Origin of the sequence: Streptomyces sp. LaPpAH-108 (genome assembly GCF_000373625.1) — a bacterium.
Classification (GTDB): domain Bacteria; phylum Actinomycetota; class Actinomycetes; order Streptomycetales; family Streptomycetaceae; genus Streptomyces.
The window spans coordinates 342509-451527 of record NZ_KB891996.1; the positions used below are offsets into that span (position 1 = coordinate 342509).

The 109019-nt window shown below is 72.4% G+C and carries 115 protein-coding genes, 1 tRNA gene, 2 pseudogenes, 1 CRISPR repeat array and 1 riboswitch (2 of these 120 running past the window's edge); of the genes and pseudogenes, 53 read left to right on the forward strand and 65 right to left on the reverse strand.

The annotated features are described in order from the left end of the window. Window positions 1-631, forward strand: partial view of a DNA repair helicase XPB gene (locus tag B079_RS32635; RefSeq protein WP_018548336.1) — the 3' portion only. It extends 1085 nt beyond the left edge of the window; 631 of the gene's 1716 nt are visible here — the last part of the coding sequence; its start codon lies beyond the left edge, outside the window; its stop codon occupies window positions 629-631. 13 nt (window positions 632-644) lie between these two features. On the opposite strand, the gene B079_RS0123705 is transcribed toward B079_RS32635, so the two are convergent. Next, on the reverse strand, window positions 645-839 hold the full coding sequence (locus tag B079_RS0123705) for a hypothetical protein (RefSeq protein WP_018548337.1): 195 nt from the start codon (window positions 837-839) through the stop codon (window positions 645-647). Between the two features lie 359 nt (window positions 840-1198). Here B079_RS0123705 and B079_RS0123710 point away from each other — a divergent pair, with 359 nt between their 5' ends. Together B079_RS0123710 and B079_RS32640 are read left to right on the forward strand one after the other, a co-directional pair. Next, window positions 1199-3298 carry a UvrD-helicase domain-containing protein gene (locus B079_RS0123710; RefSeq protein WP_018548338.1) on the forward strand — a complete coding sequence of 700 codons (2100 nt, stop codon included), beginning with the start codon at window positions 1199-1201 and terminating at the stop codon, window positions 3296-3298. Window positions 3299-3729: 431 nt separating this feature from the next. Next, window positions 3730-4296, forward strand: a complete 567-nt coding sequence (locus B079_RS32640) for an LppU/SCO3897 family protein (RefSeq protein ID WP_234016855.1) — start codon at window positions 3730-3732, stop codon at window positions 4294-4296. Window positions 4297-4318: 22 nt separating this feature from the next. Here the strand turns inward: B079_RS32640 and B079_RS0123720 are convergent, their stop codons facing one another. Beyond that, the gene (locus tag B079_RS0123720) at window positions 4319-5050 is read right to left on the reverse strand and encodes a copper homeostasis protein CutC (protein WP_018548340.1); all 732 of its coding nucleotides are present in this window, start codon (window positions 5048-5050) and stop codon (window positions 4319-4321) included. A gap of 172 nt (window positions 5051-5222) precedes the next feature. Between B079_RS0123720 and B079_RS0123725 the strand changes: the two genes are divergently transcribed. Continuing rightward, window positions 5223-5915, forward strand: a complete 693-nt coding sequence (locus B079_RS0123725) for an HD domain-containing protein (RefSeq protein WP_018548341.1) — start codon at window positions 5223-5225, stop codon at window positions 5913-5915. Between the two features lie 27 nt (window positions 5916-5942). Beyond that, entirely contained in the window at window positions 5943-7052 is a 1110-nt protein-coding gene (locus B079_RS0123730) for a GNAT family N-acetyltransferase (RefSeq protein ID WP_078496072.1), read from the forward strand. Between the two features lie 95 nt (window positions 7053-7147). Here the strand turns inward: B079_RS0123730 and B079_RS0123735 are convergent, their stop codons facing one another. Next, entirely contained in the window at window positions 7148-7612 is a 465-nt protein-coding gene (locus B079_RS0123735; protein WP_018548343.1) for a peptidoglycan-binding protein, read from the reverse strand. A gap of 416 nt (window positions 7613-8028) precedes the next feature. Here B079_RS0123735 and B079_RS0123740 point away from each other — a divergent pair, with 416 nt between their 5' ends. Then, window positions 8029-8826 (forward strand): helix-turn-helix domain-containing protein, encoded by a 798-nt coding sequence (locus tag B079_RS0123740; RefSeq protein ID WP_018548344.1) that lies wholly within the window; start codon window positions 8029-8031, stop codon window positions 8824-8826. Next, window positions 8823-9539: pseudogene (locus tag B079_RS36625) on the forward strand (helix-turn-helix domain-containing protein); the annotation flags it as partial. The gene B079_RS0123740 and the pseudogene B079_RS36625, both read left to right, overlap by 4 nt. A gap of 130 nt (window positions 9540-9669) precedes the next feature. Here the strand turns inward: B079_RS36625 and B079_RS0123750 are convergent. Beyond that, entirely contained in the window at window positions 9670-9945 is a 276-nt protein-coding gene (locus tag B079_RS0123750; protein WP_026249015.1) for a DUF4031 domain-containing protein, read from the reverse strand. 73 nt (window positions 9946-10018) lie between these two features. Then, window positions 10019-10384: a hypothetical protein gene (locus B079_RS0123755; protein WP_026249016.1), complete on the reverse strand. Its 366-nt coding sequence runs from the start codon at window positions 10382-10384 to the stop codon at window positions 10019-10021. A gap of 316 nt (window positions 10385-10700) precedes the next feature. Between B079_RS0123755 and B079_RS0123760 the strand changes: the two genes are divergently transcribed. From B079_RS0123760 to B079_RS0123775, 4 genes are all read left to right on the forward strand, one after another. Further along, window positions 10701-11606 carry a MurR/RpiR family transcriptional regulator gene (locus B079_RS0123760; RefSeq protein WP_026249017.1) on the forward strand — a complete coding sequence of 302 codons (906 nt, stop codon included), beginning with the start codon at window positions 10701-10703 and terminating at the stop codon, window positions 11604-11606. Between the two features lie 63 nt (window positions 11607-11669). Beyond that, window positions 11670-12590 carry an N-acetylmuramic acid 6-phosphate etherase gene (gene murQ / locus B079_RS0123765; RefSeq protein ID WP_018548349.1) on the forward strand — a complete coding sequence of 307 codons (921 nt, stop codon included), beginning with the start codon at window positions 11670-11672 and terminating at the stop codon, window positions 12588-12590. 642 nt (window positions 12591-13232) lie between these two features. Next, complete coding sequence (locus B079_RS32645; RefSeq protein WP_018548350.1) at window positions 13233-14618, forward strand: PTS transporter subunit EIIC; 1386 nt, start codon at window positions 13233-13235, stop codon at window positions 14616-14618. Window positions 14619-14740: 122 nt separating this feature from the next. Next, a complete protein-coding gene (locus tag B079_RS0123775) occupies window positions 14741-14983 on the forward strand; it encodes a hypothetical protein (RefSeq protein WP_018548351.1) in 243 nt (80 codons plus the stop codon). A gap of 13 nt (window positions 14984-14996) precedes the next feature. Here the strand turns inward: B079_RS0123775 and B079_RS0123780 are convergent, their stop codons facing one another. Then, on the reverse strand, window positions 14997-15398 hold the full coding sequence (locus B079_RS0123780) for a VOC family protein (protein WP_018548352.1): 402 nt from the start codon (window positions 15396-15398) through the stop codon (window positions 14997-14999). Then, window positions 15395-15700, reverse strand: coding sequence for an ArsR/SmtB family transcription factor (locus B079_RS0123785; protein WP_018548353.1), 306 nt, complete (start codon window positions 15698-15700; stop codon window positions 15395-15397). The genes B079_RS0123780 and B079_RS0123785 overlap by 4 nt, the downstream gene beginning before the upstream one ends. 194 nt (window positions 15701-15894) lie before the next feature. On the opposite strand from B079_RS0123785, the gene B079_RS0123790 reads away from it, so the two are divergent. After that, window positions 15895-16464: a hypothetical protein gene (locus B079_RS0123790; RefSeq protein WP_018548354.1), complete on the forward strand. Its 570-nt coding sequence runs from the start codon at window positions 15895-15897 to the stop codon at window positions 16462-16464. Window positions 16465-16823: 359 nt separating this feature from the next. Continuing rightward, window positions 16824-17828: direct repeats of the CRISPR family, unit length 29 nt; unit sequence GTGGTCCCCGCGCATGCGGGGGTGGTCCC. A 186-nt stretch (window positions 17829-18014) separates the two neighbouring features. Here the strand turns inward: B079_RS0123790 and B079_RS0123800 are convergent. From B079_RS0123800 to B079_RS0123815, 4 genes are all read right to left on the reverse strand, one after another. Continuing rightward, a complete protein-coding gene (locus B079_RS0123800) occupies window positions 18015-18431 on the reverse strand; it encodes a hypothetical protein (protein WP_158685046.1) in 417 nt (138 codons plus the stop codon). 127 nt (window positions 18432-18558) lie between these two features. Further along, window positions 18559-19686, reverse strand: a complete 1128-nt coding sequence (locus B079_RS0123805) for an NADH:flavin oxidoreductase (RefSeq protein WP_018548356.1) — start codon at window positions 19684-19686, stop codon at window positions 18559-18561. 188 nt (window positions 19687-19874) lie between these two features. After that, the gene (locus tag B079_RS0123810; protein ID WP_018548357.1) at window positions 19875-20486 is read right to left on the reverse strand and encodes a hypothetical protein; all 612 of its coding nucleotides are present in this window, start codon (window positions 20484-20486) and stop codon (window positions 19875-19877) included. 68 nt (window positions 20487-20554) lie between these two features. Continuing rightward, window positions 20555-21133 (reverse strand): TetR/AcrR family transcriptional regulator, encoded by a 579-nt coding sequence (locus B079_RS0123815; RefSeq protein WP_018548358.1) that lies wholly within the window; start codon window positions 21131-21133, stop codon window positions 20555-20557. 111 nt (window positions 21134-21244) lie between these two features. Between B079_RS0123815 and B079_RS0123820 the strand changes: the two genes are divergently transcribed. Further along, complete coding sequence (locus tag B079_RS0123820) at window positions 21245-22264, forward strand: NADP-dependent oxidoreductase (RefSeq protein WP_026249018.1); 1020 nt, start codon at window positions 21245-21247, stop codon at window positions 22262-22264. Window positions 22265-22274: 10 nt separating this feature from the next. On the opposite strand, the gene B079_RS0123825 is transcribed toward B079_RS0123820, so the two are convergent. Both B079_RS0123825 and B079_RS0123830 read right to left on the reverse strand, forming a co-directional pair. After that, window positions 22275-22514 carry a hypothetical protein gene (locus tag B079_RS0123825; protein ID WP_018548360.1) on the reverse strand — a complete coding sequence of 80 codons (240 nt, stop codon included), beginning with the start codon at window positions 22512-22514 and terminating at the stop codon, window positions 22275-22277. Beyond that, the gene (locus tag B079_RS0123830) at window positions 22511-22717 is read right to left on the reverse strand and encodes a hypothetical protein (protein ID WP_018548361.1); all 207 of its coding nucleotides are present in this window, start codon (window positions 22715-22717) and stop codon (window positions 22511-22513) included. The genes B079_RS0123825 and B079_RS0123830 overlap by 4 nt, the downstream gene beginning before the upstream one ends. A gap of 118 nt (window positions 22718-22835) precedes the next feature. On the opposite strand from B079_RS0123830, the gene B079_RS0123835 reads away from it, so the two are divergent. Genes B079_RS0123835 through B079_RS0123845 form a run of 3 tightly spaced genes read left to right on the forward strand, consistent with a single transcriptional unit; the run spans window position 22836 to window position 24070 of the window. After that, window positions 22836-23675 (forward strand): helix-turn-helix domain-containing protein, encoded by an 840-nt coding sequence (locus B079_RS0123835; RefSeq protein ID WP_026249019.1) that lies wholly within the window; start codon window positions 22836-22838, stop codon window positions 23673-23675. Further along, window positions 23659-23865, forward strand: a complete 207-nt coding sequence (locus tag B079_RS0123840; protein WP_026249020.1) for a DUF397 domain-containing protein — start codon at window positions 23659-23661, stop codon at window positions 23863-23865. Before B079_RS0123835 ends, B079_RS0123840 begins: the two co-directional genes overlap by 17 nt. A gap of 4 nt (window positions 23866-23869) precedes the next feature. Further along, window positions 23870-24070 (forward strand): DUF397 domain-containing protein, encoded by a 201-nt coding sequence (locus B079_RS0123845; RefSeq protein ID WP_051095263.1) that lies wholly within the window; start codon window positions 23870-23872, stop codon window positions 24068-24070. A 222-nt stretch (window positions 24071-24292) separates the two neighbouring features. Here the strand turns inward: B079_RS0123845 and B079_RS0123850 are convergent, their stop codons facing one another. Then, window positions 24293-24670, reverse strand: coding sequence for a nuclear transport factor 2 family protein (locus B079_RS0123850; RefSeq protein ID WP_018548365.1), 378 nt, complete (start codon window positions 24668-24670; stop codon window positions 24293-24295). 74 nt (window positions 24671-24744) lie between these two features. On the opposite strand from B079_RS0123850, the gene B079_RS0123855 reads away from it, so the two are divergent. Further along, a complete protein-coding gene (locus tag B079_RS0123855; protein WP_018548366.1) occupies window positions 24745-25374 on the forward strand; it encodes a hypothetical protein in 630 nt (209 codons plus the stop codon). A gap of 51 nt (window positions 25375-25425) precedes the next feature. Continuing rightward, on the forward strand, window positions 25426-25683 hold the full coding sequence (locus B079_RS0123860) for a hypothetical protein (protein WP_018548367.1): 258 nt from the start codon (window positions 25426-25428) through the stop codon (window positions 25681-25683). 11 nt (window positions 25684-25694) lie between these two features. Here B079_RS0123860 and groL read toward each other — a convergent pair whose 3' ends face one another. The 4 genes from groL to thrC form a co-directional block, all read right to left on the reverse strand. Further along, complete coding sequence (gene groL / locus B079_RS0123865; RefSeq protein WP_018548368.1) at window positions 25695-27317, reverse strand: chaperonin GroEL; 1623 nt, start codon at window positions 27315-27317, stop codon at window positions 25695-25697. 343 nt (window positions 27318-27660) lie between these two features. Next, a complete protein-coding gene (locus tag B079_RS0123870; protein ID WP_004929928.1) occupies window positions 27661-27864 on the reverse strand; it encodes a cold-shock protein in 204 nt (67 codons plus the stop codon). A 431-nt stretch (window positions 27865-28295) separates the two neighbouring features. Then, on the reverse strand, window positions 28296-28571 hold the full coding sequence (locus tag B079_RS0123875; protein WP_018548369.1) for a MoaD/ThiS family protein: 276 nt from the start codon (window positions 28569-28571) through the stop codon (window positions 28296-28298). Continuing rightward, window positions 28568-29842 carry a threonine synthase gene (thrC, locus tag B079_RS0123880; RefSeq protein ID WP_018548370.1) on the reverse strand — a complete coding sequence of 425 codons (1275 nt, stop codon included), beginning with the start codon at window positions 29840-29842 and terminating at the stop codon, window positions 28568-28570. The genes B079_RS0123875 and thrC overlap by 4 nt, the downstream gene beginning before the upstream one ends. A gap of 17 nt (window positions 29843-29859) precedes the next feature. Further along, window positions 29860-30002, reverse strand: a riboswitch (SAM riboswitch). A 168-nt stretch (window positions 30003-30170) separates the two neighbouring features. On the opposite strand from thrC, the gene B079_RS0123885 reads away from it, so the two are divergent. Beyond that, on the forward strand, window positions 30171-31115 hold the full coding sequence (locus tag B079_RS0123885; protein ID WP_018548371.1) for a glucosyl-3-phosphoglycerate synthase: 945 nt from the start codon (window positions 30171-30173) through the stop codon (window positions 31113-31115). A gap of 657 nt (window positions 31116-31772) precedes the next feature. Continuing rightward, window positions 31773-33191, forward strand: a complete 1419-nt coding sequence (locus tag B079_RS0123890; RefSeq protein WP_051095265.1) for an alpha,alpha-trehalose-phosphate synthase (UDP-forming) — start codon at window positions 31773-31775, stop codon at window positions 33189-33191. A 31-nt stretch (window positions 33192-33222) separates the two neighbouring features. On the opposite strand, the gene B079_RS0123895 is transcribed toward B079_RS0123890, so the two are convergent. The 8 genes and pseudogenes from B079_RS0123895 to B079_RS0123930 form a co-directional block, all read right to left on the reverse strand. Beyond that, window positions 33223-34281 (reverse strand): peptidase C39 family protein, encoded by a 1059-nt coding sequence (locus tag B079_RS0123895; RefSeq protein WP_018548373.1) that lies wholly within the window; start codon window positions 34279-34281, stop codon window positions 33223-33225. A 36-nt stretch (window positions 34282-34317) separates the two neighbouring features. Continuing rightward, window positions 34318-36402, reverse strand: coding sequence for an iron ABC transporter permease (locus B079_RS0123900; RefSeq protein ID WP_018548374.1), 2085 nt, complete (start codon window positions 36400-36402; stop codon window positions 34318-34320). After that, a complete protein-coding gene (locus B079_RS0123905; protein WP_026249021.1) occupies window positions 36399-37463 on the reverse strand; it encodes an iron-siderophore ABC transporter substrate-binding protein in 1065 nt (354 codons plus the stop codon). The genes B079_RS0123900 and B079_RS0123905 overlap by 4 nt, the downstream gene beginning before the upstream one ends. A gap of 353 nt (window positions 37464-37816) precedes the next feature. Further along, window positions 37817-38665 (reverse strand): annotated as a pseudogene (locus B079_RS32650) (ABC transporter ATP-binding protein); the annotation flags it as partial. 109 nt (window positions 38666-38774) lie between these two features. Beyond that, window positions 38775-39647, reverse strand: coding sequence for a helix-turn-helix domain-containing protein (locus B079_RS0123915; protein ID WP_199779960.1), 873 nt, complete (start codon window positions 39645-39647; stop codon window positions 38775-38777). Window positions 39648-39699: 52 nt separating this feature from the next. Next, on the reverse strand, window positions 39700-40563 hold the full coding sequence (gene otsB / locus B079_RS0123920; RefSeq protein ID WP_018548378.1) for a trehalose-phosphatase: 864 nt from the start codon (window positions 40561-40563) through the stop codon (window positions 39700-39702). A gap of 201 nt (window positions 40564-40764) precedes the next feature. Then, complete coding sequence (locus B079_RS0123925; RefSeq protein ID WP_018548379.1) at window positions 40765-40989, reverse strand: DUF3263 domain-containing protein; 225 nt, start codon at window positions 40987-40989, stop codon at window positions 40765-40767. 27 nt (window positions 40990-41016) lie between these two features. Next, entirely contained in the window at window positions 41017-42267 is a 1251-nt protein-coding gene (locus B079_RS0123930; RefSeq protein WP_018548380.1) for an extracellular solute-binding protein, read from the reverse strand. Between the two features lie 135 nt (window positions 42268-42402). On the opposite strand from B079_RS0123930, the gene B079_RS0123935 reads away from it, so the two are divergent. From B079_RS0123935 to B079_RS0123945, 3 genes are all read left to right on the forward strand, one after another. Further along, window positions 42403-43383 carry an ROK family protein gene (locus B079_RS0123935; protein ID WP_018548381.1) on the forward strand — a complete coding sequence of 327 codons (981 nt, stop codon included), beginning with the start codon at window positions 42403-42405 and terminating at the stop codon, window positions 43381-43383. Further along, on the forward strand, window positions 43383-44549 hold the full coding sequence (gene nagA / locus B079_RS0123940; RefSeq protein ID WP_018548382.1) for an N-acetylglucosamine-6-phosphate deacetylase: 1167 nt from the start codon (window positions 43383-43385) through the stop codon (window positions 44547-44549). Before B079_RS0123935 ends, nagA begins: the two co-directional genes overlap by 1 nt. Window positions 44550-44668: 119 nt before the next feature. Then, on the forward strand, window positions 44669-45598 hold the full coding sequence (locus B079_RS0123945; protein ID WP_018548383.1) for a 1-phosphofructokinase family hexose kinase: 930 nt from the start codon (window positions 44669-44671) through the stop codon (window positions 45596-45598). A 22-nt stretch (window positions 45599-45620) separates the two neighbouring features. On the opposite strand, the gene B079_RS0123950 is transcribed toward B079_RS0123945, so the two are convergent. Both B079_RS0123950 and cdgB read right to left on the reverse strand, forming a co-directional pair. Beyond that, window positions 45621-46556: a CBM35 domain-containing protein gene (locus B079_RS0123950; RefSeq protein ID WP_018548384.1), complete on the reverse strand. Its 936-nt coding sequence runs from the start codon at window positions 46554-46556 to the stop codon at window positions 45621-45623. A gap of 152 nt (window positions 46557-46708) precedes the next feature. Beyond that, window positions 46709-48367, reverse strand: a complete 1659-nt coding sequence (cdgB, locus tag B079_RS0123955; protein WP_018548385.1) for a diguanylate cyclase CdgB — start codon at window positions 48365-48367, stop codon at window positions 46709-46711. A 352-nt stretch (window positions 48368-48719) separates the two neighbouring features. Here cdgB and B079_RS0123960 point away from each other — a divergent pair, with 352 nt between their 5' ends. Both B079_RS0123960 and B079_RS32655 read left to right on the forward strand, forming a co-directional pair. Further along, a complete protein-coding gene (locus tag B079_RS0123960; RefSeq protein WP_018548386.1) occupies window positions 48720-49316 on the forward strand; it encodes a flavin reductase family protein in 597 nt (198 codons plus the stop codon). Between the two features lie 42 nt (window positions 49317-49358). Then, a complete protein-coding gene (locus B079_RS32655; protein ID WP_018548387.1) occupies window positions 49359-49886 on the forward strand; it encodes a hypothetical protein in 528 nt (175 codons plus the stop codon). A 236-nt stretch (window positions 49887-50122) separates the two neighbouring features. Here B079_RS32655 and arfB read toward each other — a convergent pair whose 3' ends face one another. Beyond that, entirely contained in the window at window positions 50123-50551 is a 429-nt protein-coding gene (gene arfB / locus B079_RS0123970; RefSeq protein ID WP_026249023.1) for an alternative ribosome rescue aminoacyl-tRNA hydrolase ArfB, read from the reverse strand. Between the two features lie 185 nt (window positions 50552-50736). Between arfB and B079_RS0123975 the strand changes: the two genes are divergently transcribed. The 3 genes from B079_RS0123975 (at window position 50737) to B079_RS0123985 (ending at window position 52939) form a co-directional block, all read left to right on the forward strand. Beyond that, window positions 50737-51312, forward strand: a complete 576-nt coding sequence (locus B079_RS0123975) for a TerD family protein (protein ID WP_018548389.1) — start codon at window positions 50737-50739, stop codon at window positions 51310-51312. A 94-nt stretch (window positions 51313-51406) separates the two neighbouring features. Continuing rightward, window positions 51407-52345, forward strand: coding sequence for a bifunctional GNAT family N-acetyltransferase/NUDIX hydrolase (locus B079_RS0123980; protein WP_018548390.1), 939 nt, complete (start codon window positions 51407-51409; stop codon window positions 52343-52345). Between the two features lie 93 nt (window positions 52346-52438). Beyond that, a complete protein-coding gene (locus B079_RS0123985) occupies window positions 52439-52939 on the forward strand; it encodes a hypothetical protein (protein WP_018548391.1) in 501 nt (166 codons plus the stop codon). A 13-nt stretch (window positions 52940-52952) separates the two neighbouring features. Here the strand turns inward: B079_RS0123985 and B079_RS0123990 are convergent, their stop codons facing one another. After that, window positions 52953-53669, reverse strand: coding sequence for a pentapeptide repeat-containing protein (locus tag B079_RS0123990; protein WP_199779961.1), 717 nt, complete (start codon window positions 53667-53669; stop codon window positions 52953-52955). Between the two features lie 127 nt (window positions 53670-53796). Between B079_RS0123990 and B079_RS0123995 the strand changes: the two genes are divergently transcribed. Together B079_RS0123995 and B079_RS0124000 are read left to right on the forward strand one after the other, a co-directional pair. After that, the gene (locus B079_RS0123995) at window positions 53797-54771 is read left to right on the forward strand and encodes a zinc-binding dehydrogenase (protein WP_018548393.1); all 975 of its coding nucleotides are present in this window, start codon (window positions 53797-53799) and stop codon (window positions 54769-54771) included. Between the two features lie 78 nt (window positions 54772-54849). After that, window positions 54850-56364, forward strand: coding sequence for an MFS transporter (locus B079_RS0124000; RefSeq protein ID WP_018548394.1), 1515 nt, complete (start codon window positions 54850-54852; stop codon window positions 56362-56364). On the opposite strand, the gene B079_RS0124005 is transcribed toward B079_RS0124000, so the two are convergent. Both B079_RS0124005 and B079_RS0124010 read right to left on the reverse strand, forming a co-directional pair. Beyond that, window positions 56353-56835, reverse strand: coding sequence for a GNAT family N-acetyltransferase (locus B079_RS0124005; protein WP_018548395.1), 483 nt, complete (start codon window positions 56833-56835; stop codon window positions 56353-56355). The genes B079_RS0124000 and B079_RS0124005 overlap by 12 nt on opposite strands. Window positions 56836-56860: 25 nt before the next feature. Further along, window positions 56861-57517: a rhomboid-like protein gene (locus B079_RS0124010; RefSeq protein ID WP_018548396.1), complete on the reverse strand. Its 657-nt coding sequence runs from the start codon at window positions 57515-57517 to the stop codon at window positions 56861-56863. A 19-nt stretch (window positions 57518-57536) separates the two neighbouring features. Between B079_RS0124010 and B079_RS0124015 the strand changes: the two genes are divergently transcribed. The 3 genes from B079_RS0124015 to B079_RS0124025 all read left to right on the forward strand — a co-directional run bounded on the left by B079_RS0124015 (window position 57537) and on the right by B079_RS0124025 (window position 60636). Beyond that, window positions 57537-58400: an aminoglycoside phosphotransferase family protein gene (locus B079_RS0124015; RefSeq protein WP_018548397.1), complete on the forward strand. Its 864-nt coding sequence runs from the start codon at window positions 57537-57539 to the stop codon at window positions 58398-58400. 76 nt (window positions 58401-58476) lie between these two features. After that, window positions 58477-59544, forward strand: a complete 1068-nt coding sequence (locus B079_RS0124020; RefSeq protein ID WP_018548398.1) for a right-handed parallel beta-helix repeat-containing protein — start codon at window positions 58477-58479, stop codon at window positions 59542-59544. A 63-nt stretch (window positions 59545-59607) separates the two neighbouring features. Further along, on the forward strand, window positions 59608-60636 hold the full coding sequence (locus B079_RS0124025; protein ID WP_026249026.1) for a methyltransferase: 1029 nt from the start codon (window positions 59608-59610) through the stop codon (window positions 60634-60636). A gap of 117 nt (window positions 60637-60753) precedes the next feature. Here the strand turns inward: B079_RS0124025 and B079_RS0124030 are convergent, their stop codons facing one another. The 7 genes from B079_RS0124030 to B079_RS0124060 are packed head-to-tail and all read right to left on the reverse strand — an operon-like array spanning window position 60754 to window position 65975. After that, window positions 60754-61077 (reverse strand): TcmI family type II polyketide cyclase, encoded by a 324-nt coding sequence (locus B079_RS0124030; RefSeq protein ID WP_018548400.1) that lies wholly within the window; start codon window positions 61075-61077, stop codon window positions 60754-60756. 32 nt (window positions 61078-61109) lie between these two features. Next, the gene (locus tag B079_RS0124035) at window positions 61110-61589 is read right to left on the reverse strand and encodes an SRPBCC family protein (protein WP_018548401.1); all 480 of its coding nucleotides are present in this window, start codon (window positions 61587-61589) and stop codon (window positions 61110-61112) included. A gap of 1 nt (window position 61590) precedes the next feature. Beyond that, window positions 61591-61848 carry a phosphopantetheine-binding protein gene (locus B079_RS0124040; protein ID WP_018548402.1) on the reverse strand — a complete coding sequence of 86 codons (258 nt, stop codon included), beginning with the start codon at window positions 61846-61848 and terminating at the stop codon, window positions 61591-61593. A 23-nt stretch (window positions 61849-61871) separates the two neighbouring features. Next, on the reverse strand, window positions 61872-63110 hold the full coding sequence (locus tag B079_RS0124045) for a ketosynthase chain-length factor (protein ID WP_018548403.1): 1239 nt from the start codon (window positions 63108-63110) through the stop codon (window positions 61872-61874). A gap of 7 nt (window positions 63111-63117) precedes the next feature. Further along, the gene (locus B079_RS0124050; RefSeq protein ID WP_018548404.1) at window positions 63118-64377 is read right to left on the reverse strand and encodes a beta-ketoacyl-[acyl-carrier-protein] synthase family protein; all 1260 of its coding nucleotides are present in this window, start codon (window positions 64375-64377) and stop codon (window positions 63118-63120) included. Further along, window positions 64374-64832: a cupin domain-containing protein gene (locus B079_RS0124055; RefSeq protein WP_018548405.1), complete on the reverse strand. Its 459-nt coding sequence runs from the start codon at window positions 64830-64832 to the stop codon at window positions 64374-64376. Before B079_RS0124055 ends, B079_RS0124050 begins: the two co-directional genes overlap by 4 nt. 57 nt (window positions 64833-64889) lie before the next feature. Next, window positions 64890-65975 (reverse strand): SchA/CurD-like domain-containing protein, encoded by a 1086-nt coding sequence (locus B079_RS0124060; RefSeq protein ID WP_018548406.1) that lies wholly within the window; start codon window positions 65973-65975, stop codon window positions 64890-64892. 199 nt (window positions 65976-66174) lie between these two features. On the opposite strand from B079_RS0124060, the gene B079_RS0124065 reads away from it, so the two are divergent. Together B079_RS0124065 and B079_RS0124070 are read left to right on the forward strand one after the other, a co-directional pair. Further along, entirely contained in the window at window positions 66175-67824 is a 1650-nt protein-coding gene (locus B079_RS0124065) for an FAD-dependent oxidoreductase (RefSeq protein ID WP_018548407.1), read from the forward strand. 145 nt (window positions 67825-67969) lie between these two features. Next, window positions 67970-68338 (forward strand): nuclear transport factor 2 family protein, encoded by a 369-nt coding sequence (locus B079_RS0124070; protein ID WP_018548408.1) that lies wholly within the window; start codon window positions 67970-67972, stop codon window positions 68336-68338. On the opposite strand, the gene B079_RS32660 is transcribed toward B079_RS0124070, so the two are convergent. Further along, window positions 68243-69166 (reverse strand): helix-turn-helix domain-containing protein, encoded by a 924-nt coding sequence (locus B079_RS32660; RefSeq protein WP_051095267.1) that lies wholly within the window; start codon window positions 69164-69166, stop codon window positions 68243-68245. The two genes, B079_RS0124070 and B079_RS32660, sit on opposite strands and share 96 nt — an antisense overlap. A 54-nt stretch (window positions 69167-69220) precedes the next feature. After that, entirely contained in the window at window positions 69221-69994 is a 774-nt protein-coding gene (locus B079_RS0124080) for a glycosyltransferase family 2 protein (protein ID WP_018548410.1), read from the reverse strand. A 114-nt stretch (window positions 69995-70108) separates the two neighbouring features. Between B079_RS0124080 and B079_RS35040 the strand changes: the two genes are divergently transcribed. Beyond that, window positions 70109-70657, forward strand: a complete 549-nt coding sequence (locus B079_RS35040; RefSeq protein WP_158685047.1) for a hypothetical protein — start codon at window positions 70109-70111, stop codon at window positions 70655-70657. 75 nt (window positions 70658-70732) lie between these two features. Here the strand turns inward: B079_RS35040 and B079_RS0124090 are convergent, their stop codons facing one another. Beyond that, window positions 70733-71632 (reverse strand): DUF11 domain-containing protein, encoded by a 900-nt coding sequence (locus tag B079_RS0124090; RefSeq protein ID WP_026249028.1) that lies wholly within the window; start codon window positions 71630-71632, stop codon window positions 70733-70735. Window positions 71633-71793: 161 nt separating this feature from the next. Continuing rightward, window positions 71794-71943 (reverse strand): hypothetical protein, encoded by a 150-nt coding sequence (locus B079_RS35580; protein ID WP_018548412.1) that lies wholly within the window; start codon window positions 71941-71943, stop codon window positions 71794-71796. Between the two features lie 286 nt (window positions 71944-72229). Between B079_RS35580 and B079_RS35300 the strand changes: the two genes are divergently transcribed. Together B079_RS35300 and B079_RS32665 are read left to right on the forward strand one after the other, a co-directional pair. Then, window positions 72230-72550: a hypothetical protein gene (locus tag B079_RS35300; protein ID WP_158685048.1), complete on the forward strand. Its 321-nt coding sequence runs from the start codon at window positions 72230-72232 to the stop codon at window positions 72548-72550. A gap of 11 nt (window positions 72551-72561) precedes the next feature. Continuing rightward, the gene (locus B079_RS32665) at window positions 72562-74145 is read left to right on the forward strand and encodes a glycosyl hydrolase (RefSeq protein ID WP_234016857.1); all 1584 of its coding nucleotides are present in this window, start codon (window positions 72562-72564) and stop codon (window positions 74143-74145) included. Here B079_RS32665 and B079_RS0124110 read toward each other — a convergent pair. Then, on the reverse strand, window positions 74127-77066 hold the full coding sequence (locus B079_RS0124110) for an AfsR/SARP family transcriptional regulator (protein ID WP_037801830.1): 2940 nt from the start codon (window positions 77064-77066) through the stop codon (window positions 74127-74129). The genes B079_RS32665 and B079_RS0124110 overlap by 19 nt on opposite strands. A gap of 337 nt (window positions 77067-77403) precedes the next feature. Next, window positions 77404-77477, reverse strand: a tRNA-Thr gene (locus B079_RS0124115). A gap of 215 nt (window positions 77478-77692) precedes the next feature. Here B079_RS0124115 and B079_RS0124120 point away from each other — a divergent pair. From B079_RS0124120 to B079_RS0124130, 3 genes are all read left to right on the forward strand, one after another. After that, window positions 77693-78832, forward strand: a complete 1140-nt coding sequence (locus tag B079_RS0124120) for an ABC transporter ATP-binding protein (protein ID WP_018548415.1) — start codon at window positions 77693-77695, stop codon at window positions 78830-78832. A gap of 224 nt (window positions 78833-79056) precedes the next feature. Continuing rightward, on the forward strand, window positions 79057-79539 hold the full coding sequence (locus B079_RS0124125; RefSeq protein WP_018548416.1) for a hypothetical protein: 483 nt from the start codon (window positions 79057-79059) through the stop codon (window positions 79537-79539). A 71-nt stretch (window positions 79540-79610) separates the two neighbouring features. Further along, entirely contained in the window at window positions 79611-80345 is a 735-nt protein-coding gene (locus B079_RS0124130) for a nucleotidyltransferase family protein (RefSeq protein WP_018548417.1), read from the forward strand. Window positions 80346-80431: 86 nt separating this feature from the next. Here B079_RS0124130 and B079_RS0124135 read toward each other — a convergent pair whose 3' ends face one another. The 7 genes from B079_RS0124135 to B079_RS0124165 form a co-directional block, all read right to left on the reverse strand. Continuing rightward, window positions 80432-82084, reverse strand: coding sequence for a DoxX family protein (locus B079_RS0124135; protein ID WP_199779963.1), 1653 nt, complete (start codon window positions 82082-82084; stop codon window positions 80432-80434). 129 nt (window positions 82085-82213) lie between these two features. Continuing rightward, window positions 82214-83155 carry a 23S rRNA (guanosine(2251)-2'-O)-methyltransferase RlmB gene (rlmB, locus tag B079_RS0124140; protein WP_018548419.1) on the reverse strand — a complete coding sequence of 314 codons (942 nt, stop codon included), beginning with the start codon at window positions 83153-83155 and terminating at the stop codon, window positions 82214-82216. A gap of 86 nt (window positions 83156-83241) precedes the next feature. Beyond that, a complete protein-coding gene (gene cysS, locus B079_RS0124145) occupies window positions 83242-84645 on the reverse strand; it encodes a cysteine--tRNA ligase (protein ID WP_018548420.1) in 1404 nt (467 codons plus the stop codon). 69 nt (window positions 84646-84714) lie between these two features. Further along, complete coding sequence (locus B079_RS0124150; protein ID WP_018548421.1) at window positions 84715-85119, reverse strand: PPOX class F420-dependent oxidoreductase; 405 nt, start codon at window positions 85117-85119, stop codon at window positions 84715-84717. Window positions 85120-85193: 74 nt separating this feature from the next. Beyond that, window positions 85194-85688, reverse strand: a complete 495-nt coding sequence (gene ispF, locus B079_RS0124155; RefSeq protein ID WP_018548422.1) for a 2-C-methyl-D-erythritol 2,4-cyclodiphosphate synthase — start codon at window positions 85686-85688, stop codon at window positions 85194-85196. After that, a complete protein-coding gene (gene ispD / locus B079_RS0124160; RefSeq protein ID WP_018548423.1) occupies window positions 85678-86442 on the reverse strand; it encodes a 2-C-methyl-D-erythritol 4-phosphate cytidylyltransferase in 765 nt (254 codons plus the stop codon). The genes ispF and ispD overlap by 11 nt, the downstream gene beginning before the upstream one ends. Window positions 86443-86765: 323 nt before the next feature. Beyond that, window positions 86766-87248: a CarD family transcriptional regulator gene (locus tag B079_RS0124165; protein ID WP_003953493.1), complete on the reverse strand. Its 483-nt coding sequence runs from the start codon at window positions 87246-87248 to the stop codon at window positions 86766-86768. Between the two features lie 767 nt (window positions 87249-88015). Between B079_RS0124165 and B079_RS0124170 the strand changes: the two genes are divergently transcribed. Next, window positions 88016-88714, forward strand: coding sequence for a hypothetical protein (locus tag B079_RS0124170; protein ID WP_018548424.1), 699 nt, complete (start codon window positions 88016-88018; stop codon window positions 88712-88714). Window positions 88715-88797: 83 nt separating this feature from the next. On the opposite strand, the gene B079_RS0124175 is transcribed toward B079_RS0124170, so the two are convergent. Beyond that, the gene (locus B079_RS0124175) at window positions 88798-89478 is read right to left on the reverse strand and encodes a response regulator transcription factor (RefSeq protein ID WP_018548425.1); all 681 of its coding nucleotides are present in this window, start codon (window positions 89476-89478) and stop codon (window positions 88798-88800) included. Next, complete coding sequence (locus B079_RS0124180; protein WP_018548426.1) at window positions 89475-90770, reverse strand: sensor histidine kinase; 1296 nt, start codon at window positions 90768-90770, stop codon at window positions 89475-89477. The genes B079_RS0124175 and B079_RS0124180 overlap by 4 nt, the downstream gene beginning before the upstream one ends. 261 nt (window positions 90771-91031) lie before the next feature. Between B079_RS0124180 and phoU the strand changes: the two genes are divergently transcribed. After that, window positions 91032-91724: a phosphate signaling complex protein PhoU gene (gene phoU, locus B079_RS0124185; RefSeq protein WP_018548427.1), complete on the forward strand. Its 693-nt coding sequence runs from the start codon at window positions 91032-91034 to the stop codon at window positions 91722-91724. Window positions 91725-91954: 230 nt separating this feature from the next. Beyond that, window positions 91955-92107 (forward strand): hypothetical protein, encoded by a 153-nt coding sequence (locus B079_RS35585; RefSeq protein ID WP_199779964.1) that lies wholly within the window; start codon window positions 91955-91957, stop codon window positions 92105-92107. 83 nt (window positions 92108-92190) lie between these two features. Here the strand turns inward: B079_RS35585 and B079_RS32670 are convergent, their stop codons facing one another. Further along, window positions 92191-92463: an NUDIX domain-containing protein gene (locus B079_RS32670; RefSeq protein WP_018548428.1), complete on the reverse strand. Its 273-nt coding sequence runs from the start codon at window positions 92461-92463 to the stop codon at window positions 92191-92193. 87 nt (window positions 92464-92550) lie between these two features. On the opposite strand from B079_RS32670, the gene B079_RS35305 reads away from it, so the two are divergent. Both B079_RS35305 and B079_RS0124200 read left to right on the forward strand, forming a co-directional pair. Continuing rightward, the gene (locus tag B079_RS35305; RefSeq protein ID WP_026249031.1) at window positions 92551-93024 is read left to right on the forward strand and encodes a hypothetical protein; all 474 of its coding nucleotides are present in this window, start codon (window positions 92551-92553) and stop codon (window positions 93022-93024) included. Continuing rightward, on the forward strand, window positions 93024-93752 hold the full coding sequence (locus B079_RS0124200; RefSeq protein ID WP_018548430.1) for a hypothetical protein: 729 nt from the start codon (window positions 93024-93026) through the stop codon (window positions 93750-93752). Before B079_RS35305 ends, B079_RS0124200 begins: the two co-directional genes overlap by 1 nt. 100 nt (window positions 93753-93852) lie before the next feature. Here the strand turns inward: B079_RS0124200 and B079_RS0124205 are convergent, their stop codons facing one another. After that, a complete protein-coding gene (locus B079_RS0124205; RefSeq protein WP_018548431.1) occupies window positions 93853-94614 on the reverse strand; it encodes a phosphoglyceromutase in 762 nt (253 codons plus the stop codon). A 151-nt stretch (window positions 94615-94765) separates the two neighbouring features. Between B079_RS0124205 and B079_RS0124210 the strand changes: the two genes are divergently transcribed. Further along, window positions 94766-96064: an MDR family MFS transporter gene (locus tag B079_RS0124210; protein WP_018548432.1), complete on the forward strand. Its 1299-nt coding sequence runs from the start codon at window positions 94766-94768 to the stop codon at window positions 96062-96064. Between the two features lie 17 nt (window positions 96065-96081). Here the strand turns inward: B079_RS0124210 and B079_RS0124215 are convergent, their stop codons facing one another. Then, window positions 96082-96540: a DUF2000 domain-containing protein gene (locus B079_RS0124215; protein ID WP_018548433.1), complete on the reverse strand. Its 459-nt coding sequence runs from the start codon at window positions 96538-96540 to the stop codon at window positions 96082-96084. Here B079_RS0124215 and B079_RS0124220 point away from each other — a divergent pair. Next, window positions 96539-97387, forward strand: coding sequence for a helix-turn-helix transcriptional regulator (locus tag B079_RS0124220; protein ID WP_086022415.1), 849 nt, complete (start codon window positions 96539-96541; stop codon window positions 97385-97387). The two genes, B079_RS0124215 and B079_RS0124220, sit on opposite strands and share 2 nt — an antisense overlap. A 4-nt stretch (window positions 97388-97391) precedes the next feature. Here the strand turns inward: B079_RS0124220 and B079_RS0124225 are convergent, their stop codons facing one another. Both B079_RS0124225 and mshA read right to left on the reverse strand, forming a co-directional pair. Beyond that, window positions 97392-97892 carry a YbjN domain-containing protein gene (locus tag B079_RS0124225; RefSeq protein ID WP_026249032.1) on the reverse strand — a complete coding sequence of 167 codons (501 nt, stop codon included), beginning with the start codon at window positions 97890-97892 and terminating at the stop codon, window positions 97392-97394. Between the two features lie 55 nt (window positions 97893-97947). After that, the gene (gene mshA / locus B079_RS0124230; protein ID WP_018548436.1) at window positions 97948-99285 is read right to left on the reverse strand and encodes a D-inositol-3-phosphate glycosyltransferase; all 1338 of its coding nucleotides are present in this window, start codon (window positions 99283-99285) and stop codon (window positions 97948-97950) included. Window positions 99286-99511: 226 nt separating this feature from the next. Between mshA and B079_RS0124235 the strand changes: the two genes are divergently transcribed. The 3 genes from B079_RS0124235 to B079_RS0124245 all read left to right on the forward strand — a co-directional run bounded on the left by B079_RS0124235 (window position 99512) and on the right by B079_RS0124245 (window position 103348). Then, a complete protein-coding gene (locus tag B079_RS0124235) occupies window positions 99512-100327 on the forward strand; it encodes a class I SAM-dependent methyltransferase (protein WP_018548437.1) in 816 nt (271 codons plus the stop codon). Window positions 100328-100587: 260 nt separating this feature from the next. Further along, window positions 100588-101739, forward strand: coding sequence for a C40 family peptidase (locus tag B079_RS0124240; RefSeq protein ID WP_018548438.1), 1152 nt, complete (start codon window positions 100588-100590; stop codon window positions 101737-101739). 301 nt (window positions 101740-102040) lie between these two features. Continuing rightward, complete coding sequence (locus B079_RS0124245) at window positions 102041-103348, forward strand: PP2C family protein-serine/threonine phosphatase (protein WP_018548439.1); 1308 nt, start codon at window positions 102041-102043, stop codon at window positions 103346-103348. A gap of 475 nt (window positions 103349-103823) precedes the next feature. On the opposite strand, the gene B079_RS0124250 is transcribed toward B079_RS0124245, so the two are convergent. The 3 genes from B079_RS0124250 to B079_RS0124260 form a co-directional block, all read right to left on the reverse strand. After that, entirely contained in the window at window positions 103824-104117 is a 294-nt protein-coding gene (locus B079_RS0124250) for a DUF2516 family protein (protein ID WP_420705788.1), read from the reverse strand. A 109-nt stretch (window positions 104118-104226) separates the two neighbouring features. Continuing rightward, window positions 104227-104835 carry a hypothetical protein gene (locus tag B079_RS0124255; protein WP_018548441.1) on the reverse strand — a complete coding sequence of 203 codons (609 nt, stop codon included), beginning with the start codon at window positions 104833-104835 and terminating at the stop codon, window positions 104227-104229. A gap of 80 nt (window positions 104836-104915) precedes the next feature. Further along, entirely contained in the window at window positions 104916-105404 is a 489-nt protein-coding gene (locus B079_RS0124260) for a helix-turn-helix domain-containing protein (protein WP_018548442.1), read from the reverse strand. Between the two features lie 170 nt (window positions 105405-105574). On the opposite strand from B079_RS0124260, the gene B079_RS0124265 reads away from it, so the two are divergent. After that, entirely contained in the window at window positions 105575-106447 is an 873-nt protein-coding gene (locus tag B079_RS0124265) for a GNAT family N-acetyltransferase (protein ID WP_018548443.1), read from the forward strand. On the opposite strand, the gene B079_RS0124270 is transcribed toward B079_RS0124265, so the two are convergent. Beyond that, the gene (locus tag B079_RS0124270) at window positions 106444-107178 is read right to left on the reverse strand and encodes a class I SAM-dependent methyltransferase (RefSeq protein ID WP_018548444.1); all 735 of its coding nucleotides are present in this window, start codon (window positions 107176-107178) and stop codon (window positions 106444-106446) included. The two genes, B079_RS0124265 and B079_RS0124270, sit on opposite strands and share 4 nt — an antisense overlap. Before the next feature lie 57 nt (window positions 107179-107235). After that, window positions 107236-107832 (reverse strand): TetR/AcrR family transcriptional regulator, encoded by a 597-nt coding sequence (locus B079_RS0124275; protein WP_018548445.1) that lies wholly within the window; start codon window positions 107830-107832, stop codon window positions 107236-107238. A 96-nt stretch (window positions 107833-107928) separates the two neighbouring features. Between B079_RS0124275 and B079_RS0124280 the strand changes: the two genes are divergently transcribed. Then, on the forward strand, window positions 107929-108978 hold the full coding sequence (locus B079_RS0124280) for an aldo/keto reductase (RefSeq protein ID WP_018548446.1): 1050 nt from the start codon (window positions 107929-107931) through the stop codon (window positions 108976-108978). Between the two features lie 11 nt (window positions 108979-108989). On the opposite strand, the gene B079_RS0124285 is transcribed toward B079_RS0124280, so the two are convergent. Further along, on the reverse strand, window positions 108990-109019 hold the end of the coding sequence (locus B079_RS0124285) for an HAD domain-containing protein (RefSeq protein WP_018548447.1). It continues 462 nt past the right edge of the window; only the last 30 of its 492 coding nucleotides appear in the window; the start codon falls outside the window, past its right edge — the gene reads right to left on this strand; its stop codon occupies window positions 108990-108992.

The window sequence follows — 109019 nt, forward strand, 5'->3', positions numbered from 1 at the left end:
CGTCGAGGTCCGCGTCAACCTCACGGACTCCGAGCGGCTGGCCTACGCGACCGCCGAGACCGAGGAGAAGTACCGCTTCTGTGCGACCACCGCCACCAAGCGGAAGGTCACCGAGGCGATCGTGCGCAAGTTCGCCGGGCAGCAGATCCTGGTCATCGGGCAGTACATCGACCAGCTGGACGAGCTGGGCGAGCATCTGAACGCGCCCGTGATCAAGGGCGAGACCTCGAACGCCCAGCGCGAGAAGCTGTTCGACGCCTTCCGCGAGGGCGAGATCAGCGTGCTCGTGGTCTCGAAGGTCGCCAACTTCTCCATCGACCTGCCCGAGGCCACCGTCGCCATCCAGGTGTCCGGCACCTTCGGCTCGCGCCAGGAGGAGGCCCAGCGGCTCGGCCGGGTGCTGCGGCCCAAGGCGGACGGGCACCGGGCGCACTTCTACTCGGTCGTCGCCCGCGACACCATCGACCAGGACTTCGCCGCCCACCGCCAGCGGTTCCTGGCCGAGCAGGGGTACGCCTACCGGATCGCGGACGCCGACGACATCCTCGCGGAGGTGACCGCGAAGAACCCTGCGGCGGACGCGCCGGAGACCTCTCCGGAGACCTCGGCGGAAGAGGCGGCCGAGGGGTAGGAGGGGCGAGGCGTCATCTGCGGCGGACGCCCGCCTCCTCGCCGTACTCCCCGAGTATCACCACGCCGAAGGCGGCCTGCGCGTAGACCTTGATCGCGCGCAGGGCGTCGCCGAGCGGGTGGCGGTGGGACGCTCCGGCGAGGGCCGTGGCGCCGTTCGGCGGCCGGGCCTGGAGCGAGTGGACGGGATGGATGGCTGCTGCGCTCATGTCTCCATGGTGAGACTTCCGCCATCGGAGTGGTATCGGCTCACGGGTGGGTCTTCAAGGGCCGTCCTCTGGACCCACAGGTGGAGATCCACCCCTCCACCCGGAGGGCTGCGCCCCCTAGGGGCCGCAGCATCACCACGCCTCCCCCGCAACCCAGCCGCCACCGCCCTCGGGCGCCCTCGGGCGCCGCCCCGGCCCCGCCCGGCACCCCCGACCAGCCGAATACCCATTGGCCCCCGCTCCTCCACCCCCTCTACAATCTCCGCTCTTGCCCGCCTCCACCTCGGAGTGCCGCCGTCCGGACGGCAACCGGACGGCACCGCCACAGCCACGCAGCAGGCCCATCCGGAGGCACACCCTTGTCCGCGACCGCCCACGACCCGCTGGCCGCCCACGACGTACCCGCCGCGCCCCACAGCCACGACACGCCCGACAACCCCCTGGCCCGCGAGCGCGCCCACCTCGCCTCGTCCCGCGCCGCCCTGCGCGCCATGCGCGAGGACGCCCAGTCGCTGAACATCGAGGACGTCACCGCGAACTGGGTCAACGCGGCGGTGCTCGCCCGCCAGATCGACGAACGGATCAAGGCGCTGGCCGACCTCAGCGACACCCCGCTGTTCTTCGGCAGGCTGGACTATCTGCACGCACCCGGTGTGGAGCAGGCCGAGGGCGCGGAGGGCGAGCTGTTCTACATCGGGCGGCGCCATGTGCACGACGCCGACGGCGACCCCATGGTCATCGACTGGCGCGCGCCGGTCTCGCAGCCGTTCTACCGCGCGTCCAAGAAGGACCCGATGGACATCGCGCTGCGCCGCCGCTTCGGCTACACCGGTGGTGAGCTGACCGCGTACGAGGACGAGCATCTGTCGGACCCGGCGGAGGCGGCGGCCACCAGCAAGCTGCTCCAGCAGGAGATCGAGCGACCGCGTGTCGGCCCCATGCGCGACATCGTCGCGACCATCCAGCCCGAGCAGGACGAGATCGTCCGCAGCGGGCTCGGCGGCACCGTCTGTGTGCAGGGCGGACCCGGCACCGGCAAGACCGCCGTCGGTCTGCACCGCGTCGCCTACTTGCTCTACGCCCACCGGGAACGCCTCGCCCGCACCGGCACGCTGGTGATCGGACCGAACCGGTCCTTCCTCCACTACATCGAGCAAGTCCTCCCAGCCCTTGGCGAGTTGACCGTGCAGCAGGCCACCGTGGACGACCTGGTCGCGCACGTGGAGGTGCGCGGCACGGACGACGCCCGCGCGGCCGTGATCAAGGGGGACGCCCGGCTGGCCGAGGTGCTGCGCCGGGCGCTGTACTCGCACGTGACGATGCCGACCGAGCAGGTGCTCGTCGTACGCGGCTCGCGGCGCTGGCGGGTCGCGGCGTACGAACTGGAGGAGATCGTCCGGGAGTTGCTGGCGCGAGATATCCGTTACGGCGCCGCGCGCGAGGCGCTGCCGCAGCGGATCGCGCACGCGGTCCTGGTCCAGATGGAGCGGGCCGGAGAGGCCCCGGACGACCGGGTGCAGAACGCGGTCGCGCGCAACAGCGCGGTCAAGGCGGCCGTCAAGTCGCTCTGGCCGCAGGTCGATCCGGCGAAGCTGGTGCTGCGGCTGCTGACCGACGAGGCGTTCCTCGCCGAGCACGCGGCGGGCCTCCTGGACGAGGACGAGCAGCGGGCGATCCTCTGGGCGAAGCCGGTGCGCAGTGTGAAGTCCGCCAAGTGGTCTGCCGCCGATGCCGTGTTGGTGGACGAGGCGGCCGACCTGATCCAGCGCACGTCCTCGCTCGGCCATGTCGTGGTGGACGAGGCGCAGGACCTGTCCCCCATGCAGTACCGGGCCGTGGGGCGCCGCTGCACCACCGGTTCCGCGACGGTTCTCGGCGACCTCGCGCAGGGCACCACGCCCTGGGCGACGCGGAGTTGGGAGGAGGCGCTGGGGCATCTCGGCAAGGCGGACGGCGTGATCGAGGAGCTGACGGCCGGTTTCCGTGTACCGACGGACGTGATCACGTACGCCTCCCGGCTGCTGCCGCACATCGCGCCCGGGCTCACACCGGTCGCCTCGGTGCGTGAGAACCCCGGTTTCTTCGAGGTGCGTCCGGCCGAGGGTACGGACGAAGTGGTCGCCGCCTGCGCGGAGTTGCTGCGCAACGAGGGCTCGACCGGTCTCATCGCGGCCGACGCCCGGATCCCCGCGCTCGCCCAGGCGCTGACGGCGGCCGGGATCGGCTTCCTCGCGCCGGGCGAGGAGACCACCCGCGAGACCCGGCTGACCCTCGTACCGGCCTCGCTGGCCAAGGGACTTGAGTACGACTACGTGGTGCTGGACGAGCCGCAGGCGGTGGTGGACGGCGAGCCGGACGAACGCACCGGGCTGCGGCGGCTGTACGTCGCCCTGACGCGTGCGGTGTCGGGCCTGATCGTGACGCACACGGCCGCGCTGCCCGCGCACCTGGCTGGATAGGGTTGCCGCGTCTGTCCGAACGTCATCTTCCCGCAGAAGGGCCTCCGTTGAGCGCGCCGCCGCCTCCTGCCTCCCCCGCCCCGCCGTCGTATCCGCACGGAGCCGGGGGCGCACCCGGCCCCTACGGGTATCCGGGGGCGCCGGGGCCGTACGCGCAGACACCGGGGCCGTATCAGCAAGCTCCGGGGCCGTACCAGCAGCCGCCGGGGGCTCACCCGCAGCCGCCGCAGCCCTACCCGCAGGCTCCCGGGCCGTACGCGCACGTGGCCGCCCCGCCGCCGTACCCCCAGGCCCCCGCGCCGCCGTATCAGGGTGTCCCCGGACCGGCGGCGTACCCGGCGGGGTCCTCCCCCTACGGGGCGGGTCAGGGTGCCTGTCAGGTGTGCGGGGCCGCGCCCGCCGGGCCGGTGACCGTCCGGGGGCATCAGGGCATGATCGTGATCATGCGGTCGCTGCGGCGGCAGGGGGTGTTCTGCCGTCCGTGCGGGCTGGCCGTGTTCCGGGACCTGCAGGCGAACACGCTGGTGGCGGGGTGGTGGGGACCGCTGTCGGCCGTCGTCACGCCGATCGTCCTGCTGATCAACCTCGGTGCGCTGTCCCGGATCAGGAAGCTGCCGGAGCCGGTCGCGTTCGGCCCGCGTCCCCCGCTGGACCCCGGGCGCCCGGTGTTCCGTCGGCCGCAGGGCGTCGTCGCGCTGATCCCGCTCGCGCTGCTGGCCCTGCTGGTGCTCGCCGTCCCGCTGCTGGCGATCATCGGCGCCGCGACGGACGCGGGCAAACCGCAGCCGCTGACGGCCGGTTCGTGCGTGCACAACGACGGCACGGTCACCGATCAGGACCTCAGCGCGGTGCCCTGCGACTCCTCCGCCGCGCAGTACCGCGTGCTCTACCAGTCGGACGACACGTGCGGTCCCGGCGACTATCTGGCGGACCCGGGATACAGCACGGACGGCGTGACGGTGCTGTGCCTCCGGCCACTGGACGCGGCGGACCAGTAGCCGAAGTCAGCACATCGGCAGGTCAGTCACCGGCGCCGCTCACGGCCGCGCCGACCCGTTCCGTCTCCCCGTCCAGCTCGGCCCGCCAGCGGGCCACCGCCGCCGCGGAGACCGGGCCCTGCCAGCCCTCGGGGCGGGCCGCGCCGCCGATGTGGAAGGCGTCGACGCCCGCGGCGCGCAGGCACGGGACGTGATCGAGGCGGAGGCCGCCGCCGACCATGATGCGGGGCTCGTAGCCGGGGCGGCCGGTGTGGGCGGCCTCCGTCAGGAGCGTGCCGAGACCGTCGTCGACCCCTCCGGGGGCGCCCGCCGTGAGGTAGGTGTCGAGTCCGGGCAACCCTGACAGGGTCGTGCGCAGGGCGTCCCGGTCGGCGGCGCGGTCGATGGCGCGGTGGAAGGTCCACGGGCTGCCGTCGAGCGCGGCGACGACGCGTTCCACGGCGGCCAGGTCCACCTCCCCCACGGGATCGAGGAAGCCGAGCACGAACTGGTCCGCGCCCGCGTCCCGCAGCTCGCCCGCGACCCGGACCAGTCGCGCCACGTCCCCGGCCGCGAAGCCGTCCGACAGCCGCAGCATCACGCGCAGGTCGATCCCGACGGCGTCCCGGATCGCGGCGACGACGGCGGGCGCCGGGGTGAGCCCGTCGGCCGCCATCTCGGTGACCAGCTCCAGCCGGTCCGCGCCTCCGGCCTGAGCGGCCACCGCGTCCTCGACATCGAGGGCGATCACCTCCAGGACTGCACGCTCACTCATGCGACCCCTTCCGTCGATGGCCCCTGAGCCGGGCACAGGTCTAGTCCAATCTCAGGGTACGTCGGAAGGACACCGCGCTGTAACCACGCCACCCCCGAAGGTGTTCGACACCGCCACCCGGTGTGAAACCCGGCTCCCCATCGGTGACGATCCGCCGCGAGAGAATCACCCCATGCCCGACCTCGACGCCCTCCGCACCCGCTTCACCCGCGCCCTCGAAGCCGCCCGCGCCCCTGAGAGCGCCCCCGACGCCGACCCCGGCACCACCCCCGACGCCGACCCCGAGAGCACCCCCGACCCCACCCCCTACGCCGACCACCTCCTCACCCGCTGGCAAGAGCCCCAGCGCAAGTACCACACCCTCGACCACCTCACCGCCGTCCTCGACCGCGTCGACCTCCTCGCGGAGCACGCCGACGACCCGGACCTCGTGCGGCTGGCCGCCTGGTTCCACGACGCCGTGTATCTGCCGGAGCGCTCGGAGAACGAGGAGCGGTCGGCGCGGCTGGCCGAACGGGCGCTGGCCGAGGCCGGGTTGAGCGAGGAGAGGACCGCCGAGGTGGCCCGGCTGGTGCGGCTCACCACCGATCACGACCCGGCCGAGGGCGACCGCAACGGCCAGGTGCTGTGCGACGCCGACCTCGCGATCCTCGCCTCACCGCCGTCCGCGTACGCCGCGTACACCGCGGAGATCCGCGACGAGTACCACTTCGTCCCCAACGACGCCTTCCGCGAAGGCCGTTCGGCCGTACTGCGCCAACTGCTGGATCTGCCGAGGCTGTTCCACACCCCCTACGGGCAGGAGCACTGGGAGGCCACCGCGCGCTACAACCTCGGCGGCGAGCTGGAAATGCTGTCGCCCTGACCTGCCCGGCCCCCTAGGGTTCGCCTCATGCGACCGATGAACGGGGAACGGGTGACCGAGGCTGTCGCCGGATGCGTGGCGGCGCTGCGCCCGGCGGTGGACCGCGACTGGAGCACCGTGCCGGCGGCCGGCCTGGACTGGGACTGCCGGGCCACGGCCACCCACGTCGCGGACGACCTCGTGTCCTACGCCGCCAACCTGGCCGGAGGCGCGCGCGACGCCTACGTGCCCTTCGAGCTGACCCTGGACCCCGGCACGGACAACGCCGGGCTGCTGCACGTCATCGAGACGACCGGCGCCCTGCTCGCGGCCACCGTCACCACCGCGCCGCCCGGCGCCCGCGCGTACCACCCGTACCCCTTCGGCAGCGCCGACCGCGAGGGCATGGCCGCGATGGGTGTCGCGGAGGTCCTGCTGCACACGTACGACATCACCCGGGGCCTCGGTCTGCCGTACGAGCCCGCCGACGACCTCGCGGACACGGTCCTGAACTGGCTGTTCCCGCACGTCCAGCCCGGCCCGGACGCCTGGCCGACCCTGCTGTGGGCCACCGGCCGGGGCGAGCTGCCCGGCCGCCCGCCGGTCACCGCGTGGCGCTGGCGCAACAACCTCGCCCTCCCCGCCGAACGCCTCACCCTGACCGGCGTACGCCCCGCCGCCGCCCGCGATCTGCGCCTCGGCGGCGACGGCGGCTTCGACTGGCTCGGCAGCGGCCCCTACGAGGGCACGCGGGAGGCCGCCGGTTTCCTGGTCAAGGCGTACGAAGCGGGCCTGCACCGGCCCGAGTTCGGCATCTTCGCGCTCGTCCGCGCCGAGGACGGCCGCGCGGTCGGCGGCATCGGCTTCCACGGGCCGCCGGACGCGTACGGCCGTGTCGAGATCGGCTACGACCTCGTCCCCGAAGCCCGCGGCCACGGTTACGCCACGGAAGCCGCCCGCGCCCTCACCGCCTGGGCGCTGGCCCGCGACGACGTGCGCACGGTCATCGCCACCGTCGAGCCGGAGAACATCCCTTCGCAGCGCGTCCTCACCCGCGCCGGTTTCCGCCCGGCGACACCCGAGGAGGAGCGGGAGGCGCGCGAGCGGCACGGGATGGCGGAGGACCTGCGGCTGTACGTCAACGAGGAACAGTCGTAGGTCCGGGTCCACTTGGTCACACGCGCGGGCACCGGCCCGAGCGGCGCTGCTCCGCCCGGGCCGGTGCCGTCACTTCCCCCGCTTCCCCGCCGGGGTCACCAGCTCCTGGCCGCGTGCGCGAGCTTCTTGAAGCCCGCCCGGGTCTTCGGACCGGCGATCCCGTCGATGGCGCCGCTGTAGAAGTGCAGGGCCTTCAGCGCGTGCTGGATTCCCTTCACGGTGCCGGTGCCGACGATGCCGTCGACCGGGCCGGAGTAGTACTTGTTGTAGCGCAGGAACCGCTGCAGGGCCTTCCAGCTGGCAGGGCCCAACTGGCCGTCGATCGCGCCCTGGTAGCCCCAGCCGCCGCGCTTCAGCCAGCGCTGCACGTCCTTGGCCTCGGCGGCGCTCAGGCCGAGGTTGTTCACCGCCCGCGCGGCGGCCTGCTGGGAGTTCACCGTCGTCGCGGCGGGCGCGGCGGGCGCGGCCAGTGCGGAGCCGGCCTCCGCGAGTCCCCCGGCGGCGAGCCCGGCGAGGGCGGCGGCGGTGACGAGCGCCCTGGTCACGGCGTTCGGTCGCATGATCTCTCCTCGTGGTGCGTGGAAGGTCGTCCGGCGCGAGACGCGCCCGGACCGCCGGTACGGCGCACGGCGGGGCCGCTCGTCGAGTCGGCACTCGTCGAGTCGAGCCGCGGTGCCCGGCCGGCAGGACCACTGTGGGCGGGCGGCGGGTACGGCGGCCAGGGCTGCTCGCCGGATGACCCCATCCCGGGACGTCACCACCGCTGACCTGCGATTTCCCAGCCGCCGCTGACACCCTCACGGGACGGTCCGGGCGCACCGGCAACCCCGGTCGGCGGGGACACTCGTCCGGGTGGCGGATGGCGCGATGCCGACGGCGCCCGGCGAACCGGCTGCCATCATCGGCTCAAGGGGAGCCCGGCCATCGCCTCAAGGGGGTCGCGGCCCCACGGGAACTCGACGCGCACGGGGGAAACATGCCGCGTTGGAAAGAGCTGCCCGACTCGCTCGACCCGCTCTCGCGGCAGCTGATCGTCCGGTTGCGAGAGCTGAAGGACCGCAGCGGGCTCAGTCTCCACGCGCTGGAGACCAAGACCGGTTACAGCAGGTCCTCCTGGGCGCGTTACCTCAACGGCAGGGCGATACCCCCGCACGCCGCGATCGAGGGACTGGCCCGGGCGTGCGACGCCGACCCGGCGACGCTGCTGGTGCTCCATGAGATCGCCGAGCCGGAGCGGCGGCAGGACGAGACGCCAAATACGGCCGAGCCGCCGCCCACTTCGATCAGTACGGGCGAGTCGGCACCGTCCGGCCCAGAGCCACCACCACCCGCCCGCCGACGGCTGCGCCCGGCCGTACTGATCGCCGCCGCCCTCGCCGTGGCCCTCGTCGGCGCCGTACTCCTGGTCCTGGCCCCCTGGCAGGACGCCTCACGCGCCGCCACCGCCTCTGCCACCGCGAACTCCTGGACACCCGGCCGGGTTTACCCCTGCCACGTCGACCGCGTGGACGGCCGTCTGACGGCCGGGTACAGCACCGCGTCCGACGGTGAGTACCAGGTGTCGACCCATGGCTGGCCGGTGGTGGAGCTCCAATGTCTGCTGCGCGAGCGGGGGTTCAGCCCCGGTGACATCGACGGGATCTACGGACCGGCCACCGAGAGCGCCGTCAAACGCTTCCAGACCGAGCACCGGCTCGACACCGGTCGTGGCCAGCCGCCCCTGGCCGTCGACGGCATCGTCGGCGCGCACACCTGGGGAGTGCTGCGCACATGACCGGGCGACGGCGGACGGACGCGGCACGGGCGCCGGAGTGCGCACGGCTGGCGGAGGAGCTGCGTGCCCTGCGTACGCACACGGGCCTGAGTATGGCCGCGCTCGCGCAGCGCACGGCGTACAGCCGTTCCTCCTGGGAGCGTTACCTCAACGGCAAGGCACTGCCACCGCGCCATGCCGTCCAGGAACTGAGCGGGCTGGCCAGTCAACGGCCGCAGCGCATCCTGGCGTTGTGGGAGCTGGCGGAACGTGCCTGGAGCGGACGGGCGTTCAGCTCGACACCGCCGGAAACCCCGCCGGTCCGCCCGGCACCACCGCCCGCGACCGAGGAGGCCCCTCCACAGATCGACACCCCAGCTCCCCGGAGGGCCCGAACGGCCTTGACCCTCCTGGCGGTTGTCCTGGCGGCGGCAGGTGTACTGGCGGGCGTGGTGTGGGGTGTGTCCGGCGACGGACAGCGGGCCGCCGCACCGGATACGGCTCCCCGTTGTCACGGCGACGGCTGCGCGGGTCGTAGCCCCCTGCTGTGCGGCCCGTCCAGCCGGGACGTCTCCGCACACAGCACCCCCGAGGGCACGTGGGTGAAGATCCGGTACAGCCGGGCGTGCGGGGCGGTGTGGGCCGTCGTCTGGCACTCCGGGGTCGGCGACGAGCTGCGCGTCTCCGTGCCGTCGGAGGGGTCGGCGCCCCACGCGGTCGTGGTGCGGGCCTTCGACACCGAACGGATGGTGCCGACGCCGATGGTCGCCGCGCGGGACGTCGCGGCGGCCCGGGTGTGCCTGCGGTCGGCGTCGACCCATCGGCGGACGTGCTTCCACGCGTGGGTCCGGCCCCGCGCACCCCTCACGGCAGCCGCGACCCGCTCCCCTTCCGCCTGCGCAGCCCCGCCGCCAGCAGCAGCCGTACGACCTCGCGGCTGCGGACCTCCACCGCGCCCGCGGCGACCGCGTCGGCGTAGCGGTGGGAGGGGAGGTCGTAGTGGTCGCGCTCGAAGGCGCGGCGAGGGACGCCGAGGCGGGCGGCGAAACCGTGGAGTTCGTCGTACGACTCGTCGCTGACCAGGTGGGACCACATACGTCCGTGCCCGGGCCAGGTGGGCGGGTCTATGTAGACGGTCACGGGCGCCTCGCGGGGTGGGGTGCGGGGTGGGGCGTACGGCCTCTCGCGCGCCCGCGCGCCCTCGTACCGCCCCTCACGCCGAGGTGTTCCCGCCCAGGGCGTGCCCCAGGTGGCCCACCGGGGCCACGTCGATGCCCGCCTCGTGGCAGACCCAGTGGGGGTCGGGGCCCAGTTCGGGTTCGACGTCCAGGGCGTGCGGGTCGCCCGAGCCGCACGCGGGGCACAGGGGCCAGCGGCCCTGGCGTTCCAGCAGGGCGTCCTGGACGTCCTGGGCGACGAGCCCGGCGAGGAAGTCGGCGCCCTCCGGCCACTGTTCGACCCACCAGCGACGCTGGGACAGGGACTCCTCCACCAGCGAGACCACGTCGGCCTCGGCGACGTCGCTCGCCATCAGGTCGGCGAGGACGAGGGCGCGGGCGGCGTGCAGGGCCTGTTCCAGCGGGGTGACGGAGGCGGAGCCGTTCGCGGCGGCGGACGCGTCGGGCTCGGCCGCCGCACGGGCCTCGGCGGGCTCGACCAGCCCGCCCGCCTCAGGGGGCTCACCAGTCACACCGGACGCACCGGACGCACCGGGCTCATCAAGCTCAGCCGCCTCACCAGCCTCAGCCGCCCCGGCCGACTCGACCGGCTCAACCGGCTCGACCGGCTCGACCGGCTCCGACGCATCTGCGGAATCTGCGGGTTCTGCGGGATCTGCCATGTCCCCATTGTCCGCGCTCTTGACCCCAACGCCGAGCCGAAAATATCTTTCAAAGGTGACCCGGGACGTGAAGGAAACTTTCGGCAGTCCGGGCGGCTCGCTGGCCGCCAAGGTGCGTACGCTCGGCCCCTCCATGACCCGCTCCATGCACCGCGTCGCGGAGGCCGTCGCGAGCGATCCGGCCGGGTGCGCCGCGCTCACGGTCACCGGGCTCGCGGAGCTGACCGGGACCAGCGAGGCCACCGTCGTCCGCACCGCCCGCCTGCTCGGCTACCCCGGCTACCGCGACCTGCGGCTCGCCCTCGCCGGACTCGCCGCCCGGCAGGAGTCCGGGCAGGCCCCCGCCATCACGACCGACATCGCGGTGGACGACTCGCTGGCCGACGTGGTCGCCAAGCTCGCCTACGAGGAGCGGCAGACCCTCGCGGACACGGCCGCCGGACTGGACACCGTGCAGCTCGGCGCCGCCGTCACCGCGCTCGCGACCGCCCGGCGCACGGATGTGTACGGCATCGGCGCCTCGGGCCTGGTCGCCCAGGACCTCACCCAGAAGCTGCTGCGGATCGGCCTGCTCGCCCACGCGCCCGGCGACCCGCACCTCGCGGTGACGAACGCGGTCCAGCTGCGCGCGGGCGACGTGGCGATCGCCATCACCCACTCGGGCTCGACCGGCGACGTGATCGAACCCCTACGGGTCGCGTTCGAGCGCGGCGCGACCACCGTCGCGATCACCGGCCGCCCGGACTCGCCGGTGACGCAGTACGCCGACCATGTGCTGACCACCTCCACCTCGCGCGAGAGCGAGCTGCGGCCCGCCGCGATGTCCTCGCGGACGAGTCAACTCCTCGTGGTGGACTGCCTGTTCGTGGGCGTGGCGCAGCGGACGTACGACAGCGCGGCGCCCGCCCTCGCCGCGTCGTACGAGGCCCTGGCCCACCGGCACCGGAGCGCTCCGCGCTGACCGCGCCCGGATCATCGGCGTTGCAGGAAGACCTGGGAACCCACCGGAAAGAGCCGCACCTCCATGACCGATTCCCCCCGTCTCCAGACCGAGCTGGCCGCGCTCACCACCGAGGCGTACCGCCCCGAGCTGGCCGACATCGACGTCCTGCCCACCCTCGACATCGCCCGCCTGATGAACGGCGAGGACGCGGGCGTACCGGCGGCGGTGGCCGCGCGCCTGCCGGAGATCGCCGCCGCGATCGACGCCGTCGCCGACCGCATGGCGCGCGGCGGGCGGCTGATCTACGCGGGCGCGGGCACCGCCGGACGGCTCGGCGTGCTCGACGCCTCCGAGTGCCCGCCGACCTTCAACACCGCTCCCGGCCAGGTCGTCGGCCTGATCGCGGGCGGCCCCGAGGCGCTGGTCGTCTCGGTCGAGGGCGCGGAGGACTCCCCCGAGCTGGCCCGCGCCGACCTCGACGCGCTCAAACTCACCCCCGAGGACGCGGTGCTCGGCGTCTCCGCGTCGGGCCGTACGCCGTACGCCGTCGGCGCGGTGGAGTACGCGGGGGCGCTCGGCGCGCTGACGGTGGGCCTGTCCTGCAACGCGGGCAGCGCGCTCGCTGCCGCCGCCGAGCACGGGATCGAGGTGGTCGTCGGCCCGGAACTCCTGACCGGCTCCACCCGTCTGAAGGCAGGCACCGCCCAGAAACTCGTCCTCAACATGATCTCGACCATCACCATGATCCGCCTCGGCAAGACCTACGGAAACCTCATGGTCGACGTCCGCGCCTCCAACGCGAAACTCCGCGCCCGCTCCCGGCGCATCGTCTCCCAGGCGACGGGGGCGTCCGCCGCCGAGGTCGAACGGGCCCTCACGGAGGCGGACGGCGAGGTGAAGAACGCGATCCTGATCCTGCTGACGGGGGTGGGCGGGGCTGCGGCAGCGCGGTTGTTGGAGGAGGCCGGGGGGCGGTTGCGGGGGGCGTTGGGGGAGAGGTGACGGGGCGCGGCTGCGGGCGGCGGGCTGCGTGGTCCTCCTGCCCCACTGCGGCAACGAGCAGCCAGCGTGTGGTCCCCGCGCATGCGGGGGTGGTCCCTGCTCTCGAACGAAGTGGCTCCAATTGGAGCCGTGGTCCCCGCACATGCGGGGGTGGTCCCGTGGTGGAGAACTGGCTCACCGAAGAGCCGCAGTGGTCCCCGCGCATGCGGGGGTGGTCCCCGACGCGGCGCACGCGGAACGCGGGCCACATCGACGCACCCGCGTGCGAGAACGCGCGACGCGCGGATACGGCGTGAGCCGGGTGCCTCGTCGGGAGCCGACGCGCGACTCACCGGGCGCGAGGCCGCGGGGTCGCAAGGGTGGCGGGTACGGCGGGGCGGGTGCATGGTCGCGAAGGCGGCTGAGGGGCACCGGCTTCCGGACCCCGCTCGGGAGCCCCACCCGGGGAACCCCATCCGGGATCTCGCCCGCAAGCCCCGCCCACCACCGGCTGAGCCGACGCCCCGCCCCCACCGGCTGAGAAGCCGACACCCGCCCGGAACCCGCAGACGCCCCCGGCCACCCCCGCCTTCCGGAGGACTCCGGTGGTGGAGCCGCGTGCCGTGCCGCCTGCGGCGCGCCCCCGGCGCGCAGGCTCGAAGCGTGCGCAACGACTCCGCTCTCGCCTCCTCGATCCTGTCCCTGACCGGCGGTCCCTCCAACGTCACCGCTGTGACCCACTGTCTGACCCGGCTGCGGCTGACCGTGTCCGACCCTGAGGCGGTGGACGGGGATGCCCTGGGGGAGCTGCCCGGGGTGCTGGGGGTGATCGGGAAGGGGGGTACGGCGCTTCAGGTCGTGCTGGGCCCGGGGGTGGTGGAGGGAGTGACGGCGGAGGTGGAGAAGCAGGTGCGGGCGACCACCCCGGCCGCCACCCCCGGACCGGCGAGACCGACCGGCCCCGCGATCCTCCGCCGCGTGGCGAACGTCTTCGTCCCGCTGATCCCCGCCCTCATCGGCTGTGGCGTACTCGCGGGGCTCAACGGCCTTCTCGTGAACGCCGGTTGGCTGCCAGGGCTCACTCCCGCCCTCGCGGCCATCGCCTCCGGGTTCATGGCGCTGATCGCGGTGTTCGTCGGCTACCAGGCGGCGAAGGAGTTCGGCGGCACCCCGATCCTGGGCGGTGCGGTGGCGGCGGTGGTCGTCTACCCCGGGGTGGAGAAGGTGACCGCGTTCGGCGTCCACCTCTCCCCCGGCCAGGGTGGAGTCCTCGGCGCACTCGCCGCCGCGCTGCTCGCCACCCGGGTGGAGAAGTGGTGCCGGGGCAGGCTGCCGGGCGCGCTGGACGTCCTGGTCACCCCCACGGTGACCGTCCTCGTCGCGGGCCTGGCCACGCTGTACGGCCTGATGTACGCCGCCGGAGTCGTCGCCACCGCCCTCGGCACCGGCGCGAACTGGCTCCTCACCACCACCGGCGCCTTCGCGGGCCTGCTCCTCGGCGGCCTGTTCCTCCCGCTGGTGATGCTGGGCCTCCACCAGGCCCTGATCCCCATCCACACCACCCTGATCGAGCAGCAGGGCTACACCGTCCTCCTCCCCCTCCTCGCCATGGCGGGCGCGGGTCAGGTAGGCGGCGCTCTCGCGGTGTACCTCCGCCTCCGCCACGACACCGCCCTGCGCACCACGATCCGCTCCGCCCTCCCCGCCGGCCTCCTCGGCGTCGGCGAACCTCTGATCTACGGCGTCTCCCTCCCCCTCGGCCGCCCCTTCGCCACCGCCTGCGCGGGCGGCGCGGCGGGCGGCGCCTTCATCGGCTTCTTCGCCATGCTCGGCACGAAGGTCGGCGCCACGGCCATCGGCCCCTCCGGCTGGGCCCTCTTCCCCCTCCTGACTGGCAACCGGGGTCCGGGCGTGGCTGCGGCTGTCTACGGGGGCGGCCTGCTGACCGGGTACGTGGTGGGCTTCGCGACGACGTATGTCTTCGGCTTCCGGCGGGCGGCGGGGGTGGAGACGGCGCGGGTGGAGACACGGGCTCGGGAGACGGCGTGAGGGGAGGGGGCGGCCGTACCCTCCGGAGGCTGGGTACGGCGCGGTCGTACCCCCGGTGCCCAGCCCCTCCCCTCCAGGGCGAACCCCCGTAACACCTCCGCGCTCCCGCTCGTTGCCCCGGCATGATGAAAGCCCTGTTCACCACTGCCGCTCTTGCCGTCTCCGCCGCCGCGCTGGCCGCTCCCGCGCACGCGGCCGGTGCCAACGCCACCGCCGACAGCGGGGACCGCTGGACCGCGACCGACACCGCTGGGTGTGCGGCCGGGCTCGCTGTGGGGCCCGTGTTGAAGGCCGCGTCCCCGCTTCCGCTGGGTGAGGCGCCTGCGGCGTGCGGGAAGGGAAGCCTGATCCAGCACAAGGGCTGAAACAGACCCCGCGCTACATGGGGGCGCCGCCCACGTACTCGGCGATCTGGATGAGGTTCCCGCACGTGTCGTCCAGGACGGCGGTGACGACCGGCCCCATGTCGACCGGTTCCTGGGTGAAGCGGACGCCGAGTCCGCGCAGGCGGGCGTACTCGGCGCGGACGTCGTCCACGGCGAAGGAGGTGGCCGGGATGCCGTCCTCGGCGAGGGCCGCGGTGTACGCCTTGGCGGCGGGGTGGACGTCGGGTTCCAGGACCAGTTCGGTGCCGTCGGGCTGCTCGGGCGAGACCACGGTGAGCCAGCGGTGTTCGCCGAGCGGGACGTCGGACTTCTTCACGAAGCCCAGCATGTCGGTGTAGAAGCGCAGGGCCTTGGCCTGGTCGTCGACGAAGACACTGGCGAGGTTGATCCTCACGGGGAACCCTCCGGGGTGCCGGGCCTGAGCCAGCGGGTGAGCACGCGCTCAAGCGGTTCGGTGTTCAGGTCATGGAACTTGTAGCGGCCCTCGCGGCGCGTACGGACCAGGTCCGCGGCCTCCAGTACGGCCAGATGCTGGCTGATCCCCTGCCGGGAGAGCCCCAGACCGTGCCGGGTCGCCAGCCGGGCGCAGATCTCGAACAGGGACTGGCCGTCACGCTCCGACAACTCGTCGAGGATGCGCCGACGGGTGGGGTCGGCCAGCGCCTTGAGTATGTCGTCCACATGGGGGTCGCCCACATAGGAACTGTCCCCACAGGGGGCGCCCACACATGGGTCGCCCACATGGGAACCGTCTCCACAGGGGTCATCCGCACATGGGTCGTCCACACAGGAGTCCTCGTCCGCCACGCGCCCACCATAGGCAAGCCCCCACTTGCCTATCAAGCCGGTCCACTCCCCGCGCGCCCCGCCCCGGGTGAGAAGCTGGAGCCATGAATCACGCCCAGCTCACCGCGCTCGGTCGTGCCCTCCGGCTGGTCGGGGAGCACGGCGAGTCGCTGACGACCGACACCCCGGACGCCCGGCTGCACGAGGTCAAGGCCGATCTGCGGCGCGCGCTGGACCTGCTGGAGGACAGCCTGGAGGCGGGCGCCCCGCTCACCCGCTGCCCCGAGCACCCGCAGGGCCCGGTGGACACGAGCGCCCCCGACCTGTGCCTGCTGTGCGAGACGCGACGCCGGTCGGCCCAGCGCGCGGAGTACGGCGGCTCGTCCCGCCCGACGGACGCCCCCGCGAAGTCCCCCTCCCGCTACGGCGTCCGCGCCGAGCGCCCCCAGCCCCAGCAGCGCTGGCTCCCGGAGGCGTGGAACGGCCGCGAGTGGCAGCTGTGCGGCACGCCCCGCCGCGACCGCGCCGAGGCGGAGGCGTACCTCGCCGCCCAGCGCCGGGGCTCCCGCCCCGCGATGGCGTACCGCCTGGTGCACGAGTTCACCGACTACGAGGTCCTGCGGGTATGGGGGACGCCCACCTATGTGGACGTCGAGCCGATGGGCAACATGTGACCCCCTCCCCGGCCCCAAGCCCGGGGATTCCGGGCGAAGCCTTCGACTGGACTCCCGCTTCAAGCCCTGGCCGCACCCACGCTCGACAGCCCGGCGGCCTCGGCGATGTTGCCGTCCCGGCCGAGAACAGCTCGGCACGTGGGGCCGCCCTGGTCCGAAGCGGCCAACCCGGAGCATCCGCATCGGCGTCCTCGCACTCCAACATGCCCACGACACCGACCAGCCGACGCCACGAATCGGCTGCCCAGGCCAGTACGCCGATCGACAAACCCCCTATGCCCTTGATTGTCGATATGCCGCACTTCAGCAAAGTGGGCAAAATCCACGGCCCGCACGTGTAAACATGCAGCTCAACACCTGTGATCCCCGCGCATGCGGGGGTGGTCCCATCCTCACCGCCGTGGCCTGGTGCATGGCCATGTGGTCCCCGCGCATGCGGGGGTGGTCCCAAGGAGACCAGCAAGCTCCTGTCGGCGGCGAAGTGGTCCCCGCGCATGCGGGGGTGGTCCCGCCTCGGCGCGCCCGGCCAGCGCGGTCCGCAGGTGGTCCCCGCGCATGCGGGGGTGGTCCGACCCCGACGGAACGCGCACTTTCTCGGAGGCGGTGGTCCCCGCGCATGCGGGGGTGGTCCCATCGCCGTCAGGCTGACGTGCTTGAACACGGAGTGGTCCCCGCACATGCGGGGGTGGTCCCCGGTCAGGTCGCCGACGACCGCGACCATGCGGATGGTCCCCGCACATGCGGGGGTGGTCCCGCGGGCACCGTCGCGGGCACCGCGATGTACGGATGGTCCCCGCACATGCGGGGGTGGTCCCTCTGGGAATCCGTCGTCGTAGAGGTCGACGTCGTGGTCCCCGCACATGCGGGGGTGGTCCCTGGGTCCGCACGTCCGGGCTGTCCCAGCCGTCGTGGTCTCCGCACATGCGGGGGTGGTCCCCGGGCGGTGCGGTCGGCGAGGTTGGTGACCGTGCGGTCCCCGCACATGCGGGGGTGGCCCCCAAGGCCTGACCGGCAAGGGCCGCCCGGCCGCGTGGTCCCCGCGCATGCGGGGGTGGCCCCTCGCCCTGACGGCCCTGGTACTCGGGGCGGAGGTGGTCCCCGCGCATGCGGGGGTGGTCCCGCCGAGGACCTGCTCGAGACGTTCCAGGAGTAGTGGTCCCCGCGCATGCGGGGGTGATCCCTCCGGCTGCCGCCGCTACACCCAGCGCAAGCGGTGGTCCCCGCGCATGCGGGGGTGGTCCCTGGCCCGCCGCCCATGCTGCCTGTCGGGCGACGTGGTCCCCGCGCATGCGGGGGTGGTCCCAGACGGGTGCGTTCCTGAAGGACGACGCACCAGTGGTCCCCGCGCATGCGGGGGTGGTCCCGCGCGGCTGATCGCCGCCCTGACCCGGCTGATGTGGTCCCGCGTACGCGGGGATCCTCCCGGCGCCCCCGAGCGGCACACGGCCACCCGTCACCGCCGCTCCGCACGCGTGCCCGCTTGGTTACCGGCGAGCACAATGTCCGGGGCCCGGCTCTCACTTCGCCGGGTCGGCCGATCGCGTCGGCGTTCAGCCGGACCGGCCGACCAGGGGGCCGAAGCCCGTGTCGGCGCAGTAGGACAGCGCGCGCCCCTCGGCTCCAGGGTCGCCGGCGACCGCGTTGGCGGTGTCGTCCAGGAGGGGGGTGGCGCCGCCGCCGAGACCTTCCCGGTCGAGTCTTCTCGCGGCGGCGAGGAGCGAGCGGGCTGCGGAGTCGGCCTCCTCGGAGGCGAGCGGCCCGGCACCCTGCCCGCCCCCGGCGTCGGCGTGCGTCGTGGCGTTCCTGGCGTTCTGCCAGGCCGTCAGCTTGGCGCAGTAGAACCGCTCCCACACCTTGGCCTGTGCCGGTTCCTCCGACGAACAGCCGGTCGTCCAGCCGCTCATCAGGACGGCGGCCACGACAGCCGCCACCACTCGCGCACCCCTGCCGCCATACCGCATGGACATGCCCTCCCTGACCCCGTGCACACCATGCACACCGCACACAAGGTACGGCAGCAACAGCAAGGCGCCGGGCAGGAGTTGACCCACCCGGCGCCCGGCACCCGGCACCCGGCGCCAAAAACAACGAACCTCAGCTGAGCGACTGCAGCGCGGCAGCGTCGTACGGCTTCAGCTCGTCGAAGCGGCCGGACAGGACCTTCGCAGCCCACTCCGGGTCCTGGAGCAGCGCACGGCCGATCGCGACCATGTCGTACTCGCCGCTCTCCAGGCCGTCGAGGAGGTCGTCGATGCCCTTGACCGGGGCGCCCTCGCCCTGGAAGGCCTTGACGAAGTCGCCGTCCAGGCCGACCGAGCCGACGGTGATGACCGGCTTGCCGGTGATCTTCTTGGTCCAGCCCGCGAGGTTGAGGTCGGAGCCGTCGAACTCGGGCTCCCAGTAGCGGCGGGTGGAGGCGTGGAAGACGTCGACACCGGCGGCGGACAGCGGCGTCAGGATCGCCTCCAGCTCCTCCGGGGTCTCCGCGAGGCGCGCGGTGTAGTCCTGCTGCTTCCACTGCGAGTAGCGGAAGATGATCGGGAACTCGGCGGAGACGCGCTCGCGGACGGCCGCGACGATCTCGGCGGAGAACTGGGCGCGGGCGACCGGGTCGCCCCCGTAGGCGTCGGTGCGGCGGTTGGTGCCCGCCCACAGGAACTGGTCGAGAAGGTAGCCGTGGGCACCATGGATCTCGACACCGTCGAAGCCGATGCGCTCGGCGTCGGCGGCGGCCTGCGCGAACGCGGCGATGACGTCGTCCACGTCGGACTGCGTCATGGCCTTGCCCTTGGGCTCGGCGCCCTCCTTGTGGATGCCGGACGGGCCCACGGCGGGAGCGTCCGCGAACGGCGGCTCGCCCTGCTTGCGGACCATGCCGATGTGCCACAGCTGCGGGACGATCGTGCCGCCCGCCGCGTGCACCTCCCGCGCGACCTTCGCCCAGCCCGCGAGCTGGTCCTCGCCATGGAAGCGCGGCACGCTGTCGCTCTGACCGGCCGAGTCGTGGCCGACGTAGGTGCCCTCGGTGACGATGAGGCCGACACCGTTCGCGGCGCGGCGGGAGTAGTACGACACCACGTCCTCACCGGGGATGCCGCCCGGCGAGAACATGCGGGTCATCGGCGCCATCACGATCCGGTTCGGGACGGTCAGGCCGTTGAGCTGGATCGGGCGGGACAGGAGCTGGGCCGCGCGGGAGGCGGCGGGCGTCGTGACGGTCACGTGGGGGGCTCCTCGTGAGTACGGTGGGGCTACGGTGTTGACCAGGCGGTATGTGCGCACGCAATTGTGCACCCCCTGAAACAACCCGCCGCCCACGACCCCGTATTCCGCCCCTTCGCGCCCCGCCTTGTGACCCCGGCCACCTCGCCCCTCGGCCACACCGGGACACACACCCGCGCGCGAACGCGCTACTCGACGCCCTCCACCAGCTCGTCCAGCGCCCGCCGGGCCAAGGGGACGAACCGCTGCCGACAGGCCTCCACCAGGGCCTCCGTCTCGGCGGCGGCCGAACGGTAACCCTCGATCCGGGTTTCACTCGGCGCCCCCTGGCCCCTCCCCGTCAGCGCCTCGATCGGCGGCCCGATATGCCGGTCCACGGCCCGCGCGTACTCCTCGGCGACCTGCGCGACATCCTCCGGCCCCTCCAGTTGAACCGCGTCGGCCGCGCGACGAGTCGCCCGTACGGCGTCGATCGCGACGCCCCGCCGGACGTCGTAGCGATGCTGGTCGAACGGTTCGAGGACGAGCCGCCCCAACTGCCACACAGCGCCCTGCGCTTCATGGGCGGCGTCCATCAGGTCCTGATACGCGGCCTGCCGGCGGTCCCTGCGCCACTTCTGGTGCTCAGCCCGCAGCTCGCGCCGCCGGTCCCGCTCCCGCGCGGCCTCTTCCCGCATCTGCTGCCGTTCGAGTGCCTCGTTCCTGCGCCGCTCGGCCAGCGCCGCCGCCCACGCGGTCAGCCCGCTGCCGAGCAGGGTGCCGCAGATCGCGATGACCGTCGTACTCAGACTGCTCGCCATGGCAGGACAGTGTGGCGGAGCGCACCACCCCACGTCTGGCGCCCGGCCGTCGGGCGCGGCCCGGCCGCCTACGACCCCGCTCCCGCCGCTCCCTTCACCACCCCGCTCACCAGGATCGCCCCCGCCACCACCTCGAAAAGATGGTCCGCGCGGGGGGCCAGGGCGGGCTGGTCGCCGAGCCAGGCGAGGGCGGCGATGAGGGCGAAGAGGTCGGTGCCGTCGAGGTCGGGGCGGGCGGTGCCGGAGGACTGGGCGCGGGCCAGGAGGCGGGCACCGGCCGCGCGGAGGGTGACACAGGAGGCGTGGAGGGCGGAGTCGGGGTCGTCGATGGCGGCGGCCATCAGGACGGTGACGCCCCGGTACGCGGTCGTCCAGGCGACGCAGTCGCGCACCCAGGAGACGAGGGCGTCCTCGGGCGCGCGGGACTCCTCGAACTCGGCCGCCCGCGCGGTCAGTTCGTCGAAGCTCGTCCGGAGCAGGGCCTCCAGCAGGGCCTCGCGGGTCGGGAAGTGGCGCAGCAGGGTGGCGAGGCCGACCCCGGCGCGGCGGGCGATGTCGCGCAGCGACACGTCGGTGCCCTGCTCGGCGAGGGCGGCGCCCGCGGTCGCCAGCAGGTGATCGCGGTTCTTCCTGGCGTCGGCGCGCATCGGCTCCCCTTGCTGTCCGGATCAGTGACCCATATATTCGGATCAGTGATCCGGATAGGTGGACCACTGAACCGGATAAGCCTATCCCGCCATGCGAGCAGGGGAAACACGATGACGACACCCACGATGAGGGCGATCCGGCTGCACGAGTACGGCGGCCCCGAGGTCCTGCGCTACGACGACGGGGTACCGCTCCCCGAGCCCGGCCCCGGCGAGGTGCTGATCCGCGTCCACGCGGTCGGCGTCAACCCGCCCGACTGGTATCTGCGCGGCGGCATGACCACCATGCCCGGCGAGACCGGGTCGACGGTCCGCCTCCCGGTGATCCCCGGCACGGACGTCTCGGGCGTCGTCGCGGCCGTCGCCCCCGACGCGCACGGCTTCACCGTCGGCGACGAGGTCTACGGCCTCCTGCGCTTCCCCAGCTTCGACGGCCACGCCTACGCCGAGTACGTGACGGCCCCCGCCGCCGACCTCGCCCGCAAACCGCCCGGCATCGACCACCTCCACGCCGCCGGGGCGCCCATGGCCGGGCTCACGGCATGGCAGTTCCTGATCGACCCCGGCCACGACCGCCCCTCCCCTTTCCAGGAGACCCCGCACCGCCCGGCCCCCCTCGGCCCCGGCACGACCGTCCTCGTCAACGGCGCGGCGGGCGGCGTAGGACACCTCGCGGTCCAGCTCGCCAAGTGGCGGGGCGCGCGGGTCATCGCGGTGGCCTCCGGCGCGCACGAGGCGTTCCTCCGCGACCTCGGCGCCGACCGGTTCATCGACTACACCCGGGCCCGCCCCGAAGACCTCGTCCACGATCTCGACCTCGTCCTGGACACGGTCGGCGGGCCCCACAGCGGGCGGTTCCTCTCCACGCTGAAGCCGGGCGGCTCCCTCTTCCCCGTCTTCCCCGGCGAGTTCGACGCCGAGGAGGTCGCGAAGCGGGGAATCACCGTGTCCACGGCCCAGGTTCGCTCCAGCGGAGCCCAACTCGCCGAGCTGGCCGAGCTGTTGGACGCGGGTACGATCCGTGTCGCGCTCGACAGCACCTACCCGCTCGCGGAGGCCCGCGCCGCGCACGAGCGGGCCGCCCGGGGGCACATCCAGGGCAAGCTCGTCCTCACGGTTCCGCAGGACTGAACCACCGCCGTCAGGGCGACTCGATCTGGGCGCGGAGGCGGGCGTCCCGGTTCAACCGCCGTACGCGTTCCCGCAGTACGTCGGCGGGCTCGGCCTCTCCGAGTTCGCCCGGCGGTACGTCCCACTCCCGGCCCCCGCCGACCGGGCGCAGCTGCACCCGGCCGCCGACCCGGCCCATGACCTCCCCGATACGGCCGTTCCGCGCGTCCTTCGCGTACGCGCCGACAGCCGGGGGCTCGGGTACGGTCACTCCTCATCACCCTGCCCCGCGACCACGTCCGCCAGCCGGGAGGCCACGGCCACGTTGCAACGGCCCAGGTCGATCAGGGCGTTGGGGTCGCCGTAGATACCGGTGACCAGATCGACCCGCAGCGAGGGCAGCACGACGCCGGCCTCCTTGAGGGCTGTACGCAGTCGTTCCACGGCCTGCTCTGCGGTGGCTTGCGGCTTCATCGCTGATTCATCCTCCACGCTGAGTATTGATGTTCCGCACACAGCGTGGTCGCTCCGCTTTTACCCTGGCCAGAGGGGGAGTCCCAACACGTCCATCTGTGGGACGAGGAGTGAACTCATGCCAGGACCTAAGGATCTCGACCCGGCGTCGTCACCCCGAGCAATGATCGGGGCGGAGTTGCGCCATGCGCGCGAGCGGAAGGGGTTGAGTCAGGAACAGTTGGGCCAGCTTCTGTTCGTCAGCGGGTCCTACATTGGTCAACTGGAGGCGGGTACGCGCCGGATGCAGCCGGAGTACGCGCGTCTCCTGGACCAGGCGTTGGACACGGGCGACTTCTTCACGCGCAACTGTGCGGCGGCAGCCAAGTCGAAGTACCCAGAACATTTCGTCGAAGCGGCAGAAGCGGAGGCGCAGGCCACTGCGATCAGGCAGTACACGCCCCTACTGATCCCCGGGCTGCTCCAGACTCCCGCCTACGCACGTGCCGTCTTCCGCGCCTACCGGCCAACGGCATCGGAGCAGAAGCTGGATGACCTGGTGTCCATGCGGATCGCGCGCACGCTCCTCCTGGACGATCCAACAAACCTCTTGTTTTGGGTCGTGATCGACGAGGCGGCCCTGCGTCGCATGACAGGCGGCCGGACAGTGATGGCGGAGGCGGTACGGCGGGTGGCCGACGTGGCCCGGGAGCACCGGGCTATCGTGCAGGTGCTGCCATTCGACGCCGGAGCGCACGTTGCGATGGAAGGGTCCGTCAAGTTGATGGACTTCGAAGGCGCTCCGCCGGTGCTCTACTTCGAGGGGGTCGGCACCGGGCGCCTGGAGGACGAACCATCCATCGTCATGCACCACAGGCGTACCTTCGAGTTGCTGGCAGCCTCTGCTCTCTCACCAGCCAACTCCCTTGTTCTGCTTGATGCAATGGCACAGGATTACGCACATGAGGAACACCCCTGAGCTAGGCCCGAACTCAGTCACCTGGCGCAAGTCGACGTACAGCGGCGGCAGCGGCGGCGACTGTCTGGAAGTGGCCGACGCTCATCCCGCCCTCATCCCCGTGCGCGACTCGAAGAGCCCCCTCGGCCCGAAGCTCGCCTTCCAGCCGGGCGCCTGGTCGGCGTTCGTGGAAGCCCTCAAGCGAGGCTGACCAGATGCGGCGGAGTGTCGGCAGCATGGAACCCGCTTGGCGCAAGTCGACATACAGCGGCGGCAGCGGCGGCAACTGCCTGGAAGTGGCCGACGCCCACCCCACCCACATCCCGGTCCGCGACTCCAAGAATCCCCACGGCCCAAACCTCCTGCTCCCGCCGGAGGCATGGTCCGCGTTCGTGGAGGACCTCAAACGCGACTGACCAGACGCCCCTGCCCAAGGCCGGTTCAGCGGCGGGGAGTGCCTAGGAGCAGCCCCCGCTGCAGCGGATCGTGCGCCTGACCTGCCCGGACCCCCCGTGGGCGGGAGGCCGTCCCCGCCTCCTTCCAGCGCACCAGGACCTGGAAGGAGTCGCCCGACCCGTCAACCGCACCGCAAGCGCACTGCCGACACCCTGGCCGCGCTCAAGTCGAGCCGTGCCGGCTCAGGAGGCAGACGGCTCGATCTCCCCCGCGAAGACGATGACCTGGTCGATGAGGCTCCGTCGCAGATGGACGACGTCCGTCCCCGCCAGGCGGGGGCCTCCGTCCGGCGTGGTGAAGACCCACTGGTACCGGGCCCATTCGCCAGGCATGTCCACCGCTGAGCAGCGCACCATCGTGCCGGTCCCCGCCGGGTGGCGCCGGATGTCCAGCACGAACCGCTCGACCGCCTCGATTCCTTCGCTGCGACCCAACGGTCCCCAGAAGACCACGTCCGAGGTCAGGGCCTGGGAGAGCAGGGCCGTCACATAGCTGTCGTTCGAGGCGTTGAACGCGGAGATGAACGTGTCGATCGCGGAGCGTGCGGTCTCTTCCTGCATGCCCCAGTAATACCAGCCGTTTCGCGTGCGCTCGATCCCTGCCCCGAGCGGCGCCCCCCACCTAAGATCACCCCGTGCCGCCCCTCAGCAACTCCCCCTTGATCACGGCGTTTCCGGCCGAACTTGCCGCCGACGCGGAAGCCGTGGTGGCCGTCATGCCCGCCTCCCGGCTCACCTCTCCTATCGACTTCTCGGTCGTCGTGGCAGGCCAGTACGTCACCATCCCCGAGCGCGTCTACAACGACGAACCACCAGCGGACGCGCTGTCGCCGCGCCAACGGCAGCTCCTGCACTGCCTGTACTCACGGCACCACGACGGCAGGGTGCGGCAGCGGCACCTGGAGCAGATCATCGGGTCCGCCGACCCCTGGGTCCTACCGTTCGTGGTGCGGCTGGCCGGTGAGTACGTCCTGGAGATCCTGGTCGTCATCCGCGACGCGCTCCGCGACCTCGCCCTGCCCGGCACCGGAACCCGGCTCGCGTACGGGACGTTCCTCACGGACAACCCGGAGTTCTACGCACGCACCCAGCGGCGGGTCGTGAGCTACTGGAACAGCAACCACCGCGCCGCGTACACCAGTTTCCGGGGCTACCCGGGCTCCACCCTCCTCGACCTCCTGCACTCGACCACCACCGGCCTCACCGACCACCCGCTGCCCCGCCTCACCCCCGCCACGAGCCCCAGGCTCGACGGCTACTGCTAGGCATCCCCGGGCCCGCTGAAAAGACCCCCGCTACCGGACCGAGGTGGACCGATGAGACCGAGCACCGACCAACTGAAGGGACTCGCGGAGGCGTTCGCCTGCGTCACCCTCGCCGGGATGTGCGTCTGGATGGCCGTCGACGGCGAGTACATCGCCTGGGCCGTCGCGCTCGGCAGCCTCTCGTTCGCGTGGGACGTGTGGCGGAGGTTCAGGCGCAGCCGTGACGAGAAGAAGACCCCGCGAACGCCCGAGGGCGGCACCTCCCCCGGTAACCCGGAGGGAAGTGCCGCCCTCGGAAAGGACAGTTGATCCGAGAAGGATCAGAAGTCCATGTCACCGCCCGGCATACCGCCCGGAGCAGCCGCGGCGGCCTTCTCCGGCTTGTCGGCGATGACGGCCTCGGTGGTGAGGAAGAGCGCGGCGATGGAGGCCGCGTTCTGCAGCGCGGAGCGCGTGACCTTCGCCGGGTCGATGATGCCCTCGGCGATCATGTCGACGTACTCGCCGGTCGCGGCGTTCAGGCCGTTGCCGACGGGCAGGTTGCGGACCTTCTCCACGACGACGCCGCCCTCGAGACCACCGTTGACGGCGATCTGCTTCAGCGGGGCCTCAAGGGCGAGCTTGACCGCGTTGGCACCGGTCGCCTCGTCGCCCGACAGCTCCAGCTTGTCGAAGACCTGACCCGCCTGCAGCAGGGCCACGCCACCACCGGCGACGATGCCCTCCTCGACGGCCGCCTTGGCGTTGCGCACGGCGTCCTCGATGCGGTGCTTGCGCTCCTTGAGCTCCACCTCGGTGGCAGCACCGGCCTTGATGACCGCCACGCCGCCCGCGAGCTTCGCCAGGCGCTCCTGAAGCTTCTCGCGGTCGTAGTCCGAGTCGCTGTTCTCGATCTCGGCGCGGATCTGGTTCACGCGGCCCTGCACCTGCTCCGAGGAACCGGCGCCGTCCACGATCGTGGTCTCGTCCTTGGTGACGACGACCTTGCGGGCGCGGCCCAGGAGGTCCAGCGTCGCGTTCTCGAGCTTGAGGCCGACCTCCTCGGAGATGACCTCGCCGCCCGTGAGGATGGCGATGTCGCCGAGCATGGCCTTGCGGCGGTCGCCGAAGCCCGGGGCCTTGACGGCGACGGACTTGAAGGTGCCGCGGATCTTGTTGACGACCAGGGTCGACAGGGCCTCGCCCTCGACGTCCTCGGCGATGATCAGCAGCGGCTTGCCCGACTGCATGACCTTCTCCAGGAGCGGGAGCAGGTCCTTGACCGAGGAGATCTTGGAGTTGGCGATGAGGATGTACGGGTCCTCGAGCACCGCCTCCATGCGCTCCATGTCGGTCGCGAAGTAGGCGGAGATGTAGCCCTTGTCGAAGCGCATGCCCTCGGTGAGCTCAAGCTCCAGACCGAAGGTGTTGCTCTCCTCGACGGTGATGACGCCTTCCTTGCCGACCTTGTCCATGGCCTCGGCGATCAGCTCGCCGATCTGGGTGTCGGCGGCGGAGATGGAGGCGGTGGAGGCGATCTGCTCCTTGGTCTCCACGTCCTTGGCCTGCTCAAGGAGAGCGGTGGAGACGGCCTCGACGGCCTTCTCGATACCGCGCTTGAGGGCCATCGGGTTGGCACCGGCGGCTACGTTGCGCAGGCCCTCCTTGACCAGGGCCTGGGCCAGCACGGTCGCGGTGGTCGTACCGTCGCCGGCGACGTCGTCCGTCTTCTTGGCGACTTCCTTGACCAGCTCGGCGCCGATCTTCTCGTACGGGTCCTCGAGCTCGATCTCCTTGGCGATGGAGACACCATCGTTGGTGATCGTGGGGGCGCCCCACTTCTTCTCGAGGACGACGTTGCGGCCCTTGGGGCCGAGCGTCACCTTGACGGCGTCCGCGAGCTGGTTCATGCCGCGCTCGAGGCCGCGCCGCGCCTCCTCGTCGAACGCGATGATCTTGGCCATGTGAAGTGGTCCCTCCAGGACTGGGGGTGATTCCTTCGGACCGCGCCCGCGCCCGCGACGGACGGCTCGCCGGCCTCGTGGTTCCTTGCCCCACCCGGCCTGCGGGCCTCACCGACCCGGTCCTTCGTTGTCACTCTCACCTTCAGAGTGCTAACGCAATGATTAGCACTCGGCATGGTCGAGTGCAAGCGCCTTCGGGGGATCGGACGGGGGACGCGGGTGGGGCGGGGCCGGGCGACGCGTGCAGGACGAAGGGCCCGCACCCCGTGCCGGGTGCGGGCCCTTCGAACGTGAGACGTGAGACGGATGCGTGACGCGATGAGACGTTCAGCGTGAGAAACGTTCAGGCGCTGAGGCGGACCATGTCGGCCTGCGGGCCCTTCTGACCCTGCGAGATCTCGAACTCGACCCGCTGGCCCTCCTCAAGGGTGCGGTAGCCGTCCATCTGAATGGCGCTGTAATGGACGAAGACGTCCGCACCACCGTCGACCGCGATGAAGCCGTAGCCCTTCTCCGCGTTGAACCACTTGACGGTGCCCTGAGCCATGCCTAACTCCCCTATTACTGGCCCTTGCGCAGATCCACCCTTCGCGGACCCGGGTCAGACCTCACCCCCCATGGGTCGGGGGCGTGCGCCGGAACGCGTCGACCGCGGCTGAATGTATCTGTCCAACTGCCGTCTGCAACAGGTCAATCGGACGAGAAATCTGGACGAGACCGGTCCGGAATCTGACGAGAATTCGGCCGAACTCAGGGCAAGTCGGGCCCCATAAAAACAATAAATGCCGCATTTGACCCGTGCATTTTGGCTGCTTCTTGTCGGGCGTGCGGCATGAATCCAGGGTTCCCGACCTGTCGGCCGGGGAGCGCGTTCCCCAACTCTATCGCGCTCAATCACACAGAATGGCCCCCTCCGTTTCTCTCACGGAGGAGGCCATTCGATGAACGCTTTGTCACCGACGTTACCGTCGGTAATTCTCAGCCGCCCGCGACCGCCGGAATGATCGACACACCGGCGCCGTCCGGGGTCGGCGTCTGGAGGCCGCCCTCGAAGCGCACGTCGTCGTCGTTGACGTACACGTTGACGAACCGGCGGAGCTTGCCCTCGTCGTCCAGGACGCGCCCGGCGATGCCGGTGTGGTGCTTCTCCAGGTCCTCGATCACCTCGGCGAGCGTCGCCCCCTCGGCAGCGACCTCCGCCTGCCCGCCGGTGTAGGTACGCAGGATGGTGGGGATGCGAACGGTCACGCTCATACGAGGCCAGCCTCTCGGAAGGAGTCCAGGTTCGGTCGGATGGTCGCGGTCAGGCCGGTCCCGGCCACCGCGTCCAGGGTCTTGAGGCCGTCGCCCGTGTTCAGGACGACGGTGGTGAGCGCCGGGTCCAGCACGCCGTTCTCCAGCAGCTTGCGGGTGACGCCGACCGTCACACCGCCCGCCGTCTCCGCGAAGATGCCCTCCGTGCGGGCGAGCAGCTTGATGGCGTCCACGATCTGGGGGTCCGTCACGTCCTCCACGGCGCCGCCGGTGCGGCGGGCGATGTCGAGCACGTACGGTCCGTCGGCCGGGTTGCCGATGGCCAGCGACTTGGCGATGGTGTCCGGCTTCTGGGGCCGTACGACGTCGTGCCCGGCCTTGTACGCGGCCGACACCGGCGAGCAGCCCTCCGCCTGGGCGCCGAAGATCTTGTACGGCTTGTCCTCGACCAGGCCGAGCTGGATCAGCTCCTTGAGCCCCTTGTCGATCTTCGTGAGCTGCGAGCCGGAGGCGATCGGCACCACGAGCTGGTCCGGCAGCTCCCAGCCCAGCTGCTCGCAGATCTCGTACGCCAGCGTCTTGGAGCCCTCGGCGTAGTACGGCCGCAGGTTGACGTTGACGAAGCCCCAGCCCTCGCCGGCCGGGTCGCCGATCAGCTCGGAGCAGAAGCGGTTCACGTCGTCGTAGTTGCCCTCGATGCCGACGAGTTCACCGCCGTAGACCGCGGCCATGACGATCTTGCCCTGCTCCAGGTCGTGCGGGATGAACACGCAGGAGCGCAGGCCCGCGCGGGCCGCCGCCGCGCCGACCGCGCCCGCGAGGTTGCCGGTGGAGGAGCAGGAGAGCGTGCCGAAGCCGAAGGCGCGGGCGGCCTCCAGGGCCTGGGCGACCACGCGGTCCTTGAAGGAGTGGGTGGGGTTTCCGGAGTCGTCCTTGACGAACAGGCCGCCGGTGACGCCGAGTTCACGGGCGAGGTTGTCGGCCTTGACCAGGCGGGTCCAGCCGGGGTTGAGGTTCGGCTTGTCGGCGACGTCCGCCGGGACGGGCAGCAGCGGGGCGTAGCGCCAGATGCTGGCGGGGCCCGACTCGATGCGCTTGCGGAGGCTGTCGGCGTCGTAGCCGGAGAAGTCGTAGGCGATCTCCAGCGGGCCGAAACACTCCTCGCAGGCGAAGACCGGGCCGAGCGGGACGCGGTGCCCGCACTCCCGGCAGCTCAGCGCTGCGGCGGGGCCGAGATCGACAGTGGGGGTGGCAATGGTCTGCACAGCCATGGAGGCGAGGCCCTTTCTCCTCATCTTCCTCACGACGCACTTCGCCGTGAGACGGATTTGGCACCTTCCCTAGCCGGGAGCCTCGCGAGTGAACGCACGAGACCGACTGGAGTTGCCGGGGCTTCGCAGGGCCGTGTCCCTCTGCCCCTCTGGATGAGCTGTATGCGGTTGTGGACGCCGATCGTCTCGGACATGCGATGGTCATCGGCGTTGTTCAAGACTGTAACCGAAGGCCAGCACAGTTGAAGGTGTCGTCCGAACCGCGAGACGGGTTCCTGGACACCGGCACCTGTGACCGTACGTCCCCGTTGAGAAGGAGCCGCAGACCATGCTGGAAGAAACCGAGCGCTGGCTGGCCACCCGCTCCTGGTCCGTGGCCGACCGCCCGCTGCACCGCGTCCTCGCCGCCAAGCAGCGCTCCGGGCAGACCGTGTCCGTGGTGCTGCCCGCGCTGAACGAGGAGTCGACGGTCGGTGACATCGTCTCCGTGATCCGTCACGACCTGGTGACGCAGGCGCCGCTGGTGGACGAGATAGTCGTGGTGGACTCCGGGTCCACCGACCGCACCTCCGAGGTCGCCGCGGCGGCGGGCGCCCGGGTCGTGCACCGTGACGCGATCCTGCCCCGGGTGCCCGCCGTGCCCGGCAAGGGCGAGGTGCTGTGGCGGTCGCTGCTGGCCACCAGCGGCGACGTCGTGGCCTTCGTGGACGCGGATCTGAAGGAGTTCTCCTCGGACTTCGTGCTCGGCATCGTGGGGCCGTTGCTCACCGATCCGGGCGTCGACCTGGTCAAGGCGATGTACGACCGGCCGCTGGGGGGTGCCGCCGGGCAGGGCGGGCGGGTCACCGAGCTGATGGCGCGACCGCTGCTGAACATGCACTGGCCGCAGCTGGCCGGGTTCGTGCAGCCGCTGGGGGGTGAGTACGCGGCGCGGCGGTCGCTGCTGGAGCAGTTGCCGTTCCCCGTGGGGTACGGGGTGGAGCTGGGGATGCTGGTCGACGCGCTGCATCTGGTCGGGCTCGATGCGCTGGCGCAGGTCGATGTGGGGGTCCGTAAGCACCGGCATCAGGACGGGCAGGCGCTCGGGCGTATGTCGGCGGCGATCTATCGCACGGCTCAGCTGCGGCTGGCTCGTGGGCATCTGGTCCGGCCCTCTCTGACCCAGTTCGAGCGGGGGGTGTCTGGCTTCGAGCCGCGGACTTACTCGGTGGACACGGAGGAACGGCCGCCGATGGTGGAGATCGCGGAGTACGCGGCTCGCCAGGTGGCTTGACGGGGGTGACGCCTCGGCTTCGCCCTCGGCGTCGTTCTTCGTTCCCACCCGCACCACCCGTACAACTTTCGTCGTCGGGTGCGGGTGGCCCCCGTGGGGCGCCTTCGCCGTCGGCGGCCTCGGGCCGTGGTGGCCCTGGCGTGGCGGCCCCCGCCGTGGTGACCCTGGCCGTCAGAACCCGGCGCCCCGCACCGCCCGTACAACTTTCGTCGCCGGGTGCGGGTGGCCCCCGTGGGACGTCCCCGCCATCGGCGGCCTCGGAGCATGGCGGCCCCCGCCCTGGCGGCCCCCGCCCTGGCGGCCCCCGCCCTGGCGGCCCCCGCCGTGGCGGCCCCGGCCATAGTGGCCTCGGGCCGTGGTGACCCTGGCGTGGCGGCCCCCGCCGTGGTGACCGTGGCCATCAGAACCCGGCGCCCCGCACCACCCGTACAACTTTCGCCGTCAGGTGCGGGTGGCCCCCCGTGGGACGTCCCCGCCATCGGCGACCTCGGACCGTGGCGGCCCCGCCGTGGTGGCTCCCGCCATAGTGGCCTCGGGTCGTGGTGGCCCTGGTGGTCAGAACCTGCCCCCGCGCCGTATACGGAGGGACGTATACAAGGCGTCGTGCCAAGGCGCGCGTACGTTTGAGGGTTCGGGAGCCGGGCTAGGTTGAGGACCATGGCTTCCACGCAGGGTGCTGAGGTGCTGGTCGCGTCGAATCGCGGGCCGGTTTCGTACGCGGTCGGTCCGGATGGGGCGCTGACGTCGCGGCGCGGGGGTGGCGGGCTCGTCTCGGGGCTGTCGGCGATCGGGCCTGACACCGACGCGGTGTGGGTGTGCGCGGCGCTCGGAGACGGTGACCGGGAGGCGGTGCGGCGCGCGGACGGCGGGCTGCTGCCGGAGGCGGACACCGGCGGGCAGCGGGTGCGGATGCTGGACATCGACCCGGAGACGCACGCCGAGGCGTACAACGGCATCGCCAACTCCGTGCTGTGGTTCGTGCACCACATGCTGTACCAGACCCCGCTGGAGCCGGTCTTCGACGCGGAATTCCGGGAGCAGTGGGAGGCGTACCGGGAGTACAACCGGGCCTTCGCCGAGGCGCTGGCCGAGGAGGCGGCGCCGGACGCGGCGGTGCTGATCCAGGACTACCACCTGGCGCTCGCCCCCCGGATGCTGCGGCAGCTCCGCCCCGACCTGCGCATCGGCCACTTCTCCCACACCCCCTGGGCCCCGCCGGACTACTTCCGCCTTCTGCCCGACGACATCGCGGCCGAGCTGCTGAGCGGCATCCTGGGCGCGGACCGGGCGGCGTTCCTGACCCGGCGGTGGGCGGACGCGTTCACCGCGTGCTGTCACGCCGTCCTCGGCCCCGGCATCCCCTCCGGCACGGAGATCGGTGTGCACGGGCTCGGCGCGGACGCGGACTTCCTGCGGGAGCGCGCGCACCGGACCGACGTGGACGAGCGCATGGCGGCGCTGCGCGACGAGATCGGCGAGGGGCGCCGGACGATCGTCCGGGTCGACCGCACCGAGCTGTCGAAGAACATCGCGCGCGGCCTGCTGGCGTACCGCCGTCTCCTCGTGGACCACCCCGAGTGGCGCGAGCGCGTCGTGCACGTGGCGTTCGCGTACCCCTCGCGGCAGGACCTGGCGGTGTACCGCTCCTACACGGACGAGGTGCGCCGGATCGCGGACGAGATCAACGCCGAGTTCGGCACCCCGGGCTGGACGCCGGTCCTGCTGCACGTCGAGGACGACTTCGCCCGCTCCCTGGCCGCCTACCGGCTGGCCGACGTGGCGCTGGTCAACCCGATCCGCGACGGCATGAACCTGGTCGCCAAGGAGGTCCCGGTCGTCTCGGACGCGGGCGTGGCCCTGGTGCTGTCCCGCGAGGCGGGCGCGTACGAGGAACTGGCCGAGGACGCGCTCACGGTCAACCCGTACGACATCGTGGGTACGGCCCAGGCCCTGCACGAGGCGCTGTCCCTGCCGGACGACGAGCGCGCGGAGCGCTCCAAGCGTCTGGCTACGGCGGCGACGGCCCTGCCCCCGGCGAAGTGGTTCCTGGACCAGCTGAACGCGCTGCGGGACTGAACTCCCTTGCCCTGAGGGTGTGTTGCCCGGCTCACGTGTCGGCCGCTTCCGCGCGGCCGACGCGTACGGCGCCCCGGAACCGGGCGGCGTCCTCCGTGAGCAGCGACATCGCCTCCAGCGACGCGTCCGGCACCGGCAGCAGATGGGCGTCGACCCAGCTCTCCCCCGCCGCCGCGTTGAACCAGGGGTCCTCCAGCACCACCGCCCCCGGTACGGCGCCGTGGCAGAGCACCCAGTGCGGCACGTCGTACCCCTGCATCGCGGCGAGCGAGACCAGCAGCAGCACCCGCTCGCGGCGCCGGATCGCGTCCCGGACGCCGGTCAGGGACAGGCGCCGCGTCTCGACCGGGACGCCGAGCCGGTCGGCCTCCGTGCGGGACGCGCGCTGGAGCACGGCCCGCCACGCGCGCTCGGGCTCCGGCAGGTGGCCGAGCAGGACGGGCCGGTCGGTGTCGAGGAACACCTCCACCGGTGAGGCGGGCCAGGCGCGGCGCACCGCGACCCCCAGCCCGACCGGCTCGCACGCGGGGAAGTTGGTCGCGTCCCGCCACAGCGTCAGCTCGGCCGTACGGTCGAAGGACGTGCGCGGGAGCGCCCCGGCCAGTGCCTGTGCGACCAGGAGGGCGGTGACGGCGCCACAGGTGAAGTCGGTGCTCTGCCGGTAGTACGGCGGCTCGGGCACCTCCGCGCCGTCCAGCCAGCGGACGTATCCGGCGCCGGGGCCGCCCCCGCTCCCCGTGAGCGGGGGCCGCAGCGGGGTGAAGCCCGCCCCGGCGGCGTCCTCGGCGCTCACCGTCCAGCCCTCCCACTTGACCTGCGCGAGCCCTTGGGCGCGGGCGTACGCGACGACGGCCGCGACCGCCGACGGCACGTCACCGACGGCGTCGACGATCTTCACGTACGCCGTCTGCGGGCGGCCCGTCACCAGCGCGGCGGCGGTCCAGCCCCCGGCGCCGGGCACCGCCACCACGCGGGGAGCGTGCGGGGTGCGGTCGGCCGCGCACCAGCGCGTCAGCACGTCGGGAGGCGCGATCCGCCGTAGCGGGGCGGGGACTTCGGCGGGGTCGAACGGGACGACGACGCTGCGCACGAGCGGTGCTCCAGGAGTTCGGCGAGGGCGAGGGGGTCAGGCGCGGGAGCGGCGCAGCAGCCAGACGAAGTACGGCGCCCCGACCAGGGCGACCATCAGTCCGGCGGGCAGCTGGGCGGGGGCGAGGAGCGTGCGGCCGAGGGTGTCGGCCACGCAGACCAGCAGGGCGCCGAGCAGCATCGCGACCGGGATCACCCGGCTGTGCCGGGCCCCGACCAGGGCGCGGGCGAGGTGCGGGGCGACCAGTCCGACGAAGCCGACGACCCCGATCGCGACCACGCTGAGCGCCGCGAGCACCGCCGCGATCGCGAGCGCCGCGAACCGGGTGCGCGCCGGGCGGACCCCGAGCACGCGCGGGGTGTCCTCGTCCACGGCGAGCAGGTCGAGCTGCCGCCGCATCCCGAGCAGCAGCGGCAGCGCCAGCAGCAGCCCCACCGCGACCGGGACGACATCGGGCAGCGCGCGCCCGTACGTCGTACCGGAGAGCCAGGTGAAGATCCGGGGCGTGTTCCACGGGTCGGCGCGCAGCAGCAGGAAGGTGGTGACGGCGCTGAGGCCGTAGCCGCAGCCGATGCCGATCAGCACGAACCGGTCGGGCAGGAAGCCGCCGCGCCAGGCCAGCAGGGTGATCAGCGCGAAGGTGGCGAGTCCGGTGGCGACGGCGGCGACGACGAGCAGCGCCTGCCCGCCGGGCGCCTCGGAGGTCACGACGACCACCGCGCCGAGCCCGGCGCCCGCCGTGATGCCGAGCACGCCCGGCTCGGCCAGCGGATTGCGCACCGCGCTCTGCACGGCGCACCCGGCCAGGCCGAGCGCCGCACCGGCGAGGACGGCGGCGGCCACGCGGGGCATCCGGTCGTCGAGCGCGCTCCCGATCAGGTCCGGGGCGGTGTCCTGGACCCAGAGCACCAGGTCCCCGGTGCGCAGCCAGAGGCTCCCGGCGAGGAGGCCCACGAGGACGGCGGCGGCCAGCAGCACGGCCGCGACGCCCACCACGACGGCGTACGACCGGCGCGAGCCGATGCCGGAGCGCGCCTGCGGAGGCTGCCGGGCCGGTCCCGCGTCCCGCAGCCGCAGCGCGAGGACCACGATCACGACGGCGCCGAGCAGCGCGGTCGGCACGCCGGTCGGGACGGAGGCGGCCCCCTCGGCGCCGAGCACCGCGCGCAGCGAGGCGTCCGCGAGCAGGACCAGCAGCGCGCCGAGCAGCCCGGCGGCGGGCACGAGCAGAAGGTGCCGGTGCAGCGCCCGGACCCGGGTGGCGAGCAGCCGGGCCAGCACCGGGGCGCCGAGTCCGACGAAGCCGATCGGGCCCGCGAGCGTCACGGAGGTGCTGGTCAGGATCACCGCGCAGAGCACGGCGGCCGTACGGGTCGCCCGGACCGGCACGCCGAGCGCGGACGCGGTCTCCTCGCCCAGGCCCAGCACGTCCAGCTTCCTGGACAGTGCCAGGGCGACGCACAGCACGACCGCGACCAGCGGGAACGCCCGCATCGACGCGTCGATGTTGAGCTGCGCGAGCGAGCCGCTGCCCCAGGCGAACAGGCCGGTGGTGTTGTCGCGGAACAGGATGAGCAGCATCGAGGTCGCCGCGTCCAGCGCCATCGCGATGGCCGATCCGGCCAGGACGAGCCGGGTGCCCGTGGTGCCCGCCGCCCGGCCGGTGAGGGCCAGGACGAGCGCCGCCGCGAGCAGGCCGCCCGCGAAGGCGACGGCGCCGGACGCCCACAGCGGCACGGTGAGGCCGAAGGCGGCGACCGCCGACAGGGTGAAGTAGGACCCCGCGGTGACGGCGAGGGTGTCCGGCGAGGCGAGCGCGTTGCGGGTGACGGACTGGAGCAGCGCACCGGCCGCGCCGAGGGCGAAGCCGACGGCCACCCCGGCGAGCAGGCGCGGCAGCCGCGAGCCCGCGACGATGTCCGCGACCGGCACCCCGTCGACGCTGCCCCGGTCCCCGGCGAGGTACCGGAGCAGGTCGGCCGTGTCGGCGCCCGAGGTGCCCTGCGTCAGATGCCACAGGCCCACGAGGACGACGACGGCGGCGAGGAGGACGAGGACGGCGGCTGCGGCGGGGGCGTTGCCCCGGGGGGTGGTCGGAGCGGAGGCCCGGGGTGCGCTCACTTCTTCTTCTGGGTGAGGACGTCGACGTACGCGTCGATCGCCTGCTCGCACGAGCGCGGGCCGCCCGCGCCCCAGACCCGCGCCGGGAAGGGGTGCGCCCGGCCCTGCTTCACGGCCGGGAGGGACTTCCAGACCGGGTTCTTGGCCAGGGCCTTGACGTAGCCTCCGGCGCCCTCGTCGTTGGCGTAGAAGAGGTTGGCGTCGCCCACGGCGGTCAGGCCCTCGACGTCGGTCTGGGCGAGGCCGTAGGCGGGGTCGACGCCGCCGTCGCCGTACGCCTTGTTGATCTTGTCGGTCCAGGCGGGCTTCATGCCCAGTTCCTCGCCGATCGCGGTGAACAGGGCGCCCTTGCCGTACGGGCGGACGGTGAGGTTGCCGCCCTCCAGCCAGCCGTCGAAGAACAGGAAGTCCTTGGTGGGCAGATCGGCGCCGGTCACCTTCTTCTTGGCCGCCGCGAAATGGTCGTCGAACTGCTTGACGACCTGCTGGGCGCGCTCGGTACGGCCGGTCGCCGCGCCGATCATGGTGAACACGTCCCGCACGTTGCCTATCGGGTCCTTCGGGTTCGCGCCGCGCGTGGCCAGCACGGGTATGCCGCGCTTCTCCAGCGCGGTGAGGGTCTTGTCCTTGGCGTCGAACGCCTCCACGACGACGAGGTCGGGCTTGGCCGCGAGGAGGGTGTCGAGGTCGGGCTCCTCACGGGTGCCGATGTCCGTCACCCCGGCGGGCAGCTTCTCGGCGCTGACCCAGGTGCGGTAGCCCTTCGGGTCGGCGACCGCGACGGGGGTGACGCACAGCGTCAGGGCGTCCTCGACCTGCTGCCACTCCAGCACCGCGATGCGGCGGGCGGGCTTGTCGAGCTTCACCTTGCGGCCGATGCCGTCGGTGAGCGTCACCGGCTTCTTCGACGTGGCCGTGGTGTCTCCGGCACAGTCCTGCGACGCGGGCGAAGCGGCGGCGCCCGCCCGGGACTTGACGTCGGTCGTACCGCAGCCGGTGGCCACGAGCGCACCGGCGAGCACGGCAACGGCTGACGCCGTCAGACGGCGAACGCGGGTCATGAGAGGTCCTCTCTGTCACTTCTGTCATGGAGCGGGGTGGCCGGTGTGTCGTCGGCCTGGATGCCGGGCGGGGTGGCCGGTGTGTCGTTGGCCTAGGTGCCGGGCGGGGTGGCCGAGGTGGTCGGGACGGCCGGAGCGGCTGGGCCGCTGACCGGGGCGCCGGGCGGGGCGACTGGGGTGGCCGGAGTGGCCGCGTCGCCGGGCGGGGCGACTGGGGTGGCCGACGTAGTCGGGACGGCCGAGGCGGCCGGGACGCTGGCCGGGGTAGCCGCGTCTCCGGGCGGAACGGCCGCAGTGGCCGGGACAGCCGAGGTAGCCGGGACGGCCGGGGTGGCCGGGGTGGCCGGGGCGGGGTGGCGGCCGACGGGGTCGATGCGGATGCGGCCGGTGTGGGGGTGGACGTCGACCTCGACACGGATGTCGTAGACCTCGGCGATGTGGTGGGCGGTGAGCACGTCGGCGGGGCGGCCCGCCGCGTGGACGCGGCCCGCGCGCATGAGGACCAGCGTGTCCGCGACGCGCGCGGCGTGGTCGAGGTCGTGCAGCACGATCCCGACCGCGACGCCGTGTTCCTCCACCAGGTCGCGGACCAGATCGAGGGTTTCGATCTGGTAGCGCAGGTCCAGATGGTTCGTCGGCTCGTCCAGCAGCACCACGGAGGTGTCCTGGGCGAGGCAGGCCGCGAGCCAGACGCGCTGCATCTCGCCGCCGGAGAGTTCGCCCGCGGGGCGGTCGGCCATGTCGCGCACGCCGGTGGCGGCCATGGCGTACGCCACCGCGCGGCGGTCCTCGGCGGAGAGTCCGGCGAAGCCGCGCCGGTAGGGGTGGCGGCCGAAGGCGACGACCTCCGCGACCGTCAGACCCTGGGGCGCGGGCCGCGACTGGGAGAAGAGCGTGACCTCCCGGGCGAACTGGCGGGCGCCGAGCAGGGACACGAGGCGTTCGGGGCGGCCGTCGTGGCCGCCGAGCGTGATCCGGCCGCTGTCCACCCGGTGCAGCCGGGCCAGCGAGCGCAGGAGCGTGGACTTGCCGCTGCCGTTCGGGCCGACCAGGGCGGTCGCGCGGCCGGGCTCCAGGGTGAGCGAGACGCCGTGCACGACGGGGGTCCTGCCGTACCGCAGGACGAGGTCGCTGCCGCTCAGGGTGGTGGCGGGGGCGGTCGCGGGCAGGGGGTCGCTGGGGAGCGGGGCGCTGGGAGGCATGGGGGTCCGGTCGGATCGAGGGCACGGGTGGGGAACCCCTCGACGCGGGACGCCAACTAAGGGTTACCTAACTACGGGGAGGTTATATTCCGCCAGGTCATGCCGACAATCAGGAGTTCGCGCCATTCGATACGGCATTCCGGACACCCGACGCGGCGTCCTGAGCCGTACCGAAGTACGCGCCCGGGGTCGTGCCCACGACCCTGCGGAACGCGGCGATGAAGGTGCTGGGCTGCGCGTAGCCGAGTTCTTCCGCGACCGTCTGTACGTCCCACCCCTCGGAGAGCAGCGTCAGCGCCCGGTGGACCCGCAGCGCCTGCCGCCACCGGGCGAAGGACAGCCCTGTGGACTGACGGAACGCGCGGGTGACGGTCCGGTCGCTGGTGCCGAGCGCCCGCGCCCACTCCTCCAGCGAGCGGTTGTCGGCGGGGTCCGCCAGCAGCGCCTCGGCGATCGCGTCGATCCTGGCGTCCCCGGGCAGCCGCAGCGTGAACGGGCGCTCCGACGGCACCAGTACGTCGAACACCACCGCCTCCGCCCGGGCGCGTGCCTCCGCGTCGAGATCCGTACGCGCCAGGTGGCCCAGCAGCGACTCCAGCAAGGGGGTCATCTCGATCGCCGTCGGCCCGTCGAAGGCGACGGGGGTGTGCTCGGGCGCGAAAAAGGCGTCGTAGAACTCGACCCCGGCGGTCAGCCGCCCCCCGTGCACCACCCCGGCGGGCATCCACAGCCCCTGCCCCTCGGACACGGTGAACACCCGGTCCACCACCCGCGACATGAGCGTCCCGCCCCGCACCCAGACCAGCTCGTGCAGGGGATGCGCATGCGGCTCCCACTCGGTGGGCACCCCAGGAACCTGCGACTCGGCCAGAATGACAAACGGCGCCCTACCCACCGGCACCGCCGAAGCCCGCCGCACCACAGTCCCCGGCTCCCGCCGCCATATCCCAAGCCCGGGAACACCAGCAGACGATCGGGACATGGGGAGGAGTGTAATCCGGCGGGGTGGGGAGGCGGGGGCGTGCGGAGTGGGGTCAGGGCATGTGGGCGGCCAGGGTGTGGAGTAGGTTCACCACGCCCTCGGGGCCGTTCACCACCAGGTCCGCTCGGTCCGCCAGTTCGGGGACCTCTGTGCTGCCGCTGCAGACGAGGAGGCCGGGGGTGCCGCCGGTGCGGAGTTTTTCTACGGCGGCGAAGGCGGGGAGGTCGCCGAGGTCGTCGCCCGCGTAGAGGACGGCGTCGGCGCCGAGGGCGCGGACGTGGTCGAGGAGGGCGACGCCCTTGTCCATGCCGGGCGGGCGGAGTTCGAGGACGAGGCGGCCGGGTTCGACGATCAGGCCGTGGCGGGTGGCGAGGTCGGTCAGCGGGGCGCGCAGCGCCTCGAACGCGGCCTCCGGGTCCTCCGCGCGGCGGGTGTGCACGGCGACCGCGCGGCCCTTCTCCTCGATCCACGTACCGGGCCACGCCCCGGCCCGGTCCAGGACGCCCGGCAGTTCGGCGCGGGCGGCGGCGATGCCGGGGTGCGGGGCGGGGGCGCTGACCGTACCGGTGGCCGCGTCCCAGCGCTCCGCGCCGTAGTGGCCGAGCACGACAAGGTGCTCCAGGCCCTCGACCCCGGCGAAGCCGCCGTTGCGTACGGCCACCCCCGCCGGGCGGCCCGTGATCACCGCCACGGACGCCACCTTCGGCGCCAGCTCGGCCAGCGCGGGCACCGCACCGGGGTGGGCGCGCGCCTGCGCCGGGTCGGCGACGATGGGGGCCAGCGTGCCGTCGAAGTCCAGCCCGACCACGGCCCCGTGCGCCCCCTCCAGCAGCGCACGCAGACCGTCCCGGCCGGCCGGGGTCGTCGGAACCGGAAGATCCTTCGGGATGGCGGAGTCCGTCTCGGGGATACCCATGAAACGACACTATCCGCGACCACCCCACCCCACTCCTCCCCACGAGGAGTGGGGTGGGAAGCAGGACGAGAGGCACACCCGCGGCTCCATGCCATCGCGCACCCGAACCCGCAGCCCCACGACCTCACGCCTCACGCACCAGACCCGCACCGCAGCCGCAGCCGCACCCCGCCCCACCGCCAAAGCCAGCGCAGCGTCACGTCACCGTTCCGAGCGCCGCGCCTCCCGTACCCGTCGCAGCCGGTTCACCGTCACCGGGTCGTGGGTCAGGGCGCGCTCGTCGTCCAGGAGGGCGTTGAGCAGTTGGTAGTAGCGGACGGGGGCGAGGCCGAGCTGTTCTCGGATGGCGCGTTCCTTGGCGCCGGGGCCGGAAAAGCTCCGGCGCTCCAGCGCGAGGATCGCCTGCTCGCGGGGGCCCAGTTCCATGTCGGCCACCGTAACCCCCGCGAAGCCCTACTGGGCCGCGGCCCGGCTGTCCGCCGTCGTCGCCGTCGACTGCAGGCGGGTCAGAACGCCGGACGGGCTGCCGTCGGGGGCGACGGCCTGGCCGATCTGCTGCTTGACGGCCGCGCTGACCTCGGCCCAGGAGATCTTGTTGACGGGGTACTGCTCGGCCGTCTCCAGCTGGTCCAGGAAGGGGTGCAGGGCCTTGTCGCGGGGGGCGTCGGAGGCGCCCATGGCCTGGGAGGCGGAGGTGGTGACGGGCAGCAGACCGTACTCGTGGGAGAAGGCGAGCACGTTCTTCTCCTTGTAGACGAAGTCGAGGAAGCTGCCGATCTGGTCGGCGTGCCCGTTCTGCTTGAAGGCCATCATCCAGTCGGCGACGCCCATCGCGGGGTGGTGGCCGCCGTCGCGGGTCGGCATCGGGACCATGCCGAACTTCACGCCCTTGTCCTCGGCCTGGTGCATCAGCGTGGGGTGGCCGTTGAGCATGCCGACCTCGCCGTCCGCGAACGCGGAGAACGCGGCGGCACGGTTCAGACGCCCCGGCGCGACCGGCCCGGTCAGCCCCTTGTCGACCAGGTCGTCCTTGAGCCAGGTGAAGGTGCGGGTGTTCTGGGTGGAGTCGATGGTGTACGTCCCCATGTCGTCCGTGTAGTCACTGCCCCCGCTCAGCAGCCACTGCATCGTCTCGGCCTGCGCCTCCTCGGGCCCGAGCGGCAGCGCGTACGGGTACTTCACGCCATTGGCCTTCAGCGCCTCGGCGTCGGCGGCCAGCTCGTCCCAGGTGGTGGGCGCGCTGGTGATGCCCGCCTTCTCGAAGAGGGTCTTGTTGTAGAAGAGGACGCGCGTGGAGGCCGCGAACGGCATGCCGTACGGCGTGTGGTTCCACTCGCCCGCGTCGGAGAGCTGCGAGACGAGGTCGGCCTGGGTGCGGATGGAGAGCAGGTCGGAGGCCGAGTAGAGCTTGCCCTTGGCCGCATAGTCGGCGTAGGCGCCGATCTGGGCCATGTCGGGGGCGTGCCCGGCGGCGACCAGCTGCTTGACCTTGGCGTCGACGTCGTTCCACGAGTAGACGCTGACCTCGACCTTCACGTCGGGGTGCTGCTTCTCGTACGCGCTGACCAGCGAGGACCAGTACTTCTTGGAGCTGTTGGCCGGGGAGTCGCCGTAGTCGGCCGCGACCAGCTTGAGGGTCACGTGCGAGGAACCCGTGGTCCCGCAGCCGCCGAGGACCGCCGCCATGCCCAGTGCGGACACCACCGCGATCGTTCTTGCCGTACGCCGACGCACCGTCAAAACCCCGATTCCCTTTACGGACTGTTCGCTATGTGAACACATGTCTACACCACGTAAGTGGACTAGACCTCTCACGGGTCACCGGGTCACACTGGACGGGTGAGACATGTCATCGCCCTGGACGTGGGCGGCACCTGGATGAAGGCCGCTCTCCTCGGCGTCGACAGCGCGTCCGCCCCGGCCGCGGCGCCCGCACTCCTGCACCGCGCGCGCCGCGCGACCGGCCGCGAGCGGGGCCCGGAGGCGGTGGTCGCGGAGATCCTGGACTTCGCCGCCGACCTGGCCGCGCACGGCGCCGCGCACCTGGGCGGAGCCGCCGTCGCGGCCGGTGTCGCGGTGCCCGGGATCGTGGACGAACCCGGCGGCCGGGCGGTCTACGCGGCCAACCTCGGCTGGCGCGACGTCCCCCTGCGCGACCTGCTCGCCGAGCGCCTCGGCGTGCCCGTCGCGCTCGGCCACGACGTGCGCACCGGCGGCCTCGCCGAGGGCCGGATCGGCGCCGGGAAGGGCGCCGACCGCTTCCTGTTCGTGCCGCTCGGCACCGGCATCGCGGGCGCCATCGGCATCGGCGGCGCGGTGGAGGCGGGCGCGCACGGCTTCGCCGGTGAGATCGGCCACATCGTCGTCCGCCCCGGCGGCGCCGACTGCCCCTGCGGGCAGCGCGGCTGCCTGGAGCGGTACGCCTCGGCCGCCGCCGTCGGCCAGGCGTGGGCGCACGTGTCCGGCAAGAAGGACGCCGACGCCGCCGACTGCGCGAAGGCCGTCGAGAACGGCGACCGGGCCGCCGAAGAGGTCTGGCAGGACGCGGTCGACGCGCTCGCCGACGGCCTCGTCACCGCGCTCACCCTGCTCGACCCGGGCACCCTGATCATCGGCGGCGGACTCGCGGAGGCGGGCGAGACGCTGCTCCGTCCCCTGCGGGAGGCCGTGGGGCGCCGGATCACCTTCCAGACCCCGCCCGTCCTCGTCCCGGCGGCCCTCGGCGACACCGCCGGATGCCTCGGCGCCGGACTGCTCGCCCGCGATCTCCTGGGCCCTGCCGGCCCAGGCCGCACCGATCCCTCGGAGGTAACCGCCTGATGGCTCCCAGCTTGGTACTCACCGGCGCACGGGTGGTGCTGCCCACCGGCGTGGTGGACGACGGCCGCGTGAGCGTGGCGGGCACGCGGATCACCGCCGCGGGCCCCGCCGGGGCGGCACCTCCCGCCCCGGCAGACGCCGAGGTCGTCGACGCGAGCGGCCACTGGCTGGTCCCCGGCTTCGTGGACCTGCACAACCACGGCGGCGGCGGCGCCTCCTTCGCGGGCAGCGCCGAGGACGCCCTGACCGCCGTACGCACCCACCGCGCGCACGGCACCACCACCCTGGTCGCCTCCACCGTCACCGACGACCTGGACCTGCTGGCCCGCCGCGCCGGGCTGCTCAGCGAGCTGGCCGAGCAGGGCGACATCGCGGGCATCCACTTCGAGGGCCCGTTCATCTCCCCGTGCCGCAAGGGCGCGCACTCCGAGGCACTGCTGCGCGACCCCGACCCGGCCGAGGTGCGCAAGCTGCTCGACGCCGCGCGCGGGCAGGCCCGCATGGTCACCCTCGCCACCGAACTCCCCGGCGGCCTGGACTCCGTACGGCTCCTCGCCGAGCAGGGCGTGATCGCGGCCGTCGGGCACACCGACGCGAGCTACGAGCAGACCGTCGAGGCGATCGACGCGGGCGCCACCGTCGCCACCCACCTCTTCAACGCCATGCCCCCGCTCGGCCACCGCGCCCCCGGCCCGATCACCGCGCTCCTTGAGGACGAGCGGGTCACCGTCGAGCTGATCAACGACGGCACCCATCTGCACCCGGCCGCGCTCCAGCTGGCCTTCCACCACGCGGGCGCCGACCGGGTGGCCTTCATCACCGACGCGATGGACGCGGCGGGCGTGGGCGACGGGCGCTATCTGCTCGGCCCGCTGGAGGTCGAGGTCGCGGACGGCGTGGCCCGGCTCGTGGAGGGCGGCTCCATCGCGGGCTCCACGCTGACCCTGGACCGCGCCTTCCGGCGGGCGGTCACCGTCGACCGGCTGCCGGTGACCGACGTGGTGAAGGCGCTGTCCGTCAACCCCGCCCGTCTCCTTGGGCTTTCGGACCGGATCGGCTCCCTGGAGCCCGGCAAGGACGCCGATCTCGCGCTGCTGGACGCCGCGTTCACGGTGAAGGGCGTCATGCGCCGGGGTGAATGGGTTCTCGCGCCCCAACTGCCCTGATCCGTACCCTCCTTCATCGGACGGCGGCTGTCCCCGAGGTGGGCCGGCCGCCGTCTCTTTGGCATGATCGGGGCCCCGGAAACCGAAGCCACGCCAACTTTCGAGGGAGGTCGGACCGGGTGATCCTCACGGTCACACTGAACACCGCTCTCGACATCACCTACCGCGTACGGTCGTTGCGCCCCCGCGCCTCCCACCGCGTCTCCGACGTGGCCGAACGGCCGGGCGGCAAGGGCGTCAACGTGGCGCGGGTGCTGGCCGCGCTCGGGCACGAGGTGACGGTCACCGGGTTCGCGGGCGGCGCGACCGGCGGGGTGCTGCGCGACCGGCTCGCGGAAACGGCGGGGCTCACGGACGCACTCGTGGAGGTCGCGGGCCCGACCCGCCGCACCATCGCCGTCGTCGACGAACTCACCGGCGACACCACGCAGTTGAACGAGCCCGGACCGCAGATCTCCCCCGCCGAGTGGGCCGCCTTCCTGCGCTCCTACGACGGCCTGCTCGCCGGTGCCTCGGCGGTCGCCCTCTCGGGCAGCCTGCCACCGGGCGTGCCAGTGGGGGCGTACGCGGGGCTGATACGGGTGGCCCGCTCGGCCGGGGTGCCGGTCCTGCTCGACACCAGCGGCGAGCCCCTGCGACGCGGCGTCGCCGCCCGCCCCGACCTCGTCAAGCCGAACGCCGGTGAACTGGCCGAACTCACCGGCTCCCACGAGCCGTTGCGCGCCACCCGCGACGCCCGCCGCCGGGGCGCCCACGCGGTCGTCGCCTCCCTCGGCCCGGACGGCCTCCTGGCCGCGACCCCGGAGGGCCACTGGCGCGCGGCCCCGCCCACCCGGCTGCGCGGCAACCCGACCGGCGCGGGGGACGCGGCGGTCGCCGGTCTGCTGTCGGGGCTGGTGGAACGGCTCCCCTGGACGGACCGCCTGACCCGCGCCACCGCCCTGTCGGCGGCGGCCGTACTGGCCCCGGCGGCCGGGGAGTTCGACCGGGCGGCCTACGACGAGCTGTGCGGGCGGATCGAGGTGAGGGGGGCGGCGGAGGCGGCCTGAGCCCGGTCCCGCAGGACAGGTACTAGCGGGTGACGTGACCCTTCTTCACCCAGAACTGGTCGAGCAGGACGTTGCACTTGTCGCCCGCCTGGCAGGAGACGGAGATCGTGTTGGCGCCCTTCTTGAGGTCCGGGTACACGTAGGTGGTCGCCCAGCCGTTCTCGAAGTCGTTGGCAGCCGCGTGCCGGTAGTTCTGCAGGTCCGCCTTGCTGCCGAAGTCCTTGCCGTTGACGTTGACCGTCATCGACTGGTCCTCGCCCGGCGCGCTGTACCGGATGAAGAAGGTGTACGCGCCTTCCTCCGGCACGCTCACACTCCATGTCGCCGACGCACCGGCCTGGTTGAGCCCGCCCACATAGGTGCCGCCCGCCGCTTCCGCGCCCTTGACGTCCGAGGCCGGGGCCGCGCCGCCCGCCAGCTGCACGGAACTGTCGGCCGCGTCCGCCTTCGGAAGCTCGCCCGCGGGGGCCGAGGCGGTCGTCTTGGGACGCGGCGCGGCGCTCTTCGACTGCGTCGGGCTCGGGCTCGTGGCGCCGTTCGCCTCGTCGTTCGAGTCGCCGTTGAACATGGCCACGCTGATGCCGATGACGACCACGGCGACCACCGCGATCGCGCCGATCAGCAGACCCTTGGTGTTGGGCCCGCGCCGCCCGGCGTTCTGCCGTCCGGCGTTCTGCTGCATCCGGCTGCCCGTCGGGACGCTGCTCTGCTGCGCCTCCGGAGCCTGGTACTGAGCCGTCGGCTGGCCGTAGGTGCCCTGCTGCTGCGGGACCTGCTGGCCGTACGTCTGCTGCTGGGGGTACTGGCGCTCACCGACCGCGCGCACCCGGCTGACCGCGTTCGGATAGCCGTAACCGCCCGACGGCGGCTGGGCACCTCTGGCCTGGCCGTCTGCGTACAGGTAGCCGAACGGGTCGTCTTCCTCGGGCGTGCTCGCGCCGTTGTCGCCGGGCGTCATCCCTGGTACTCCTCAAGCAGGTGCGGGCGGATGGGGTACGGGTTGGCAGGGCGAGCCTACCCTCCCCCCTAGCCGAATTCGCTCGATCGGGGGACACCCCCGAGGCTCCCAAAACGGGTGAGTCTGCCCGTCTCAACCCGCTGACCTGCGGATCACCCGGCACGCCGGTGCTGTTTGGGACGAGATCGTTTCTCTACGTACATCCGCTCGTCGGCTGACTTCAACACCTCGTCCGCCGTCATTCCGCAGTGGGCCCAGCCGATGCCGAAACTGGCGCCCACCCGCACGGCCCGCCCCTCGGCCCGGATCGGCTGGATGATCTCGCCCCGCAGCCGTCCGGCGAGGTCCTGCGCGTCGGCCCGGCCGAGCCCGTCGGCCAGGATCACGAACTCGTCGCCGCCGAGCCGGGCGACCGTGTCGCCGTCCCGCACCCCGTTGCTCAGCCGCCGCGCGACCTCGATCAGCACCGCGTCGCCCGCGTTGTGCCCGAAGCGGTCGTTGATCGACTTGAAGCCGTCCAGGTCGCAGAAGAGCACCGCGAGCCCCTTGGCGCCGTCGTCGTGGCCGCCCTCCGGGGCGACGGTGTGCACATGGTGGTCGAAGGCGTCGTACGCCTCGGCGCCCGGGCCGAAGTCGAAGCCGTGCCCGGCGTCCGCGTCGCCCGGGTGGCCGTAGGCGGCGTCGAGCGAGTCGAAGCCGCCCGCCTCCTGGGCCGGGCGGCGGCACAGCCGGGCGGCCAGGCGCGCGCGCAGCTCCGCGGAGTTCGGCAGCCCGGTCAGCGAGTCGTGCGAGGCGCGGTGGGCGAGCTGCAGCTCGCGGCGCTTGCGCTCCTCGATGTCCTCGACGTGGGTGAGCAGGAAGCGGGGCCCGTCGGCGGCGTCCGCGACGACGGAGTTGCGCAGCGACACCCAGACGTACGTGCCGTCCCGGCGGGCCAGGCGCAGCTCGCCCCGGCCGCCCTCGGGGGAGGTGCGGCGCAGGGTGGTGACGTCCTCGGGGTGGACGAGGTCGGCGAAGGAGTAGCGGCGCATCGCGGCGGCGGGGCGGCCGAGCAGCCGGCACAGGGCGTCGTTGGCGCGCAGGATGCGGCCCTGGTGGTGGTCGCCGTCCATCTCCGCGATGGCCATGCCGGAGGGGGCGTACTCGAAGGCCTGGCGGAAGCTTTCCTCGCTGGCTCGAAGTGCCTGCTGGTCGCGCTCAAGACGGACCAGGGCGCGCTGCATGTTGGCGCGCAGATGGGCGTTGCTGAGGGCGATCGCGGCCTGGAAGGCGTACATCTGGAGGGCCTCGCGGCCCCAGGCGCCGGGACGGCGGCCACCGTGCGGACGGTCGACGGATATGACGCCGATCAGCTCGCCCCGGGCACCGCCCTGGACGCCGGGCGAGTACATCGGCGCGAAGAGCCGGTCGCCGGGGTGCCACTCGCCCTCGAACCGCGGGGCGGGCCCCTCGGTGTACCACTGCGGTACGTCGTCCTCGTCGAGGACCCAGCCCTCGTGGTGGGGGATGAACACCAGGTCACCCCACAGCTCGCCCATGCGCAGCCGCCGCTCCCAGGACTCCCGGGCGCCGACCCGGCCCATGATCAGGGCCTCGGCCGCCGGGTTCCCTGAGAAGGCGGCGACCACCAGATCGCCGTCGGGGCGGACGAGGTTCACGCACGCCATCTCGTACCCCAGCGCGGTGACCGCGCCGTCCGCGACGATCTGCAGCGTGTCCGCCAGGCTGCGGGCCGTGTTCATCTCGGCCATGACCTGATGCAGCTGCCGCAGGGATGTGAGCGGGACGTACGGCTCCGACTCTGTCTCCATGTTCGCCCTCCCCCTCCCCCGAGACCTCGCTGCGAATCAAGGCTTCTTCTCGCCACTGAATCACAGCGCGCTCCTCACTCGGTACACAGGGTCAACAATTATTGCCCCTTGTGACTCAAGTCACAGCAGAACGTGAACAATTGAGTGGAGTTTCTGCGTTTTCCCGGCACTGTTCTTGAACGCAAAGTGAGTGAACATGCGCATATGCCGTACGAATCGGCAGGCGGGCGGGTCGGGACGGTTGTCCGGAGCCCTGGTCCCGCCGCGCGCGGGCGTGCGGCCCGGGTCCTAGGACCCCTCTCGGGCGGAGGGCCGATGCGGCGGGCCGGGGTGGCGGATTAGCGTTTCCGGCGTGCTGAACACCTCCGCCTCCGCGCCGTCCCCCGCCGCGTCCTCCGCCGCCCGGGCCGCTTCCGGGCATCCTGAGGGGGTGAGCGACGACGAGTTCCGGGCCGCGATGTCCCGGCTGGCCGCCGGAGTGGTCCTGGTGACCGCGCAGGAGCCGCCGCTGGACCCCGACGACCCGCACGCGCCGGGCACGGAGGACGTGGGCATGACCGCCACGGCCTTCCTGTCGGTCTCCCTGGACCCCCCGCTGGTCATGGTCAGCCTGCGCACCGGCGGCCGGATGGACGAACTCCTGGAGGAACAGCCCCTGTGGGCGGTCTCCGTCCTCGCCGACCACCAGCGGCAGATCGCGGGCCGCTTCTCGATGAAGGGCCGCATCAGCGACCGCCTCCTCTTCGCGGACCTGGACCTCACCCGGGGCGAGGCGACGGGCGCTCCGCTGGTCTCCGGCGCGCTGGCGATGCTGGAGTGCCGTACGGAACAGCGGGTGCTCGCGGGCGACCACACCCTGGTCATCGGCCGCGTCCTGACCGCCCATGTGCCGAGCGCGGAGGGCGGACCGCTGCTGTATTTCCGGGGGCGGTACCGGCACCTGGGCTGAACTGCGGGAACCGGAACCGGCACCGCTGCCGTCCGCCACCGCGTGACGACTCTCGCCCTCGACGATCCGACCGGGGTCTTCTACATGACCTCGGTCTTCGCCCCGTTCCTGATGCCCTGCCTGGCCGTCCCGCTGGCCTTCGCTCTCGCGGTGCGCGCGTACACCGGCAGCTGGGGCAGCGCCTGGTACGCCCCGGACCCCGGCCCGTCCGTGCTGATGGTGCTGCTGGCGGTCGCCACGGCCTTCGGCCTCTACGGCTACGGGGTGGGGTTCGGCTTCTACGTCCTCGACCCGGACCAGATGTGCGCGGCCCTGGGCGTGCGCGGCGACACCATCGTGACGGACCTGGGGCTGCCGGTCAGCGCGCGGTGCGTCACGGACAGCGGTGTGGCGACGGAGCTGGTCCCGTTCTGGGTGAACCCGCTCATCTATATGTCGCTGGCGGGGGGCGTGGTGGCGGCGGGGGCGGGGCTGGCTGCTGCCTGGCGGCGGCGCGGGGACGGGGACGGGGTGCGGGGGCCTGACGCGGCGCCGGCGGGCAGGGGCGGCGCGGACTGCCCGGATTCCTGACGCCCTGCGCGGCGCGGGTCGGCAGGGTTCCTGACGGCCTGTGCGGCGCGGGTCGGCAGGGTTCCTGACGCCCTGTGCGGCGCGGGTCGGCAGGGTTCCTGACGCCCTGTGCGGCGCGGACCGGCCTGGCGTCCTGCGCGGCGCGGACCGCTGACACCCTGCGCGGCGCGGACCGGCCTGGCGTCCTCCGCGGCGCGGACCCGCTGACACCCTGTGCGGCGCGAACTGGCCGGTTTCTAACCCCAGTCCCGCCCGGAGCGGCCCCGTTTGGTGTCCGAGCGCTGTTTTTTCTGTCTGAGGCGGCGTTCGTTGATGCCCCGTGGGATGCGGGTGGCGCGGCGGGGCTTGGGCGGAGGTGCCGTCGCCTGGGCGAGGAGGGCGGTCAGCCGGACGAGCGCGGCCTCGCGGTTGCGCCACTGAGAGCGGTGCTCGGAGGCGCGGACGACCAGGGCGCCGTCCACCAGGCGCCCGGCCAGCCGCTCCAGCGCGCGCTGCTTCCACACCTCGGGCAGCGCCTCGGTGCGCGCGAGGTCGAAACGCAGCTCGGCCTGGGAGTCGCTGGTGTTGACGTGCTGCCCGCCGGGCCCGGAGGAACGCGAGAAACGCCACGTCAGCTCGGCCTCGGGAAGCGAGACCGAGCCGCGGATGAGATAGGGCCCGGACATGACTCCATGGTCGCGGGTGCGGGCGGCCCGCGTCACCCCGTTTTCCCCCACCTCGGTAAAAAAGGTAAAGCGAGCAGGAACCTCGGGTACCCCTCCGGGCGTTCTCCCGGGTGACGTGGCTTCGTCGGGACCGACGGAGCGACAAGCAGTCCGACACATAGGCATTAGGGAAGGGACTCCCAATCATGGCTGTAAGCCTGTCCAAGGGTGGCAACGTCTCGCTCACCAAGGAGGCTCCGGGCCTGACCGCCGTCACCGTGGGCCTCGGCTGGGACGTCCGCACCACCACCGGCACGGACTTCGACCTGGACGCGTCCGCCATCGCGGTCAACGGCCAGGGCAAGGTCTACTCCGACCAGCACTTCGTCTTCTTCAACAACAAGCAGACGCCGGACAGCACCATCGTCCACACCGGTGACAACCGCACGGGCGAGGGCGAGGGCGACGACGAGGCGATCAACGTCAACCTGGCCGCCCTCCCGGCCGACGTCGAGAAGATCGTCTTCCCGGTCTCCATCTACGACGCCGAGAACCGCGGCCAGAACTTCGGCCAGGTCCGCAACGCCTACATCCGCATCGTCAACCAGGCCGGCGGCGCCGAGATCGCCCGCTACGACCTCTCCGAGGACGCGGCCACCGAGACGGCGATGGTCTTCGGCGAGCTGTACCGCAACGGCGCGGAGTGGAAGTTCCGCGCCGTCGGCCAGGGTTACGCCTCGGGCCTGGTCGGCATCGCCCAGGACTTCGGCGTCAACGTCTGACGGACGCGCCGGATCGCGGACCCCGGGCACCTCATCGGCCCCGGGGTCCGCGCAGCCCAAGTCACCTTCCGCGCAGGGGCGTTAGCGTGTCCCGGTGATCCTCGAACCCCTGGCCGCCGGTACGCCCGTCCCCGCACCGCTGCTCGCGGAACTGACCGCGCTGTACGCCTCGCAGCGGGCCTTCCACGCGCTCGGCGGGGAGTTCCCCGATCCGGCGGACATCCGCCCCGAGCAGGTCGCGGACGCGCTGGCCGCCGAACCCGCCCGCCCCGGCGCCGAGGTGCTGCTCGCGCGGGTGGACGGCAGGCTCGTCGCGGTCGTCATCACCCTCGCCCGCCACCCCGACCCGGCCGACCCGGACCCGTGGATCGGCCTGCTGCTGGTGGACGCGGCCGAGCAGGGCAAGGGGCACGGCCGCCGGGCCGCCACGCTCGTCGAGGAGCGGTTCCGGGCCGCCGGACGCCGGGCGGTACGGCTCGCGGTGCTCGACGGCAACGCGCCCGGCCTCGCCTTCTGGACCGCCCTCGGTTACACGGCCCTGGACCACCGCCACGACCGCGCACTCGGCCGCCCCTGCGCCGTCCTGCGCAAGGTGCTGCTGCGCACCCCGAGACGAGCCGCGCGTACGGCCGTGCTCGCGCCGGACGGCTCGGTGTTCCTCTGCCGCCAGCACAACCCCGAAACCGGGCCGCACTGGACACCCCCCGGCGGCGGCCTCGAACCCGGCGAAAGCCCCCGCGAGGGCGCCGCACGCGAACTGACCGAGGAAACCGGCTGGACCGACCTCACCCCGGGCCCCCTGCTGGGCACCTGGGAACACGACTTCACCCGAGCGGGCATCCCGGTCCGCCAACACGAACACCTCTACCTCACCCACGGCCCCCACCGCACCCCCACCGCCCCCGCCCTCGCCGCCCACACCACCGAAGGCATCCTCGCCTGGCACTGGTGGAACATCACAGAACTGACCAAGTGCGACGAGCCGGTGTGGCCACCGGATCTACACACGCTGCTGTCGGGACGGCCGAGCTGAGCAGACAGCCCGGCGGGCGGCTGGAGCGGGTGGCCTGAGCGGGCAGTCCGGCCCTGAGTGGGGCGGGGACCGGGGCGTGGGACGATTTGCGACGTGCTCGACATCGGCTATGCCCTTTCCAATCGGTTCCCGGATCCGCCTCAGACCGACTACCGGCGCGCGGACGCGCGGGCGCTGCGGCACGATCTGTTCTGCGGGGACGTGTATCTGGCCGACACCAAGAGCGACCGGGAGGTGTCCACAGCCTGGGGATGGGTGCCGGTGCTGGACTTCGCGTGGGCGCTGTGCGACATCGTGGAGCAGCTGGACCAGGATCCGATGGGCTCCCGCGCGTCCCGGCCGCAGCGGGCGGAGCTGGACTTCACCGAGTCGACGGACCGGATGCTCTTCGAGCGCCGTTTCGGCTGGGTGGACATCGAGGCGGACTGGATGCGCGCCGAGGAGCCGCCGATCACCTTCTCCCACGCCGAACTGCGCCGTGAGGCCCGCGACTTCCTGCACGACGTGATCGCGGACCTCACCGACCTGCACGAGGACCTGGCGGAGAACCCGGTGATCTGGACCCTCCAGGCCCGCTATCCCCGCATCTCCTGACCGCCCCTCCGGGTCAGCCCTCCACCCTGATCCCCAGCCCGGCCGCGAGCAGCGGGGCCAGGTCCAGAAGCTGGCCCGTGCTGATCACCGCGCCGGAGAGCCGGTCGAGTCCCCGCTGGACCTCCAGCGGAGCGGCCCCGCGCAGATCCACGTCCTTCAGCACGGCACCCCCGAAGTCGGCCCCCTTCAGCGCGCAGTCCACGAACTCCACGCGCTCAAGACGCGCCCCCGCGAAGTCCGGCTCCACCAGCACACAGGACTCGAACACCACGTCCTTGAGCCGGGCCTCGCGCAGATTGAGGAAGTCGAGCTTGCCGCCGCGCACGACGACCCGCTCCAGCGTGGCCCCGTGCAGCTGGACCCCGCCCAGCCGGGGCGCGCTCAGCTCCACGTCCCGGAAGACGGCCTCCGCGAGATGGGTGCCCACGCCCCGCAGCCCGGTGAGCACCGAGTCCAGGAAGCGGGCCCGGCCGAGCGCCGCCTCGTCCACCGCGCAGCCGGTCAGCGCGCAGTCCATGAAGCGCGCCCCCGCCCCCCGCTGCCCGGACAGATCCGCCTCCAGGAACTCAAGACCGTCGTAGTCCCCGTCGGGCTCCAGCTCCGCCCCCGCCCACGGCCGCAGCGGCGGCAACCGCACCTCCGGCCGCCGCGCCCCCTTCACCGCCGTACGCCCCGTACCGCCCGTACGCCCCGCACCCGTACCGCCCGCGCCCACCGCTCTCCTCGCCATGCCCCTCATGCTGCACCCCGCCACTGACAACCCGCCCGCTCCGGCCCGTCCTTGACCTCAAGTCCGGTCGAGGTTGAAGAGTGGGCCCACGACAGCCACGGGAACGACGACCACCCCAGGGGATCTCATGCACGCCATCCGGCTCCACTCCTTCGGACCGCCCGAGAACCTGAGCTACGAGAAGACCGAGGACCCCGTCCCCGGACCGGGCCAGGTGCGGATCGCCGTCGCCGCCGCCGGGGTGCACCTCCTGGACACCGCCCTGCGCGAGGGACGGCGCGGCCCGCTGCCCGCGCTGCCGGAGCTTCCGACCGTTCCCGGCCGCGAAGTCGCGGGGGTCGTGGACGCCCTGGGCGAGGGCACGGACGCCTCCTGGCTCGGCAAGCGGGTCGTCGCCCACCTCGGCCCCGTACCCGGCGGCTACGCCGAACTCGCCGTCACCGGCACGGACCGGCTGCACGAGATCCCCGCGGACCTGGACTTCGCGGCGGCCGTCGCGATGATCGGCACCGGCCGCACCGCGCTCGGGATCGCCGGGTCCGCGGAGCCGGGGGCGGACGACGTGGTGGTCGTACCGGCGGCGGCGGGCGGCATCGGCACCCTGCTCGTGCAGCACGCGAAGAACGCCGGGGCCACGGTCGTCGGGCTCGCGGGCGGGGCGGAGAAGACCGCCCGGGTGCGCGCGAACGGCGCCGACCTCGCCGTCGACTACACCGAGCCCGGCTGGCCGGAGGAGGTCCGCGCCTTCCTCGCCGGACGCCCCGCCACGCTCGTCTACGACGGCGTCGGCGGCGCGGCGGCCCGCGAGGCCGTCGCCCTGCTCGGCCCCAGCGGCCGGCACCTGGTCTTCGGCTGGTCGGCGGAGGGCATCGGGGACGGGGCCCAGGGGTACTTCGTGGACGGCGTCTCCGAGTCCGTCCTCGGGCCCGAGATGCTGCGCCGGGCGGGCGGTCTGCGCGCCCTGGAGGAGCGGGCGCTCGCCGAGGCGGCGCGCGGACGGCTGCGCCCGGCCGTCACCCGTTCGCCCCTGTCCGAGGCGGCTGCCGCGCACCGGGCGCTCCAGACGCGCGGCACAGTCGGGAAGGTGGTCCTCGAACCCTGAGAGAACGCCGGGGGACGGGCGGTGCGGGGGCCCGCCGACGCGGATGCGATATGCACCGATCCATGGTCTTCTGGCCCAATGAGCAGCGGCCGAACGGGTGAGTCGACACCGATACCCGCGAGGGCCGAGGCGGTCGATCCCCGCCGCTGGTGGGGCCTGGTCGTCATCGCCCTCGCCCAGCTGATGGTGGTGCTGGACGCGACGATCGTGAACATCGCGCTCCCCTCCGCCCAGCACGATCTGCACATGTCCGACGGGAACCGGCAGTGGGTCATCACCGCCTACACCCTCGCCTTCGGCGGCCTGCTCCTGCTCGGCGGCCGGGTCGCGGACCTGGTGGGCCGCAAACGCACCTTCGTCATCGGGCTGATCGGCTTCGCCGCCGCCTCCGCGTTCGGCGGCGCGGCCACCTCCCCGGCCATGCTGTTCGGCGCCCGCGCCCTCCAGGGCGTCTTCGCGGCCGTCCTCGCGCCCTCCGCACTCTCCCTGCTGACGACGACCTTCACCGACCCGCGCGAACGCGGTAAAGCCTTCGGCATCTACGGCGCCCTCGCGGGCAGCGGCTCCGCCATCGGGTTCATCCTGGGCGGCCTGCTCACCGAGTATCTGAACTGGCGCTGGTGCCTCTACGTCAACGTGCCCATCGCGATCCTCGCGGTGATCGGCGCCTTCGCCCTGCTGCACGACCGCCCGGGACACGGCGAGTCCCGGCTCGACGTGCCCGGCGTGCTCCTGGGCTGCGGCGGTCTGGTCGCCGTCGTCTACGGCTTCAGCGAGGCCCAGCCGCGCGGCTGGACCGACCCCGTGGTGCTCGCCCTGTTCGCGGCCGGGATCGTGCTGCTCGCGGCGTTCGTGTGGTGGCAGAGCCGCGCCCCGAGCCCGCTGCTGCCGCTGCACATCGTCCGCGACCGCAACCGCGCGGGCTGCTTCCTGACGATGATGCTCGCGGTGATCGGCATGTTCGGGCTGTTCCTGTTCATGACCTACTACCTCCAGATCATCCTCGGCTACTCCCCCGTCCGCGCGGGCCTCGGCTTCCTGCCGCTGACCGCCGCGATCATCACCGGCTCCACCCAGATCGCGGCCCGGCTGCTGAACCGCGTCGCGCCGCGCCTGCTGATGGTCCCGGGCCTGCTGCTCGCCTCCGTCGGCCTGATGCTGCTCACCCGGATGACGGTCCACTCGTCCTACGTCTCGGACATCCTGCCCGCGCTGATCCTGCTGGGCCTCGGCATGGGCCTCACCTTCATGCCGGTGTTCGCCACCGCCACGGCCGGGGTCGCGCCCCGGGACGCCGGGGTCACCTCGGCGACGGTGAACACCGCCCAGCAGGTCGGCGGCTCCATCGGTACGGCGCTGCTCAACACCATCGCCACCACCAGCAGCGCGGCCTACATCGCCGCGCATCTGCGCGGTCCCGCCGAGCGGGCCGCCGTCGTCCCGGTGGGCGTGGTGCACGGCTACACGGTCGCCATCTGGTGGGCGGCCGGGGTGATGCTCCTCGCGGCCCTGGTCGCGGGCCTGCTGGTGACGGCCCGCCCGGCCGGGCGGGGTGCGGCGGCGAAGCCCCGGGTCCGGGAATCAGTGGGCTGAGCGGGCCAGCTCCGCGAGCGGGGCGTCGGTGAGGCGGTAGACCGTCCACGCGTCCTGGGGGCGGGCGCCCAGGGACTCGTAGAAGCCGATCGCGGGGGTGTTCCAGTCCAGCACCGACCACTCCAGGCGCTCGTAGCCGCGCTCGGCGCAGATCCGGGCCAGCTCGGTGAGCAGGGCGCGGCCGTGGCCGCCGCCGCGTGCCTCGGGGCGGACGTACAGGTCCTCCAGGTAGATGCCGTGGACCCCGCGCCAGGTGGAGAAGTTCAGGAACCACAGCGCGAACCCGGCGGGCTCGCCCGTGGTGTCGTCCACCGCGAGGTGCGCGAAGGCGGCGGGGCGCTCCCCGAACAGCGCCTCGCGCAGCTGCTCCTCGGTGGCCCGCGCCTCGTCGGCGGCCTTCTCGTAGGCGGCCAGCTCCTGGACCATGCGGTGGATCGCGGGGACGTCTGCGGGGGTCGCGGTACGGATCATGGGGCGCAGGGTAGTGCGGGGCGCCTCAGTCCCGCAGCGCGGCCAGGCCCCCGCGCGGGCTCCACGCCCTCCCCCGCCCCCTGACCAGCGGATAGCAGGCCAGTCCGACGAGCACGGACAGCACATGGCCGAAGTCGGTGAAGGTGCGGGCGGTGACGAGCGGTACGGCGTAGACGGCGGCCAGGAAGACCAGGTAGGCGTAGCGCCAGGGCGGGGCGATCCGGTAGGTGAGGACGGCCATGACCCCGGCGAGGGCGTAACTGACGCCGATGTCGAGCGTGTTGACCGCCGAGGGCGGGGCGTGGCCGTTGTTGACGGCCATCAGCAGGGCCAGCTCGCTGATCAGCGTGGCCAGGATGTGCGCGGCGGCGCACACCGCGAGCCAGCGCAGGGTGCCGAGCCAGCGCTCGGCCTGGGCGTGGAAGAGGGCGTACAGCGCGGCGTACGGCAGCCAGCGCCCGCTGTCGATCCACATCGCGCTGGTGATCAGCACGCGGACGGGGTTCCGGGACAGCTCGTGGATGTTGGTGGAGCGCTGCCGCAGGAACTCCTTCTCGAACTCCGGCGACATGTGGTGCAGCGCCACTGTGGTGAAGAAAAGGACGGTCAGCCACACATAGGTGCCCGGGGCGGAACGGAGATGGTCCGCGACCGCCCCGAGCCCACGTCGCACACGGGTCACCCGGCTCACACGGGCCAGTATGGTCGTGCGCGTGACCGGGGTGCCTGGCGAGCATGCGGCCCCGGAGGACCTGCGGGAGCGGACCGTACGGTTCCTCCGCCACTGGCGGCTGCGCGCGGACGGCTCCGCCCTGAGCGGCACGTCCTCGCTGGTCACACCGGTGACAACCCCCGACGGAACCCCGGCCGCGCTCAAGGTCCAGCACCTGGACGCCGAGTGCGCGGCCGAGGCCACCGCGCTGCGCACCTGGTCCGGCGACGGCGCGGTACGCCTCCTGCGCGACGACCCCCCGACCGCCACCCTCCTCCTCGAACGCCTGCACGCCCACCGCCCCTTGACCGCCCTCCCGGACCCCCACGAGGCGACCACCGTCCTCGCCACCCTCCTCACCCGCCTGACCGCCCACCCGGCCCCACCCGGAATACGCCACCTGGGTGACATCGCCCAGGGGATGCTCGACCGCACCCCCTGGGCACTCGGCGCCGAACCCGACCCCGCCGTACGCGCCCTGCTCCAGGACTGCGCCGCCGCCCTCCGCGAGGTCGCGGACACCCCCGGCGCCCACCTCCTCCACTGGGACCTCCACCACGGCAACATCCTGACCGCCGACCGCGCCCCCTGGCTCGCCATCGACCCCAAACCGCTGGCCGGAGACCCCGGCTTCGAGCTGCTGCCCGCGCTGGTCGACCGCTACGACCCGGCGGACACCCACTGGCGCTTCGACGCGCTGACCGGCGCGCTCGGCCTGGACCGGGAGCGGGCGCGGGCCTGGACCCTGGCCCGGGTGCTCCAGAACCGGCTGTGGCAGCTCGCCGATCCGGCCGCGCCGAGACCCGTCCCCGACGTCCGGCTGGAGGTCGGCGCGGCGCTGCGGCGCCGTTGATGCCGGGGGGTCTCTGACACGCCGCCGGTCGGCCTATATCAGACCTTCCCGATAATCCGGTCATACCGTACGCGGTATGAAGAGATGTCACCTCGCATATCTCGCCTGCACCGCCGCCCTTCTCGGTGGCGGTCTCGGCGCCGCGCCTGCCGCTGCGGCGCACCAGACCCTCGTGGTCCGTCCCGGTCAGTCGATCCAGAAGGCCGTGGACGCCGCGCGGCCCGGCGACACCGTGTTCGTGCTCGCCGGGACGTACCACGAGAGCGTCGTCGTCAACAAGCCCTGGGTGACCCTGCGGGGCGCCGGGGAGCGTACCGTCGTCAAGCCCGCCGCCACCAAGACCGGCAAGGTCGCCAACACCTGTGCCCAGCACGGCGACGGCATCTGCGTGCTCGGCACCAAGAAGAAGAACGTCGAGGGCGTCACCGTCGCCGACCTCAAGGTCACCGGCTTCGGCCACGCCGGGGTGTTCGGCATGGCGACCGACACCCTGACGGTCCGCCGGGTGCAGGCCGTCAAGAACAAGACCTGGGGCATCGCCACCGAGCGCTCGGTGCACAGCGTGATCCGGCAGAACGAGATCCGCGGCAACGGCGACGCGGGCCTCTTCCTCGCCAACACCATCAACGAGGAGGGCGGCGCCTACGACTCCGGAAGGACGCTCGTCGAGCGCAACCGCCTGGAGGACAACCGCCTCGGCATGACCGTGCGCCGCCTGCGGAACCTGACCGTCACGGGCAACACCGTCTCCGGCAACTGCGGCGGCATCTTCGTCGTCGGCGACGAGAACAAGCCGCAGGGCGGAAACCTCACCGTCTCCTCCAACCGGGTCGTGGAGAACAACAAGTTCTGCGCGAAGACCGCCCGCCTCCCCGTCATCCAGGGCTCCGGCATCGTCCTCACCGGCACCGAGAAGACCCGCGTGAGCGGCAACTACGTCGCGGGCCACCGCGGCACCTCCCCGCTGTCCGGCGGGATCGTGCTGTTCAAGAGCATGGTCGGCGCCAAGGGCGTCAACAACCGGATCGACCGCAACACCCTGGCGAACAACTCCCCCGCCGACATCGTGAACACCGAGGCGGCCAAGGCCAACGTCTTCGAGCGCAACTCCTGCCGGACCTCCAAGCCCGCGGGCCTGTGCTGACCACGCGCCGGTAACCCCCACACCCCAGCCTGAAAGAGCCCGAGGAACCAGAAAGGGCGGCAGATGACGACCGCTGAGACTGCCCCACCGCCCCCCATGCGCCTGCGCGAGCTGGTGTTCGGGGCGGCCTGCGCCGCCGCCGTCCGGGCCGCCGCCCGGCTCGGCGTCGCCGACGCCCTGACCGACCGCCCGACCGCCGTGGAGGACCTGGCGGCCACGGTGAAGACCGAACCCAAGCCGCTGCGCCGGCTGCTGCGGGCCCTGTCCTGCTACGGCGTCTTCGCCGAGCAGCCGGACGGCACCTTCACCCACACCGACATGTCCCGCCTGCTGCGCGAGGACGACCCCAACAGCCTGCGCGCCATCGCCCTGTGGTGCACCGAGCCGTGGACCTGGGACGCCTGGCCCAAGCTGGACGAGGCCGTGCGCACCGGCAACAACGTCGTGGAGTCCCTCTACGGCAAGGAGTTCTTCCACTACCTCAACGAGGACGCCCCCGAGTCCGCGGACGTCTTCAACCGGGCCATGACCCGCTCCAGCGAGCAGTCGGCCCGCGAGGTCGCCGCCCTGCTCGACCTCTCCGGCGCCTCCTCGGTGGCCGACCTCGGCGGCGGCCAGGGCCATGTCGTGGCCTGCCTCCTCGACAAGTACCCCACCCTGCGCGGCAGCCTGCTCGACCTGCCCCGCGTCGTCGAGAACGCGCTGCCCCGGCTGCGCGAGGGCGGCGACCTGGCGGACCGCGCCGAGATCGTGCCCGGTGACGTGCGCGCCTCGGTCCCGGTCGAGGCCGACGTCTACGTCATCAAGAACATCCTGGAGTGGGACGACGAGAGCACGGCCCGCCTCCTGGGCAACGTCGTGAAGGCGGGCGGCAAGGGCACCCGGGTGATCGTCATCGAGAACCTGGTCGACGACACCCCCTCGATGCGCTTCAGCACCGCCATGGACCTGCTGCTCCTGCTCAACGTCGGCGGCGCCAAGCACACCACCGAGAGCATGGTCGGCCGCCTCACCTCGGCGGGCCTGGCCGTGGACGACATCCGTCCCGTCAACCCGTATCTGCACGCCTTCGAGTGCCACGTCGTCGGCTGACCGACGTACCGAAGCACCGCACACCGGAAAACCGGCCGCCGGGCCCGCGACGCTGCGGGCCCGGCGGCCGGTGACTGTCCGGGGCGTCCCCGGTGACGTCCGGTGCGAACCGGAGGGCTAGTCGCGCTCCCACACGTAGAAGCGCTGCGCCATGGCGTCCTTCGGGGAGCGCCAGGTCTCCGGGTCGTAGGCGCTCACGTACGCCGACAGGCGCTCGCTGATGCCGCGGAACTCCGGGTGCCCGGCCACCTTGGCGATGGCGGGGGCGGGGTCGGTGTCCGACTCGACGAGGTGCATGTACACATCGCCGAACTGGAACAGGCTGCGGCGGCGCACCCCGACGAGGTGCGGCAGCTCGCCCCGGTCGGACTCCGCGAAGATCTTCGCGATGTCCTGGGCGGAACCCGGTGCCATCCGGGCCACGATCAGTCCCTGGTGCATGGACTCACGTCCTCTCGTCCCTCGGGGAGGGCTCAGTCGGCCAGGGCCGGCGCGGCCTGGTGACCGGCGGCGGCCTTCTCGATCTTGTCCCGGATGAGGGCCATCTGGACCTTGGAGTTCTTGTTGATGTTGTCGGTCATCCAGTCGTCGTCGACCGGCGCCTCCGGCTTCATCGCGAAGTCCTGCGTCCACACCATCCGGGTACCGGCGGGCACTTCCTCGTACCGCCAGTGGATGTTCATGTGGGCGAAGGGGCCCGTCTCCACGCGGCGCGCGTGGACCTCCAGGTGGTCGCGGTCCGGCTCGCGCTCGGAGACCCAGCTCCAGACGGTGCCGTTCTCGTCCGGGTGCATGGTAAGCCGGAAGGTCGTCTTGCGGCCCTCACGCGAGATGATCTCGACGGCGGCGTACTCGCTGAACAGGCGCGGCCAGTTCTCCAGGTCGTTGGTCATGTCCCAGACCAGGTCGAGCGGGGCCGCGATCGTGATCTCGTTCTGGGTGTGTCCTGCCATCTCAGGCTCCTGCCATCAGTGCGCTGTTGACGAGGTCGAGGAACTGCTTGGGGGTCTTGCAGCGCTCGGCGTCGGGCGGCATCGGGACGCTGTGCCGGTTCTCCAGCTCGCCGACGATGCCCAGCAGGCCGAGCGAGTCGAGCCCGAGCGTCTCGAAGGGGGTCTCCGGCTGCTGCCGCAGCACCTCCGGAGCGACGGTGATCCCGGCGGCCTTCTTCATGAGGGCGGCCAGTTCTTCCTCGGTGATCTGCGCGTTCATGCCGTTTCTCCTTTGCTGTTCGCCTACGCGGCGCCGTGCCGCAGCACGAGCGCCGCGTTCGACCCCATGAGTCCCCGGCTGAGGACCAGCGCCGTGCGCGGCTCGGCGACCCGCGCCCGCCCGGTCACGAGGTCGATGTCGTGGCAGACGTCGAACACGTTCGGCGTCGGCGGGATCAGGCCGTGCTCCATGGCGAGCACGGCGGCCGACACATCCAGCACCGGCGCGGCGCCGTAGCCCCGCCCGATCCCGGTCTTCGGCGCCGTCACCGGCACCCGGCGGCCGTGCTCACCGAGCGCGTCCACCAGGGCCAGCGCCTCGGCGCGGTCCGCCTCCGGCACCCCGAGGGCGTCGGCGAAGACCACGTCGATCTCCTCCGGCGCGCACGCGGCCTCGGCCAGCGCCTGCCGGATCGCCTCGGCGAGCCCGGCGCGGGACTCCGCCCAGCGGGAGGCGCCGGTGAAGGTCGCCGCGTGGCCCGCGACGATCGCCCGGACGTCGGCGCCACGCTCCCGCGCGGCCGACTCCGCCTCGATGACGAGCATCGCGCCGCCCTCGGCCGGTACGAACCCGCACGCGGCCTCGGTGAACGGCCGGTACGCGCGCGCCGGGTCGGTCTCGGCGCTCAGCTCCTCGTACCCGAGCTGGCAGACCATCGAGTACGGCGCGAGCGGCGCCTCGGTGGAACCGGCCACCACCCGGTCGGTGCCCCGGCGCACGGCACGTGCCGCGTGCGCCAGCGCGTCCAGACCGCCCGCCTCGTCGGAGGCGACCACCGAGCAGGGGCCCTTGAACCCGCGCCGGATGGAGATCTGGCCAGTGCTGGCCGCGTAGAACCAGGCGATCGACTGGTACGGCCCGACGAACCGGCTGCCCTTGCCCCACAGCTGCTGCAGCTCGCGCTGGCCGAACTCGCCGCCGCCGGAACCGGCCGCGGTGACCACGCCGATGGCGTACGGGTCCGCGTCGGTGTCGGCCTGGCCGAGCCGGGCGTCCTCCAGGGCGCGGTCCGCCGCCGCCATCGCGAAGTGCGTGAAGCGGTCGGTCTGCACCAGGAACCGCTCCTCGACCACCGACGGGTCGAACTCGCGGACCTCGCCCGCCACCTTCAGCGGCAGGTGCTCACAGCCCTCCCGGGTCACCCGGTCCAGGAGGCTGAGCCCCTCCTGGGTGGACTTCCAGAAGGTCTCCGTGCTGATGCCGTTGGGCGCGACGACACCGATGCCGGTGACGGCCGCCCGACGGTCCTTGGGTGCGCTCATCGTGTCCTCACTCCCTCGGCCGGGTCAGGATCACCGCGGACTGGAAACCGCCGAACCCGCTGCCCACCGACAGCACGCCGTTGAGCTTCCGCTCCCGGGCCTCGCGCGGCACGTAGTCCAGGTCGCACTCGGGGTCGGGCGTCTCGTAGTTCGCGGTCGGCGGGACGGTCTGCCGGGCCAGAGCCAGCACACACGCCACCACCTCGATGGCCCCGATCGCCCCGAGGGAGTGCCCCACCATCGACTTGATGGAGCTCATCGGGGTGTCGTAGGCGTGCTGTCCGAGCGCCCGCTTGACCGCCGCCGTCTCGTGGCGGTCGTTCTGCCGGGTGCCGGAGCCATGGGCGTTCACGTAGTCGATCGCCGTCGGGTCGAGCCGGGCCTGGTCCAGGGCCGTCTCGATCGCGCGGGCCATCTCCAGGCCCTCGGGCGTCAGACCGGTCATGTGATACGCGTTGCCGAACGTGGCGTAGCCGCTCAGTTCGCAGTACACGTGCGCGCCGCGGGCCCGCGCGTGCTCCAGCTCCTCCAGGACCAGGACCGCGCCGCCCTCGCCCATGACGAACCCGTCACGGTTGTTGTCGAAGGGGCGGGAGGCGTGCGCCGGGTCGTCGTTGTTCGGGGAGGTCGCCTTGATCGCGTCGAAGCACGCCATCGTGATCGGCGAGATCGGCGAGTCGGAGGCTCCGGCGATGCATATGTCCGCCCGGCCCTCCTGCACGGTGTGGAAGGCGTAGCCCACCGCGTCGAGCCCTGAGGTGCAGCCCGTCGAGACGGTCTGCACCGGGCCCCGGGCCCCGAACCGCTCGGCCACCGAGGAGGCGGCCGTGCTCGGGGCGAACGCCCGGTGCAGCTGCGGGCGGGCCTTCTCGTGGTCCACGTCCCAGCGCTCACCGCCGTTGCTGACGAGGACGTAGTCGTTCTCCAGCCGGGTGGTGCCGCCGACGGCGGTGCCGAGCGAGACCCCGATCCGCCACGGGTTCTCCCGCGCGAGATCCAGGCCCGAGTCGTGCACCGCCTCGTCGCCTGCCACCAGGGCGAACTGGATGTACCGGTCCGCCCGTTCGACCTGCTCCGCGTCGAGTCCGTACGCCGCCGGGTCGAAGTCGCACTCGGCGGCTATGCGCGAGCGCAGTCCGGAGGGGTCGAAGAAGGTGATGCCCCGCGTCGCGGTACGGCCGCTCGACAGCAGGTCCCAGAAGGCCGGGGCGCCGATGCCGCCCGGGGCCACGATGCCTATGCCCGTGACCGCCACCCGGCGGGTCATGAGGGCACCTGCTCCCGGCCGGCCCTGCCCCCGCCCGCCTCCGTCACCACCGCGGCGGCGCCGACGACGTCCGTCTCCTCGGTGTCCACGTGGCCCAGCTGCGGGCGCGGGGCCAGCGGGCCCAGGTGGAAGACGAGGCGCGCCTCGTCGTCGCCCACGTTGCGGAAGCGGTGCCGCATGTTCATCGGGATCAGCAGGCCCTGCTCCGGCCTGAGGGGGTGCGCCTCGCCGTCGAGGTCCACCTCGATGCGGCCGCAGATCACGTACACGAACTCCTCGGAGTACGGGTGGTAGTGCTCACCGATGCGGTCGCCGGGCTGGATGAGGGCCACGCCCATGAAACCGCTGGTCGAGCCGACCGTCGCCGGGGTCAGCATGGCCCGCAGGTCACCGCCGCGCCGGGTGTTGGGCTCGGCGTCCATCAGGTTCACGATCTTCGGACGGGGTTTGGTCACAGCTTCCTCCGTTGGATGTGCCGCGTCGGCTTTGTCGGGGTGGGAGACGGACACGGATCAGGCGCCCGGCGACCGGCGGTCGGTGACGAGATCCATCCGGGCGGCCTCGCCGTCGAGCAGGGCACGCACCTCGGCGGCGGCGGCCGGGTCACCCGGCAGGGCGTCGACGTCGTCGCCGCGCGCGTTCACCAGCCGGACCACCACGTCGTCGCGCTGGAAGACCGTGCTGCGCAGCACCGTGCTGCGCGGGTCCTGGGCGGCGGCCTGGTCGCTCTGCGACAGCAGCTCGGCCACCCGCATGCCCTGGCCGGAGCGGGCCGGGTAGAACAGGGCGAGCCGGGTGCCCTCGGCGGCCTCCTCCGTCATCACGTGGTGCACGGCGGGCAGCGCCGCGCGGGTGAAGAACATCCGCGCCGACTCCTGGTCGTCCAGGTCGCGGTCCTGCTCCAGGTAGGGGTTGATGGCCTCCTCGACCGCGCGGATCTGCGGCTGCCGGGCCACGTGCCGCAGCGCCGCCAGCAGGTCGCCGCGCACCTCGATGGCGCGCACCACGCGGTTGCCGTGCATGAACAGCGAGGTGCGCAGCAGCCGCGTGCCGTCGTCGACCTGGGCCTCCGGGGAGGCGTAGTCCGCGAGGATCTTGCGGACCTTGTCCTCCGTGCCCGGCTTCACCGTGAAGGTGAGCGCGTGCCGGATGATGCCGTCGCCGATGCGCGGGTGCTCCTGGAGGTGGCGGTCGGGCGAGGACTGGGCGGCGGCCGAGGCCCCGCTCGTCTCGCGGACGATGTGGAAGCGCAGCGAGCGGGTGTCGCGGACGCAGGAGTGCAGCGGCTCCACCATCCGCACGTGCTCCTCGCTGTTCACCCAGGTGAGGAACGGCGGGGCGCTCTCCCACTCGCTGGTGATCAGCCACTGCGAGGGGTTCTCGATGGACTGGCAGAGCTGGTCGCTGACGTGGCCGGGAACCTGCGCGACCTGGGCGCACAGCTGCTCGTACGCCTCCAGGAACTGCTGCTGCGCGCCCTCGAAGACGTCGACCAGCAGGACGACCCGCAGCGGGGAGCCGTCGAACACGGACTGGGAGACACGCTGGGAGACCTCGCGGGTCAGCGTTCCTGAGGGACGTTCAGAGGTCGTGGTCATGCTGCACACATCTCCTTCGCGGGGGCTGAGCCGGCGCCGGCCGCGGGTGGGCACGGCAGCGTTCCTTGATCCTGTGACGACCGGCAGCGGCCCGCGACTCGTATGAACCACGCGGGTGATTGGGCGGACGGAGCGGGCGGCACCGGGCATGAGAAGTCACAGGCGCCTCAAACGCCCACCCTCGTCACTGGAGGCTTCGATGCATCAAAAAGCCGACCACCGCGTCCCCGTCCTCATCGTGGGCGGCTCACTGGTGGGCCTGTCCATGTCCGTGTTCCTGGGCCGTCTCGGTGTGCGGCACCTGCTGGTCGAGCGGCACTCCGGAACCTCGAAGCACCCGCGCGGACGGGGCAACAACGTCCGCACCATGGAGCTGTTCCGGACCGCCGGGATCGAGCCGGACATCAAGGCGGCGGCCTCGCTGCTCGCCGACAACCACGGCATCCTCCAGACCCCCACTCTTGTGGGTGACGCCGGTAAGTGGCTGTTCAAGGACATCGACCCGGGCGGCGGCCTCGCGAGGTTCAGCCCCGCCGCCTGGTGTCTGTGCAGCCAGAACGACCTCGAACCCGTCCTCGTGGACAGCGCGCGCGAACTCGGCGGCGAGCTGCGGTACTTCCACCGGATGGAGTCCTTCACGCAGGACGCCGACGGGGTGACGGCGACGGTCACCGACCGGGACACCGAGGAGCGCTACGCCGTCCGCGCCGACTACCTCGTCGCCGCCGACGGCCCGCGCAGCCCGGTCCGCGACGCCCTCGGCATCGGGCAGACGGGGCCCGGCGAACTCTTCGCCAACGTCAGCGTGACCTTCCGCTCCGCCGCGCTGGCCGACGTGGTCGGCGACCGGCGCTTCATCTGCTGCTACCTCACCCACCCGGACGCCGACGGCGCGCTGCTCCCCGTCGACAACAAGGAGAACTGGGTCTTCCACGCGCCCTGGCACCCCGAGCGCGGCGAGACCCTGGACGACTTCACCGAGGAGCGGCTGCGCGACCACGTCCGACGCGCCGTCGGGGCCCCGGAACTCGACGTGAGGATCACCGGGATGGCCTCCTGGCGTGCCGCCGAACGCGTCGCGGAACGCTACTCCCGCGGCCGGGTCTTCCTCGCGGGCGACTCCGCCCACGAGATGTCCCCGACCGGCGCCTTCGGCTCCAACACCGGTATCCAGGACGCCCACAACCTGGCCTGGAAGCTCTCGGCCGTCCTCTCCGGCTGGGCGAGCCCCGCCCTCCTGGACTCCTACGACGCCGAGCGCCGCCCCGTCGCCCTCGCGACCAGTGCCCGCGCCTCCGCCCGCTCCGTCGAGCACAGCCACCCCGGCTTCGCCCCCGCCCCGGGCGTCGGCGGCGGCAAGCGGCGCGGCATCCTCAACGTCGTCCTCGGCTACCGCTACCCCACCGGCGCGGTCCTGGACGCCGACCCCGCCCACCCGGTCGTCGGCGACACCCTCACCCTCGACGGCAGCCCCGGCACCCGCGCGCCCCACCTCTGGGTCAAGCGCGGCGGCGTGCGCCTGTCCACCCTCGACCTCTACGAGCGCTCCCTGGTCCTGCTGACCGACGCCCCCGACGACGCGGGCTGGTACGCGGCGGCGCGCCGCGTGGCGGCCGAGGACGGCGTCCCCCTGGACGCCTACCGCATCGGCCCCGGCCCCGACGCCGACCTCACCTACGACCCGGACGGCCCGGCGGCCACCGACTGGGCCGACCTCCACGGCACCACCGCCGACGGCGCGGTCCTCATCCGCCCGGACGGCTTCGTGGCCTGGCGCACGACCTCGGCCGCGCCGGACCCGGACGGGGTGCTGCGGGAGGTGCTGGGGACGGTGCTGAGCACGCACTGAGCCCGCCGGTGGAGGCGTCATTACCTCAGCGGTAATCGACCGGCGCGGACGGCGGCGGCAGGCTGTGGGAGCAGGCAGGGCGACGCGCTCCACGCGAGTCACCCGGCCCGCTCCCACCAGTCCGTGCAGACGAGAGGACACCGCCGTGACCATCCACGAGGACGCTGTCGAGCGCTACTTCGCCGCCTGGAACGCCACCACCCCCGAGGACCTGGCCAAGGCGGTCGCCGCGGCCTTCACGGAGGACGGCACCTACACCGACCCGCTGGCCGACGTGCGGGGCCACGACGGCATCGCCGCGGCGATCAGCGGCGCCCACGAGCAGTTCCCCGGCTTCGCGTTCAAGCTGACCGGCACGCCGGACGCCCACCACCACCTCGTCCGCTTCACCTGGGACCTGGTCTCCACCGCCGACGGCTCAGCCCCGGCAGCCGGGTTCGACGTGATCACGCTCGCCGAGGACGGCCGGATCTCCGGCGTGGCCGGATTCCTGGACCGGCTGCCGGGCGCCTGACCGGCCGCCCGGCGACAGCTCCCGAAGGACGGCGGCCGTCTCCGCGTCGGCGGGCAGGAACGTCTCCACCGCCAGCTCGGAGACGGTCACATCCATCGGTGTGTTGAAAGTGGTGGCGGTCGAGAGGAACGACAGCACCCGACCGCCCACCTCGATCCGCAGCGGCAGGGCGTACGGGTGCGGCGCCGGGGCGGGGGCGGGGGCTGGGGCGGGGTTCTCGTCCCCCGGGACCGGCTGGGCGGCGACCTCCTCGTACAGCTCGCGCAACGCGTCGGACGCGCGCAGCGTGGCCTGCCGCTCCAGCCGCTCCAGCAGGTGGGCCCGCCATTCGCCCAGGTTCCGGATGCGCGGCGCCAGACCCTCCGGGTGCAGGGTGAGACGCATGGCGTTCATGGGCGCCCGGAGCAGATGGGGGGCCACCCCGTCGAGCAGCAGCTCCACGCCCCTGTTGGCCGCCACCACGTCGTACATCCCGTCCATCACCAGCGCGGGATGCGGTTCGTACGCGGTCAGCAGCTGCTGGAGGCCGGTCCGCACCGGCGCCATCGCGGGCGCGGACAGCGGCGTCTCCGGATAGGAGGGGGCGTAACCGGCCGCCACGAGCAGCGCGTTCCGCTCCCGCACGGGCACGTCCAGCCGCTCGGCCAGATGCAGCACCATCGACCGGCTCGGCACGGACCGTCCGGTCTCGATGAAACTGATGTGCCGCGCGGAACTGTCCGCCTTCAGCGCCAGCTCGAGCTGGGTGAACCCCCGCCTCCTCCGCCACCCCCGCAGCAGATCCCCCACGCGCCCCACACCGGCCGTCACGGCCACCCCGGTCGTCATGGCAGGGACGGTATCCGACCCGCGCGGGGGTCAGACGGGTCCTTTCCGGGGGTTCTAGATCCGCGAGTTGCGCAGCGACTGCCACACGGCACCGGCCAGCGCCCGCGTCGCGCGCGGGACCGACAGCCCTTCGTGGGCGCGGTACAGCTCCCAGTTGTACGGCACGAGCGACAGCTTGTTGGAGGAGAGCGAGCCCGCCTGGTGGGCCCGGTACACGGCGAGCGGTTCGGCGAGACCCCGGGCGTCGGCGCCGTCCCGCATGATCGACAGCCACAGGGCGTAGTCCTGCCGCTTCCGCATCTCCGGCATCAGCCTGGTGCCGAGAACGGTGCGGTCGTACATGGCGGTCAGCGCACCGATGTGGTCCCGCACCAGCATCGCGCGGTAGTCCACGTGTTCCCGTGCGCGGACCACCCGTCCGTTCGGGACGAAGTCGGTGCTGTCACCGGCGTAGTCGGCGTCCATCTTGTAATAGGAGGTGAACGTCAAGGGCGCGCTGCCTCCGGCGGCGAACTCCACCTGCCGCTCGGTCTTCTCCGGCAGCCACAGGTCGTCGCTGTCGAGAAAGGCGACGTAGTCCCCGCGGGCCCGCTCGATCGCGAGGTTCCGCGCCCGCCCGGCACCCCCCTGCTCGGGCGCCGACCGCGGCAGCACCCGCTCGTCCTGGCGGGCGAACTCCATGAGCAGATCCATGGACCCGTCGGTGGACTTGTCGTCGGTGACCAGCAGCTCCAGATCCTCATGGGTCTGTGTGAGCACCGACCGCACCGCCGCCCCGAGCGTGGCCACCGAGTTGTACACGGGCATCACGACAGACACCAGGGGCACAGCGCTTCTCCTTGCCAGAACGATGACGACGGCGCCCATTCAAACATTGCCGACGGGAGCCGCTCTGCGTGCCGTCGCGTCGACGCTTGGGCCCGCGTCAGGTCCCACGCCCGAGTGAAGATCACGCCGGAACGCGCAGACCCGACCCATAAAACGGACGGTTCTGCTGAAATTGCGTCGAATCGTTCACGCTGGATCTCCCCCTGGAGGGCAATCATGAAGTGTGCCGGCATCAGACGCATGGGGCTCACCGCCGTCGGCATGGCCGCGCTGCCGATCGGCGCCCTGATCGTGCCCGCCGCGCTCACCACAGCCCAGCCCTCCGCCGCTGCCGCTCAGACGGTGCACCAGCCCATGGCCGCTGAGCCCGCCGCCACTGCCGCCGCGAAGCCGCAGCCCACGGTCACCGTCACTCGCACCGCCAAGCCAAAGCCGCAGCCCACCGTGACCGTCACCCGCACCGCCAAGCCAAAGCCGCAGCCCACCGTGACCGTCACCCGCACCGCCAAACCGAAGCCACAGCCCACGGTCACGGTCACTCGCACGGCCAAGCCGCAGCCCACGGTCACCGTCACCCGCACCGCCAAGCCGACGCCACAGCCCACGGTCACCCGCACCGCGGCACCGTGGATCGACGTCGATGTGACCCCTGTGTCGCGATGACGCCCGGTCCGAGCCGGAGCGGCGGCCGACCCCGGTCAGCTGCGGCTCGGCCGAGCGGCGGGTCAGTGCGTCCGCTCAGTCGCAGGTGGCCAGGGCGACGGAGAGGACGGTGCACGTGGCGCCCGCCCTGTCGTTGGCCGCGTTCGGATCGCTCGGAGACGAGGAGGTGCGGGCCGCGGTGACATTGACGGGGCCGAGGGCGAGGAGCCCGATGGGGAGGCGGAACGTGGAGACGGTGCCGGCGCCGCCGGCGATGCTCTCGTAGGTACAGGTGACCCTGCCCGGTGCGGCAGTACAGCCGGTCGACAGGTTCGTGGCCGTCTTCCCCGCCGGGAGCGTCGCGGTCAGGGTGACCGCCGTGGCGGTGCCGGGGCCGTGGTTGCGGGTGGTGAGGGTGTAGGACAGGTAGGGCACCAGGATTCCGAGATGCGGCTGCGCGCTCAGGCGTACCTCCAGGTCGGCCTCGGCGGGCGTGTTGGTGACCGTGATGGTGGGGCCGTCCGCGGTGGCTTCGCCGCCGTTGGCGTAGAGCTGGTAGCGCAGGACGAAGGTGCCTGCCGGGGTCTGCGGGTCGACGCGCAGGGTGATCGAGCCGCTGAACGCTTCGCCGCCCTGCAGATCACCGAGCGGTACCCGTGGGCCGTACCCCGCCACCTCGGTGCAGGGGCCCGTATTACCGGTGCACGACTCGATGGTGGTGAACGCGTCGAGGGAACCGAGGGCCGTGGATCCGGCGTAGAAGTTCTCACCCGCGCCGGACCTGGGGGTGTCCGCAGTGCCGGTGAAGTGGATGGTGAAGGTCTCACCGGCGGCCACCGTGGTGGACGAGACGCTGACGGAGGAGACGGCATGCGCGGGAGCAAGCAGGAACTGCATGCCCGTCACAGCGAGCAGGAACGCCACGCAGAGGGTCCAGACACGGGCCGACCTGCGGGGGCGTCGAGACTGGTGCAGGCAGGAGGCGGATTGTTTCACCGGCGGTATTCCTTTTTCGTAAGGGTCACGATGAGCGGTATCGGGGCACCACCGGACAGGATGATCGGGACGACACCGGGGTACGACCGCACCCTCCCAACGACCGCCTCACCACGAAGGACACCGCCCAGCCGCTTCGGGTGAGTGACAGGTCCTGCGGCTCAAGGCGGTTCTGTGGGTACGTCTCCGTGTACGTCTCCGTCGGGTGAGGACTCGTCGGGGGGCCGCGTGAACAAGAAGTCCTCGAAGGCATCCAGCCCGAACAGCATGAGCACGAGCAGTACCGGCAGCAGCAGGGCGATCACGACCATGACGCCTCCCGATGAAGCAGTGATCACCGGATCGCGGTGACACCCCCTGGCCACGCTGGTACGAACGGGCGAATGCCGCTCGCTCGACGCGGGAGCGTGTAGACCAATCAGGTGATATTTGCGGTATCAGGCTCCTCGCGGTGCCAGAAGCGCGCGCTGTGGGGGCGGCGTCGGGAGATCGCCTGACGGCCGTGGGCCGCGTTCGGCTGAACCGCTGACTGTCCCGTAGCCGTTGTGCGGGCACGGTCGGCGTCGACAGGCCGGCCGTCGAGTCCAGGAGGTCACCGTGCCCACACCGCTGATCACGTCACCGGAACAGCCCGGCCCACCCGAGTCACCCGGTCCGCCCGGCCCGTCCCGCCGTGACCGGCTCGGGCCGCGCGGGCTGCTGAGCCGGTGCAGGGCCGTGCCGGACGCGGACGCGGCCCCCGTCCGGCAGGCGCCGCAGGAGCACCCGGCCGACGGCGCTCCGGAGCCTCCCGGCGCTCCCCTGCCGCCCGCCCTGCTGTCGCTGCCCGCGGGTTTTGAGCCGAAGCGTGACCTGGCCGTCTCCGCCGTGCCCGCGGAGGCGACGTCCGGTCGCCGATGCGGCGAGAGCGCGACCTGAAAGGGGATGTCATGCGCAGACGTTCACTCCTGCTGATCCTGTTGCTGGTCGTCGTCGGCGCGGCGGCCACGAGTTCGGTGATCCTGGGTCGGCAGACCGGTGTCACCCACCTCGACGGGGCACCGGCCGCGGACGTGAGCACCGCGGAGCACACCGTGACCTTGCAGAACAGGACCTCCGGCCGCGTCTGGATCGGCAGCAACGTCAACGCGGACGGCTCAGCCGCGCTGACCGGGCTTCCGGCCCTCGACCCCGGGCAGTCCGCCACCCTCACCGTCCCCGAGCGGGAGGGCGCCGGGCACTGGCGCGGCACGTTCTTCGCCCGGCAGGGATGCTCGGGCCAGGACGGCACCACCTTCCACTGCGCGGTCGGCGACTGCGGCCCCTACGCCGACCACTGCACCACCGGTCAACAGCCCACCAGCCTGGCCGAGTTCAACTTCGATCCGGCCGACTCGCTCGCGCCCTGGTACGACGTCAGCTACGTCGACGCCGTATCGGCCGCCGTCACCATCACCCCGAACGACGTGACACCGCCCGGGACGGGCGAGTGCGCGGTGGCGGGCTGCGCCGTCGATCTGCTGGCGTCCTGCCCGGCCGACGACCTGGTGAAGGACCAGGCCACGGGCAAGCCGCTGGTGTGCGTCAACCCCGACCGGGACGCCAAGACCCCCTACAGCGACGCGGTCAACGCCACGTGCCCCACCGCGTACGCCTGGTCGAAGCAGGACGCGGAGCCCGGGAACCGGACCATGTACCAGTGCACCAAGTGCACCGGTCTGACCGTCACCTTCAACGGCTCCGGCGACGCGGCCCCCGCACCGGCGGCCTCGTCCGGCTCCGGTGGCGGCGGTACCTCGCAGGCCGCGGACCACCGCAAGGGCATCAGTCTCAACCCGGTCGACGGCGCCTCCCAGGCCCTGGCCGACTCCGGCGCGTCCTGGTACTTCAACTGGGCCTCGTCCACCGGCGCCGTCACCCGGCCGGACGGCGTCGAGTACGTCCCGATGATCTGGGGCCCCGGCTCCGTGACCGACGAGGAGCTGGGTAAGGCCGGGCAAGAGGGCACCGAACTCCTCGGCTTCAACGAACCCGACTCGGCCACCCAGTCGGACATGTCGCCCGAACAGGCCCTGGATCTCTGGCCCAGGCTGGAGAACACCGGTCTGCGCCTGGGCGCCCCGGCGGTCTCCCACGACGCCGACGTGCCGGGCGGCTGGCTCGACCGCTTCATGCGGGGAGCCGAGCAGCGCGGCCTGCGCGTCGACTTCATCCCCCTGCACTGGTACGGCGCCGACTTCGGCCCGGACGCCGCCGCCCAGCTGCGCGACTACATCCAGCGGGTCCACGACCGCTACCACAAGCCGATCTGGCTCACCGAGTACGGCCTGACCGACTTCTCCCAGGGCAGCCCCCGTTACCCCGACCAGCGGCAGGAGACCGACTTCATCACGTCCTCGACGCGGATGCTGGACGGTCTGGACTTCGTGGAGCGCTACGCCTGGTTCACGCTGTCCACGCGGACCAGCCCGACCGGTCTGTACGACGGCACGACCGCGAACGCCGCAGGCCGGGCCTACCGCGAGGCGGGCTGAAGGGAGCGCAGTTTTCCCTCGATCTTCGCGGCGTCCGGGTGACCGGACTCCGCGAAGATCGCCAGGGCTTGGCGCCAGCTGCCGTCGGCCGCCTCGGGATCGCCCGAGGCCAGCTGGACGTCGCCCAGGTGGCCCAGGGTGTGGCCCTCCCCCCACCGGTTGCCGATGTCCCGGTGGGTGGTGAGGGCCCGCGTGTAGTACTCGACCGCGCGGTCATGGGCGCCCAACCGGTGGTGGACGGTGCCGAGCACGTCGAGCGTGACGCCCTCGACCCATCGGTTGCCTCCGGCGCGCAGCACGGTCAGGGCCTGCTCCAGGCAGGCGACAGCGTCGTCGAACCGCCCGAGCCGCTGGTAGGCGTCGCCCAGATTGCTCAGGGAGAGCCCTTCGCCCCAGCTGCTGCCGACGGCCCGGCCGAGGGCAAGGCCGCGGCGGCTGTACACCGCGGCCTTGGCGAACTGTCCGGCGTGGAGGTAGGCGTCGCCCAGGTTGCCGACGGCCCGCAGCCTGCCCCGCACGTCGCCGAGTTCCCGGAAGACGGTCATCGCCCGGAGGTAGTGGTCGATGGCCTCGTCGTAGCGGTTCGCGCAGCGCAGTGCCGAGGCGGTGTCCATGAGAGCCTGTGCCTCACCGGGGCGGTCGTGGGCGGCGCGGGCGGCGGACAGGCCGGTGCGGGCGGCGCCGTACCAGTCGTCCAGGTGGCCGCGGAGGTGGAAGAACCCCCACAGAGCGGCGGGCAGTCGCCAGGCGATGGTGGACTTCCCGGACTCGGCGGCCTGGTGGACCGCGGCGACGAGGTTGGCTCGTTCGGTCTCGCACCAGTTCACGGCCTGGTCGTGGGTGGTGAACGTCAGGGGCTTGCAGGAGGGCGGCGGCGGTGCCAGGGCGATCCGGTGGCGGTCGGGGGTGATGTGCGGGTGGGTGGCGTCCGCGGTGTGCAGGTACCAGGACAGCAGCCGCTCCACCGCCAGGTCACGCTCCTGGGGTGTCTCCTCGGCGTGGGCGCGCTCGGTGGCGTAGACGCGCAGCAGGTCGTGCAGCGTGTAGCGGCCGGGAAAGTGCTCGGTGAGCAGATGGGCGCGGGTCAGCTCCGCGAGCAGGCCGCGCGTCTCGCGCGGGGGGAGCCCGGCGAGAGCGGCCGTGGCGGGCGCGGAGAGGTCCGGGCCGCGGTGCAGTCCCAGCAGTCTGAACAGCCGCGCGGCCGGTGCGGAAAGAAGCTCGTACGACGAGGCGAAGACGGTCCGTACGTCGATGGTGACGTCGTCCCCGGCGAAGGCGTCGAGGTTCTCGGGGCTGTCGCGCAGTTCGTCGGCGATGGCGCCGAGCGGGAAGCCGGGGTGGGTGGCGGCGCGGGCGGCGACCACGGCGAGGGCCAGCGGCAGCAGGGCGCACCGGGCGACGATCTCGTCCACCGCCGCCGGGTCCTCCGCCAGCCGGTCGGCGCCGAGCCTGCGCGCCAGGAACTCGTGCGCCTCGGCGGGCGTCAGCTGGCTCAGGGTCAGCGGCTGTGCCCCCTCGCCGACGACCAGGCCGGTGAGCTGGTTGCGGCTGGTGACGATGACGAGGCAGCCCGGGCAGCCGGGCAGCAGCGGGCGGACCTGCTCGCTGTCACGGGCGTTGTCGAGGAGGATCAGCACCCGCCGCTTGGCCAGCATGCTGCGGTAGAGCGCGGTCTGGGCCTCGAGTCCGGAGGGGAGCTGCTGCGGGGGAACCCCGAGGGCGTCGAGCAGGATGCGTATGGCCTCCTGCGGCGGCATGACCGACCCGGTCGGGTCGAAGCCGCGCAGATTGACGAAAAGCTGTCCATCGGGGAAGTGCTCGGCGACCCGGTGGGCCAGGTGCACCGCCAGGGTCGTCTTGCCGACACCGGCCATGCCGCTGATCGCGCTGATCACCAGGGTGGGGAGGGCACCTCCGTCGAGGGGAAACAGGCCGCGGGCCCACTCCAGTTCGGCATTTCGTCCGGTGAACACGGCCAGTTCACCGGGGAGTTGAGCGATCCGAGGAGGGTCCGCCCGGACGGCGGGTTCCGGGGCGGCGTCGCTCCGGGCCGCGCCCGAAGTGCTCGCGGCCGTGCCGGTCATGGCGGTCGTGGTGCCGGGGGCGGCGGCCTCCTCGGTACGGTGCCGGGGCCGGAGATCCAGGCTCCGGTCGGTCGCCAGGATGCGGGTGTGCAGGTCCCGCAGGGCCGCACCGGGTTCGACTCCCAGCTCGCTCACCAGCGTGGTGCGCGTCCCGCGGTACGCCGCCAGCGCTTCGGCCTGCCGCCCGGAGCGGTAGAGCGCCAGCATCAGCAGGCGGCACAGTTCCTCCCGCAGCGGGTGCTCATCCGTCAGCGCCATCAGCTCCGCGATCGCCTGCCCGTGCCGGCCGAGCCGGACGTCCAGGTCCAGGCGCCGCTCCAGGGCGTTCAGCCGCTCCTCGGCCAGCCGTGAGCGTTCGGCCTCGGCCAGGGGGCCGGGCAGACCGGCCAGCGCCATGCCCTGCCACCCGTCGAGGGCTTCGTGCAGCAGGTCCGCGGCGGCCGACTCGTCACCGGAGGCGGCGGCCTCGGCCGCGTCCCGGACCCTTCGTTCGAACTCGGCGAGGTCCAGGGCGGTTTCAGGTATCCGGATCGTGTATCCGTCCCCGACCGACACGATCGTGCGCGGTGGGTCGGCGGGGTCGCGGTCGGGCTCCAGCACCTTGCGCAGCCGGGAGACGTACGTACGCAGGACCGACACGGCGGCCGTCGGCGGCTCCAGGCCCCAGACGGCATCGACCAGCTCGGCGAGAGTGACGGCCCGCTTCCGGCGCAGCAACAGCGCGGCCAGCACGACGCGTTGCTGCGGCGAACCCAGCCCCAGCTCACGGTCCCCGCACCAGGCCCGGACCGGCCCCAGCACGGAGAAACGTAAAGCGTTCCAGTTCGCTGTGTTCATCTTGCGGACTGTAGCGACGCCCCCGCCCCGGCGGGGTCCACGCATCGAACTGTTGTCTACCGGCTACCGCCACGACACGAGAGCCCGCCGTCACGGCAGGAGGCATGGCAGATCCGCTGCCGAGCACCGCCAGCGGCACGACGACGAGAACGGCCGCACCGGGCGCCACCGACCCGACGACCAGGGGATGGATCACGGCACGCTCGCCGCACGTCTGTCCACCGGTTGTCCACCGGTGGCAGTCATGGTGCCCCGGGAGAGGCGCCCCCTCGCCACGGAATGGCCTCGGAAAGCACAAAGGCCCAGGTCAGACGGTGTCTGTCCTGGGCCTCGCCAGAGCCCCCTGTCGGATTCGAACCGACGACCTACGCATTACAAGTGCGTTGCTCTGGCCAGCTGAGCTAAGGAGGCGGGACGGGCGCTCGGGGCGCTCGTGCCTGTGAAGTGTACCCATCCGGTGGGGCGGGGCCGGGGGAAATTCGCTGGAAGTGACGGGGGCCGGGGTACTGACAGGACGCGGGGGCGGCAGGTACGGTCCGAGGCAGTTCACCCAGGTGGACTACGTCAACCACCTTCCTACAACGGATCGTCCGGCACGTTCCTGCCGGTAGAAGGGGGCCTCCAGCATGGCCACTGTCACGTTCGACAAGGCGACCCGGATCTACCCGGGCTCCACCAAGCCCGCCGTCGACGCGCTCGAGATCGCGATCGAGGACGGGGAATTCCTCGTCCTGGTCGGCCCGTCCGGCTGCGGCAAGTCCACCTCGCTCCGCATGCTCGCGGGGCTCGAGGACGTCAACGGCGGCGCCATCCGCATCGGCGACCGCGACGTCACGCACCTGCCGCCCAAGGACCGGGACATCGCGATGGTGTTCCAGAACTACGCGCTCTACCCGCACATGACGGTGGCCGACAACATGGGCTTCGCGCTCAAGATCGCCGGTGTCAACAAGGCGGAGATCCGGGCCAAGGTCGAAGAGGCCGCCAAGATCCTCGACCTCACCGAGTACCTGGACCGCAAGCCCAAGGCCCTCTCCGGCGGTCAGCGCCAGCGCGTCGCCATGGGCCGCGCGATCGTCCGCGAGCCGCAGGTCTTCCTCATGGACGAGCCGCTGTCCAACCTGGACGCCAAGCTCCGCGTCTCCACCCGCACCCAGATCGCCTCCCTCCAGCGCCGCCTCGGCATCACCACGGTCTACGTCACCCACGACCAGGTCGAGGCCATGACCATGGGCGACCGGGTGGCCGTGCTCAAGGACGGCCTGCTCCAGCAGGTGGACACCCCGCGCAACATGTACGACCGCCCCGCCAACCTCTTCGTCGCCGGTTTCATCGGCTCCCCCGCCATGAACCTGGTCGAGGTCCCGATCACCGACGGCGGCGTGAAGTTCGGCAACAGCGTGGTCCCGGTCAGCCGCGAGGCGCTGACGGCCGCCGCCGACAAGGGCGACACCACCGTCACCGTCGGCGTCCGCCCCGAGCACTTCGACGTGGTCGAGCTGGGCGGCGGCGAGGCGGCGAAGTCCCTCTCCAAGGACTCCGCCGACGCCCCGGCCGGTCTCGCCGTCTCGGTGAACGTCGTCGAGGAGCTGGGCGCCGACGGGTACGTCTACGGCGCCGTCGAGGTCGGCGGCGAGGTCAAGGACCTCGTCGTCCGCGTGAACGGCCGCCAGGTGCCCGAGAAGGGCTCCACCCTCCACGTCGTCCCGCGCCCCGGCGAGATCCACGTCTTCTCCAGCTCCACCGGCGAGCGCCTCTCCGACTGACACACCGGCACACCGACGGCACCGAAAGAGAGCATCACAGGAGAGGGGTCCTTCGGGGCCCCTCTCCCCGTTCCCGGCCCCCGTCCACCCCGCCCGAAAAACCCCGGCACAGCGACCATTCCGGGCCCCGGCGTCAACCCCCTACCCACAAAGCGGCACCACTTCATCCCCCATAAGGGTGACTAAATGTCGCCAAATCATTACCGGGCGCTACCCTCACTCGCGTGAAGCACTCCACCACCTCTCAGACGCGCCGCGGCCACCGGGGCGGACCCGCCCGCCGGGCCGGCCGCACGCTCGCCCTCGTCCTGCCCGTCGTCCTGGTGCTCTCCGGAACCCTCGCGGTCACCCGGGTCAACTGGACGGGAAGCCCCGCCAGCTCGGTGCTCACCGCGTCGGACGTCACCGCGGCGGAGATCTCCGGCAAGGCGCCCGCCGCCCGCCCGGCCGCGCACAAGGCCGCCCCCGAGGACGCGCTGCGCGACCGTCTGATGGGCGAGCTGCAGCACAAGAACCCCGGCGTGGTCCTCACCCACCTCCAGCAGGCGGTCAACGGCCGCCCCGGGCTCGCCGCGCACTGCTCCGACATCGCCCGCGCCCTCGGCAAGGCCGCCGTCCGCATCTACGGCGCCTCCCGCGCCCAGTCGTACGCCCGCCCCGTCTGCGACACGTCCTTCGCCTCCGGCGTCCTGACCGCGCGCGGCTGAGCCGGGACCGGCCCGGGCCGACGCGCGGTCGGCTCCCGCCCCCCGCCGGGGCGCCACGTACAGTTCGGGGCATGAGCCACCCGAGCGCCGCGTCGCGCCCCACTCAAGCCGTCGTCCTGGCCGGTGGCCAGGGCTCGCGGCTGCGCCCCTACACCGACGACCGGCCCAAGCCGATGGTCGAGATCCCCGGCACGGGCACCCCGATCATCGGCCACCAGCTGACCTGGCTGGCCGAGGAGGGCGTCACCGACGTGGTGGTCTCCTGCGGCCATCTCGCCGAGGTCCTGGAGAAGTGGCTGGCCACCGCCGACCTGCCGCTGTCCGTCAGCACGGTCGTCGAGACGGAACCCCTCGGCCGCGGCGGCGGTCTGAAGTACGCCGCCGCGCACCTCCCGCACCCCGACCGGCCCTGGTACGCCACCAACGGCGACATCTGGACCCGCTTCTCGCTGCGGGACATGGCCGACTTCCACACCGAGCGGGACGCGGTGGCCACCCTCGCGCTCGCCCGGCCGCGGCTGCCCTGGGGCGCGGTGAAGACCGACGGGTTCGGGCACATCACCGACTTCATCGAGGCGCCGCCCTCCACCGTCGAGATCAACGCGGGCGTCTACGTCTTCTCCCCCGAGTTCCACGATCTGCTGCCCGAGCGCGGCGACCACGAGCGGACCACCTTCCCCCGCCTCGCCCGTGAGCGCAGGCTCGCCGGGTTCCCGCTCCCGCAGGGCGCCTACTGGCGGGCCATCGACACCGCCAAGGACCTCACCGAGGCCGCCAAGGAGCTGAACGGCCAGCGCGGCGCCTGAGGCCCCCGCACACCGAACCCCACGCATACGACAGGGCCCGTACCGATCGCACGGTACGGGCCCCTGTCGTGCGTCCTGACAGCCACTCAGTCGCCGAACAGGCCGCCCACCAGGCCCGGTTCCCCGGTGGAGGTGCCGCCCGTGGCCGGGTCGGCGCCCGAGGGTGCCGAGTCGGTGCCGCCGGTCGCGGTGCCGCCGGTGCTCGTCGGGCCCGCCGAGGTGCTGGGGGCGCCGCCGCCGCTCGTGGCGGGCGCGGTGCGGCTGGGCGGGGCCTGGCCCGTGGTGCCCTGGGTCTGGCTGGGCGCCGCGGTGGTGGCCCCGGTGGTGCGTCCGGCGGAGGGCGCGACGGCCGACGGGCTCGCCCCGGCCGTGGCACCGCCCGTGGGCGCGCCGCTCGCGGACGGCGTGGCGGAGTGCCGCGTGCCGGGTTCCCGCGGCAGGGACGAGCCCGGCAGGTTGTTGCGCGGGGCCTCGCCGGGCCCGGGGACGACCACCCGGCTGGAGGCGCGCACCGCGCCGCCGAGCACGGAGCCGATGAGCAGCGTGAGGCCGATGATGACGGCCGTGATGAGCGCGCCCCGGCGCAGCACGTAACGGCGCAGGTCCCAGATGTCGGCGCGCGGGCCGAGCGTGCGCCAGGCGCCCGCCGCGAGGCGGCCGTCCACGGAGTAGACGGGGGCGCCCGCGATGATCAGCGGGGACCAGGCGGCGAGGTAGATGATGTCCGGCGCGTCGTAGGCCGGGACGGTCTTCCAGCTGACCGTGACGATCAGCGCGGCGGACAGCAGCGCGCCCACCACGGCCGCGACCCGCTGCCAGCAGCCCAGGATCGTCAGCACGCCGACGATGACCTGGAGGAAGGCGATCACCAGCCCGGAGCCCACCGGGTGGTGCAGCGCGAACTGGCGCAGCGGCTCGGCCACGTCCCACGGGTGCAGGGTGTTGAGCCACTTGACCATGGAGCCGCGCTCGCCGCCGTCGAAGTAGACGGGGTCGCAGAGCTTGCCCATGCCCGCGTAGATGGAGATGAAGCCGAGGAAGACGCGCAGCGGGAGCAGGACGACGCCGAGGTTGAGGCGGCGCCCGGGGTAGTAGGCGTGCCGGGCGGCGTCGTCGCCGTGGCGCCGGGAGGCGCGCGAGGGCGGGGGCTCGGCGGAGTCGTCGTACGCCTCGAACTCGCCGCTGTCGTACGCCGGTTCGTCGTAGGCGCTGCCTCCGCCGCGCAGCGGGGGCAGCAGCGGGCCTTCGTCGGGGGAGGTGCGCTGGTGGCCGAGGACGGGGGTCTCGACGGTGGCGTCGAGACGGTCGTAGCCGTCGTAGCCGTCACCGGGGGCGGCGCCGACGCGCGGGATGACCTGGGTGGCCCCGGCCGGTTCGTCGGGGTGGCGGACGCTGCTGCCCCGGACGGCCTGGAGCAGCCGGTGGGCGCCGGTGTCACCGGGCGCGGACCGACCGGTCCAGACGACGGGACGGCGGCGCCCCGCTCCGGCCCGGGCCGCCGTACCCACGGACGCGGACGAGAGGTGCGAGGGGGTCTGAACGGTGCCCGGCTGCCGGGCGATCCGGGCGGATTGGTTGCGCCTGGCCGCCGCGCCCAGCTGCACGCGGAAGCTGGCGTGGTTGACGATGACCTGCGCCGGATCGCTCGGCACCTTCACCATGCTCAGCGCGGGAACGTCGTCGAAGCCCGACGAGCGGTCCCCCGTGGGTGTGCGGGGTGTTCTGGTGTCCACACTCATCTAACCGAGTGATGCGGAGTTAGGACACTGCCCCGACGCGGCCCGATGTGTCCGGGCCGCGTCAAAGTCGTCCTGAACTCCGGGTGGACCCCGGAATTACCGCATCCGGGTGAATTCCCGCACGCGCGTTCAGGCGCGGCGGCGGGACGCCTCGTACAGCACGATGCCGGCCGCGACACCGGCGTTCAGGGACTCGGCGCCGCCCGGCATCGGGATGCGCACCCGGACGTCGCAGGTCTCACCGACCAGCCGGGACAGGCCCTTGCCCTCGCTGCCGACCACGACGACGACCGGACCGCCCAGCGCCGCCACGTCACCCAGCTCGGCCTCGCCGTCGGCGGCCAGGCCGACGACCGTGATCCCGGCCTTCTTGTACTGCTCCAGGACCCGCGTCAGGTTGGTGGCGCGGGCCACCGGCGTACGGGCGGCCGTACCGGCGGAGGTCTTCCAGGCACCGGCGGTCATCCCGGCCGAGCGGCGCTCGGGCACGACCACGCCGTGCCCGCCGAAGGCGGAGACGGAGCGGACGACGGCGCCCAGGTTGCGCGGGTCGGTGACGCCGTCGAGCGCGACGATCAGCGGGTCCTCGCCGTTGTCGTAGGCGGACGCGGTGAGGTCCTCGGGGTGCGCGTACTCGTACGGCGGGACCTGGAGGACGAGGCCCTGGTGGTTCAGGCCGTTGGTCATGCGGTCCAGCTCGGGACGCGGGGCCTCCATCAGGTTGATGTTGCCGCGCTCGGTGGCGAGCTGGATGGCCTCGCGGACCCGCTCGTCGTTGTCGATGAACTGCTGGACGTAGAGCGTGTTGGCGGGCACGCCCTCGCGCAGCGCCTCGAACACCGGGTTGCGGCCGACCACCAGCTCGGAGGAGGACTTCCCGCCGCCTCGGCGCGGCTGCGGGCGGGCGCCCTGGGCGCGGCGGGCCTTGGCGGCGGCGGCGCGCTGCTTGACGTGGCCCTTGCGCATCTCGGCGGGCGGGGTGGGGCCCTTGCCCTCGAGGCCGCGGCGCCGCTGGCCGCCGCTGCCGACCTGTGCACCCTTCTTGCCGGACATGCGGCGGTTGTTCGCCATGAGTTACCCGTCTCCGTGAGCTTTTCGTACGTATGTATGCAGTGTGCCGCCCGGAGGGCCGGGCGGCACAGTCGATCAAGCAGGGGTCAGCGGGCGCCGAGGCTCCAGCGCGGACCCTGGGGGCTGTCCTCGACGACGAGCCCGGACTGGCCGAGCTGGTCGCGGATGGCGTCGGCGGTGGCCCAGTCCTTGCGGGCGCGGGCCGACTCGCGCTGGTCGAGGACGAGCCGGACCAGGCTGTCCACCACACCGTGCAGGTCTTCGCCGCGCTCGCCGCCCTCTCCGGCCCACTGGGGGTCCAGCGGGTCGAGACCGAGCACGCCGAGCATGGCGCGGACCTCGGCGAGGCGGGCGACGGCGCCCTCCTTGTCGTCGGCGGCCAGCGCGCTGTTGCCCTGGCGGACCGTGGTGTGCACGACGGCGAGCGCCTGCGGGACGCCCAGGTCGTCGTCCATGGCCTCGGCGAAGGCGGGCGGCACCTCGGCGGCCGGTTCGACCGTGCCCCCGGCCTTCTCCAGGACGCGCTGCACGAAGCCCTCAATGCGCGCGAACGCGGTCTCGGCGTCGCGCAGCGACTCCTCGCTGTACTCGATCATCGAGCGGTAGTGCGGGGTGCCGAGGTAGTAGCGCAGCACGATCGGGCGCCACTGCTTGACCATCTCGGAGACCAGCACGCTGTTGCCCAGCGACTTGGACATCTTGTCGCCCGCCATGGTGACCCAGGCGTTGTGCACCCAGTACCGCGCGAACTCGTCGCCGTACGCCTTGGCCTGGGCGATCTCGTTCTCGTGGTGCGGGAAGATCAGGTCCAGGCCGCCGCCGTGGATGTCGAAGACCGGGCCGAGGTACTTGTGCGCCATGGCCGAGCACTCCAGGTGCCAGCCGGGACGCCCGGGGCCCCACGGGGTCGGCCAGCTCGGCTCGCCGGGCTTGACCGCCTTCCACAGGGCGAAGTCGCGCGGGTCGCGCTTGCCGGTCTCGCCCTCGCCCGCGGGCTGGAGCAGGTTGTCCAGCTCCTGGCGGGACAGCTCCAGGTAGTCGGGGAAGGACCGCACGTCGAAGTAGACGTTGCCGTCGGCCGCGTAGGCGTGGCCGCGCTCGATGAGGCCCTGCATCATCTCGGTCATCTCGGTGATGTGGCCGGTGGCGCGGGGCTCGTAGCTGGGCGGCAGGCAGCCGAGGGCGGTGTACGCGTCGTTGAAGGCGCGCTCGTTCTCGTACCCGATCGACCACCAGGGGCGCTTCTGCTCGTGGGCCTTGTTGATGATCTTGTCGTCGATGTCCGTGACGTTGCGGATGAACGTCACGTCGTAGCCGCGGTACGCGAACCAGCGGCGCATGATGTCGAAGTTCAGGCCCGAGCGGATGTGCCCGATGTGGGGGGCCGCCTGCACGGTCGCGCCACACAGGTAGATCGAGACACAGCCCGGCTTGACCGGGGTGAAGTCGCGGATCTGCCGGGCGCTGGTGTCGTACAGGCGAATAGTCACGCCCCCAGGGTAGTGGGCACATTGCCATGCAATGCGCCCGCACCGGGAAACAGGCGCCTCGGACCTTCCTCAGAGGCTGCCGACCACCTTGCGCGGGGTGATCCGGACGACGACCCGCTCGGCGTCCTGGGCGGCGGCCGGGTTGAAGTCGGCGTACTTCTTGCCGGTGTACTTCTTCGACAGCTCGTCGATCAGTTCCTGGCCGCCGTCGGTGGTCATCTCGGCGGTGCCCCGGATCTCGGCGTACTCGTAGGGGCGCTCGGGGTCCATGACCACGACGGACACGTGCGGGTCGCGGTCCAGGTTCTTCTTCTTGCGCCGGTCGACGGTGGTGGAGAAGAGCACGTCGTCGCCGTCCCGCTTCACCCATACCGGCGACAGCTGGGGGCTGCCGTCGGGCTGGACGGTTCCGACGACGATGAAGACGGGACCGTCCAGCACGGACTTGAGCCGGTCTGACAGGGCGGCGGACATGGGTACCTCCTGGGTCGGCGATGACTCTGCGGGTACCCTCGCACGCCCTCGGCTCCCCCGCACGACGGCGGCGGTCAGCCCACGCGTACGACGAGCGCGGTCGCGACCGCCATCAGCCCTTCCTCGCGGCCGGGGAAGCCGAGCCCGTCGGTGGTGGCGCCGGAGACCGAGACCGGGGCCCCGACGGCGGCGGACAGGATCTGCTGCGCCTCGTCCCGCCGCTTGCCGATCTTCGGGCGCGGTCCTACGACCTGGACGGCGACGTTCCCGACGGCGAACCCCGCCTCGCGCACGATCCGGGCCGCCTCGGTGAGCAGCGCGACCCCGGAGGCACCGGCCCACTCGGGCCGCCCGGTGCCGAAGTGCTGACCGAGGTCACCGAGACCGGCGGCGGAGAAGAGCGCGTTGCAGGCGGCGTGCGCGACGACGTCCGCGTCCGAGTGTCCGGCCAGGCCCGGTCCCGCGTCCTCCCACTTCAGGCCCGCGCACCACAGCTCGCGGCCCTCCTCGAAGGCGTGGATGTCGGTGCCGATGCCGACCTGGGGCAGCGCCGGGATCTCAGAAGCCATCGTTGAGCCTCCTGCGGTTGAGGACCGCCTCCGCGAGGACGAGGTCGAGGGGACGGGTGACCTTGAACGCCTCTTCATGGCCGGGGACGGTCACGACGCGCGCGCCCAGCCGTTCGACCATGCTCGCGTCGTCGGTGACGTCCTCGGTGACGCTCTCGTGGGCGCGCATCAGCGTGGCCCGGTCGAAGCCCTGCGGGGTCTGCACGGCACGCAGCCGGGCCCGCTCGGGCGTGCCGAGCACCGGCTCGGGCGCGCCGGGCACGGCCGCGGGCTCGACCTCCTTGACGGTGTCGGCCAGCGGCAGGGCCGGGACCACGGCGGGCGCGCCGCCGCGCACCGCCTCCACGACCGCGTCCACGGTGTCCACCGGGACCAGCGGGCGGGCCGCGTCGTGCACGAGGACGACGTCGTACTCCGGCGGCAGCGCGTCGAGGCCGAGCCGGACGGACTCCTGGCGGCTCTCCCCGCCGGGGACGACCAGGAAGTCGGTCCACTGGGGCAGCTCGTGCGCCTCGAGCAGCGACTTGACCTCGGCGGCGCCGTCCGGCGGGGCCACGACGACGACCAGGGAGACGGACCGGGAGGCGGCCAGGGCGCGGACCGCGTGGATCAGCATCGGCGTGCCGTTCAGCGCGCGCAGCGCCTTGGGGGCGCCCGGACCGAGGCGTACGCCCCGCCCGGCGGCCGGGATCACGGCGGCGACACGGCTCCCGGAAGGGGACTCGGCGGGGGCGGGACGCGATTCGTCAGACATCGGTTCCTGTCAGGTTTGTGTGCTCGTCCTGGGTGGGTATGGCCTGGAGGAGTGCCGGGCGGGACGCCTTGACCGGACCCTTCCGTGACCCTGGTCGAGCCATCGCCCGGACCCGGCACACCAGTATCGGGGGTTCTCCGAGACATACGGCGGGGTCCGCACGGGGGTGTGGCGGCGGGAGGGTACGAAAACGCCGCAGCACCCGCGACAGGATCAGTGTCGTCGGGCACCGCGGCATCGTGGCTGTGCCTGGCGCGCCCACTCGTGAGCGGCGGCTCAGGAGTGCGCGCGTCGGAAGCAGACAGGGGGCTGCCTGCCGGACGTCAGGAGGCGAGTACCTCGTCGAGCAGCGCCTCGGCCTTGTCCTCGTTCGTGTTCTCCGCGAGCGCCAGCTCGCTCACCAGGATCTGGCGGGCCTTGGCGAGCATGCGCTTCTCACCGGCGGAGAGTCCGCGCTCGCGCTCGCGACGCCACAGGTCACGCACGACTTCCGCGACCTTGATGACATCGCCGGAGGCGAGCTTCTCCAGATTTGCCTTGTAACGACGCGACCAGTTCGTGGGCTCCTCGGCATACGGCGCGCGCAGCACCTCGAAGACCCGGTCCAGCCCGTCCTGACCGACCACATCACGCACGCCGACGAACTCCGCATTGTCCGCTGGCACACGTACCGTCAGGTCACCCTGGGCGACCTTCAGCACCAAGTAGGTCTTGTCCACGCCTTTGATCTGGCGAGTTTCGATGGCCTCGATCAGCGCGGCCCCGTGATGGGGATAGACCACGGTGTCGCCAACCTTGAACGTCATGTGACAGGTACCCCTTCCGTGGCTATCCAGGGTAACACGGATACGGCGTCTTCTGAATGGCGTTTTCGCAGGTCAGGGCATATCTCGGGGCTTGACAACAGCGACCGGAACGTGCTGCGGGCCACCTGCGGAACCGGGAATTCGCAGGTCGGAGCGGCTCTGTGGGTGGCATGAAACGCGTACGTCACACACTCCTCAGACCCACTCCGAGTGGACGAATGTCCCGGTTTGCCCACCCTCAAGCGTACGACTTCCGGTGCTCCGTTCGATGGCGAGGGGCCGGTACGAGACGAATCCGGAATTGATCACAGGGGGCCGGACGGGCGGTGGATCAGTGACGGATGTTGCCGATGATGATGAAGCGGATGAAGAGACGGATGGGGCCTTGGATGATCCGCGATGATCCGAAGGATCACCCGGAACGCTCAATGCCGTCCGGCAATACAGCACGTCAATAGCGGCCGGTCAAACAAGTGGCTCAATCACGTGGCTCAATCCTGGTCAATCACGCGGGTCAATCGGCCGGCGGAAATCTGGGGCACCGCATTCCTTCACCGGAAATTCGCGCGGCGTGTCGCGGCTGGTCGGCGTGGCCGGGCGGCGGTCACGGAGGGCCGTTCCACTCGTCCACCCGGAGGGACGCCGGGACCTTGGGGAGGGTCGGGTGCGGCCGTCCGGGAACGGCTCGGTAGCCTAAGCCCGCTGACTGATACTTAGGGCGGCTTTACAAAGAAGGCCGTCCGTGCGTTCAAGGAGTTGCCGCCGCCGTGAGCAGCAGCCTTCGACGCGGCGCCCTCGCCGCCTCCGCCATCGCCTTCCCGCTGGCCATGCTCGCCGCCTGCGGTGCCGGCAACGACGCCCAGACCCTGGAGATCAGGCCCGACAACGCGGCGACCAGCGTCGGCACCATCAAGGTCCAGAACGCCCTGGTGATCACGCAGCCCGACGCCAAGGCCACGGGCCCCCTCGCCATCTCCGCGACGCTCTTCAACTCCGGCAAGGACGCCCAGACCCTCCAGTCGATCACCGTCCCCGGGGCGAACGACAGCGTCCAGCTCAAGCCCGCCAAGGGCCAGAGCCTGACCGTCCCGGCCCACGGCTCGCTGGTCATCGGCGGCAAGAACAACGCCTCCGCCATGCTCGCGAGCGGCGGCGAGGTCGTCCGCAACGGCAACGCGCAGAAGGTGACCTTCACCTTCAGCCAGACCGGCGCGGTCAGCCTGCGGGCCTTCGTGGTCCCGGCCACCAGCTACTTCACCAAGTGGGGCCCGAGCGAGATCCCGTCGGCCCCGGCCGCCGCCTCCTCCCCGTCCTCCTCGGCCTCCGAGTCGGCCCCGGCCTCCGCCGAGCCGGGCAGCGCGGCCTCCGCGAGCGGACAGCCGGGCACGGACGACAAGGCTTCCGGACAGCCCGCGCACGGCGTGACCCCCAGCGACTCCGCCTCGCAGTCGGCCGCCGGTCACTGAGCATCCGTGAACGGTGAAGGGCGGCACCCCGGTTCCCCGGGGTGCCGCCCTTCACCGTGCGCACCCGTAAGCCGCCGGACGGTTTACGGCTCGAACTTGTAGCCCAGGCCGCGCACCGTCACCAGGAAGCGCGGCGCGCCCGGGTCCGGCTCGATCTTGGCGCGCAGACGCTTGACGTGGACGTCGAGGGTCTTGGTGTCGCCCACGTAGTCGGCGCCCCAGACCCGGTCGATCAGCTGCATGCGGGTGAGCACCCGGCCCGCGTTGCGCAGCAGCATCTCCAGCAGGTCGAACTCCTTCAGCGGGAGGTCGACCTTGGCGCCGCCGACGGTCACCACGTGCCGGTCCACGTCCATGCGGACCGGCCCGGCCTCCAGCGCGGCCGGGGTGACCTCCTCCGGCTCGCCGCGCCTGCGCAGCACCGCGCGGATACGGGCGACCAGCTCGCGCGAGGAGAAGGGCTTGGTCACATAGTCGTCGGCCCCTATCTCCAGGCCGACGACCTTGTCGATCTCACTGTCCTTGGCGGTCACCATGATCACCGGGACGTTGGAGCGGCCACGCAGCTGGCGGCACACCTCCGTGCCGGGCAGCCCCGGCAGCATCAGGTCGAGCAGGACGAGGTCGGCGCCGTTGCGCTCGAACTCCTCCAGTCCGTCGGGGCCGGTCGCCGCCACGGCGACCTCGAAGCCCTCCTTGCGGAGCATGTACGACAGGGCGTCGGAGAAGGACTCCTCGTCCTCGACGACGAGCACTCGGGTCACGGAAGGACCTCCGGGGCGGGAAGCGGTTCGTAAGGGGATGAGTCGCCTGGCCCGTCCTCGTCGTCGAGGCCGGGGTGGTGGGCCGCACGGGCGCGGGCGGCGCCCGCCTCCGGCAGTCGCAGGGTGAAGGTGGAGCCCTGGCCCTCGGCGCTCCAGACCGAGACCTCGCCGCCGTGCGAGGCGACCACGTGCTTGACGATCGCGAGCCCGAGGCCGGTGCCTCCGGTGGCGCGCGAGCGGGCCGGGTCGACGCGGTAGAAGCGCTCGAAGATGCGCTCCTTGTCCTTGTCGGAGATGCCGATGCCCTGGTCGGTGACGGCCAGCTCGATGAGGTCGCCGCCGGGTGCGGCGACCCGGCGGGCGGCTATGCCGACGCGGGTACGGGCCGGGGAGTAGTTGACGGCGTTCTCGACCAGGTTGCCGAGGGCCGCGGCGAGCTGGCCGCGGTTGCCCCAGACCCGCAGTTCGGTACCGGCGCGGCGACCGCCGCCCTCGGCGGCGGGGCGCTCGGGGCCCTGGATCGCGGCGGCCATGGTGATCTGCTTCGTACCGGCCTGGTGGCGGCAGCGGTCGACGGCCTCGGCGACCAGCTCGTCCACGCGGACCGGCTCGGCGTCCTCCAGCGGGTCGTCGTTCTGCACCCGGGAGAGGTCGATCAGCTCCTGGACCAGGTTGGTCAGCCGGGTCGCCTCGATCTGCATCCGGCCCGCGAAGCGCTGGACCGCCTCGGGATCGTCGGAGGCGTCCATGACGGCCTCGGAGAGCAGGGAGAGGGCGCCGGTGGGGGTCTTCAGCTCGTGGCTCACGTTGGCCACGAAGTCGCGTCGTACCGCCTCGATGCGGCGGGCCTCGGTCAGGTCCTCGACCAGCAGCAGGACAAGGCGGGAGCCCAGCGGGGCGACGCGCGCCGAGACCGCCAGGGCCTCGCCGCGCCCGGTGCCGCGCCGGGGCAGGTCCAGCTCCACCTGGCGTATCTCGCCGTCGCGCCGGGTGTCCCGGGCCATCTGGAGCATCGGCTCGACCGCGAGCTTGCCGCCCCGGACCAGGCCGAGGGCGTACGCGGCCGAGCTGGCCTTGACCACCGCGTCCGCCTCGTCCAGCACGACCGCCGAGGAGCGCAGCACCGACAGCACGGTGTCCACGCCGGGCGGCAGCACCGCGTCGGTGTGCAGCGAGGTCCGGGTGGGCCGCTTCTGGTCGCGCTCGCTCCAGCGGAACGCCAGCACGGCGATGACGCCGGTGAGCACCCCGGCGATCGCCGCCGCTGCGGCGACCGCCGCGTTCACGTCCATGTGACCAGGTTAGGCATGGGGTACGACATGCCCACAGCCACCGGAGTGCGACCTCGGACACTCGTCGCCCAGAGTTCACCTTCAGGCCAGTGGACGTTCACGCCGGGTGGCGGAAACGGACGCGTACGGGGCGGAACGTGGGAGCGTGGGGCGGTGTGGGCGTGGGTCCGCGCGGGTGGGGCCCCGGCTGCTGTCCGTAGGTGTATGTCTGTATACGCATGGTCGTATGCGTATGTTCGTCTGTGCGAGGAGAGGGAACCGATGCGGGACGCGTACCACGAGGAACTGGACTCGATCGGCGACGGTCTGGTGGAGATGGCCCGGCTGGTCGGCTCGGCGATCGGGCGCGCCACCACCGCCATCCTGGACGCCGATCTCAAGCTGGCCGAGAGCGTGATCGAGGCCGACCAGAAGGTCGACGAACTCCAGCACGACCTGGAGGCCCGGGCGATAGCCCTGCTGGCCCGCCAGCAGCCGGTGGCCACCGATCTGCGCATCGTCGTCACGTCGCTGCGCATGTCCGCCGACCTGGAGCGCTCGGGCGACCTCGCCCAGCACGTGGCCAAGCTGGCCCGGCTGCGCTTCCCGGAGCGGGCGGTCCCGCAGTATCTGCACGCGACCATCCTGGAGATGGGCCAGCTCGCGCAGCGCCTCATGGCGAAGGCGGCGGAGGTCATCATCACCAAGGACGTCGACCTCGCGCTCCAGCTGGAGCAGGACGACGACGAGATGGACCTCCTCCACCGCACCCTCTTCCAGCACCTGATCGACGACCGCTGGAAGCACGGCATCGAGACGGCGGTCGACGTCACGCTGCTCGGCCGCTACTACGAGCGGTACGCGGACCACGCGGTGGCCGTCGCCAAGCGGGTGGTGTACCTGGTGACGGGTGAGCACGCGGACGAGATCCAGCAGCAGGACGTGCCTCCGGCGGTGGGCGGGGAGCAGGGCTGAGGGGGCCGGGGGCTGCCGGCGGTTGCTGACGGAACCTCCCCTACGTGACACGGGAGTTGCGCGCGGGCCGGGCGGGGCGCGGTGGACCGCCTTGCCTGTGCCGGGACTTGCCCGGGGGCGTGCGAACGCCCCCATGCGCCCTGAATGCGCCGTTGATACCCCGTAGGGACGGCCCTGGAATGGGGCATGGAACGGTCGGGGGCACCTGGCCCCCGTGTCGAGGAGGACCCATGCCCGAATCCCCCACCACACCCGACCCCACCCAGCCCCAGGAAACCGACCAGCCCGCCAACCCCCTTTCCCTCCCCCTGATCGCCGCCTGCGGCTGCGGCTCGGGCTGCGGCTGCGGCTGCCAGTCAGGGGCGCCTTGCCAGTGCGGCTGAGGAGGTACGGGCGGTGAGGGGCCCGGCCCTTGTGAGGGCGGGGCCTTCTCACCTGCCTGTACGGCATGTCTTCCGCAGCCCTGCTAGGCGGCGGGCATTCCGTTGCCCTTGAGCAGCGGCAGCACGTGATCCTCGGCGGCAGGGTGGGGAGTTGAGCTGAGCCCTGCGGTGAACACGGTCAGCCGCAGGGGGACGCCCTCCAGCACGGCGACGGATTCGACGTGCGCCAACACCCGCGCGTCCACGGGCCGTACGCCCAGCTCCTCGTCCAACTCCCGTACCAGTAGCTCGATGTCGGTCTCCCCGGCGTCGGGCTTCCCACCGGGGGCGGCGACGGCCTCACCCTTCGGGCGCACGTCCTAGGGGCGGCGGCCTCGGCGTGTGGGGGTTTCCTGGGGAAGATCCAGGAGGACGTAGACGCCCCGTTCCCTCTGGAGTGCCCCTTGCGCGCGAAGTCCCTCGCCCTGGTGAGTCTTGTGGCGGCCCTGGTCGGTGGTTTCTCCTCGGCCCCTCCGGCCTGGGCCGACGAGCCAGGACCTGCTGGGTCGGCCAGCGCTCGGAGCGGGTCGGTCGACGGGTTCCTGACCGGGGGTGACTCCGTGCACTACTCCAGCACGCCGCCGCCGACCATCTCGGCCCACGGCTGGTGGCTCGACAGGAACAGCGGGGGCCACAAGGCGAGGGTCACGGTGGAACTCCAGGTCCTGGACCGAGGCGTTCACTGGCGGACCGTGGCCAAGGGCTCCAAGGTCGTCAAGCAGGGCGGCGGCAGCTCGCGTCGCGCGAACGCCCGTAAGACGTGTGAGGGCAGCGCGCGGACCAAGTGGCGCAGCAGGGTCGACGTCGACATCATCGGAGTCGCCGATTCGCCGAACAAGCTGACCACCCCGGCCAAGACGTTCCGCTGCGCGGCCTGATGGACGAGGCGAGCGAGAACGCGGCGGAGGACGACGGCAGTCGCACCATGACCGTCGAGATCCGGGGCGTGCTGCGGCGGCACCCGTGGGTCGGGCAGGTCAGTGTGGATCATGATCTGGACGAGGACGTGTACAGCCTGGCCGTGAAGCGGGCGGCGGCGTACGGCTGGAGTTCCGCGTACCTGGGTCCGGCGCTCGGGGGGCGGCGCTGGGAGCATGCGGGGGCGGGTGGGGACTGGTCTCAGGACGGGGCGGTGAGGCAGCTGGGGCGGCTGACGGTCTATCCCGCCGTGGATCTTTCGGGTCAGCGCCTTCCCGTACTTCCCATGACCCAGGTACTGGTGGACGCCCTGGGGCGGGTCGGTGAGGTGCGGTTCACCGGTCTGGGGTCGCGTGTCCCCGTGGGCCTGGCTCCCGACTCGGGTTTCGATCTGCGGGGTGATGCGGACTGGTTCGCGCTCTCCGACCCTGCGGCCAGGACGGACATCGCGGTGAGCGTTTCCCCGCAGTCGGCCGTCGGCGCCGAGCAACTCGCCGTCGAAGTCGCCCGGTTGTCCCAAGGACACGTACGCCTCAGCCCGTCGTCCGGCCCCCTCACCCTCCAGGGCACCGCCCCCGAGTGGACTCCCCAGGCGGCAGCCTGGATCACGGAGATCGTGATCGACGTCCTCCGGGCGAAGGGCGTTCGTACGGACGCGGAGATCACGGTCGCCCTGCCGACCGAGTGACCCCGGCCACGCACCACGCCGTCGGCCGAGGGACGGAAAAGCCGAAGGCCCCCTTCCCGTCGGACGAGGAAAGGGAGCCCCGGAACAGCCGAGGGCGGCGTTACTTCTTCTTGCCCTGGTTCTTCACGGCCTCGATGGCAGCCGCAGCCGCCTCCGGGTCCAGGTACTTCCCGCCCGGCGTCACCGGCTTGAAGTCGGCGTCCAGCTCGTAGTACAGCGGGATGCCCGTCGGGATGTTCAGGCCCGCGATGTCCTCGTCGGAGATGCCGTCCAGGTGCTTGACCAGGGCGCGGAGGCTGTTGCCGTGGGCGGCGACCAGGACCGTGTTGCCGTCGAGGAGGTCGGGGACGATGTTGTCGTACCAGTAGGGAAGCATCCGGACGACGACGTCCTTGAGGCACTCCGTCTGGGGGCGCAGCTCGGGGGGGAGGTCGGCGTAGCGGGCGTCGTTGAACTGGGAGTACTCCGCGTCGCGCGGGAGCGGCGGCGGCGGGGTGTCGTACGAGCGGCGCCAGAGCATGAACTGGTCCTCGCCGAACTCGGCCAGCGTCTCCGCCTTGTTCTTGCCCTGGAGCGCGCCGTAGTGCCGCTCGTTCAGGCGCCAGCTGCGGTGGACCGGGATCCAGTGGCGGTCCGCGGCCTCCAGCGACAGCTGGGCCGTGCGGATCGCGCGCTTCTGGAGCGACGTGTGGACCACGTCGGGCAGCAGGCCGGCGTCCTTCAGCAGCTCACCGCCGCGGACCGCCTCCTTCTCGCCCTTCTCGTTGAGGTTGACGTCCACCCAGCCGGTGAACAGGTTCTTCGCGTTCCACTCGCTCTCGCCGTGGCGGAGGAGGATCAGCTTGTACGGTGCGTCGGCCATGGGTCAGAGCGTAATCCACCTCCCGAACGGCCGTCCCGGCTGCCCACGGCGCCGCCGTTTGACGGCATCTGTTAATTGAGTGGCCCCCGACAACGCGGCCGACGTAAGTTGCGCTCACCGCCAGCGCCGCTTACCCGGGGGTCTCGTCCACATGTCCGCGCTCACCGCGCCCGTCAGCCGTCTCACCTCAGCCGCCCGCGCCTCCGTCTCCGGCATGCCCCGCGCCTTCTGGTGGCTGTGGACCAGCACCCTGATCAATCGGCTCGGCGCGTTCGTCGCCACCTTCATGGCGCTGTATCTGACCCTCGACCGCGGCTACTCCGCCTCGTACGCCGGTCTCGTCGCCTCCCTGCACGGGCTCGGCGGGGTCGTCTCCTCGCTGGGCGGCGGGGTGATGGCCGACCGGCTCGGCAGACGGCCCACCCTGCTCGTCGCCCAGCTCGCCACCGCCGCCTCGGTCGCCCTGCTCGGCTTCATGCGCGACCCGGTCGCCATCGCGGGCGTCGCCTTCCTGGTCGGCGCCGCCTCCAACGCCTCCCGGCCCGCCGTGCAGGCGATGATGGCCGACATCGTGCGCCCCGAGGACCGCGTCCGCGCCTTCTCGCTCAACTACTGGGCGATCAACCTCGGCTTCGCCGTCTCCTCCATGGGCGCCGGATTCATCGCCCGCTACAGCTACCGCGCCGGATTCCTCATCGAGGCCGGGATGACGCTGATCTGCGCGATCGTCGTCTTCCTCAAGCTGCCCGAGTCCCGGCCCGCGCCCGCCGCCAAGGCGAGCGGACCCGAGGTCGGCCTCGGCACCGTGCTGCGCGACCGGCGGTACATGGCGGTCGTCGGCCTGTGCTTCCTCGTCGCGCTGCTCTTCCAGCAGGGCTCGGTCGGTCTGCCGGTGGCCATGGGGCGAGCCGGGTTCTCCCCCGCCGACTACGGCCTGGCCATCGCCGTCAACGGCATCCTCATCGTCGTCCTCCAGATCCCGGTCACCCGCTTCATCGAGCACCGCGACGCCCGCATGCTGCTGATCGCCTCCTCGCTGCTGGCGGGCTACGGCTTCGGGCTCACCGCCTTCGCCGGGTCGGTCGGGCTCTTCGCGCTGACGGTGATCGTGTGGACCCTCGCCGAGATCGTCAACGCGCCGACCCAGACCGGGCTGATCGTCCGCCTCTCCCCTGTCCACGGGCGCGGTCGCTACCAGGGCGTCTACGGCCTGTCCTGGTCCGCCGCCGCGCTGGTCGCCCCGCTGGTCGCCGGCGCGGTGATCGACCGGTTCGGCGCGGCGTGGCTGTGGGCGGGGTGCGCGGCGGTCGGCACGGTGGCGGGGCTGGGGTACGGGGTGCTGATGCGGGGGCTGCCGAAGGAGGAGACGGTGGCCGTCCAGGCCGAGGGGGCCCCGGCGGACACCGGTGCCGAGGCCGCCGACGCCCCCGCGGAGCTGCGTACCGCCTGACCTTCCGGGGTCGCCCCCTACGGGTGCATCCGCGCCCCCTTCACCACCTTGTCCACCCCGTTCCTCGGGCCGTACACCGCGAGACCGACCAGGTCGAGTCCCGCCGTGGGTACGGCCCGTACGGCTGCCCGGTTGTCGTGGTCGTTGCCGGTGGCGAAGAGGTCGGCGGTGAAGAGGGCGCGGGGCAGGGCGCGCGCGAGCGCACGTGTGTGGGCCGCACACAGGGTCTCCTTGGAGCCCTCGAAGACCATCACGGGCTGCCGGAACATGGGGAGGTACCCCACACCGTCCGCGTCTTCATAGGGCGCGCCCACCACCTCGGGCACCTGACTGCCCAGACCACTGACCAGGAACGCGGTGACGTTGAGCCGCTGCCAGGTCTCCAGGTCGTCCCGGAGCAGTACGGCGATCTTGGTGCCGAACCGGGTGACGGGCTCTTCGGCGGGGCCGTCGGCGGAAAGGGGCTGTTCACTCATGCCCCGAGACTGCCGACCGGGGCGCGGCGGCGTCTTGTACGTTGTTTGCGTGGCCGCCGACCAGCGTGACGTCTCCGCCTGGCGCCCGCGCGTACCGGGTGTCGTGGAGGTCTTCCACGCCCGTTTCACGGGGTACGCGTATCCGATGCATGTGCACGACGCCTGGACGTTGCTGATCGTGGACGACGGGGCGGTGCGGTACGACCTCGGGCGGCACGAGCACGGCACCCCGCGCGACACGGTCACCCTGCTGCCGCCCCATGTGCCCCACAACGGCGCCGCCGCGACCCCGGACGGCTTCCGCAAGCGGGTGCTGTACCTCGACGGGAGCCTGCTCGGCGACGAGTTGATCGGGGCGGCCGTCGACGGGCCCGACCTCGCGGACGCGGCGCTGCGGGAGCGGGTCGGGCGGTTGCACGGGGCGCTCGGGCGCGCCGGGGACGAACTGGAGGCGGAGAGCAGGCTCGCACTGGTCGGGGAGCGACTGAGGGACCATCTCCGGCGCCGAGAGCGGGAGTTCACACGCCCCGACCCCGTACTAGCCCGCCTCCTGCGGGAGTTGCTGGACGAGCAGGTCACCGCCCCCCTCACCCTCACGGACGCCGCCCGGCTGCTGCACGCCCATCCCGCCCACCTGGTACGGACGTTCAGCACCACCTACGGCATCCCCCCGCACCAGTACCTCACCTCCCGCCGAATCGACCGAGCCCGCCGCCTCCTGCTCGACGGCCTACCCCCGAGCGAGGTCGCCACAGCAACAGGCTTCTACGACCAGGCCCATCTCACCCGCCACTTCAAGCGGTGGGTGGGGGTGACACCGGGGCGCTACCGGGGCCGTACCCGGTGATGCGTCAGTCCTCTTCGCGGCGCAGCAGGTGCGCGAAGGCGTCCAGGTTGTGGGTGGGCTCGCCTCGGGAGAGGCGCCAGGCGTGTTCCTTGCGGATGGCGGTGGCGAAGCCGAGTTCCAGGAGGGTGTTGAAGGCGCCGTCGGCGGCTTCGAGGATCTGGCCGAGGAGGCGGTCGGTCTCGGCGGGGGTGACGGCGGTGAGGGGGAGGCGGGCGGTGACGTAGATGTCGCCGAGGCGGTCGACGGCGTAACTCACGCCGTACAGCTTGAGGTTGCGCTCCAGGAGCCAGCGGTGGACGCCGGCCTCGTTCTCGTCGGGGTGCCGGATGACGAAGGCGTTCACGGAGAGGGTGTGGCGGCCGACGAGGAACGACACGGTGGTGGAGAGCTTGCGGATGCCGGGGAGCTTGACGACGTAGGACCCGGGCTCGGGGCTCTCCCACTCCAGCTCGGCGTCCTTGAGGGCGTCCTCGATCGCGCGCGCGGCACGGTGGGCGTCATCCATGTGTGCGTCGCCTGTGTGCGCTTCACCCATGTCCGCCTCGTTACCCGTGTTCGCCTCACCCATGGGGCGAGCGTACGCGACGTCGATGCGTCGCCATCGCGGCCGTGTACACGTCCGCCGTCGCCGCCGCCGAGGCGTCCCAGCCGAAGGCGAGGGCGTGGCGGGCGGCGGCCGTGCCCATGCGGGCGGAGAGGGTCGGGTCGTCGGCGAAGCGGCGGAGCACCTGGGCGTAGGCGGCCGGGTCGTGGCCGTCGACCAGGAAGCCGGTCTCGCCGTCGCGCACCGCGACCGGGAGGCCGCCGACCGAGGCGGCGATCACCGGCGTGCCGGTGGCCTGCGCCTCGATGGCGACGAGCCCGAAGGACTCGCTGTAGGACGGCATGACCAGCACGGACGCGGCCCGGAACCAGTCCGCGAGCTGTTCCTGCCCGACCGGCGGCCGGAACCGTACGACGTCCGCGATGCCGAGCCGCGCGGCGAGCTTCTGCAGCCCCTCCGGCTTGGCGAGGCCGCTGCCGCTGGGCCCGCCCACCACGGGCACGACGATCCTCGGCCGCAGCTCGGGGCGCTGGTCCAGCAGATGGGCGACGGCGCGCAGCAGCACGTCGGGGGCCTTGAGGGGCTGTATCCGCCCGGCGAACAGGGGGATCAGGGCGTCCTGCGGCAGCCCGAGCCGGGCGCGGGCGGCGGCGCGGCCGTCGGCCACGCGGAAGCGGGCGAGGTTCACGCCGGGGTGGACGACGGCGACCTTGGCGGGGTCGGCCTCGTAGTGGCGGACGAGTTCGGCGGCTTCCTCGGCGGTGTTGGCGATGAGCCGCCCGGCGGCGTGCACGATCTGGGTCTCGCCGATCACGCGCGCGGCGGGCTCGGGGGTGTCACCGACGGCCAGGCTGGCGTTCTTGACCTTGGCCATGGTGTGCATGGCGTGCACCAGCGGGACGCCCCAGCGCTGGGCGGCGAGCCAGCCGACGTGGCCGGAGAGCCAGTAGTGGGAGTGGACGAGGTCGTAGTAGCCGGGGCGGTGTCCGGCCCAGGCCTGCATCACGCCGTGGGTGAAGGCACACAGCTGGGCGGGCAGGTCCTCCTTGGCCAGGCCCTCGTAGGGGCCCGCGTCCACGTGCCGGACCAGGACGCCGGGGGCGAGCGGGACGGTGGGGGCGAGGTCGCCGGAGGTGGCCCGGGTGAAGATCTCGACCTCGATGTTGATCGCGGCCAGCCGCTGGGCCAGCTCCACGATGTAGACGTTCATGCCGCCCGCGTCGCCGGTGCCGGGCTGGTGGAGCGGTGAGGTGTGCACGGAGAGCATGGCGACCCGGCGCGGCTTGCGGTGCAGCCTCAGCCGGGGCGGAGCCGCCGGGGAGCGCCGCCCGAGCCTGCTGACGTACTGGCTCACGTGGCGTTCCTCCTCCTCGGCGCGGCCATGACGACCGGAGGACCGACCCAGCCCTCCCGGACGTGCAACACCCGACGGGTGTCCGGCCATTTCCCGTTGACCGCCCCGAGCAAGCGGCTTTACCGAATCATGACCATGATTCGCTCAACCGTTCGGGCCCGGCGTGAGTCCGGGCCCTGCGTACGTCCGACCGGAGGGCCCTCCGCGCCCGCTTACCCTCATAGACATGGCAACCCGCGCGACCTCCCGACCCGTAGGCACGGTGACGCGCGGCACCACCAACCCCAACCGGCTGCGCCGTATGGACCGCTGGATCGCGGCCACGCACGGCGCCGAGCTGCGCCGCGCGGACGCGCCGGTGGCCGTCGACCTCGGCTACGGTGCCGCGCCCTGGACCGCCGTGGAACTCCTGGACCGGCTGCGGACCGCCGCGCCCCGCACCCAGGTGGTCGGCGTCGAGATCGAACCCGAGCGGGTCGCCGCCGCGCGGCCGTACGAGCGCGAGGGGCTCACCTTCCGGCACGGCGGCTTCGAGATCCCGGTGCCCGGACGCCCGGTGCTGATCCGGGCGGCGAACGTGCTGCGGCAGTACGACGAGGAGCAGGTCGCGGCGGTGTGGCGGCGGCTGTGCGCGCGGCTCGCCCCGGCGGACGGCGGCTCGCGCGGCGGGCTCCTTGTCGAGGGGACGTGCGACGAGATCGGGCGGCGGCACGTATGGGTCGCACTCGGCCCCGAGGGCCCGCGCACCGTGACCTTCGCGACCCGGCTCGGCTCCCTGGAGCGCCCCTCCGACCTCGCCGAGCGGCTGCCGAAGGCGCTGATCCACCGCAACGTCCCGGGCGAACCGGTGCACGCCTTCCTGCGCGACTTCGACCGCGCGTGGGCCGCCGCCGCGCCCTTCGCCTCCTACGGCGCCCGTCAGCGCTGGCTGCGCACGGTCCGGGACCTGACGGCCGACTGGCCGGTGACGGACGGCCCCGCACGCTGGCGCCAGGGTGAAGTCACCCTGGACTGGGCCGCGTTGGCACCTCGCGGGCACTGAGCCGCCGACCGGGGCGCCAACTGCCCCGGAAAGCACGGAGAAACACGGGGAACGATCTCCGTGCGCCGTACGTCACACCGACGGAAGATCGTCGTAACCGCCCGCTTCCGGGGGAAGTCCGGGTGAGGGGAGTGTCGCAACGGTCCGAAAGAGGCACCAGGGAGTACGACTTCGTACGACCTCTGTCACTTCGGGCCCATTCGTGGCACGATCCCTCGGGCAGCACAGGTTACTGACGGTAAATCAGTTTGGGGGGACGTATGGGTTCGGGCAAGCGCGGACTGCTCGCCGCCGCCGTGACCGTGGTCTGCGCGGTGACCGTGCTGGCGGGTGCCGGTACGGCGTTCGCGTCGGTGCCGCCCGACCTGTCCGCGACGCCGACCGCGTCCGGCGCGCCCGCGCCCGCGCCCTCCGGCAGCCCGGCACCGGGCACCACGCCGGGCCCGGCGCCGAGCGCGACGCCGACTCCCGCGCCCGACAAGGACCTTGAGAAGATCCGCAAGCGGCTCGACCGGCTCTACCGCGAGGCAGCCGCCGCCACCGACGCCTACAACGCGGCCGAGGAGAAGGCCGATAAGCAGTCCGCGCGGCTCGACGACCTGAACGAGCGCATCGCGGAGGGCAGGAAGCGGCTGAAGCGGCTCAAAGACCAGGCGGGCGCCACCGCCCGGGCCCAGTACCGCAACGGCGGACTGCCGCCCACGGCGCGGTTCCTGCTCAGCGACGACCCACAGCGGTTCGCGGACTCGGCGGCGGTGATCCTCAACGGCGAGCGGGCGACCAAGAAGCTGCTCACCGAAATGACCCGCACCCAGAAGGAGTTGCGGGCCGACTCGGACGACGCCACCGCCCGGATGGAGAAGCTGGAGGCCGACCGCGCGGACAAGGCCGCCGCGAAGAAGAAGATCAAGAAGCGGATCGCCGACGCCGAACTGGTCGAGTCCCGGCTGGAGAAGAAGGAGAAGGAGCGGCTGGCCGAGCTGGAGCGGCAGGCCGCCCACGCGGCGCAGACCGCCTGGCTGGACAGCGGCGCCCTCGACGGCGTCAGCGGCAAGACCTCCGCCGAGGGCAAGAAGGCGGTCGCGTTCGCCACCGCGCAGCTCGGCAAGCCGTACGTGTGGGGCGCCGAGGGCCCCGACTCCTTCGACTGCTCCGGGCTCACCTCCCAGGCGTGGGCAGCCGCGGGCCACCCGATCCCGCGCACCTCGCAGGAGCAGTGGCGCCGGCTCCCGCACGTGGCGGTGGCGGACATGCGCCCCGGGGACCTGATCATCTACTTCGGCGACGCCACGCATGTCGCGATGTACGCGGGCGACGGCAAGATCATCCACGCGCCGCGTCCCGGCCGTACCGTGACGGTGACGGGGGCGGGCACGATGCCGATCCTGGGGGTCGTACGGCCGAACGGGTGACGGAGTCGTGACGCCGGGCCGCCTCGGGCCCGCTCACGTGACCCGCGCCACTCGGCAGGGGCCCGCATCCGTGTGACCGACTCCACCCGGGCCCCCGCCCGCCGAGTGAGCTTCGTCATTCCGGCACGGCCCCACGCACCCCGAACCCCCTTGCGCGGCACGGCACATGGCGGCCGACCGCGCCCGAGCGACGCGGCTCACACCATTCCGCCGGAACCGCCGCAACCGCTATGGTCACCCGACGGTGGATCGAGACCCCTCGACACCACCACCCTCGGGGGGAGCGAAGGAACCCAGGAAGATGCCCGTACCCATACCGCGGCAGAGGGCGATCCCGGCCGTGGAAAGTGGTCAGGCGCGGGCCGCCACCGTGTTCGGCGGCCCCCTCGAACAGGAGGCCGGCCGCGACACCACATCCCATGGCACCACCGCCGGACCGCTCACCCTGCTGCTGATCGAGGACGACCCGGCCGGGCCGATCGTGCCCGAGCTGCTGGACGCCTCCGGCAAGCCGATCCGCGTCCGCACCGCCCGCAACCTCACCGAGGCGGGGCGGCTGCTCACCGACGACGTGCACTGCATCCTCCTGGACCTCGCGCTGCCCGCCCCGGGCCGCCCGGAGGACCCCGACGAGCTGGCCGTACTGCGCCAGGTCCTGGAGCTGGCCCCCCGGCAGGCGGTGATCGCGCTGACCGCCTCCGGCGACGCCGAGCGCGGCGCCGAGGCCGTGCGCGTGGGCGCCCAGGACTATCTGTTCCGCGACGAGCTGGACAGCCGCCTGCTCAACCGCGCCATCCGCTACGCCGTCGAGCGCAAGCGCTCCGACACCGCCGAGCGGCGCCTGGCCGAGGGCAGGCTGCGCGCGCAGGAGAACCGGCGCCTGGAGCGCGGTCTGCTGCCGACCCCGCTGCTCGAGGGCTCCGGGCTGCGCTTCGCCGCGCGCTACCGCCCCGGCCGCTCCCGCGCGCTGCTCGGCGGCGACTTCTACGACGCGGTGCGCACCCCCGACGGCACCGTGCACGCCATGATCGGCGACGTCTGCGGCCACGGGCCCGACGAGGCCGCGCTCGGCGTGGAGCTGCGGATCGCCTGGCGGGCGCTGACCCTGGCCGGGCTGTGCGGGGACCAGCTCCTGGACACCCTCCAGGAGGTACTGATCCACGAGCGCGCCCACGAGGAGATCTTCGCGACCCTCTGCACGGTGGACATCTCCCCGGACGGCCGCCGCGCGGGCCTGTGCCTGGCCGGTCACCCGTCCCCGCTGCTGGTACGCCCCGGCACGGGCACCCCGGTCCCGCGCCTGCTGCCGTACGAGAACAACGGCCCCGCCCTCGGTCTGCTCCCCGGTGCCCGCTGGCCCCGGATGCAGGTGGAGCTGGGCGCCGAGTGGAGCCTGCTGCTCTACACCGACGGCCTCATCGAGGGCCACGTCGGCACCTCCGGCGACCGCCTCGGCCAGGACGGCATGGCCGCCATGATCCACCGCCAGCTCTCCGAGGGCCTGCGCGGCGAGGAACTGCTGCGCGCGGCGGTCAACGAGGCCCGCGACCTCAACGGGGGCGATCTCACGGACGACGTGGCGGTCGTACTGCTGGAACGCCAGCGGTAGCGGTCCCCTCGGTGGCGCAGCGGGGTGGGCGTCTGGGGGCGGCTCCCTGGAACAGGTGCGGTAGGGCGCTCCGCCGGGGCCGGTGGTAGGGACCTGATCCGGCGCCGTGGTGGTCGTGCCGCTGGAACGCCAGCGGTAGCGGTCCCCTCGGGGCGGCGCAGCGGCGTGGGCGTCTGGGGGCGGCTCCCTGGAACAGGTGCGGTAGGGCGCTCCGCCGGGGCCGGTGGTAGGGACCTGATCCGGCGCCGTGGTGGTCGTGCCGCTGGAACGCCAGCGGTAGCGGTCCCCTCGGGGCGGCGCAGCGGCGTGGGCGTCTGGGGGCGGCTCCCCGGAACAGGTGCGGTAGGGCGCTCCGCCGGGGGCGGTGGTCAGGGACCTGGTCCGGCGCCGTGCAGGGTCTCAGGAAGCCGCAGCCCCCTGATCCGCCGAAGCCCCGCAACCCGCAGCCCCCTGATCCGCCGAAGCCCCGCAGGGATCAGCGGCGATTGCGGTTCCAGATGCGACCGCCGGAGACGCGCTGGAGGGCGGGGCGGACGTCGACGAAGAAGACGATCGTGGCGACCAGGCCCGCGAGCTGGAGGAACAGCATCGGGACGAGCAGGTTCACCGCGACGGTGACGCCCAGGATGATCAGCCAGAAGCCCTTGTTCTTCTTGTCGGCCGCGCGGTAGGCGTCCTCGCGGAAGAGGAGGGCCAGGGCGAAGGCCACCACGGCCAGGACGAGCATGGCGGTGTAGATCAGCCACATCACGTCGCCGAACGCCGTCATCAGCACAGTGCCACCACCTGGTTCGAATCGTCGGTAAAGCCACCGTACCCAGAGAACGGGCCGGGCACCCCGAAGGTGCCCGGCCCGTTGTCCACGGTGTCCGGCGGTGTCACTTGGCCGGCGGCGTGGTCTTCTTGGCGGTCGGCGGCGTCTTGCGGGCGGCCGGGGACTTCTTCGGCGGGGCCGGCTTCTTCGCGGCGGCCGACTCGGGGGTGACCGGGGCGGGCGCCGCCGTGAGCGGGGTGTCGGTCGGGGTGGGCTCGGGGGCGCCCTCGACGGCGATGGCCAGGTCCTCGATCTCCTCGGCCGCGTCACCGCGCCAGGTCTTCACGGCCTGCTCGCCGTGCTCGGCGACCTTCTCGTAGGTCTCGCGGGCCTTGACGGCGTACTCGGCGGCGACGCCGACGCCGCGCAGGGCGAGGTCCTGGGCGGACTCGCCGAGCTTCTTGATGTCCACGTCGAGCGTGCCGAGGAGCTGGTTGAGCCGGGACTGCAGCCCCTCCTGCGCCTCCTTGGCGCGGGCGGTGGCCTTGGCCTGGACCTCCTTGGGGTCGGTGGCGCGCACCTTGTCGATCGTGGCCGGGGCCTCGGTGCGGAGCTGCTCGACCAGCGCGGGCACCTTCTTGGCCTGCTGGATCGCGAGATCGGCGGTTCCGGCGGCGAAGTAGAGCGGGGTCGGGTCGCTGAAGGTCTTGCGCAGGTCGTCGGTGATGGCCATGGTGAGGGTCCTCCCGGATTCGGTTCGCGTTCGGCTGAGGTTGTGTTGGTCCGCGTGCGGCGGCCGGAGCCCTGGTCCGGCTACTGTCCGGCCGTCCGCCGCGGACCGGCATCACTGCCGCCGGCCGTGCGGGTGCCGCGTGCGGTGGTGTCGCCCGTGTCGTCCTCGGTGCTGCCGGTCCGCTCCTCCCCCGCCGCCTCCTGCTCCGATTCGCCGGTCCCGAATCCGTTCTCCTTGCGGAAGGACTCGTAGATCTGGAGCAGCACCTGCTTCTGCCGCTCGTTCAGCGAGGGATCGGCGAGGAGGACGGCGCGCGTCTCGACCTCGTCCCGGTCCCGTTCGGCGTCGAGGATTCCGGCGCGGACGTACAGCGTCTCGGCGGAGATGCGCAGCGCCTTGGCGACCTGCTGCAACACCTCCGCGCTCGGCTTGCGCAGCCCGCGCTCGATCTGGCTCAGGTACGGATTGGACACCCCGGCGGCATCGGCGAGCTGCCGCAGCGAGAGCTGTGCGTTGCGCCGCTGCTCGCGCAGATACTCACCGAGATTGCCGACGTTGAGCGATGCCATGCCTCCACCATGCCTCACCCCTGCTAACTATTGCAAGCATCCGCTAGCAAGAGTGTGTCGCACACGGCAGGAACCGTCACCGTGACCGAAAGCCATCGGCCTGGTCGTGGCGGTGGCTCATCCACAAGAAAAAGCTCCCGCCGGGCCCGGTCCGTCCAGGAGCATGAGGCATGCGTTCGAACGACTGGCAACTCACCGATGATGTAGACGACTTCCTCGCCCGGGCCGGGGGCTTTCTGCGGTCGCGGCCCGCGTTGCACAACACGCCGCTGACGGAGATCGAGAGGTTGCGGGCGCGCGGGGACGGAGGCGGTGGCTTCGGGGTGCTGGAGTCGGGGGGCGAGGTGCGCGCCGTCTTTTATCGCACTCCGCGGGGGTACCTGGGCGTCACGCCGCTCAGCGGAGAGCAGGCCGACAGCCTGGCCGCCCGGCTGGCCGGTCTCGGTCGCTCGCCCTCCGGGGTCATCTCGGACCACGACACCGCTTCCGCCTTCGCCGAGGCGTGGCAGCGGCACACGGGAGCGGCGTCGGCGCCCTTCTGGCGGACTCATCTGTACCGGCTCGGCACGCTCACCCCACCGCAGCCGCGACCGGCGGGGCGGGGCCGGGGCGCGGACCGCGAGGATCGGGAGCAAGTCGTCCGCTGGTGCCGGGAGTTCTGCGTCGAAGTCGGGGAGCAGCGCTCCATCGACCTGATCGACTCCGGCGCCTGGGCCGACTCGCGGTTCGGCGACCGGCGCTTCACGTTCTGGGAGACGCCGGACGGCACTCCCGCCGCGATGGCGGCCGTGACCTCGATGGTCGGCGGCATGGTCCGGGTGGACCCCGTCTACACCCCGGCCCGCCTCCGGGGCCGCGGCTACGCGGGCGCCGTGACGGTCGAGGTGAGCAGGGCCGCGCTGGCCGAAGGCGCCACGGACGTCGTCCTGTTCGCGGACCCGGCCAACCCCACCAGCAATGCCCTCTACCAGCGCATCGGATACGTCCACGTCGCCGACTTCACGGGCTACCGGTTCTCCTACGGCACTCCGGAAGCCGGTTAAGCACGGCGCGAGGCGGAGGCCACGAAGACCAGCTCCCGGCCCGGGCGGTCGGGAGCGTCGCGGACGTCCTCCAGGACGTACCCGCACGCCGACAGGTCCGCCGCCACCTGAGCCCGCTCGCGGAAGCGGAGCGTGGAGTCCGAGGTCAGTACGGTGCCGTCCGCAGCGAAGCCGTATGTCCAGCGGAACGACACCAACGGACCGTCCACACCGGTGAGTTCGACCCAGCTCTCGACCGCTCCCACGCCAGGAACCTCCGTGACGGTGTACGAGCGCTCCCGGGTCCACTCCTCCCACGCCCGCCGGGCCGGATCGCGGGTCTCGAAGACCAGACGGCCGCCGGGGCGCAGGGCGGCGTGGATGCCGCGCAGGGTCTCGCGCCAGGCGGGCGGATCGGTCACGGCCTGGGCGACGTTCGCCGTCATGGTCGCGAGGTCGGCCCGCAGCGGCGGCAGCGCGGTGGCGTCACCGTGGATCCAACTGACCTGCTGCGCACCGGGTTTCGTCCGCGCCACCGCGAGGGACGCCTCGGCGGGATCGACCCCGGTCACTTCAAGGCCGCGCCGGGCCAGCCGCAACGCGAACACCCCCGTGCCGCAGCCGACGTCCAGCACGCGCCGCGCCCCGAACTCCTCCGCCATCCGCACATAGGCGTCGAGATCGCTCCGGTCGGAATCGAGGGCGTCGTGGATCGCGGCGAGGCGGGGGTGCGTGAAGCATTCGTCGGCCATGGGAAAGGAACATAACCCACCTGACCCAGAAGGGACTTGACCCCCTCTGCTCCCCGTTCAGGCCCCCGGCGCCCCGTACCGCAGTCCGTCCACCAGCAGGGCGATCATGCGGTGGGTGTGGCCGTCGGTGTCGTCGTGGGTGGGGAGGGTGAGGCCGGCGACGGCGCGGAGGAGGTCGTCGGGGTCGGCGTCGGGGCGGATGGCGCCCGCTGCCGAGGCGCGGGAGAGGAGGTCGGACAGGACCGGCAGGAAGCGTTGCCCGAAGTAGGCGGGGAGGCTGTCGTAGGCGGGGTCGCCGGAGTGCAGGGCGGCGCTCAGCCCCCGCTTGGTGGCGATGAATCCGGCGAAGCGGCGCAGCCAGAGGGTGAGGGCTTCCAGCGGCTCGTGCGCGGCGGCGAGCGCGGGGGCCGCATCCGCGCAGGCGTCGACCTCGTGGCGGAAGACGGCGGCGATGAGGTCGGAGCGCTGCGGGAAGTGGCGGTAGAGGGTGCCCGCGCCCACGCCCGCCTTCGCGGTGATCTGCCGTACGGGCGCGTCGACGCCCGAGGTGGCGAACACCTCGGCCGCCGCACCGAGCAGGGTGTCGATGCTGCGCCGCGCGTCGGCCCGCAGGGGCCGCTCCGCCGGGCCGGTCGGGCCGTCCTGGATGCCCACTTCTCCGCACTCCCCTTGCTAAGCGGAACAACGTTCCGTATCGTCGATTGCGGAACACTGTTCCGCTTAGGTGAGCCTAGCGCGAGGAGGAGAACCATGCAGTACCGCACCCTGGGCCGCACCGGTATCAAGGTGAGCCCCTACTGCCTCGGCGCGATGATGTTCGGCGCCCTCGGCAACCCCGACCACGACGCGTCCGTACGGATGATCCACAAGGCGCTGGACGCGGGGATCAACTTCGTGGACACCGCCGACATGTACGCACGCGGCGAGTCCGAGGAGATCGTCGGCAAGGCGCTCAAGGGCCGCCGGGACTCCGTCGTCCTGGCGACCAAGGCGCGCAATCCCATGGGCCTGGAGACGGGCGACACCCCCGCCGACCCCAACCGGCAGGGCGCGTCCCGGCGTTGGCTGACCCGGGCGCTGGACGACTCGCTGCGGCGGCTCGGCACGGACCATGTGGACCTCTTCCAGATCCACCGGCCCGACCCGGACACCGACATCGAGGAGACCCTGTCCGTCCTGACCGACCTGGTGCGCGCGGGCAAGGTCCGCGCGATCGGCACCTCCGGCTACCCCGCCTCCGACCTCGTCGAGGCGCAGTGGGTGGCCGAGCGGCGCGGGCTTCAGCGGTTCCGCACCGAGCAGCCGACGTACTCCCTGCTCAACCGGGGTGTCGAGCGCGAGGTGCTGCCCGTCTGCGAGCGGTACGGCATGGGCGCGCTGGTCTACAGCCCGCTGGCGGGCGGCCTGCTCACCGGCCGCTACCGCAAGGGGCAGCGGGCCGACACGCACCGCGCCCGCTTCGGCTTCCGGCACCTCACCGACGAGCGGCGCCTGGACACGGTCGAGCGGCTGATCCCGGTGGCCGAGGAGGCCGGGCTCTCGCTGACCCACCTCGCCCTCGCCTTCGTGATCACCCACCCCGGCGTCACCTCCGCGATCATCGGCCCGCGCACCATGGACCAGCTCGACGACCTGCTCGCGGGCACCAAGACCACCCTCACGGACGAGACCCTGGACCGCATCGACGCGATCGTCCCGCCCGGCACGGACGTGGGCCGCCTGGACATGGACTACGCCCCGCCCGCCCTGCGGCAGCCCCGGCTGCGCCGCCGCCACCCGGAGGACCGTACGGCGGCCTGACCCCCGCTCCCCTACGGGAACACCCCCTGCTCCCCCAGCCA

Excerpts from the sequence above, each read along its gene's own strand:
- B079_RS0124000 (WP_018548394.1), top strand. The coding sequence starts at position 54,850 with ATGAGCAGCGGCCGAACGGGTGAGTCGACACCGATACCCGCGAGGGCC.
- B079_RS0123815 (WP_018548358.1), bottom strand. The coding sequence starts at position 21,133 with ATGCGCGCCGACGCCAGGAAGAACCGCGATCACCTGCTGGCGACCGCG.
- B079_RS0124040 (WP_018548402.1), bottom strand. The coding sequence starts at position 61,848 with ATGAACGCGCAGATCACCGAGGAAGAACTGGCCGCCCTCATGAAGAAG.
- B079_RS0124210 (WP_018548432.1), top strand. The coding sequence starts at position 94,766 with ATGTCCGCGCTCACCGCGCCCGTCAGCCGTCTCACCTCAGCCGCCCGC.
- B079_RS0123885 (WP_018548371.1), top strand. The coding sequence starts at position 30,171 with ATGCTGGAAGAAACCGAGCGCTGGCTGGCCACCCGCTCCTGGTCCGTG.
- B079_RS32640 (WP_234016855.1), top strand. The coding sequence starts at position 3,730 with ATGATCGTGATCATGCGGTCGCTGCGGCGGCAGGGGGTGTTCTGCCGT.
- B079_RS0123820 (WP_026249018.1), top strand. The coding sequence starts at position 21,245 with ATGACGACACCCACGATGAGGGCGATCCGGCTGCACGAGTACGGCGGC.
- B079_RS0124200 (WP_018548430.1), top strand. The coding sequence starts at position 93,024 with ATGGACGAGGCGAGCGAGAACGCGGCGGAGGACGACGGCAGTCGCACC.
- B079_RS0124015 (WP_018548397.1), top strand. The coding sequence starts at position 57,537 with ATGGTCGTGCGCGTGACCGGGGTGCCTGGCGAGCATGCGGCCCCGGAG.
- B079_RS0124065 (WP_018548407.1), top strand. The coding sequence starts at position 66,175 with ATGCATCAAAAAGCCGACCACCGCGTCCCCGTCCTCATCGTGGGCGGC.
- B079_RS0124280 (WP_018548446.1), top strand. The coding sequence starts at position 107,929 with ATGCAGTACCGCACCCTGGGCCGCACCGGTATCAAGGTGAGCCCCTAC.
- B079_RS0124250 (WP_420705788.1), bottom strand. The coding sequence starts at position 104,117 with ATGACGGCGTTCGGCGACGTGATGTGGCTGATCTACACCGCCATGCTC.
- B079_RS35580 (WP_018548412.1), bottom strand. The coding sequence starts at position 71,943 with ATGGTCGTGATCGCCCTGCTGCTGCCGGTACTGCTCGTGCTCATGCTG.
- B079_RS0123775 (WP_018548351.1), top strand. The coding sequence starts at position 14,741 with ATGATGAAAGCCCTGTTCACCACTGCCGCTCTTGCCGTCTCCGCCGCC.
- B079_RS0123870 (WP_004929928.1), bottom strand. The coding sequence starts at position 27,864 with ATGGCTCAGGGCACCGTCAAGTGGTTCAACGCGGAGAAGGGCTACGGC.
- arfB (WP_026249023.1), bottom strand. The coding sequence starts at position 50,551 with ATGTCCGGGCCCTATCTCATCCGCGGCTCGGTCTCGCTTCCCGAGGCC.
- B079_RS0123830 (WP_018548361.1), bottom strand. The coding sequence starts at position 22,717 with ATGAAGCCGCAAGCCACCGCAGAGCAGGCCGTGGAACGACTGCGTACA.
- B079_RS0123925 (WP_018548379.1), bottom strand. The coding sequence starts at position 40,989 with ATGGAACTGGGCCCCCGCGAGCAGGCGATCCTCGCGCTGGAGCGCCGG.
- B079_RS0123810 (WP_018548357.1), bottom strand. The coding sequence starts at position 20,486 with ATGGCGAGCAGTCTGAGTACGACGGTCATCGCGATCTGCGGCACCCTG.
- B079_RS0123740 (WP_018548344.1), top strand. The coding sequence starts at position 8,029 with ATGCCGCGTTGGAAAGAGCTGCCCGACTCGCTCGACCCGCTCTCGCGG.
- ispD (WP_018548423.1), bottom strand. The coding sequence starts at position 86,442 with ATGTCTGACGAATCGCGTCCCGCCCCCGCCGAGTCCCCTTCCGGGAGC.
- B079_RS0124265 (WP_018548443.1), top strand. The coding sequence starts at position 105,575 with ATGCGTTCGAACGACTGGCAACTCACCGATGATGTAGACGACTTCCTC.
- B079_RS0124130 (WP_018548417.1), top strand. The coding sequence starts at position 79,611 with ATGAGCCACCCGAGCGCCGCGTCGCGCCCCACTCAAGCCGTCGTCCTG.
- B079_RS0124060 (WP_018548406.1), bottom strand. The coding sequence starts at position 65,975 with ATGACCACGACCTCTGAACGTCCCTCAGGAACGCTGACCCGCGAGGTC.
- B079_RS0124270 (WP_018548444.1), bottom strand. The coding sequence starts at position 107,178 with ATGGCCGACGAATGCTTCACGCACCCCCGCCTCGCCGCGATCCACGAC.
- thrC (WP_018548370.1), bottom strand. The coding sequence starts at position 29,842 with ATGGCTGTGCAGACCATTGCCACCCCCACTGTCGATCTCGGCCCCGCC.
- cdgB (WP_018548385.1), bottom strand. The coding sequence starts at position 48,367 with ATGGAGACAGAGTCGGAGCCGTACGTCCCGCTCACATCCCTGCGGCAG.
- B079_RS0123990 (WP_199779961.1), bottom strand. The coding sequence starts at position 53,669 with ATGGCGAGGAGAGCGGTGGGCGCGGGCGGTACGGGTGCGGGGCGTACG.
- B079_RS0124205 (WP_018548431.1), bottom strand. The coding sequence starts at position 94,614 with ATGGCCGACGCACCGTACAAGCTGATCCTCCTCCGCCACGGCGAGAGC.
- murQ (WP_018548349.1), top strand. The coding sequence starts at position 11,670 with ATGACCGATTCCCCCCGTCTCCAGACCGAGCTGGCCGCGCTCACCACC.
- B079_RS0123735 (WP_018548343.1), bottom strand. The coding sequence starts at position 7,612 with ATGCGACCGAACGCCGTGACCAGGGCGCTCGTCACCGCCGCCGCCCTC.
- B079_RS0124165 (WP_003953493.1), bottom strand. The coding sequence starts at position 87,248 with ATGACGTTCAAGGTTGGCGACACCGTGGTCTATCCCCATCACGGGGCC.
- B079_RS0124225 (WP_026249032.1), bottom strand. The coding sequence starts at position 97,892 with ATGGATGACGCCCACCGTGCCGCGCGCGCGATCGAGGACGCCCTCAAG.
- B079_RS0124020 (WP_018548398.1), top strand. The coding sequence starts at position 58,477 with ATGAAGAGATGTCACCTCGCATATCTCGCCTGCACCGCCGCCCTTCTC.
- B079_RS0123950 (WP_018548384.1), bottom strand. The coding sequence starts at position 46,556 with ATGACGCCCGGCGACAACGGCGCGAGCACGCCCGAGGAAGACGACCCG.
- B079_RS0123730 (WP_078496072.1), top strand. The coding sequence starts at position 5,943 with ATGCGACCGATGAACGGGGAACGGGTGACCGAGGCTGTCGCCGGATGC.
- B079_RS0124215 (WP_018548433.1), bottom strand. The coding sequence starts at position 96,540 with ATGAGTGAACAGCCCCTTTCCGCCGACGGCCCCGCCGAAGAGCCCGTC.
- B079_RS0123705 (WP_018548337.1), bottom strand. The coding sequence starts at position 839 with ATGAGCGCAGCAGCCATCCATCCCGTCCACTCGCTCCAGGCCCGGCCG.
- B079_RS0124255 (WP_018548441.1), bottom strand. The coding sequence starts at position 104,835 with ATGGCCATCACCGACGACCTGCGCAAGACCTTCAGCGACCCGACCCCG.
- B079_RS0124005 (WP_018548395.1), bottom strand. The coding sequence starts at position 56,835 with ATGATCCGTACCGCGACCCCCGCAGACGTCCCCGCGATCCACCGCATG.
- B079_RS0124245 (WP_018548439.1), top strand. The coding sequence starts at position 102,041 with ATGCCCGTACCCATACCGCGGCAGAGGGCGATCCCGGCCGTGGAAAGT.
- B079_RS0123725 (WP_018548341.1), top strand. The coding sequence starts at position 5,223 with ATGCCCGACCTCGACGCCCTCCGCACCCGCTTCACCCGCGCCCTCGAA.
- B079_RS0123720 (WP_018548340.1), bottom strand. The coding sequence starts at position 5,050 with ATGAGTGAGCGTGCAGTCCTGGAGGTGATCGCCCTCGATGTCGAGGAC.
- B079_RS0123915 (WP_199779960.1), bottom strand. The coding sequence starts at position 39,647 with ATGTCCCGATCGTCTGCTGGTGTTCCCGGGCTTGGGATATGGCGGCGG.
- B079_RS0123800 (WP_158685046.1), bottom strand. The coding sequence starts at position 18,431 with ATGTCCATGCGGTATGGCGGCAGGGGTGCGCGAGTGGTGGCGGCTGTC.
- B079_RS0124150 (WP_018548421.1), bottom strand. The coding sequence starts at position 85,119 with ATGTCCGCCGCCCTGTCAGACCGGCTCAAGTCCGTGCTGGACGGTCCC.
- otsB (WP_018548378.1), bottom strand. The coding sequence starts at position 40,563 with ATGGGTATCCCCGAGACGGACTCCGCCATCCCGAAGGATCTTCCGGTT.
- nagA (WP_018548382.1), top strand. The coding sequence starts at position 43,383 with ATGGCTCCCAGCTTGGTACTCACCGGCGCACGGGTGGTGCTGCCCACC.
- B079_RS0123835 (WP_026249019.1), top strand. The coding sequence starts at position 22,836 with ATGCCAGGACCTAAGGATCTCGACCCGGCGTCGTCACCCCGAGCAATG.
- B079_RS0124240 (WP_018548438.1), top strand. The coding sequence starts at position 100,588 with ATGGGTTCGGGCAAGCGCGGACTGCTCGCCGCCGCCGTGACCGTGGTC.
- B079_RS0124235 (WP_018548437.1), top strand. The coding sequence starts at position 99,512 with ATGGCAACCCGCGCGACCTCCCGACCCGTAGGCACGGTGACGCGCGGC.
- B079_RS0123790 (WP_018548354.1), top strand. The coding sequence starts at position 15,895 with ATGAATCACGCCCAGCTCACCGCGCTCGGTCGTGCCCTCCGGCTGGTC.
- groL (WP_018548368.1), bottom strand. The coding sequence starts at position 27,317 with ATGGCCAAGATCATCGCGTTCGACGAGGAGGCGCGGCGCGGCCTCGAG.
- B079_RS0123875 (WP_018548369.1), bottom strand. The coding sequence starts at position 28,571 with ATGAGCGTGACCGTTCGCATCCCCACCATCCTGCGTACCTACACCGGC.
- B079_RS0124025 (WP_026249026.1), top strand. The coding sequence starts at position 59,608 with ATGACGACCGCTGAGACTGCCCCACCGCCCCCCATGCGCCTGCGCGAG.
- B079_RS0123995 (WP_018548393.1), top strand. The coding sequence starts at position 53,797 with ATGCACGCCATCCGGCTCCACTCCTTCGGACCGCCCGAGAACCTGAGC.
- B079_RS0123850 (WP_018548365.1), bottom strand. The coding sequence starts at position 24,670 with ATGCAGGAAGAGACCGCACGCTCCGCGATCGACACGTTCATCTCCGCG.
- B079_RS0123975 (WP_018548389.1), top strand. The coding sequence starts at position 50,737 with ATGGCTGTAAGCCTGTCCAAGGGTGGCAACGTCTCGCTCACCAAGGAG.
- B079_RS0124110 (WP_037801830.1), bottom strand. The coding sequence starts at position 77,066 with ATGAACACAGCGAACTGGAACGCTTTACGTTTCTCCGTGCTGGGGCCG.
- B079_RS0124045 (WP_018548403.1), bottom strand. The coding sequence starts at position 63,110 with ATGAGCGCACCCAAGGACCGTCGGGCGGCCGTCACCGGCATCGGTGTC.
- B079_RS0123840 (WP_026249020.1), top strand. The coding sequence starts at position 23,659 with ATGAGGAACACCCCTGAGCTAGGCCCGAACTCAGTCACCTGGCGCAAG.
- B079_RS0124035 (WP_018548401.1), bottom strand. The coding sequence starts at position 61,589 with ATGGCAGGACACACCCAGAACGAGATCACGATCGCGGCCCCGCTCGAC.
- ispF (WP_018548422.1), bottom strand. The coding sequence starts at position 85,688 with ATGGCTTCTGAGATCCCGGCGCTGCCCCAGGTCGGCATCGGCACCGAC.
- B079_RS0124220 (WP_086022415.1), top strand. The coding sequence starts at position 96,539 with ATGCCCCGAGACTGCCGACCGGGGCGCGGCGGCGTCTTGTACGTTGTT.
- B079_RS0124030 (WP_018548400.1), bottom strand. The coding sequence starts at position 61,077 with ATGCACCAGGGACTGATCGTGGCCCGGATGGCACCGGGTTCCGCCCAG.
- B079_RS32660 (WP_051095267.1), bottom strand. The coding sequence starts at position 69,166 with ATGACGACCGGGGTGGCCGTGACGGCCGGTGTGGGGCGCGTGGGGGAT.
- B079_RS35585 (WP_199779964.1), top strand. The coding sequence starts at position 91,955 with ATGCCCGAATCCCCCACCACACCCGACCCCACCCAGCCCCAGGAAACC.
- B079_RS0123905 (WP_026249021.1), bottom strand. The coding sequence starts at position 37,463 with ATGACCCGCGTTCGCCGTCTGACGGCGTCAGCCGTTGCCGTGCTCGCC.
- B079_RS0124050 (WP_018548404.1), bottom strand. The coding sequence starts at position 64,377 with ATGACCCGCCGGGTGGCGGTCACGGGCATAGGCATCGTGGCCCCGGGC.
- phoU (WP_018548427.1), top strand. The coding sequence starts at position 91,032 with ATGCGGGACGCGTACCACGAGGAACTGGACTCGATCGGCGACGGTCTG.
- B079_RS0124120 (WP_018548415.1), top strand. The coding sequence starts at position 77,693 with ATGGCCACTGTCACGTTCGACAAGGCGACCCGGATCTACCCGGGCTCC.
- B079_RS32665 (WP_234016857.1), top strand. The coding sequence starts at position 72,562 with ATGCGCAGACGTTCACTCCTGCTGATCCTGTTGCTGGTCGTCGTCGGC.
- rlmB (WP_018548419.1), bottom strand. The coding sequence starts at position 83,155 with ATGGCGAACAACCGCCGCATGTCCGGCAAGAAGGGTGCACAGGTCGGC.
- B079_RS0124260 (WP_018548442.1), bottom strand. The coding sequence starts at position 105,404 with ATGGCATCGCTCAACGTCGGCAATCTCGGTGAGTATCTGCGCGAGCAG.
- B079_RS0123890 (WP_051095265.1), top strand. The coding sequence starts at position 31,773 with ATGGCTTCCACGCAGGGTGCTGAGGTGCTGGTCGCGTCGAATCGCGGG.
- B079_RS0124180 (WP_018548426.1), bottom strand. The coding sequence starts at position 90,770 with ATGGACGTGAACGCGGCGGTCGCCGCAGCGGCGGCGATCGCCGGGGTG.
- B079_RS0124135 (WP_199779963.1), bottom strand. The coding sequence starts at position 82,084 with ATGAGTGTGGACACCAGAACACCCCGCACACCCACGGGGGACCGCTCG.
- B079_RS0123860 (WP_018548367.1), top strand. The coding sequence starts at position 25,426 with ATGAGACCGAGCACCGACCAACTGAAGGGACTCGCGGAGGCGTTCGCC.
- B079_RS0123845 (WP_051095263.1), top strand. The coding sequence starts at position 23,870 with ATGCGGCGGAGTGTCGGCAGCATGGAACCCGCTTGGCGCAAGTCGACA.